Annotated in this window: 105 protein-coding genes, 1 tRNA gene and 1 pseudogene (1 of these 107 only partly in view); 61 read left to right on the top strand and 46 right to left on the bottom strand. The window is 62.8% G+C overall.

The window, feature by feature from the left end:
• Positions 1 to 954, top strand: partial view of an LLM class flavin-dependent oxidoreductase gene (locus C7G61_RS02520; protein WP_108512459.1) — the 3' portion only. The gene continues 147 nt to the left of window position 1, outside the view; the window shows 954 of its 1,101 coding nt (coding positions 148-1,101); its start codon lies beyond the left edge, outside the window; the stop codon is at positions 952 to 954.
• Between the two features lie 265 nt (positions 955 to 1,219).
• On the opposite strand, the gene C7G61_RS02515 is transcribed toward C7G61_RS02520, so the two are convergent.
• Positions 1,220 to 2,344, bottom strand: coding sequence for a DUF2336 domain-containing protein (locus C7G61_RS02515; protein WP_108512458.1), 1,125 nt, complete (start codon positions 2,342 to 2,344; stop codon positions 1,220 to 1,222).
• Between the two features lie 350 nt (positions 2,345 to 2,694).
• Positions 2,695 to 3,987 carry a DUF2235 domain-containing protein gene (locus tag C7G61_RS02510; protein WP_108512457.1) on the bottom strand — a complete coding sequence of 431 codons (1,293 nt, stop codon included), beginning with the start codon at positions 3,985 to 3,987 and terminating at the stop codon, positions 2,695 to 2,697.
• A 234-nt stretch (positions 3,988 to 4,221) separates the two neighbouring features.
• Here C7G61_RS02510 and C7G61_RS02505 point away from each other — a divergent pair, with 234 nt between their 5' ends.
• From C7G61_RS02505 to C7G61_RS02495, 3 genes are read left to right on the top strand one after another with little or no spacing between them, the layout of a single operon-like run.
• Complete coding sequence (locus tag C7G61_RS02505) at positions 4,222 to 5,226, top strand: ABC-three component system protein (RefSeq protein WP_145963545.1); 1,005 nt, start codon at positions 4,222 to 4,224, stop codon at positions 5,224 to 5,226.
• Positions 5,214 to 5,705 (top strand): ABC-three component system middle component 2, encoded by a 492-nt coding sequence (locus tag C7G61_RS02500; RefSeq protein ID WP_108512455.1) that lies wholly within the window; start codon positions 5,214 to 5,216, stop codon positions 5,703 to 5,705. The genes C7G61_RS02505 and C7G61_RS02500 overlap by 13 nt, the downstream gene beginning before the upstream one ends.
• Position 5,706: 1 nt before the next feature.
• The gene (locus tag C7G61_RS02495) at positions 5,707 to 7,593 is read left to right on the top strand and encodes a hypothetical protein (protein WP_108512454.1); all 1,887 of its coding nucleotides are present in this window, start codon (positions 5,707 to 5,709) and stop codon (positions 7,591 to 7,593) included.
• A gap of 87 nt (positions 7,594 to 7,680) precedes the next feature.
• On the opposite strand, the gene C7G61_RS02490 is transcribed toward C7G61_RS02495, so the two are convergent.
• Both C7G61_RS02490 and rpmB read right to left on the bottom strand, forming a co-directional pair.
• Positions 7,681 to 8,451 carry a WYL domain-containing protein gene (locus tag C7G61_RS02490; RefSeq protein ID WP_190241631.1) on the bottom strand — a complete coding sequence of 257 codons (771 nt, stop codon included), beginning with the start codon at positions 8,449 to 8,451 and terminating at the stop codon, positions 7,681 to 7,683.
• 196 nt (positions 8,452 to 8,647) lie between these two features.
• Entirely contained in the window at positions 8,648 to 8,956 is a 309-nt protein-coding gene (rpmB, locus tag C7G61_RS02485) for a 50S ribosomal protein L28 (RefSeq protein WP_108512821.1), read from the bottom strand.
• Positions 8,957 to 9,396: 440 nt separating this feature from the next.
• On the opposite strand from rpmB, the gene C7G61_RS02480 reads away from it, so the two are divergent.
• The 6 genes from C7G61_RS02480 to C7G61_RS02455 all read left to right on the top strand — a co-directional run bounded on the left by C7G61_RS02480 (position 9,397) and on the right by C7G61_RS02455 (position 17,434).
• Positions 9,397 to 10,287: a DUF3108 domain-containing protein gene (locus tag C7G61_RS02480; protein WP_108512452.1), complete on the top strand. Its 891-nt coding sequence runs from the start codon at positions 9,397 to 9,399 to the stop codon at positions 10,285 to 10,287.
• 572 nt (positions 10,288 to 10,859) lie between these two features.
• Positions 10,860 to 14,354: a helicase-related protein gene (locus C7G61_RS02475; RefSeq protein WP_108512451.1), complete on the top strand. Its 3,495-nt coding sequence runs from the start codon at positions 10,860 to 10,862 to the stop codon at positions 14,352 to 14,354.
• A 12-nt stretch (positions 14,355 to 14,366) separates the two neighbouring features.
• Positions 14,367 to 14,636 carry an RNA-binding S4 domain-containing protein gene (locus tag C7G61_RS02470; protein ID WP_108512450.1) on the top strand — a complete coding sequence of 90 codons (270 nt, stop codon included), beginning with the start codon at positions 14,367 to 14,369 and terminating at the stop codon, positions 14,634 to 14,636.
• A 135-nt stretch (positions 14,637 to 14,771) separates the two neighbouring features.
• Positions 14,772 to 15,110, top strand: coding sequence for a ferredoxin FdxA (gene fdxA / locus C7G61_RS02465; protein WP_108512449.1), 339 nt, complete (start codon positions 14,772 to 14,774; stop codon positions 15,108 to 15,110).
• 507 nt (positions 15,111 to 15,617) lie between these two features.
• A complete protein-coding gene (locus C7G61_RS02460) occupies positions 15,618 to 16,316 on the top strand; it encodes a CarD family transcriptional regulator (RefSeq protein ID WP_338026037.1) in 699 nt (232 codons plus the stop codon).
• A 719-nt stretch (positions 16,317 to 17,035) separates the two neighbouring features.
• Complete coding sequence (locus C7G61_RS02455) at positions 17,036 to 17,434, top strand: hypothetical protein (protein ID WP_108512448.1); 399 nt, start codon at positions 17,036 to 17,038, stop codon at positions 17,432 to 17,434.
• Positions 17,435 to 17,596: 162 nt separating this feature from the next.
• On the opposite strand, the gene C7G61_RS02450 is transcribed toward C7G61_RS02455, so the two are convergent.
• Complete coding sequence (locus C7G61_RS02450) at positions 17,597 to 19,036, bottom strand: M48 family metalloprotease (protein ID WP_244608103.1); 1,440 nt, start codon at positions 19,034 to 19,036, stop codon at positions 17,597 to 17,599.
• 147 nt (positions 19,037 to 19,183) lie between these two features.
• The gene (locus tag C7G61_RS02445; RefSeq protein WP_108512446.1) at positions 19,184 to 19,972 is read right to left on the bottom strand and encodes a thermonuclease family protein; all 789 of its coding nucleotides are present in this window, start codon (positions 19,970 to 19,972) and stop codon (positions 19,184 to 19,186) included.
• A gap of 82 nt (positions 19,973 to 20,054) precedes the next feature.
• Here C7G61_RS02445 and C7G61_RS02440 point away from each other — a divergent pair, with 82 nt between their 5' ends.
• The 5 genes from C7G61_RS02440 to C7G61_RS02420 all read left to right on the top strand — a co-directional run bounded on the left by C7G61_RS02440 (position 20,055) and on the right by C7G61_RS02420 (position 27,350).
• Positions 20,055 to 20,468, top strand: a complete 414-nt coding sequence (locus tag C7G61_RS02440) for a VOC family protein (RefSeq protein WP_108512445.1) — start codon at positions 20,055 to 20,057, stop codon at positions 20,466 to 20,468.
• 366 nt (positions 20,469 to 20,834) lie between these two features.
• Positions 20,835 to 24,185 carry an adenylate/guanylate cyclase domain-containing protein gene (locus tag C7G61_RS02435; RefSeq protein WP_190241630.1) on the top strand — a complete coding sequence of 1,117 codons (3,351 nt, stop codon included), beginning with the start codon at positions 20,835 to 20,837 and terminating at the stop codon, positions 24,183 to 24,185.
• Positions 24,186 to 24,407: 222 nt separating this feature from the next.
• Complete coding sequence (locus C7G61_RS02430; RefSeq protein WP_244608101.1) at positions 24,408 to 25,616, top strand: ABC transporter substrate-binding protein; 1,209 nt, start codon at positions 24,408 to 24,410, stop codon at positions 25,614 to 25,616.
• Positions 25,617 to 25,798: 182 nt separating this feature from the next.
• A complete protein-coding gene (locus tag C7G61_RS02425) occupies positions 25,799 to 26,593 on the top strand; it encodes an enoyl-CoA hydratase (protein ID WP_108512444.1) in 795 nt (264 codons plus the stop codon).
• A 1-nt stretch (position 26,594) separates the two neighbouring features.
• Positions 26,595 to 27,350: a VOC family protein gene (locus C7G61_RS02420; RefSeq protein ID WP_190241629.1), complete on the top strand. Its 756-nt coding sequence runs from the start codon at positions 26,595 to 26,597 to the stop codon at positions 27,348 to 27,350.
• A gap of 65 nt (positions 27,351 to 27,415) precedes the next feature.
• On the opposite strand, the gene C7G61_RS02415 is transcribed toward C7G61_RS02420, so the two are convergent.
• From C7G61_RS02415 to C7G61_RS02405, 3 genes are read right to left on the bottom strand one after another with little or no spacing between them, the layout of a single operon-like run.
• Positions 27,416 to 28,216: an enoyl-CoA hydratase/isomerase family protein gene (locus tag C7G61_RS02415; RefSeq protein ID WP_108512443.1), complete on the bottom strand. Its 801-nt coding sequence runs from the start codon at positions 28,214 to 28,216 to the stop codon at positions 27,416 to 27,418.
• 42 nt (positions 28,217 to 28,258) lie between these two features.
• Complete coding sequence (locus tag C7G61_RS02410; RefSeq protein ID WP_108512442.1) at positions 28,259 to 29,419, bottom strand: acyl-CoA dehydrogenase family protein; 1,161 nt, start codon at positions 29,417 to 29,419, stop codon at positions 28,259 to 28,261.
• 43 nt (positions 29,420 to 29,462) lie between these two features.
• Positions 29,463 to 30,530: an acyl-CoA dehydrogenase family protein gene (locus tag C7G61_RS02405; protein ID WP_108512441.1), complete on the bottom strand. Its 1,068-nt coding sequence runs from the start codon at positions 30,528 to 30,530 to the stop codon at positions 29,463 to 29,465.
• Between the two features lie 289 nt (positions 30,531 to 30,819).
• Between C7G61_RS02405 and C7G61_RS02400 the strand changes: the two genes are divergently transcribed.
• Positions 30,820 to 31,602, top strand: coding sequence for an SDR family NAD(P)-dependent oxidoreductase (locus C7G61_RS02400; RefSeq protein WP_108512440.1), 783 nt, complete (start codon positions 30,820 to 30,822; stop codon positions 31,600 to 31,602).
• A 174-nt stretch (positions 31,603 to 31,776) separates the two neighbouring features.
• On the opposite strand, the gene C7G61_RS02395 is transcribed toward C7G61_RS02400, so the two are convergent.
• Positions 31,777 to 32,055: a GlsB/YeaQ/YmgE family stress response membrane protein gene (locus C7G61_RS02395; RefSeq protein ID WP_108512439.1), complete on the bottom strand. Its 279-nt coding sequence runs from the start codon at positions 32,053 to 32,055 to the stop codon at positions 31,777 to 31,779.
• A gap of 67 nt (positions 32,056 to 32,122) precedes the next feature.
• Positions 32,123 to 32,701, bottom strand: coding sequence for a YidB family protein (locus C7G61_RS02390; protein ID WP_108512438.1), 579 nt, complete (start codon positions 32,699 to 32,701; stop codon positions 32,123 to 32,125).
• 140 nt (positions 32,702 to 32,841) lie between these two features.
• Here C7G61_RS02390 and C7G61_RS02385 point away from each other — a divergent pair, with 140 nt between their 5' ends.
• A complete protein-coding gene (locus C7G61_RS02385; RefSeq protein ID WP_108512816.1) occupies positions 32,842 to 33,849 on the top strand; it encodes a 2-dehydropantoate 2-reductase in 1,008 nt (335 codons plus the stop codon).
• Positions 33,850 to 33,922: 73 nt separating this feature from the next.
• Entirely contained in the window at positions 33,923 to 34,132 is a 210-nt protein-coding gene (locus C7G61_RS02380) for a hypothetical protein (protein WP_108512437.1), read from the top strand.
• 182 nt (positions 34,133 to 34,314) lie between these two features.
• Here the strand turns inward: C7G61_RS02380 and C7G61_RS44420 are convergent, their stop codons facing one another.
• Positions 34,315 to 34,959 carry a hypothetical protein gene (locus tag C7G61_RS44420; RefSeq protein WP_190241628.1) on the bottom strand — a complete coding sequence of 215 codons (645 nt, stop codon included), beginning with the start codon at positions 34,957 to 34,959 and terminating at the stop codon, positions 34,315 to 34,317.
• Between the two features lie 267 nt (positions 34,960 to 35,226).
• Positions 35,227 to 36,183, bottom strand: a complete 957-nt coding sequence (locus C7G61_RS02370) for a helix-turn-helix domain-containing protein (RefSeq protein WP_244608100.1) — start codon at positions 36,181 to 36,183, stop codon at positions 35,227 to 35,229.
• A 432-nt stretch (positions 36,184 to 36,615) separates the two neighbouring features.
• Between C7G61_RS02370 and C7G61_RS02365 the strand changes: the two genes are divergently transcribed.
• From C7G61_RS02365 to C7G61_RS43765, 5 genes are all read left to right on the top strand, one after another.
• On the top strand, positions 36,616 to 37,254 hold the full coding sequence (locus tag C7G61_RS02365; protein ID WP_108512436.1) for an RraA family protein: 639 nt from the start codon (positions 36,616 to 36,618) through the stop codon (positions 37,252 to 37,254).
• A 67-nt stretch (positions 37,255 to 37,321) separates the two neighbouring features.
• Entirely contained in the window at positions 37,322 to 37,690 is a 369-nt protein-coding gene (locus tag C7G61_RS02360) for a dimethylsulfonioproprionate lyase family protein (RefSeq protein WP_108512435.1), read from the top strand.
• Positions 37,691 to 37,759: 69 nt separating this feature from the next.
• On the top strand, positions 37,760 to 38,719 hold the full coding sequence (locus C7G61_RS02355; protein ID WP_108512814.1) for a Bug family tripartite tricarboxylate transporter substrate binding protein: 960 nt from the start codon (positions 37,760 to 37,762) through the stop codon (positions 38,717 to 38,719).
• Between the two features lie 206 nt (positions 38,720 to 38,925).
• Positions 38,926 to 39,002 (top strand) — tRNA-Arg (locus C7G61_RS02350).
• A gap of 151 nt (positions 39,003 to 39,153) precedes the next feature.
• A complete protein-coding gene (locus C7G61_RS43765; RefSeq protein WP_145963543.1) occupies positions 39,154 to 39,345 on the top strand; it encodes a hypothetical protein in 192 nt (63 codons plus the stop codon).
• A 49-nt stretch (positions 39,346 to 39,394) separates the two neighbouring features.
• On the opposite strand, the gene C7G61_RS02340 is transcribed toward C7G61_RS43765, so the two are convergent.
• On the bottom strand, positions 39,395 to 39,958 hold the full coding sequence (locus tag C7G61_RS02340) for a putative glycolipid-binding domain-containing protein (RefSeq protein WP_108512433.1): 564 nt from the start codon (positions 39,956 to 39,958) through the stop codon (positions 39,395 to 39,397).
• A 196-nt stretch (positions 39,959 to 40,154) separates the two neighbouring features.
• The gene (locus tag C7G61_RS02335; protein ID WP_244608099.1) at positions 40,155 to 41,051 is read right to left on the bottom strand and encodes a TetR/AcrR family transcriptional regulator; all 897 of its coding nucleotides are present in this window, start codon (positions 41,049 to 41,051) and stop codon (positions 40,155 to 40,157) included.
• On the opposite strand from C7G61_RS02335, the gene C7G61_RS02330 reads away from it, so the two are divergent.
• Entirely contained in the window at positions 41,005 to 42,009 is a 1,005-nt protein-coding gene (locus C7G61_RS02330) for an alpha/beta fold hydrolase (RefSeq protein ID WP_108512812.1), read from the top strand. The genes C7G61_RS02335 and C7G61_RS02330 overlap by 47 nt on opposite strands.
• Positions 42,006 to 43,415 carry an MATE family efflux transporter gene (locus tag C7G61_RS02325; protein WP_244608098.1) on the top strand — a complete coding sequence of 470 codons (1,410 nt, stop codon included), beginning with the start codon at positions 42,006 to 42,008 and terminating at the stop codon, positions 43,413 to 43,415. Before C7G61_RS02330 ends, C7G61_RS02325 begins: the two co-directional genes overlap by 4 nt.
• Positions 43,416 to 43,428: 13 nt before the next feature.
• On the opposite strand, the gene C7G61_RS02320 is transcribed toward C7G61_RS02325, so the two are convergent.
• Positions 43,429 to 44,424 carry an alpha/beta hydrolase gene (locus C7G61_RS02320; protein WP_108512811.1) on the bottom strand — a complete coding sequence of 332 codons (996 nt, stop codon included), beginning with the start codon at positions 44,422 to 44,424 and terminating at the stop codon, positions 43,429 to 43,431.
• Positions 44,425 to 44,855: 431 nt separating this feature from the next.
• Between C7G61_RS02320 and C7G61_RS02315 the strand changes: the two genes are divergently transcribed.
• The 4 genes from C7G61_RS02315 to C7G61_RS02300 all read left to right on the top strand — a co-directional run bounded on the left by C7G61_RS02315 (position 44,856) and on the right by C7G61_RS02300 (position 50,067).
• A complete protein-coding gene (locus tag C7G61_RS02315) occupies positions 44,856 to 47,069 on the top strand; it encodes a TonB-dependent siderophore receptor (RefSeq protein ID WP_108512810.1) in 2,214 nt (737 codons plus the stop codon).
• An 8-nt stretch (positions 47,070 to 47,077) separates the two neighbouring features.
• Positions 47,078 to 48,103, top strand: coding sequence for an extracellular solute-binding protein (locus tag C7G61_RS02310; RefSeq protein WP_108512431.1), 1,026 nt, complete (start codon positions 47,078 to 47,080; stop codon positions 48,101 to 48,103).
• Positions 48,104 to 48,362: 259 nt separating this feature from the next.
• A complete protein-coding gene (locus C7G61_RS02305) occupies positions 48,363 to 49,571 on the top strand; it encodes a PepSY-associated TM helix domain-containing protein (RefSeq protein ID WP_108512430.1) in 1,209 nt (402 codons plus the stop codon).
• 232 nt (positions 49,572 to 49,803) lie between these two features.
• Complete coding sequence (locus tag C7G61_RS02300; RefSeq protein WP_108512429.1) at positions 49,804 to 50,067, top strand: hypothetical protein; 264 nt, start codon at positions 49,804 to 49,806, stop codon at positions 50,065 to 50,067.
• Positions 50,068 to 50,153: 86 nt separating this feature from the next.
• On the opposite strand, the gene C7G61_RS02295 is transcribed toward C7G61_RS02300, so the two are convergent.
• Positions 50,154 to 51,998 carry a di-heme-cytochrome C peroxidase gene (locus C7G61_RS02295; RefSeq protein WP_108512428.1) on the bottom strand — a complete coding sequence of 615 codons (1,845 nt, stop codon included), beginning with the start codon at positions 51,996 to 51,998 and terminating at the stop codon, positions 50,154 to 50,156.
• A gap of 237 nt (positions 51,999 to 52,235) precedes the next feature.
• On the opposite strand from C7G61_RS02295, the gene C7G61_RS02290 reads away from it, so the two are divergent.
• Positions 52,236 to 52,916 (top strand): alpha/beta hydrolase family protein, encoded by a 681-nt coding sequence (locus tag C7G61_RS02290; RefSeq protein ID WP_108512427.1) that lies wholly within the window; start codon positions 52,236 to 52,238, stop codon positions 52,914 to 52,916.
• A gap of 176 nt (positions 52,917 to 53,092) precedes the next feature.
• Complete coding sequence (locus C7G61_RS02285; RefSeq protein WP_108512426.1) at positions 53,093 to 53,827, top strand: aspartate/glutamate racemase family protein; 735 nt, start codon at positions 53,093 to 53,095, stop codon at positions 53,825 to 53,827.
• Here the strand turns inward: C7G61_RS02285 and C7G61_RS02280 are convergent.
• Positions 53,819 to 54,601 (bottom strand): SDR family oxidoreductase, encoded by a 783-nt coding sequence (locus C7G61_RS02280; protein ID WP_108512425.1) that lies wholly within the window; start codon positions 54,599 to 54,601, stop codon positions 53,819 to 53,821. The genes C7G61_RS02285 and C7G61_RS02280 overlap by 9 nt on opposite strands.
• Before the next feature lie 174 nt (positions 54,602 to 54,775).
• Here C7G61_RS02280 and bioB point away from each other — a divergent pair, with 174 nt between their 5' ends.
• Positions 54,776 to 55,756: a biotin synthase BioB gene (gene bioB / locus C7G61_RS02275; RefSeq protein ID WP_108512809.1), complete on the top strand. Its 981-nt coding sequence runs from the start codon at positions 54,776 to 54,778 to the stop codon at positions 55,754 to 55,756.
• 23 nt (positions 55,757 to 55,779) lie between these two features.
• On the opposite strand, the gene C7G61_RS02270 is transcribed toward bioB, so the two are convergent.
• Positions 55,780 to 56,754 (bottom strand): ketopantoate reductase family protein, encoded by a 975-nt coding sequence (locus C7G61_RS02270; protein ID WP_108512424.1) that lies wholly within the window; start codon positions 56,752 to 56,754, stop codon positions 55,780 to 55,782.
• A 302-nt stretch (positions 56,755 to 57,056) separates the two neighbouring features.
• Between C7G61_RS02270 and C7G61_RS45840 the strand changes: the two genes are divergently transcribed.
• From C7G61_RS45840 to C7G61_RS02255, 4 genes are all read left to right on the top strand, one after another.
• Complete coding sequence (locus C7G61_RS45840) at positions 57,057 to 57,215, top strand: hypothetical protein (protein WP_244608097.1); 159 nt, start codon at positions 57,057 to 57,059, stop codon at positions 57,213 to 57,215.
• A complete protein-coding gene (locus tag C7G61_RS02265; RefSeq protein WP_244608096.1) occupies positions 57,212 to 58,318 on the top strand; it encodes a Spy/CpxP family protein refolding chaperone in 1,107 nt (368 codons plus the stop codon). Before C7G61_RS45840 ends, C7G61_RS02265 begins: the two co-directional genes overlap by 4 nt.
• Before the next feature lie 77 nt (positions 58,319 to 58,395).
• Positions 58,396 to 59,196 carry an enoyl-CoA hydratase-related protein gene (locus C7G61_RS02260; RefSeq protein WP_108512422.1) on the top strand — a complete coding sequence of 267 codons (801 nt, stop codon included), beginning with the start codon at positions 58,396 to 58,398 and terminating at the stop codon, positions 59,194 to 59,196.
• 22 nt (positions 59,197 to 59,218) lie between these two features.
• Positions 59,219 to 60,052 (top strand): aspartate dehydrogenase, encoded by an 834-nt coding sequence (locus C7G61_RS02255; protein WP_108512421.1) that lies wholly within the window; start codon positions 59,219 to 59,221, stop codon positions 60,050 to 60,052.
• Between the two features lie 14 nt (positions 60,053 to 60,066).
• Here C7G61_RS02255 and C7G61_RS02250 read toward each other — a convergent pair whose 3' ends face one another.
• Positions 60,067 to 60,951 carry a LysR family transcriptional regulator gene (locus C7G61_RS02250; protein WP_108512420.1) on the bottom strand — a complete coding sequence of 295 codons (885 nt, stop codon included), beginning with the start codon at positions 60,949 to 60,951 and terminating at the stop codon, positions 60,067 to 60,069.
• A 110-nt stretch (positions 60,952 to 61,061) separates the two neighbouring features.
• On the opposite strand from C7G61_RS02250, the gene C7G61_RS02245 reads away from it, so the two are divergent.
• From C7G61_RS02245 to C7G61_RS02230, 4 genes are all read left to right on the top strand, one after another.
• On the top strand, positions 61,062 to 62,426 hold the full coding sequence (locus C7G61_RS02245; protein ID WP_108512419.1) for an FAD-dependent oxidoreductase: 1,365 nt from the start codon (positions 61,062 to 61,064) through the stop codon (positions 62,424 to 62,426).
• Positions 62,427 to 62,447: 21 nt separating this feature from the next.
• Positions 62,448 to 63,452: an ABC transporter substrate-binding protein gene (locus C7G61_RS02240; protein WP_108512418.1), complete on the top strand. Its 1,005-nt coding sequence runs from the start codon at positions 62,448 to 62,450 to the stop codon at positions 63,450 to 63,452.
• Between the two features lie 172 nt (positions 63,453 to 63,624).
• The gene (locus tag C7G61_RS02235) at positions 63,625 to 64,398 is read left to right on the top strand and encodes an ABC transporter ATP-binding protein (RefSeq protein WP_108512417.1); all 774 of its coding nucleotides are present in this window, start codon (positions 63,625 to 63,627) and stop codon (positions 64,396 to 64,398) included.
• A complete protein-coding gene (locus C7G61_RS02230; RefSeq protein ID WP_190241627.1) occupies positions 64,391 to 65,209 on the top strand; it encodes an ABC transporter permease in 819 nt (272 codons plus the stop codon). The genes C7G61_RS02235 and C7G61_RS02230 overlap by 8 nt, the downstream gene beginning before the upstream one ends.
• Positions 65,210 to 65,337: 128 nt before the next feature.
• Here C7G61_RS02230 and gtdA read toward each other — a convergent pair whose 3' ends face one another.
• Entirely contained in the window at positions 65,338 to 66,378 is a 1,041-nt protein-coding gene (gene gtdA, locus C7G61_RS02225) for a gentisate 1,2-dioxygenase (protein WP_108512415.1), read from the bottom strand.
• Positions 66,379 to 66,490: 112 nt separating this feature from the next.
• Here gtdA and maiA point away from each other — a divergent pair, with 112 nt between their 5' ends.
• Genes maiA through C7G61_RS02210 form a run of 3 tightly spaced genes read left to right on the top strand, consistent with a single transcriptional unit; the run spans position 66,491 to position 68,803 of the window.
• Complete coding sequence (gene maiA, locus C7G61_RS02220; RefSeq protein WP_108512414.1) at positions 66,491 to 67,123, top strand: maleylacetoacetate isomerase; 633 nt, start codon at positions 66,491 to 66,493, stop codon at positions 67,121 to 67,123.
• The gene (locus C7G61_RS02215; protein WP_190241626.1) at positions 67,113 to 67,622 is read left to right on the top strand and encodes a MarR family winged helix-turn-helix transcriptional regulator; all 510 of its coding nucleotides are present in this window, start codon (positions 67,113 to 67,115) and stop codon (positions 67,620 to 67,622) included. The genes maiA and C7G61_RS02215 overlap by 11 nt, the downstream gene beginning before the upstream one ends.
• Positions 67,622 to 68,803 (top strand): 3-hydroxybenzoate 6-monooxygenase, encoded by a 1,182-nt coding sequence (locus C7G61_RS02210; protein ID WP_190241625.1) that lies wholly within the window; start codon positions 67,622 to 67,624, stop codon positions 68,801 to 68,803. Before C7G61_RS02215 ends, C7G61_RS02210 begins: the two co-directional genes overlap by 1 nt.
• Before the next feature lie 157 nt (positions 68,804 to 68,960).
• Here the strand turns inward: C7G61_RS02210 and C7G61_RS02205 are convergent, their stop codons facing one another.
• From C7G61_RS02205 to C7G61_RS02195, 3 genes are all read right to left on the bottom strand, one after another.
• A complete protein-coding gene (locus tag C7G61_RS02205; RefSeq protein ID WP_108512411.1) occupies positions 68,961 to 70,574 on the bottom strand; it encodes a benzoate-CoA ligase family protein in 1,614 nt (537 codons plus the stop codon).
• Positions 70,571 to 71,710, bottom strand: a complete 1,140-nt coding sequence (locus tag C7G61_RS02200) for an FAD-dependent monooxygenase (protein WP_108512410.1) — start codon at positions 71,708 to 71,710, stop codon at positions 70,571 to 70,573. Before C7G61_RS02200 ends, C7G61_RS02205 begins: the two co-directional genes overlap by 4 nt.
• 212 nt (positions 71,711 to 71,922) lie before the next feature.
• The gene (locus C7G61_RS02195; protein WP_108512409.1) at positions 71,923 to 72,132 is read right to left on the bottom strand and encodes a hypothetical protein; all 210 of its coding nucleotides are present in this window, start codon (positions 72,130 to 72,132) and stop codon (positions 71,923 to 71,925) included.
• A 254-nt stretch (positions 72,133 to 72,386) separates the two neighbouring features.
• Here C7G61_RS02195 and C7G61_RS02190 point away from each other — a divergent pair, with 254 nt between their 5' ends.
• Entirely contained in the window at positions 72,387 to 72,746 is a 360-nt protein-coding gene (locus C7G61_RS02190) for a hypothetical protein (RefSeq protein ID WP_108512408.1), read from the top strand.
• Between the two features lie 46 nt (positions 72,747 to 72,792).
• Here C7G61_RS02190 and C7G61_RS02185 read toward each other — a convergent pair whose 3' ends face one another.
• On the bottom strand, positions 72,793 to 73,614 hold the full coding sequence (locus tag C7G61_RS02185; protein WP_108512407.1) for a hypothetical protein: 822 nt from the start codon (positions 73,612 to 73,614) through the stop codon (positions 72,793 to 72,795).
• A 197-nt stretch (positions 73,615 to 73,811) separates the two neighbouring features.
• On the opposite strand from C7G61_RS02185, the gene C7G61_RS02180 reads away from it, so the two are divergent.
• On the top strand, positions 73,812 to 75,014 hold the full coding sequence (locus tag C7G61_RS02180) for an efflux RND transporter periplasmic adaptor subunit (RefSeq protein ID WP_108512406.1): 1,203 nt from the start codon (positions 73,812 to 73,814) through the stop codon (positions 75,012 to 75,014).
• A gap of 10 nt (positions 75,015 to 75,024) precedes the next feature.
• Positions 75,025 to 78,186 carry an efflux RND transporter permease subunit gene (locus tag C7G61_RS02175; RefSeq protein WP_108512405.1) on the top strand — a complete coding sequence of 1,054 codons (3,162 nt, stop codon included), beginning with the start codon at positions 75,025 to 75,027 and terminating at the stop codon, positions 78,184 to 78,186.
• A 144-nt stretch (positions 78,187 to 78,330) separates the two neighbouring features.
• On the opposite strand, the gene C7G61_RS02170 is transcribed toward C7G61_RS02175, so the two are convergent.
• The 3 genes from C7G61_RS02170 to C7G61_RS02160 all read right to left on the bottom strand — a co-directional run bounded on the left by C7G61_RS02170 (position 78,331) and on the right by C7G61_RS02160 (position 81,737).
• A complete protein-coding gene (locus C7G61_RS02170) occupies positions 78,331 to 79,332 on the bottom strand; it encodes an NADP-dependent oxidoreductase (RefSeq protein WP_108512404.1) in 1,002 nt (333 codons plus the stop codon).
• A gap of 93 nt (positions 79,333 to 79,425) precedes the next feature.
• Entirely contained in the window at positions 79,426 to 80,742 is a 1,317-nt protein-coding gene (locus C7G61_RS02165; protein WP_108512403.1) for a bifunctional folylpolyglutamate synthase/dihydrofolate synthase, read from the bottom strand.
• On the bottom strand, positions 80,742 to 81,737 hold the full coding sequence (locus tag C7G61_RS02160; RefSeq protein WP_108512402.1) for a hypothetical protein: 996 nt from the start codon (positions 81,735 to 81,737) through the stop codon (positions 80,742 to 80,744). Before C7G61_RS02160 ends, C7G61_RS02165 begins: the two co-directional genes overlap by 1 nt.
• A gap of 289 nt (positions 81,738 to 82,026) precedes the next feature.
• On the opposite strand from C7G61_RS02160, the gene C7G61_RS02155 reads away from it, so the two are divergent.
• The 3 genes from C7G61_RS02155 to C7G61_RS02140 all read left to right on the top strand — a co-directional run bounded on the left by C7G61_RS02155 (position 82,027) and on the right by C7G61_RS02140 (position 85,686).
• The gene (locus C7G61_RS02155; protein WP_108512401.1) at positions 82,027 to 82,800 is read left to right on the top strand and encodes a ferredoxin--NADP reductase; all 774 of its coding nucleotides are present in this window, start codon (positions 82,027 to 82,029) and stop codon (positions 82,798 to 82,800) included.
• A 206-nt stretch (positions 82,801 to 83,006) separates the two neighbouring features.
• Positions 83,007 to 83,879, top strand: coding sequence for a patatin-like phospholipase family protein (locus C7G61_RS02145; RefSeq protein WP_108512400.1), 873 nt, complete (start codon positions 83,007 to 83,009; stop codon positions 83,877 to 83,879).
• 175 nt (positions 83,880 to 84,054) lie between these two features.
• Entirely contained in the window at positions 84,055 to 85,686 is a 1,632-nt protein-coding gene (locus tag C7G61_RS02140) for an FMN-binding glutamate synthase family protein (RefSeq protein ID WP_108512399.1), read from the top strand.
• Between the two features lie 108 nt (positions 85,687 to 85,794).
• Here C7G61_RS02140 and C7G61_RS02135 read toward each other — a convergent pair whose 3' ends face one another.
• The 3 genes from C7G61_RS02135 to C7G61_RS02125 form a co-directional block, all read right to left on the bottom strand.
• Positions 85,795 to 87,843 carry a carbohydrate porin gene (locus C7G61_RS02135; protein WP_108512398.1) on the bottom strand — a complete coding sequence of 683 codons (2,049 nt, stop codon included), beginning with the start codon at positions 87,841 to 87,843 and terminating at the stop codon, positions 85,795 to 85,797.
• 543 nt (positions 87,844 to 88,386) lie between these two features.
• On the bottom strand, positions 88,387 to 88,641 hold the full coding sequence (locus tag C7G61_RS02130) for a hypothetical protein (protein ID WP_108512397.1): 255 nt from the start codon (positions 88,639 to 88,641) through the stop codon (positions 88,387 to 88,389).
• 152 nt (positions 88,642 to 88,793) lie between these two features.
• Complete coding sequence (locus C7G61_RS02125; protein ID WP_108512396.1) at positions 88,794 to 89,603, bottom strand: creatininase family protein; 810 nt, start codon at positions 89,601 to 89,603, stop codon at positions 88,794 to 88,796.
• A gap of 145 nt (positions 89,604 to 89,748) precedes the next feature.
• On the opposite strand from C7G61_RS02125, the gene C7G61_RS02120 reads away from it, so the two are divergent.
• The 5 genes from C7G61_RS02120 to C7G61_RS02100 are packed head-to-tail and all read left to right on the top strand — an operon-like array spanning position 89,749 to position 94,059.
• Entirely contained in the window at positions 89,749 to 90,768 is a 1,020-nt protein-coding gene (locus C7G61_RS02120; RefSeq protein WP_108512395.1) for an ABC transporter substrate-binding protein, read from the top strand.
• A gap of 6 nt (positions 90,769 to 90,774) precedes the next feature.
• Positions 90,775 to 91,587, top strand: a complete 813-nt coding sequence (locus C7G61_RS02115) for an ABC transporter ATP-binding protein (protein WP_108512394.1) — start codon at positions 90,775 to 90,777, stop codon at positions 91,585 to 91,587.
• 23 nt (positions 91,588 to 91,610) lie between these two features.
• On the top strand, positions 91,611 to 92,372 hold the full coding sequence (locus C7G61_RS02110) for an ABC transporter permease (protein WP_244608123.1): 762 nt from the start codon (positions 91,611 to 91,613) through the stop codon (positions 92,370 to 92,372).
• Positions 92,372 to 93,361, top strand: coding sequence for a 2-hydroxyacid dehydrogenase (locus tag C7G61_RS02105; protein ID WP_108512392.1), 990 nt, complete (start codon positions 92,372 to 92,374; stop codon positions 93,359 to 93,361). Before C7G61_RS02110 ends, C7G61_RS02105 begins: the two co-directional genes overlap by 1 nt.
• Positions 93,362 to 93,381: 20 nt before the next feature.
• On the top strand, positions 93,382 to 94,059 hold the full coding sequence (locus C7G61_RS02100) for a protease inhibitor Inh/omp19 family protein (RefSeq protein WP_108512391.1): 678 nt from the start codon (positions 93,382 to 93,384) through the stop codon (positions 94,057 to 94,059).
• Positions 94,060 to 94,078: 19 nt separating this feature from the next.
• On the opposite strand, the gene C7G61_RS02095 is transcribed toward C7G61_RS02100, so the two are convergent.
• Positions 94,079 to 94,585, bottom strand: a complete 507-nt coding sequence (locus C7G61_RS02095) for a GDSL-type esterase/lipase family protein (protein WP_190241624.1) — start codon at positions 94,583 to 94,585, stop codon at positions 94,079 to 94,081.
• 208 nt (positions 94,586 to 94,793) lie between these two features.
• On the opposite strand from C7G61_RS02095, the gene C7G61_RS02090 reads away from it, so the two are divergent.
• Positions 94,794 to 95,192 (top strand): YciI family protein, encoded by a 399-nt coding sequence (locus C7G61_RS02090; protein ID WP_108512390.1) that lies wholly within the window; start codon positions 94,794 to 94,796, stop codon positions 95,190 to 95,192.
• Positions 95,193 to 95,223: 31 nt separating this feature from the next.
• Positions 95,224 to 96,489 (top strand): RNA polymerase sigma factor, encoded by a 1,266-nt coding sequence (locus tag C7G61_RS02085; RefSeq protein WP_108512389.1) that lies wholly within the window; start codon positions 95,224 to 95,226, stop codon positions 96,487 to 96,489.
• A 9-nt stretch (positions 96,490 to 96,498) separates the two neighbouring features.
• On the opposite strand, the gene C7G61_RS02080 is transcribed toward C7G61_RS02085, so the two are convergent.
• Genes C7G61_RS02080 through C7G61_RS02065 form a run of 4 tightly spaced genes read right to left on the bottom strand, consistent with a single transcriptional unit; the run spans position 96,499 to position 100,062 of the window.
• On the bottom strand, positions 96,499 to 97,389 hold the full coding sequence (locus tag C7G61_RS02080; RefSeq protein ID WP_108512388.1) for a metal ABC transporter permease: 891 nt from the start codon (positions 97,387 to 97,389) through the stop codon (positions 96,499 to 96,501).
• The gene (locus C7G61_RS02075; protein ID WP_274542258.1) at positions 97,386 to 98,207 is read right to left on the bottom strand and encodes a metal ABC transporter permease; all 822 of its coding nucleotides are present in this window, start codon (positions 98,205 to 98,207) and stop codon (positions 97,386 to 97,388) included. The genes C7G61_RS02080 and C7G61_RS02075 overlap by 4 nt, the downstream gene beginning before the upstream one ends.
• Positions 98,208 to 98,242: 35 nt before the next feature.
• Positions 98,243 to 99,139, bottom strand: coding sequence for a manganese/iron ABC transporter ATP-binding protein (locus tag C7G61_RS02070; protein ID WP_108512386.1), 897 nt, complete (start codon positions 99,137 to 99,139; stop codon positions 98,243 to 98,245).
• 5 nt (positions 99,140 to 99,144) lie between these two features.
• Positions 99,145 to 100,062 carry a metal ABC transporter substrate-binding protein gene (locus tag C7G61_RS02065; protein WP_108512807.1) on the bottom strand — a complete coding sequence of 306 codons (918 nt, stop codon included), beginning with the start codon at positions 100,060 to 100,062 and terminating at the stop codon, positions 99,145 to 99,147.
• A 223-nt stretch (positions 100,063 to 100,285) separates the two neighbouring features.
• Here C7G61_RS02065 and C7G61_RS02060 point away from each other — a divergent pair, with 223 nt between their 5' ends.
• Complete coding sequence (locus tag C7G61_RS02060; protein WP_108512385.1) at positions 100,286 to 101,659, top strand: carbohydrate porin; 1,374 nt, start codon at positions 100,286 to 100,288, stop codon at positions 101,657 to 101,659.
• Positions 101,660 to 101,797: 138 nt separating this feature from the next.
• On the opposite strand, the gene C7G61_RS02055 is transcribed toward C7G61_RS02060, so the two are convergent.
• Complete coding sequence (locus C7G61_RS02055; RefSeq protein WP_108512806.1) at positions 101,798 to 102,109, bottom strand: putative quinol monooxygenase; 312 nt, start codon at positions 102,107 to 102,109, stop codon at positions 101,798 to 101,800.
• A 186-nt stretch (positions 102,110 to 102,295) separates the two neighbouring features.
• On the opposite strand from C7G61_RS02055, the gene C7G61_RS02050 reads away from it, so the two are divergent.
• Positions 102,296 to 102,673 (top strand): hypothetical protein, encoded by a 378-nt coding sequence (locus C7G61_RS02050; protein WP_108512384.1) that lies wholly within the window; start codon positions 102,296 to 102,298, stop codon positions 102,671 to 102,673.
• Between the two features lie 12 nt (positions 102,674 to 102,685).
• On the opposite strand, the gene C7G61_RS02045 is transcribed toward C7G61_RS02050, so the two are convergent.
• Positions 102,686 to 103,294, bottom strand: a complete 609-nt coding sequence (locus tag C7G61_RS02045) for a TetR/AcrR family transcriptional regulator (RefSeq protein WP_108512383.1) — start codon at positions 103,292 to 103,294, stop codon at positions 102,686 to 102,688.
• Between the two features lie 134 nt (positions 103,295 to 103,428).
• Here C7G61_RS02045 and C7G61_RS02040 point away from each other — a divergent pair, with 134 nt between their 5' ends.
• Entirely contained in the window at positions 103,429 to 103,899 is a 471-nt protein-coding gene (locus C7G61_RS02040; RefSeq protein ID WP_202975747.1) for an ester cyclase, read from the top strand.
• Between the two features lie 29 nt (positions 103,900 to 103,928).
• Positions 103,929 to 104,423 (top strand): DUF3237 domain-containing protein, encoded by a 495-nt coding sequence (locus C7G61_RS02035; RefSeq protein WP_108512382.1) that lies wholly within the window; start codon positions 103,929 to 103,931, stop codon positions 104,421 to 104,423.
• 77 nt (positions 104,424 to 104,500) lie between these two features.
• Here C7G61_RS02035 and C7G61_RS02030 read toward each other — a convergent pair whose 3' ends face one another.
• From C7G61_RS02030 to C7G61_RS45835, 4 genes and pseudogenes are all read right to left on the bottom strand, one after another.
• Entirely contained in the window at positions 104,501 to 105,019 is a 519-nt protein-coding gene (locus C7G61_RS02030) for a GNAT family N-acetyltransferase (RefSeq protein ID WP_108512381.1), read from the bottom strand.
• 13 nt (positions 105,020 to 105,032) lie between these two features.
• Entirely contained in the window at positions 105,033 to 105,716 is a 684-nt protein-coding gene (locus C7G61_RS02025; protein ID WP_108512380.1) for a DUF6064 family protein, read from the bottom strand.
• Positions 105,716 to 106,633: an aldo/keto reductase gene (locus C7G61_RS02020; protein WP_108512804.1), complete on the bottom strand. Its 918-nt coding sequence runs from the start codon at positions 106,631 to 106,633 to the stop codon at positions 105,716 to 105,718. The genes C7G61_RS02025 and C7G61_RS02020 overlap by 1 nt, the downstream gene beginning before the upstream one ends.
• Positions 106,634 to 106,770: 137 nt before the next feature.
• Positions 106,771 to 106,955, bottom strand: a pseudogene (locus tag C7G61_RS45835) (JAB domain-containing protein); the annotation flags it as partial.
• A 268-nt stretch (positions 106,956 to 107,223) separates the two neighbouring features.
• On the opposite strand from C7G61_RS45835, the gene C7G61_RS02010 reads away from it, so the two are divergent.
• Complete coding sequence (locus tag C7G61_RS02010; RefSeq protein WP_108512379.1) at positions 107,224 to 107,913, top strand: DUF1326 domain-containing protein; 690 nt, start codon at positions 107,224 to 107,226, stop codon at positions 107,911 to 107,913.
• Between the two features lie 15 nt (positions 107,914 to 107,928).
• On the opposite strand, the gene C7G61_RS02005 is transcribed toward C7G61_RS02010, so the two are convergent.
• Genes C7G61_RS02005 through C7G61_RS01990 form a run of 4 tightly spaced genes read right to left on the bottom strand, consistent with a single transcriptional unit; the run spans position 107,929 to position 111,327 of the window.
• On the bottom strand, positions 107,929 to 109,392 hold the full coding sequence (locus C7G61_RS02005; RefSeq protein ID WP_108512378.1) for a GntP family permease: 1,464 nt from the start codon (positions 109,390 to 109,392) through the stop codon (positions 107,929 to 107,931).
• 4 nt (positions 109,393 to 109,396) lie between these two features.
• Positions 109,397 to 110,425 (bottom strand): patatin-like phospholipase family protein, encoded by a 1,029-nt coding sequence (locus C7G61_RS02000; RefSeq protein ID WP_108512377.1) that lies wholly within the window; start codon positions 110,423 to 110,425, stop codon positions 109,397 to 109,399.
• Between the two features lie 39 nt (positions 110,426 to 110,464).
• Positions 110,465 to 110,698 carry a LapA family protein gene (locus C7G61_RS01995; RefSeq protein WP_108512376.1) on the bottom strand — a complete coding sequence of 78 codons (234 nt, stop codon included), beginning with the start codon at positions 110,696 to 110,698 and terminating at the stop codon, positions 110,465 to 110,467.
• A 53-nt stretch (positions 110,699 to 110,751) separates the two neighbouring features.
• A complete protein-coding gene (locus C7G61_RS01990) occupies positions 110,752 to 111,327 on the bottom strand; it encodes an HdeD family acid-resistance protein (RefSeq protein WP_108512375.1) in 576 nt (191 codons plus the stop codon).
• Positions 111,328 to 111,340: the final 13 nt, after the last annotated feature.

Genomic DNA, 111,340 nt, shown 5'->3' with positions numbered 1-111,340 from the left:
GAGCCGCATCCCTCGCCCGATCTCATTCTCGCGCAGGCGTTTTTGCAGACCAAGAATATCCGTCTCGGGCCCGGCGGCTTCCTGCTGCCCTATCACCACCCGGCCGAACTCGCCAACCGCGTCGCCATGCTCGATCACCTCTCCGAGGGGCGGCTGAATTTCGGCGTCGCGGCCTCTGGCCTGCCGAGCGACTGGGCGATGTTCAACGTCGACGGCATGTCCGGCCAGAACCGCGACATGACGCGGGAGGCGCTGGAGATCATTTTGAAGATGTGGACCGAGGACGCACCCTGGACCCACACCGGAAAATTCTGGACGGTGAACAAGCCCGACACCATGTTCGACTTCCTCAAGCCCCACATCAAGCCGTTGCAGGCGCCGCATCCGCCGATCGGCGTCGCCGGCCTGTCCAAGGGCTCGGACACGCTCAAGCTCGCCGGCGAGCGCGGCTACATTCCGATGAGCCTCAACCTCAACCCGGCCTATGTCGGCAGCCACTGGGAATCGGTCGAGATCGGCGCCGCCAAAACCGGACGCAAGCCGAAGCGCAGCGACTGGCGGCTGGTGCGCGAGGTCTTCATCGCCGACACCGACGAGGAGGCGTGGCGGCTGTCGGTCGGCGACATGATGGGCCGGATGATGGGCGAATATTTTTTGCCGCTGCTCGGTCATTTCGGCTTCAAGGACTACCTCAAGGCCGCGCCCGACGTCGCCGACTCCGACGTCACGGTCGAATATTGCGCCCGCAACAACTGGATCGTCGGCTCGCCCGCGACCGTCACCGAGAAGATCGAAAAAATCTATCACGAGGTCGGCGGCTTCGGCACGCTGCTGGTGTTCGGCTTCGACTACAAGCACAAGCCCGAGGCGTGGCATAATTCGCTGCGCCTGCTGAAGCAGGAAGTGATGCCGCGGCTGAAGCATCTCGACGCGGACCTGACCAAGGCGGCGTGACATTCTTTTTCCTTCTCCCCTTGTGGGAGAAGGTGGCGCGAAGCGCCGGATGAGGGGTCTCTATCCGCGGAGACAGACCCCTCATCCGCCTCCGCTTCGCTCCGGCACCTTCTCCCACAAGGGGAGAAGGAAAGGCAGCACTCCGCTCTTTCACCGTCATTGCGAGCGCAGCGAAGCAATCCATATCGCGGCATAATGGATAGATGGATTGCTTCGTCGCTATCGCTCCTCGCAATGACGGCGAGGGCGCATCGCCCCCATCAACTCAATTCGGCTTCGGCGGCGCGTCGGCGGCGCGGACCTGCCAGAATTTCAGCAGGCGCCGCGCGCTTTCGACCGTCAGCTTGCCGTATTGCTCTTTGGCCTTGGCGAGTTCATGGCGGCCCATGCTCCCCGAAGCGAAGCGGCTGTCGAGCACGGCGGCGACTGTTTCCCAATTCAATCCGGCGACGCGGCAGGGGATCAGCACGCCCTCGTCGCGCAGGCTCTGCATCACGGGGCGGATCACATCGATGCTCGAGCCGGACAGTTCAGCAAGCGCTGCGACCGTCTCGGCGTATTTCCGCTCTTTCGCAAACGTCAATAGCGCCGGCTCGCTGAGCTTGCCGTGCCTGGCAAGTGCTGCGACGAAGCGGCGGGCGGCTGCGAAATCGCGCGTGCGCGACATTTCGCGGTTGACGCCGGCAGCGGCCAGCGCGATCGCGTTCCGGATTTCCTCGAACAGATGCGGCGGCGCGCGCGACAGCAGCCGCGTGCGCACGGCCTCAGTTGCGTTCTTCAATAGCTCCTTGCGCTGCTCGACCGGCAGGTCGACGCGAATGCCGGTCTCGACCGCCAGATGAGGATCGCTCTCCGCCTGCTTCAGCACGATGGCATAGCCGCTAGCCGACATCCGCGCGCCGGGATTGGTGACGAGCCGCAGGCTGACGGAAGGATAATGCCGCTTCAACAGCACGTCGGTGACGATTTCGGTCAGCCACCAGCGCCCGGAGATCGCGAGCAGATGCTGCTCGCCCTTGGTTTGTGCGAGCTCGACCAGATCGTCGGCCGTCAGCCGCGCCGATTCGGTCAGCACCGGTCGCGCAATCGAAATCTCGTCATTGTTCGCCAGGCGGCGGACAACGGCGGGCGGTGCCTGCTTGATGGAGGCGAACTGCGTGCTCATTTCGGCGAGCGCGATGCGCGCGGAGACATCGGCCAGCGCGCGCAGCTCGACGGTCCGGATCAGCCGTTCGAGTACGTCGCCGAACAGCTCGATCTGTTCGCCGGAATAGCCGTCAGCGGACTCTAGAAACAGGTCGGTGACCTGCTTCAGCGTATCCAGATGTTTTTCCGTCGAGCCGGCCTGGATGGCGGCTTCGACTTCATCGGCGATCGATCGTTCCAACATCGCTCGTCCTGAGCGTTTGAAGCCGGTTCTGGCAGCGGAGCGTCGAGAATAGGGGGTAGAGTTGAACGATTCGTTAACCCTTTCGGTCGCGGGCGGGCTGGAATGTGGCCGCAAGATTGCGGGGGCGGTCGGCCAATGGCCCAGTGGTGCGGCGGCGCTTCCGTAGGATGGGTGGAGCGAAGCGATACCCATCACGCCTCCGCGTAGGGATTGATGGGTTTCGCTGTGCTCTACCCATCCTACGAACCCGCGCTCTATCCACGTCATTGCGAGCGAAGCGAAGCAATCCATCTATTCCCGCGTTGCACCATGGATCGCTTCGCTTCGCTCGCAATGACGGGGAGAGAGCATCAACCCGCCGCTTCCTCCTCCGCTTCCGCGCTCGCATGCGCCGGCGGCGCCGGCATCGGAAATTTCTCATACTGCTTCGGCAAATTCACCGGCCGGTAGCTCGGCATCGCGTCCATGCGCAGCAGCGCGGATTCGTGGATGGTGGCGCCGTCGGGGATGAAGCGCGGTTCGGCGTCCGGGATGTAATAGCCGAAATGTGCTTTCCGCGCCGGCCACTCCTTGTACTTCGCGCTCTTTGGCAAATATTCGAGTATCCACCACGCCCCTCGCAGCGACTCGTGCAGTTCGCCGCGCACATCGGGCGCGACATAGGAGAACGGGCTGCCCTTGCGCTGAACGCCCCAGGCGAGCTGGTTGACGGTGGCCTGGTTAACCCCGAGTCCGCATTTTGTCGCCTCGTCGATCATCCAGAGCAGCGGATATTTGGAAAGCCCGCTTTCCTTTTCCGGATAGCCGCCACCGACGTCGTCATGCACGCCGGCGAACCACACCTGCAAGATATCCTGCGGCTCGGCATGCGCATCGTTGAAGCGGTTGTGCTTGAAGGTCTGCGGGTCGTCCCACTTCTTGAGGCGGAACATGCAGCGCCGCTCGTCCATCGAGATCGCCTGCCGGAACGTCTGCACGCTCGGGTTCGAAATCGTGAACGCCAGCTCCTCCAGGCTCGGCCAATAGAAGCGATCGGCCCGCGGCACGATCACGCTGGCGACCGTATCCCAGACGCCGACGAAGCGGATGGTGGGCCAGCGGGATGAAGTGATGCGCGCGAACTGCGCGGCGTTGTCGAACGCGGTCTGCGGCAGCGGCCCCAGCGCGTCGCCGGTCTCGGTGAGCAGCTTGTGCTCGGCCCGCAGCTTCGGCGCCTCGTCGGAGGAGAACTGCTTGTAGGCGATCAGCCCGGAGCCGGCGAGATTGACCTGCTCCGGCGTGATCAGCCCGATTTTGTGGATCAGCCCCGCCAGCACCCGCACGGTATAGGCGCCGCGGGAAAAGCCGAACAGATAGATCTGGTCGCCGGTCTGATAATTGTGGACCAGGAAGGCATAGGCCGCGAGCACGTTGTCATCGAGCCCATAGCCGGTGGCGAGCCCGAGGATGGCGTTGAAGTTCTGCTTCAACTCGTGCCACGGGTCCGGCCGCTCCAGCGTGCCGACCCCCGGATCGTAAAACACGAGCTGCCGCGGCGACGTCCTCTCCGTCTTGCGCAGGCAGCGATAGAGCTTCAGCACATTGGAGATGTTCTCGGAGATTTCGTTGCCGGTGCCGTCGCAAAGGATGATGATGTTTCTCATGAGCGCACCTTGATGCTACCTACGCGAGTATGGCATAGTTCACAGGAGTTTGGTGAGGCCGTCGACCGCAATATCTCAACATTGGATATCAAACATGGCGATGCCATTTCGCTATGCACAACGAGATAAGGCTCTCTTTTCGAAAAGATTTCCAAGCGATACAAATGTTTGTCTATCTTTGGTGATTCTACCATTGATCGCATATGCCGTTCTTGCGAGAGAGCACCCCGCCTCGTGTCAAACACCGCAATTCGATTGCAGGAGATTGATGATGCCGAACTCGAGCAGTTCATCGAGATTTGGATCGAGCGCCGATCCCAGCGCTATTGCAGCGTCGAGCGAATCGGCGCCGCTAACGATAAGGGGCGGGATGTTATCGGTTTCCTAACCGATCGGAAGCATGAGGGGGAGTGGGATCTATTCCAGTGCAAGCGCAAAACTCGCGGCGGCTCACTTGGGACGCCAGAGGCCATGACAGAGTTGGGAAAGCTATTTTACCATCATTTGGAAGGCGCTTACAGGACACTTCCCGTTTCCTACACTTTCGTGTCGCCGCGTGGGGTCGTGGGTCCTTTGCGTGACTTGATCCTCAATCCGTCGACGATGGGACCCTATCTGATCGTCCATTGGGATAAGTATTGCCTAACAAAGATCACCGGCAAAACTTCAGTGCCACTTACGTTAGAGCTTAGGAGGGCAATCGAAGCTTTCGACTTTGCGCGCGTCGGTTATATGACCGCGCCAATGATTGTTAAGGACCCAGAAGCCGCGCCCGCGTTGTCAAAGGTCTTGGGGCTCTTGCCCGAGGAAGCGCCGCGTGGTCACGCACCTACCGCAATCCAGGACGAGGAACTGCCGTACATTGCGCAGCTTCTAGAGGTGTACAGGGGGGTGTCTGCAGCCTCCCTCGTAAATGCTGACGCAGTACTTGCCGATGCAGTTCATGGTGAACATCTCAGGCGTCAGCGAACCAGATATTTCGAAGCGGCCTCTTTCAGGCGATTCCATAGAGACAACACCGCCCCCGGTGCGCTCGAAACTTTTCAACATGATATCTATCATGGTGTCATCGAAGTTTATAGTGAAACGTATGCCACGGGCCTCTGCCGTCTCGATGCAGTCATGAAACACGCAGGAATATTGCAGACCTCGGTTCTTGGACGGTCGACGCGGGAGCCAGTGAGGCAAGGTATTTGTCATCATCTGGCCAATGAAGGGCGGATGAAATGGACTCCGTAATAACTGAAGATTTTGGTCATCTCTACAATTCGAAGCTTGAGGCAGGCATTCGAGCAGTAGTCGTGCTTGAGGAGTTGCGTCCTGAGGCGGCCGACCTGGCGGAGATGGTGCTGTTGGACTATGTCGTCGTGCACACGGCTGATCTGGGAGGCCCGCCCTCGCTTCACGCCGAACTGCCGGGCCGGAAGGGCGAATTGCTCGTCCGTCGTCGCCTCATTGAGGCTAGCCTTGAGCTGATGCGCCGCTGTCATCTTGTCGAGCAGACGAGCCTCGACGATGGCTTTTGCTACCGCGCATCTGACGATGCCGCGCCCTATGTTGAGCTACTCGAAACGAGCTATTCGAATAGGCTTAAGGATTGCGCTAGATGGATCGGTAAGGAAGTGCGTGAACGCGGAAAGAGCGGCTTCAAGGCCTATGTCCGCGAGCGGATTGGCGACTGGAGCGAGGCCTTTGGTTCGCCGAGTGAAGGTCGTTGATATGACCGATTTGAATCGCTTCGTTCTTCGCAAGCTGGCCTTCACGGGGCCCAAAGTGCAGACGAAGGAGTTGACCTTCAGCGACGGCTTGAATCTCATTTGGGGTGCATCGAACGCTGGCAAGTCTTTCATTGTAAAGGCGCTGGATTTTATGACGGGCGCTCGTTCGCCGTTACCTAACATTCCGGAACGTGCCGGTTACGACCGCTGTTGGCTCGAGCTCGACCTGCCGGAGACAGGTCGGATCACACTTGCGCGAGCGCTGAAAGGCGGAGGTATTGCCCTTCATCTAGGTTCGATCCAACCTGGGACAGATGCCAAACCAGATCGCACGCTTGCGGCAGTCCATGCGACGAGGACTCAACGATCCGAAAGTCTTTCCGGATTTCTCTTAAACGAACTTGGCATTGTCGATAAGAAGGTTGCTCGCGTTCTCGATGGGACTACGAGTCCATTTACATTTCGATTTCTTGCTCCCTACATATTCACCGAGGAAACGGCGATGATGGGCGAAGCTAGCCCCACCAAAATCGATCCTCGCACGCCCGACACTCTAGACAAGAATGTCCTAAAATATATCCTGACCGGCGTCGACGACAGTGCGGTTGTAGCCCGTTTGCCTGTTCGGCAGCAGAAGGCGTTGAATTCCGGCAAGCTCGAGATTGTCGAAGAAATGATTTCTGCAGCGATCGCTGAGCTTGAGTTGCTGTTTCCGGAAGACGATGTCGAGACATTGGATCTCAACGTTCAAGAGGCCGAAATTTCGAAGACTGTCGTTAGTCTTTCACAAGCCCTTGAAGCGAGGCAGTTCGAACTCGACGCCATGCGTCAGGATCGGCGAGCCTACCTTGATCAGCGGGAAGAGCTCTCGGTCCGATCTAGCGAGATCGCCGTTACTATTGATCGCTTCGGGCTCTTGGCTGCAGTCTACGATAGCGACGTAGAGCGTCTCTTGTCCCTAGAGGAAGGTGCCGCTGCACTACTCGCGGGTGCCAAGCGACCATGCCCATTGTGTGGTGCCGATCCAGAGCACCAGCATGAAGTCCATGGGCTTGATCAGATTGTGCGATCGCGGCAAGCGGTTCGTGCCGAGATCGCTAAGATTAAGGCAGAACGCCTAGATCTTACGAAGGCGGTTACCTCGCTGCAGGCGGAGGCTAGAGGATTGGATTTGCGGGATAATCGTCTCAGCGTTGAGGTCGCATGGCTGGAGATGCGGATCTCTGACGCCCGCCCCGGCGAGGTTTCGAGCCGCATTGCCTATGAAAAACTCGACCAAGCCAGACAGCGAATTCGCGAAGGGCTCGCGCTAAAGGCTCGAATCGATAGCCTTGAAAAGCGACGAGCGACATTACAGAAATTTAGGCCGGCCAAAGTCCCGCGCGATCAGATAGCAGTCGGCGTTGGTCATGTAGTAGGCCACGAGTTCGCTCAAGAAGTGCAGGCCATTTTAGCGGCATGGCACTTCCCTGGCCCGGCTATAGTGGCTTTCGATGATAAGACCCACGATATTCTAATCGATGGCAAAGACCGACAAAGCAACGGAAAGGGTGTTCGCGCTCTGATGAACACTGCCTTCAAGCTAGGGGTGCTGGCCTACTGCCGTAGGAAGTCGCTACCTCATCCAGGCATCGTCTCTCTTGATAGTCCCTTGTTAACGTACCGAGACCCGCACAATTCGAAGTACGGCGAGCTCTCAGCTGACGAAGAGGCCATCAAGGAGAGTGGCGTGAAAGATTGGTTCTATCGATATTTGCTCGACCACACGCAAGCCGCGCAGTTTATTGTCATCGAGAACGATCCTGCTCCATTCGAGCTGGGCACGAATGCCAAAGTTACAGTGTTCACCGGACCGCGCGGAGAAGGCGGACGTCAAGGGCTGTTCTAAGCAGAGAGCATGTCATTCGGCAGTGCTACGGCGCTCGTATGCGGATCGATCATTGCGTAAACGAAGCCTCGGCCTCCAAATGGCATCTTAGCAAATCTCAATCTTTTGCATTCGATGGACGGCAAACGTGCGACTTTCTCCTCTAAGATGGCAGTGTCCAAAGAGACAAAGTTTTCCTTCTTTCTCGATTTTTACTCGTCTTCCCAAAAGCGCTTGTAAGTCTGCGATTGAAAGTTTTCTCATCTGACGAGGAGTAACTGTGCGGTGTGTGATTGTTCCATCCGGTTTCTGGTACCGGAAACGAATATTCTTTCGTTGTGCAATCGCTTTGTTCAGTAAGCTAATTTTCTTTTCGATAGTTGTAGGCTCAGTCCCGCCACGCTTTTCGTAGCGGAAGGCGCGGCCGCCATGCGCTGAGCTATGGCAATCCTCACAAAGTAAGGCAATGTTCTCCAGCCTGTTAGTGCCGCCTTGGCTCAAAGCTCTAATGTGATGCAGGTGTAGCCGGCCACCGACGCCGCACTGACTGCAGCTATAGTGATCTCGCTCGTTAACTTCTCGTTGCCGTTCACCCCAATCAGGGGGGTAGGTTGGCCACAGATCGTAAAGCAGGCGAATTTTCGCGGTGGTGGCTTCGTGCTGATCGCGGGTGGAGCGTATCTGCGAAGCTAGGCGTTGTTTCGCCGCAAGTAATTCCGACTGTCGGGACTCAAAGAGGAACATCGATATGTTTTCAAAGAAGCTTAGCGGCTTCTGTAGTTCGGCGAGTAACCTCCATTCTTGCGCTTTAAGGTCTGCGACTTTGCGTTTGAGGTCCTCATGGCAACGGGCATGAAAAACGGATCCGTCGGCCAGCACGCCGTCGGTAGCTATGCCTGTAGAGCAAATACAGCACATGCTCACAGGTCGACCCCTCCCTGAAGTCAGCCGTGCGCAAATGATAGTTTATGGTGAGAGAATATTCAATTTCAGCGCGAATCTGCAAATCAAACAAAAACAGCCGGGTCTTTCGACCCGGCCGCTCCAAACTCTGATCCGCCGATGTAGCTAAAGCTCAGCTCGCCTTCTTCACGAATACCGGCTTGCCGACCTTCTTCTCGATCGCGCGCTTGAGATCCAGCGCGCGGGGGGAGAGCACGTCGGCCTTGGCCTTGATCAGATACGCATCGAGGCCGCCATTGTGGTCGACGCTCTTGAGCGCGTTGGTCGAGACGCGCAGGCGCACGTTGCGGGCGAGTGCGTCCGAGATGAAGGTGACGTTGACCAGGTTCGGCAGGAAGCGCCGCTTGGTCTTGATGTTCGAGTGGCTCACCTTGTGGCCCGTCTGGGGGCCCTTGGCCGTCAGTTCGCAGCGCCGGGACATTGCAAAATCCTCTTCCATCCCCGCCATAGGCAAGCGCATCTCGCGGCTGCGCGGGGGTCCAAAATCGCGTCCATTTCCAGGAACTGCGGTCGTATAGGGGGAGATGGCCATCCGGTCAAGGTTTTTGGGGCGGCGGGAGCCCGTTCCGACCAGCCCAAGCCCCTTGTTTTGACGCGTTTTCTTCACGCGAGGCGGAAGTCCACCGAGGGACCCAAATCCGGGGCAGGCCTTGCTTGAAAACGCCACGTTCAGAATCAGCCGGTTTCCAAGAGGTTCCAGCCACTTAAGGGATCATATAAAGGGCGCAATCCCCGCCGACACCATGGCTTTCGTTAAGTAGGCCTTTGGCCTTCCGCAAAAGAGGCGGGCGGCGATGAGAGGTCTGATAGGCGTGGTTTTTGCCGAAGCTTGCGCGTTGATTGCCGGATATGTCTGCCTACATGAACATCAACTCGCGCCGATCCCGGGACAATCCATTCGTGACCGCCAAACGCGCCGTTTCGCTCCCCGCCAAGCTCGTTTTCGGCCTGTGCGCCGCCGCGTGTCTCGCGCTCGCGCCGCAGGCGGCGTCCGCGCAGGGGCGGCTGGATGCGCAGTATGAGGCGACGCTGGCGGGCATTCCGGTCGGCAAGGGCGCCTGGACTATTGAAATCGGCGACGACACGTTTTCGGCCGCCGCCCAGGGCGGTACCGCCGGGCTGCTGAAGGCGTTTTCGGGCGGCACGGGTTCGGGCGCCAGCCAGGGCCGCGTCGTCAACGGCGCGCTGGTCGCGAATGCCTATACCGCCACCACCACGACGCAGAAGAAGTCCGAAACCATCCGCCTCGTGCTGACCAACGGCAATGTGAAGGATTTTTCGATCGATCCGGCGCCGCCGGTCGATCCGGACCGCATCGTCGTCACCGACGCGCACCGCAGAGGCGTGCTCGATCCCATGACCGGCTCGATGCTGCGCGTGCCGGGGAATGGCGAGGTGCTGAGCCCGGATTCCTGCCGCACCGGTGCGGGGATTTTTGACGGACGGCTGCGCTACGACCTCAAGCTCGACTACAAGCGCATGGAAACGGTGAAGGCCGAGCGGGGCTATCACGGGCCGGCGCTGGTCTGCGCCATCTATTTCACACCTGTTGCGGGCTACATCCCCGATCGCCCCGTGATCAAATATCTCGCCACCGAACGCAAAATCGAGATCGCCTTCGTGCCGATCGCGGGAACCCGCGTCCTGGTTCCCTTCCGCATGACCATCCCGACGCCGCTTGGCCTTGCGATGCTGGAGGCGACGTCGTTCGTGACGACGGCCGCGCCGCCGAGGGTGGCGAAGACGAATTGAAGCTCTTCCTTCTTCCCTTCTCCCCTTGTGGGAGAAGGTGGCGCGAAGCGCCGGATGAGGGGTCTGTCTCCGCGTGAGAGGTCTGTGCTGGTGGAGAGAACCCCTCACCCGTCGCCGAACTTCGTTCGGCGCCACCCTCTCCCACAGGGGGAGAGGGGATACCGGGCCCGACGTGAATCCTGTTGACTCTTACCCCATTCTGATTCGACTCCGCGCCTTAACGATTTCACGCCAAGACCGCCGCTTGTGGAGCCCGTGTAAACTTGATCTAGTGCCGCCCCGGGCGGGTCAGCGCGAGATGTTGCGGTGAACGTATCGGGTTTCGGGAGGAGTCAGCGATTCGGGCGCGTTTCGTTCCAGACTCGTTCCAGAGCTTAAGCCGCGACCGCATCGCCGTCGCAAAGTGAAACAGAATCGGCGGGATGGCGCCGAGGAACCAGAAGGGCTTCCCGTCATTGCGAGGAGCGTAGCGACGAAGCAATCCATTCCTCCGCTTGCCGCGCTATGGATTGCTTCGCTTCACTCGCAATGACGGCTCAAGCGCCGGCACTTAATAGAAACACCTGCACATAATGGCTTTCTCACCTTCCACGTTCGCGACCGATCGCGCGCCAGGCGCCGGCGTCACCGCCGTGCTCGGGCCGACCAACACCGGCAAGACGCATCTCGCCATCGAGCGGATGCTGGGGCATTCCTCCGGCGTGATCGGCCTGCCGCTGCGGCTGCTCGCGCGCGAGGTCTACAACAAGATCGCCGATCGCGCGGGCGTGGACAGCGTCGCGCTCGTCACCGGCGAGGAGAAGATCAAGCCGAAGAATCCGCGCTACTGGGTCTCGACCGTCGAGGCGATGCCGCGCGATCTCGATGTGAGTTTTCTCGCCGTCGATGAAATCCAGATCGCGGCCGATCTCGAACGCGGCCATGTCTTCACCGATCGCATTTTGCATCGCCGCGGCCGCGACGAGACGCTGCTGCTGGGTGCTGCCACCATGCGCCCGATCATCGAACGGCTATTGCCGGGCGCCTCCATCATCACCCGGCCACGGCTGTCGCAGCTCGAATTCGCCGGCGACCGCAAGATCACGCGCCAGCCGCGACGCACCGCGATCGTCGCGTTCTCGGCCGACGAAGTCTACGCCATCGCCGAACTGATCCGCCGGCAGCATGGCGGCGCTGCCGTCGTATTGGGCTCGCTTAGCCCACGCACACGCAATGCGCAGGTCGCGATGTTTCAGAACGGCGACGTCGATTATCTCGTCGCCACCGATGCGGTCGGCATGGGGCTCAACCTCGATGTCGATCATGTGGCCTTTGCGTCAGACCGCAAATACGACGGCTACCAATTCCGAAGGCTCAATCCGTCCGAGTTCGCGCAGATCGCGGGCCGCGCCGGGCGCGCCACGCGCAACGGCACGTTCGGCACTACGGGGCGCTGCGCGCCGTTCGAACCGGAACTGGTGAACGCGCTGCAGAACCACACGTTCGACAGCGTCAAAATGCTGCAGTGGCGCAATTCGAAACTGGATTTTGCCTCGCTCGGCGCGCTGCAGGTGTCGCTGGCGCTGCCGCCGGGGCACGAGACCTTGACCCGCGCGCCGATCGCCGAGGATCAGCGCGTGCTCGATCACGCGGCGCGCGACGGCGAGGTGAGGGACATGGCCCACGGCGCGGCCGCCGTGGAACGGCTGTGGGACGCCTGCCAGATCCCGGATTACCGCCGGCTGGCGCCCGCGGCCCACGCCGAGCTCGTGACCACGCTTTATGCATTCCTGATGAAAAGGGGCCGCATACCTGACGCATGGTTCGCCGCCCAGGTCGACCAGGCCGACCACGTCACCGGCGATATCGACACGCTGTCGGGCCGGATCGCGCAAATCCGCACCTGGACCTTCGTCGCCAACCGCCCGGACTGGCTGTCCGACCCCGACCACTGGCAGGGGATTACGCGGGAGGTCGAAAATAAATTATCCGATGCGCTGCATGAACGGCTTACGGAGCGTTTCGTTGACCGGCGGACCAGTGTATTGATGCGCCGCCTGCGGGAGAACAGTGTTTTGAATACGGAAATTGGCAAGACCGGCGAAGTGATTGTGGAAGGCCACGCGATCGGCCGGCTCGATGGATTTACCTTTGCACCCGATGCGGCGGAAGCCGGCTCGGATGCGAAAGCGTTGCAGGCGGCCGCCCAGCAGGTGCTCGCCAGCGAGATCGATACGCGCGCCACAAAACTTGCCGCGGCGCCCGACGATCAGTTCGTGCTGACGTCAGACGGCACCATCCGCTGGACTGGAGATGCCGTCGCAAAGCTCGTCGCGGCCGACGACGCGCTGCATCCGCGATTGCGCATCATTGCCGATGATCGCCTGTCAGGGGCGCCGCGCGAGGCCGTGCAGGCGCGGCTCGATCTGTGGCTGAAGACGCATATCGAAAAGCTGCTGGGGCCGCTGTTCGGCCTTTCCAAGGCCGAGGACATCACCGGCATCGGGCGCGGCATCGCGTTCCAACTGGTCGAGGCGCTCGGCGTGCTGGAGCGCGCAAAGATCTCCGCCGAGATGAAGGATCTCGACCAGGCCTCGCGCGCCACCTTGCGCAAATACGGCGTGCGCTTCGGCGCCTATCACATCTATTTCCCCGGGCTGCTGAAGCCGGCAGCGCGCGCGCTGGCGTCGCTGCTGTGGGCCGAGAAGCAGGACAATGTCGACATGTCGGCGCTGTCGGGCGCGCAGCATCTGGCGAGTTCGGGGCGCACGTCTTTCCCGGTCGACAAGGCGTTGCACCGCGACGCCTATCGCGTGCTCGGCTATCGCCAGTGCGGCGAGCGCGCGGTGCGCGTCGATATCCTGGAGCGGCTTGCCGATCTCATTCGTCCCGCGCTGGCGTGGCGCGAGAGCTCGCCCGGCGAAAAGCCGACCGGCGCGTTCGATGGCCGCGGCTTTGTGGTGACGCAGGCGATGACCTCGCTGACGGGATCTGCCGGCGAAGATTTCGCCTCGATCCTGCGCGCGCTCGGCTACCGCATGGACAAGCGGCCGCCGCTGCCGCCGAAGCCTGCGCCGGTGGAAGTGGTCGAGACCGTCTCCACTGAGGCACCGCCGGTCGAGGCGAGCGCCGAGACAATCGCAGAGACACCGGCGGAAGAAGTCGCAGCCGATCTGCCGATGTCAGGCGATCCCGCGCCGTCGGCATCGCTGCTGCCCAATGTCACGCCGGTACCCGTCGCGAGCGAAGAGCCTGCCGCGCCGCTCGAGGCCGCACCCGAACCCGCCGAGACCACGCCGGCGGAGGCCGCGATCGCGGACACGCCCCCGGAACAGGAGGCGGAGCCGACGATCAGCGCCGCCGAAGCTGCGGCCGAGCCCGCCACCGCGAGCGAAGCGCCTGCCGAAGCCGCTCTCGCTGAAGCCGCTCCCGCGGAGGCCGTAGCCGCGGAAGCCGTTCCCGCTGAAGCCTTGGAAGCCAAGCCTGAAACGAAATCCGAGACGCCGGCCGAGCCTGCGCTCATCGAAGTCTGGCGGCCCGGTGGCCGTTCCGACGAGCGCCGCCCGCATCACGACCGCAACCGCCAGCGCCATCACGGCCGCCCGGCCGAAGGCGCGCAAGCTGCCGCAGCCAGCGAAGGCGGCGAGGGCGCGCCGCGCGAGCAGCGTCATCGGCGCGGTCGCCGCAATGACTTCCGCAAGCCGCGTGAGGGCGCGCCGGCCGATGCTACCGCTGCGCCCGCGACTGAGAGCGCACCGGCGACTGAAGCGCGCGAGCAGACGCGTCAGGACCGTCCGCCCCGCGAGCGTTTTGAAGGCAAGGGCCGCGACGGCGATCGCCGCGACAAATTCGATCGCAACAAGGGCGACCGCAACAAGGGTGGTGATCGCAACAAGGGCGAGCGCGGCGGCCGCGATTTCGGCGGACGCGACAAGGGCGGTCGTGACAAGCGCGACCAGGGACCATCGCACCGTCAGTGGGCGACCAGCGCGGCGCCGCGCGAGCGCGATCGGCCGGTCGATCCCAATTCGCCATTTGCAAAACTGGCGGCACTGAAGGAACAGCTCGCCGGCAATCGCAAGGAATAGTCGAGCAGATATTTGGAGCGGCAGCGTCTCGATAAGTGGCTGTGGCACGCGCGGGTGGTGAAGGCCCGCACCTCCGCTGCCGCGCTCGTCGAAGCCGGTCACGTCCGCATCAACGGCGTGCGCGAAATGGCGCCGGGACATTCGGTGAAGGTCGGCGATGTGCTGACGATCGCGCTCGATCGCACCGTGCGCGTCCTCAAGGTGATCGGATTCTCCGAGCGGCGGGGCGACGCTGCGGCCGCGCGCGTGCTCTATGATGATTTGCAGAACGGCAAACAATAACTATCTGCATTGGGCTCGCGGGAACGCCTGAAAAACGGCCGTTTGCCGCTGCCGCTTCCCTTGCGGCAGCGCACTGCATGCGCTACGCAAACCCCGGAAAACTGATCCGTTTCGGAGCCTTGTTCGGAGCCCTGGATGACTTACGTCGTCACTGAAGCCTGCATCAAATGCAAATATACCGACTGCGTTGAGGTCTGCCCCGTCGACTGCTTCTACGAGGGCGAGAACATGCTGGTCATCCATCCCGACGAATGCATCGACTGCGGCGTCTGCGAACCCGAATGTCCCGCCGACGCCATCAAGCCGGACACCGAGCCCGGTCTGGAGAAGTGGCTCGAGGTCAACACCGAGTACGCCAAGAGCTGGCCCAACATCACCCAGAAGAAGGAAGCGCCGACGGACGCGAAAGAATTCGAGGGTGTGGAGGGCAAGTTCGAGAAATATTTTTCCAAGGAACCCGGTAGCGGCGACTAGGCTGTGGATAAGTTAAGGGCTCGTTGAGCCTGTTTTCGATCCCAATCTGAACCGAACCAGCGTTGCTGATTTAACCCTGTTATTGGACTTATGGCGGATACGGCCCCGTAAAGGCCCGGAACCCGGCGTAAATCATTGATTTTTGCGGAAAATGTGCTATATTGGGCACATTACAAGCCGATCCTGGCCATGCGTAGCTTGTGGCCCCGGTGGGTTCCCGTAAAACATCGAACAGGGGCGTGGCAGTTCCGCGCGCAGGCTGTGTCACAGAAAACGCGTAAAAAGAGTGCTTCCAAGACCACGAAAAAAGCCGCTCCGGCCAGCCGCAGCGCAACCAAAGGCCGTGCCAAGGCGACTGTAAAGGTCGCAAGGAAGGTTGCGGCCACAAAGTCCTCAAAGAACAAAAGAAGCGCAATGCCAGAAAAGACTGCCAAGACTGTCGCGAAAGCGGCGGGTTCGAAGACCCCTGCGTCCAAAGTTGCTGCCAAAGCTCCTGTGAAGACCCCTGTGAAGGCTGCGCCCCCGAAAGCCGCCGTTGTTGCGCCGAAGGCTCCCGCCAAGCCGGTCGCCGCCGCGCCGCGCGTCGAGGAGCCGAAGAAGGTCGTGACCCAGCGTCAGGGCTTCAAGGCCAATGAATTCGTGGTCTATCCCGCCCACGGCGTCGGCCAGATCCTGGCCATCGAGGAGCAGGAGATCGCGGGCGCCAAGCTCGAGCTGTTCGTGATCAATTTCATGAAGGACAAGATGACGCTCCGCGTGCCGACCGCCAAGGTCGCCAATGTCGGCATGCGCAAGCTGTCCGAGCCGGCGCTGGTCAAGAAGGCGCTGGAGACGCTCAAGGGCCGTGCGCGCGTCAAGCGGACCATGTGGTCGCGCCGGGCGCAGGAATACGAAGCGAAGATCAATTCGGGCGACATCGTCGCGATCGCCGAAGTGGTCCGCGACCTCTACCGTTCGGAATCGCAGCCCGAGCAGTCCTACAGCGAGCGCCAGCTGTATGAAGCCGCCCTCGATCGCCTGTCGCGCGAAATCGCCGTCGTCCAGCATTCGACGGAGACCGAAGCGGTCAAGGAAATCGAAAGCCAGCTCGCCAAGAGCCCGCGCCGCGGCGCCAAGGCTGAAGCGACCGAGGCTGACGGCGAAGCCGACGAGGCCGATGTCGAGGCTGACGGCGACGACGCTGCCGTGGCGGACGAAGCCGCCTGAAAGGGTTCGACGGATTGAGATAAAAGCCCGGTCGAAAGATCGGGCTTTTTGTTTGCGACGTGTGCGAACGCAAGAAGCCGTGGAGAGCACTGCGAGCGCGGAGCTTCAAACGCCAGAAGCTGCTTCAGAAGCAAAGGCGCCTGGATATCTGCCCTTGTGTTGGCGAGCCGGGTCCCGCCGGGACCATCAGGGCAGGCCCACCAATGGCCGCAGCAGGAGCGTGACGCCCGCTACCAGCGTGCAGAAGCTGCTCGCCAGGATGAAAAGAAGAAAGTTTTCCATGCTGCGATCCCTTTGCCGCGATCCCTTCCGTTGGGAAGCCGACGCTTGAGCCCGCAATCCGTTCCGGTCATTTTTGCTGAGTACATTTGCAGTAACGGCGGGTCGACTTCCGGTTCCGCGGTGGAACCCGACGCGATCTCGCTGTTGGAATCTGTGCTGGCCATCGCTCTACCGAGACAGGGCAATTGGAACCGAAGGCTGACGGCGACCTGACAATGCCGATGTGATGCCGGTTTGCTCGCCTGCCCGGATTGTCTTCGACTTCGCGCGTGCGTGCCGCGGCGGACAAGTCGCTTGCGTCAGCAGTGGTCGGGAACTTTAGCCTCAACCTGTCGCGCCGCCGTTCTCTCGGAATGTGGTCAGATTTCCGGCCTCTTGTGACCAAATTTAAAAGTGAGTCTGGCCTTCCACATCCAATTGAACCGCAGGGGTGTTCGATGAAGACTCAAGTTCCGCTGGTCTTTTTCGCCGCTTGCATTGCTGCTCTCGCGCCGATCGGCATGCCGACTGTGCAGGCGAAAGCGCAGATCAAGGAATGCAGCGTCAAGCCGGCATCAAATGCACGAGGGCATTGGTCCTGGCGCCTCATCGACGGACGAAAATGCTGGTACGCCGGCAAGGCCGTGATCCCGAAATCCTCATTGCGGTGGGCCGCTGTGGCGCCCTCGCAAGCCAAGGTCCAGGCCAAGCTCGATGTGACGCCCGTCGTTGTCGCTACGGCGCCCGTCGTTGTCGCCGCAGAGAAACGTAGCGACCCCATGGATGCACAGGCGCGAATGCTCGACGCCGACAATACGTTTGAGGCGCGCTGGCGTGCGCGCGTAAGCAGCGAGTAGGTGAGGCCGTAATATACTTGATGTTCGTCTCCCTTCTCCCACAAGGGGAGATGTGTAGCCCGGATGGAGCGAACCGAAATCCGGGGCCGTCGCAGGGTGGGGCGAGCAATCCCGGATTGCGCTTCGCTCCATCCGGGCTACGTTCCGTCGAGTGCCCCCGCCTCAATCCACCACGATCTTCACGCGATCCCTTGGCTTGACCTGGGCGTGCTGGTCGAGGCCGTTGAGGATGCGGAAGCGCTCGGTCGGGCGGTCGACGCCGGTCATGCGGTGGGAGAGGGATTCGACGGTATCGCCGGGCTGCACGGTGATGACCTTGATGCGCAGGGGGCGCGCGGCCTGGATTTCTTCGAGCGTCAGGCGGCGGAAGGAATTCACCGTCTCGCGCGCATTGCGCTCGCTCTCGGTGTTGCGCTGCTTGGCGGCGAAGATGAAGCGGTAGACATCGCTGCCGTAGCGCAGCGCAAAGACCTTGAACTGCCATTGATCGCCGTTCGCGGAAGCCGAAGCCACCGGGAAGCCGTTGATCATGAGGTCTTCGGTCGAGCCCTTGTCGACGCCTTCCATCCAGCCGGAATTGAGATAATCGGCAAGCGACTGTTCGGCCGGCACGCGCACCACGTCGAAGCGCATCGCCTGCGTGCCACCTTCGCGCACGCCGATCACGGCCTGCGCGGTGTTATCCAGCGTAAACGTATCGGGCGCAGCGAAGGTGAAGCCGAGCTTGGGATGCAGGAAGCGCCGGCCGCGCACGAAACCTTCGCTGGGATCCTCGCCGTAGACGAGGTTGTCGATCGCGGCGAGATAGGTCTCGCGGTCGCGCTCGGCGTTCTGCGGCGAGGAGTATTGCCGGGCGCTGGCCTGCGCGTTCTGCACGCGCTCGGGGGTTGCCGGATGCGAGGACAGGAAATCCTGCGCGCGGGGATCGAGCGAGGTCTTGCCAGCCTTCATCGCCGCATTGCGCTCCATCGCGGCGAGGAAGCGTGCCGCGCCATAGGGATCGAAACGGGCACGGGCCGCAATGCCGACGCCGATGCCGTCGGCTTCGAATTCCTGTGCGCGCGAGAAGCTCGCCATCGTCAGTTTCGTTTTCGCCAGCGCCAGCGCCGTCAGATCGGGGTCGTTGCTCATGTCGGTGACGACACGGGTCACGACCGCAGCCTGCCGCGCCTGGTCTTCCCGGATCGAGGCGTGCTTTGCGATGACATGCGCCATCTCGTGGCTCAGCACCGAGGACAGTTCGGAGGTATCGCTGGCGAGCGCCACCAGCCCGCGCGTCACATAGAGCTGGCCGGTCGGCAGCGCGAAGGCGTTCACGGCCCCGGAATTGAGGATGGTCACCCGGTAGGCCTGCTCGGGACGGTCGGAGGCCGCGACCAGCCGGTCGACCGTCTTGCCGATCAGGGTCGCGAGTTTCGGATCGTCATAGGCGCCGCCATAGGAGGCGAGAATGCGCTCATGTTCGCGCTCGCTCGCCGGCGTCTGCGCGACGACGCGGCTCGGCTTTGGCGCCGCCACCGTCGGCGGCGCGGTCTCGAGTTTTCCGAGATTTCCACAGGAGGCAACCGTGAGCGCGGCGCACAACAGCGCTGGCGCAGCCAAGAGGCGGCAGCCCGAGTTTCCTTCGCGCCGTTTTCCACGATGCGTCAAATCAGCCACTGGACCTACGATCCGACTGGGATCGTCGATCTCATCCCTGTTTTGCGCCTGATCCAAACGAAAACCGGTGCCCAGCCCTCGGATCATGCGTTATTTCCCGCCCAGCACCTCAACCTGCCCCACCCGGAACAGCTCAATCCGTGGTCCTCCCCGCGACGAGACAATGCCGCGGACACGAATCCGTCGATTTTCGAGCGATTTAGGTCCAAGGTTGGCGCTCTCGAACGCCGGTATGATGCGCCTTGAAATAGTCGCAGCAAAGTCCCGTGTCCAGTTCCGCCCGAAATTCAGGTAGGTAATCGCCCCCGCCTGCCGAACGGACAGAACTCTGCCCTCGACTACCGAAAAGTGCCCAATCGCGGACAGAATATCGCCCGAACTTTCCGCGTTTTTTATGGCCGTGGTTTCAGCCCAGATGCCCAATTTGGCATCCCGCGCCGCGTTCTCGGCAGCGGCCAGTGTTGCAGCGCAATTTTTTTCGGATGTGTCACTCGAAACCAACGCCTCGCCGCGGCGCAGCAGCTCGCTTTGCACCGAGTGTTCCGAGCCGGCCACGAACACAAAGGCGCCCTGGCGGCCATAGCGATCCGGCGTGTCGTCGTCGCCATGCAGCGTCACCTCTCGGCCGCCGGCGATGGCGGACAATGCGGCCCTGCCGCTGGCCCCGTCGGTTCCACCACGCTCGATGCCGGCGAGACGGACCTCGCGGCCGTCTTCGAGGCGAAGGCTGCGCGCATCGACCACGGCGGCAACGCGGCCTTCGCCCTGCGGCTCAAGCAGGCAACCGGCGGCGCAGGCCGGTCCGGCGGTCGCCAGCACGAGAAATGACGCGGCCAATGCCGGGAACGCAGCGCTGTTACGCAATGCCGGAGGGGTCATACCGCTGCTCTTCGTCCCGCTTGTTCCTGTATGGTCGCCGGCAACGGCATCACTACCTGAGATTGCCACGCGGGGAGAGACAATGGAAGTCAACGGCATCGCACATATTTTCCTCACCGCCTCGAATTATGAACGCTCCCGCGATTTTTATCGCAAGCTGCTGCCGTTTCTCGGCTTGAAGCCGGTGATCGACACCGAGACGACCTACTACTGCGTCGGCGGCCGGACCGCGGTCGGCATCAGCGCGCCGTCAGCCGAGCATGAAGGCGCGGCATTCGAGCAGAAGCGTGTCGGTTTGCATCATCTCTGCTTCCGTGCCCGTGAACGCGCCGACATCGATGAACTGCACGCGTTTCTGGCGACGCTTGGTACAAAAATCATCCGCGCGCCGCGCGAGGATCAATGGGCGCCGGGGTACTATTCGATTTTGTTCGAGGACCCCGACGGCATTCGACTCGAACTCAATCATGTGCCGGGGAAGGGGTTGTTGGGGTAGCGCGCTGCGTAGGATGGGTAGAGCGAAGCGAAACCCATCACGCCTCCGCGCAATGATTGATGGGTTTCGCTGCGCTCTACCCATCCTGCGAACTGCCGCGTGAATGTATCGGCATACTCCGTCCTGCGCGCTGGTTGTACAATGCTGCTTGCTGCAAATCGCGCGCGCACCAAAATCCAGTTGTCGGCATCATGTCATGCGCTGCTTGGTAGTGAGCACTGTAGCCGAGCACCGCTTCGCAGGAAATAAAGGGCTAGCCGCCACCGAATTGCTGCATCAAGGCGTGCCATCGCCAAGACATTGGGATAGGTTTTCTTCGCCGTGGCCCAACTCGGCCTGCTGTCAACCACACATCCGGTGGATCCCATGCAGCAGATTTCAGACTGGCTCGAGAATCTCGGCTTAGGGCAATACGCGCTGCGTTTTGCCGAGAACGGGATTGATCTTGGCGTCCTTTCCGAACTGACGGACCAGGACTTCGACAGGCTCGGTGTCCTGCTCGGCCATCGACGCAAAATGCTGCGCGCGATCGCCGAACTCAATCAGGCAGAATTGGTCACCGAACAGGTTCATCGGCACGATGCCGAGCGACGCCATCTCACCGTCATGTTCTGTGATCTTGTGGGCTCGACCGCGCTCTCGGCTCGCCTTGATCCCGAGGATATGTGGGAGGTGATCCGCGCCTATCGGGCCGCCTGCGCCAGGGTGATCGCAACCTACGACGGCATTATCGCCAGGTTTGTGGGCGATGGCATACTTGCCTATTTTGGCTATCCCCGCGCGCACGAGGATGACGCGGAGCGCGCAGTGCGAGCGGGGCTCGACATCATCGCCGCAGTAGGGCCGCTTGAGACGCGCGCGGAACGGGTCGAGGTGCGGATAGCGATCGCGACCGGGCTGGTGGTGGTGGGCGACCTCATCAGCGGCGGCGCATCAGAGCAGCAGGCAATGGTCGGCGATGCACCGAATATCGCCGCCCGACTGCAGGGCCTGGCAGAGCCGGGAGCGGTCGTCGTTGCGGCTTCGACGCGTGCATTGCTTGGCGATCTCTTCACGTTTCGCAATCTCGGCCACCGCGAGGTCAAGGGCATCTCCGATCCCATCGCGGTCTGGGCGGTCGAAGGTGGAGCTGCATCGGAGAGCCGCTTCGAGGCGGTGCGTACGGCGCGGTCCATCGGCTTTGTCGGTCGCAAGGCGGAGATCGAATTCGTGCTCTCGCGCCAGCAACTGGCATGGCAGGGCGAAGGCCAGATGGTGCTGATTTCCGGTGAGGCCGGGATCGGCAAGTCGCGCCTGATGGCAGCGCTATCCGAGAACCCTGCGTTGGGATCGCCTCGCCGGCTGCGGTATCAGTGTTCGCCCTACCACGCCAACAGCGCGCTTCATCCCTTTATCGCCCAGCTTGAGCGCGCCGCCGGCATCGAGCTACAGGATAGCCCTGAGCGGAAACTCGACAAGCTCGAGGCAATGCTCGCGCTTGGAACGCAACAGGTGGCCAACACGGCGCCGCTCATTGCCGCGCTGCTTTCGATCCCGACCGGCGAGCGGTATCCGCCGCTAGGCTTGAATCCCGTGCAGCAGCGGCGACAGACCTTCGCCGCGCTTCTCGACCAGTTTGAAGGCCTGGCACGGCAACAGCCGCTGCTGTTTATCTGCGAGGACATGCACTGGGCCGATGCCACGACGCTCGAGTTGTTCGACCTCGCCGTCGATCGGATGAGGCGACTGCCGGTACTCGCGCTCGCGACATTCCGGCCCGAGTTCGAGCCGCCCTGGGTGGGTCTCGCCAATGTCAGCCTGCTGCGGCTCGATCGGCTTGACCGGCAGGACACGCGCGCCCTGGTCGAGCAGGTGACCGTCGGCCGGAAGCTGCCGGGCGAGATGATGACCCAGATCATCGACAAGACGGACGGCGTCCCGCTGTTCGTGGAAGAACTGACCAAGATGGTGCTGGAGTCGGGATTGCTCGTGGAACATGCCGGGCGCTACCGCCTCGATAGTCCGCTGCCGCCGCTCGCCATTCCCGCGACCCTGCAGGACTCGCTGATGGCGCGGCTTGACCGGCTGGCGCCGGTCAAGGAGGTGGCGCAGATCGGCGCCGCCATTGGCCGCGACTTCTCATATACGTTGCTGCGATCCGTGGCGGGGCGCGACGACCAGACGCTGAGCGCTGCGCTGGCGCAACTCGAGGAAGCCGAACTGCTATTGCGCCGCGGGACGCCGCCGGAAGCGACTTATAGCTTCAAGCATGCGCTCGTTCAGGAAACGGCTTACGAGAGCCTGCTCAAGAGCCGGCGGCAATTGCTCCACAAGCACATCGGCGACGTTCTGCGCGACAAGTTTCCAATCATCGCCGAGACCGAGCCGGAAGTCCTGGCGTATCACTTCACTGAAGCGGGGCTGAGCGGTGTAGCCCTCGAATGGTGGCGCAAGGCCGGGCAGCAGGCCTTGAAACGCTCGGCCTATACCGAGGCTATCGCACATCTCGGCAAGGCGGTCGCCATCGCCGATGCGCTGCCCGATGAGCCGGGCCGGACCATGAACCGGCTGCAGCTTCAAATCGCCTATGGTCGCGCGCTGCGGGGTAGCCTTGGCCACAGCGCCCCCGAAACGGTGGCCGCATGGAAGCGGGCCCGACAGTTCACCGCCGACATCGACGACCCGGTCGAACTGGCGCCGATCCATTCGGGCCTGTTCAATGCCTGCCTGACCCACGGCGAGATCGCGCCGATGCGGGAGTTGACGGAGGCCATCATGGGCGTCGCCAGGCAGCGGCCGGAGTCGCCGGTGGCCGCAGTCGTCGCACATTGTACGAGCGGCGTAACCTCCTGGTTCGGGGGCGATTACCTGAACGCGCAACTGCATCTTGAGCGAGCGCTCGCGACCTATGAGGCCGAACGCAACCCGGCGACCTTCAGGGCGTCGGCACTGGACCTGCCTTTTGTCATTATGAGGTTTCTTGCGCTGGTGCTTTGGCCGCTCGGCGAAATTGATCGATCGCGCCGGCTCGCTGCTGATGCGGTGTGTGCCACGGGAGAAAAGCGGGCGCTTTCCCAAGCCAATGCACTCGTTCACAAGGCGGTCTTCGATGGACTATGCGGCGGCATGCTGCAGGAAACGGAGACTATCCTCGCGCTCGGCCTCGCGCGCGAGCATACGATGCCGTTGTATGTCGCTGCCGGCAGCTACCTGAACGGCCTGGCACAGTGGCGCGCCGGCGACCGGACAGGTGGGCTTTCGGAAATGCAACGAGGCTGGACACTGCTTCACGAGAACGATTGCTATCTCTGCGAACCGTTCTGGGGGATGCAGGTTGCGGTGGCGAATGCGGAGGCCGGGCAAACGGAGACCGGGCTGGAAATTTTGCGGGAGTTGATCGCCTCGACAGAACAATCCGGCCAGCATTGGCTCGATGCCGAACTCCATCGCAGCCAGGGGGAGCTGTTGTTGCGTCTTGATCCGCCTGATGTTTCGATGGCCGAAGACACGTTCCGTCGCGCCCTGGAAATCGCCCGCACCCAGCAGACGAAGACTTTCGAGCTGCGCAGTGCCGTTGGACTTGCACACCTCTATTGTGCAGATGGACGAGCCGAGGCAATACAAGAGGTGCTCGCACCAGTTCTTGTTGATTTCGACACGCAGCGAGATCTGCCCGAAATCGAAGAAGCGGAAACCTTGCTCAGGCGTGGACAAGTGGCCGGGCGCGGCAACTGGTGATCGTTGCTGTCGAGCCAGTGCGTAGGGTGGGTAGAGCGAAGCGAAACCCATCGCGGCTCCGCGCAGGGATTGATGGGTTTCGCTGCGCTCTACCCATACTACGGGATCATTCCGTTTAACGGAAAACGTCAGTGCCTTGCCGCTATGGATGCCATGCGGCATGATTGCGGCGAGCAAATTTCAAAGCCGCAGGCAATGTGGCGTGTGAGCAGGGAGGCCTTCGTGAAAAGAGCAACAACAGGCATTGTCGCCGCGGTACTGGCGCTGTCGGCGACGGTGGCATTGGCACAAGGCAAGCCGCCGCTCAAGCTCGGCGGCATCCTCGACATGTCCGGGCTTTACGCCGATATCACCGGCCCCGGCAGCGAGACCGCCGCGAAGATGGCGGTGGAAGACTTTGGCGGCGAGGTGCTGGGACGCAAGGTCGAGATCGTTGCGGCCGATCATCTCAACAAGGCCGACCTTGCCGCCAGCATCGCGCGCGACATGCTCGACAACCAGGGTGTCGAGATGCTGTACGACGTGGCGGCGTCTGCGACTGCCTTGGCCGCCGGCGAGATTGCGAAAGCGCGCAACAAGATCGTGATGTATAGCGGCCCCGCCTCGATCCGGCTGAGCAACGAGGCCTGCGGTCCCTACACCGTGCATTATTCCTACGACACGTTTGCGCAGGCCAACGTCACCGGGCTCGCCACCGTCAAGTCAGGCTTCGAGACCTGGTACTTCCTCACCGCAGACTATGCTTTCGGCCAGGACCTGGAAAAGGACACCACCAATGTGGTGGTGAAGGCCGGCGGCAAGGTGCTCGGCGGCGTCAAGCATCCGCTCAACACGTCGGACTTCTCCTCGTTCCTGCTGCAGGCGCAGAGTTCGAAGGCGAAGGTGGTGGGATTGGCGAATGCCGGCGGCGACACCATCAACGCGATCAAGCAGGCGGCGGAATTCGGGCTGACCAAGAGCGGCGGCCAGAAACTCTCGCCGCTGCTCGCCTTCGTGACCGACATCGACAGCGTGGGCTTGGAGACGGCGCAGGGCCTGTTGCTGGCGGAGGCGTTCTACTGGGATCTCAATGACGACACCCGGGCGTTCTCAAAGCGCTTCGTGGAGCGCGTCAAGCGGCCGCCGACCGCGGCGCAGGCCAGCGTCTACTCGTCCGTCGGCCATTACCTGAAAGCCGTGAAGGCCGCCGGCACCACGGACGCCGCTGCGGTCATGAAGGTGATGAAGGAGACGCCGGTCAACGACATGTTCGCCAGGAACGGCCGGATTCGCGAGGACGGCCGCATGGTGCACGACATGTATCTGTTCGAGGTCAAGAAGCCGTCTGAATCGAAGGCGCGCTGGGACTATTACAAGCTGCTGGCCACGATCCCCGGCAGCGAGGCATTCCAGCCGCTGGAAGCTTCGCGCTGCCCGCTGGTGAAGAAATAGATTAGAGGCGCTGCTGTCTCCTCGTCATTGCGAGCGAAGCGAAGCAATCCATCGCGCGGCATCAAGAAAGATGGATTGCTTCGTCGCTTTGCTCCCTTGCGCAAACGCTTCGCGTTTGTCGCAGGCAATGACGATGTGAGACCGGAATCCAATCTCAACCAACAACAACGAAAGCACGACACATGAGCGCAAACGAAATGGTTCTCCAGAATCTCGACACTGGGCTGCTCACCATCACCATGAACCGCCCCGACCGGCGCAACGCGCTCAATCCGGACATGACGCGCGGGCTGGTGGAGGCGGCGCGGCGCGCGGCGGAGGATCACGAGGTGCGCGCGGTGCTGATCAAGGGCGCGGGCGGCACGTTCTGCGTCGGCGGCGATGTCAAGTCGATGGCGGAGGGCAGGGCGCCGCTCGGCTTCGAGGCCAAGATGGCCAATCTGCGCCGCGGCATGGAAGTATCGCGGATCCTGCACCAGATGCCGAAGCCCGTGGTGGCGCAGCTCGATGGTGCTGCCGCCGGCGCCGGCCTCTCGATCGCGCTGTCCTGCGACCTGCGCGTCGCCAGCGCCTCCTGCAAGATCACGACCGCGTTTGCCAAGGTCGGCCTGTCAGGCGACTACGGCGGCACCTATTTCCTGACCCAGATGCTGGGCAGTGCGAAATCGCGCGAATTGTATCTGACCTCGCCGGTGCTGAGCGCGACGGAGGCCTATAATCTCGGCATGGTGACGAAAGTGGTGCCGGACGCCGACATCGACGCCGAGGCGCATGATCTCGCGATGTCGCTGGCGCAGGGGCCGTCGGTGACGCTGGGCTACATCAAGCGCAACATCAACAACGCCGAGACGATGTCGCTGGAAGCCTGCTTCGACGCCGAAGCGATCCACCACTCGCGTTCCGGCGACACCGCCGATCACAAGGAAGCGGCGAAAGCCTTTGTCGAGAAGCGCAAGCCGGTATTTCAGGGACATTGAGATGACCGAATATCTCAGGCTGCGGCAGATCTGCCTGGTGGCGCCGCATCTGGCGCCGGTGATCCCGGATATTTCCGCGATCATGGGCCTCAACGTTTGTTACCGTGACGGTAACGTCGCCAAATACGGGCTGGAGAATGCGCTACTGCCGGTCGACACCATTTTGCTGGAAGTCGTGGCGCCGACCCAGCCGGGCACCGCGGCGGGGCGTTTTCTCGACAAGACCGGCGGCCGCGGCGGCTACATGGCGATCTTCTGCTGCGACGATCCCGACGCGCGCGGCAGGCACGCCAATGGCATCGGCGTGCGCACCGCCAACGTAATCACGCACGCGCCCTATCACGGCGTGCAACTGCACCCGCGCGACTGCCGCGCGGCGTTCATCGAGTTCAACCACACCGATGGCAGCGACGATGTGCTGGGGCCGTACCCGCCGGCGGGGCCGGATTGGCAGAAGTCGATTCGGAAGGATGTGACGCTGGCGCTGACGGAAGTCGAGATGCAGAGCCCGGATCCGCAAGGGCTGGCGGAGCATTGGGGAAAGATTTTGGGGATCGCTGTCAGCGGTGGCGAGCCCACGTTGAAACTGCCCAATACCAGCTTTCGTTTCGTCAAGGGCGTGAGCGATCTGATGAGTGGGCTGACGTTCAGGGTCGCCGATATCGCCAAGGTGCGCGATGCGGCGAAGGCCAGGGGTTGCAAGGTGTCAGGCGATACGTTCGATCTTTGCGGGGTGACGTTCGGCCTGTTGGCGTGAGCACCGGACTTGAGCGCCACCTTCTCCCACAAGGGAAGAAGGGAAGAGACGCAAGCGGCGCGGTCTTACCGCCCCTTGAAGTTCGCTACCCGCCGTTCCGCCGTTGCCTTGACGCCTTCCTTGAAATCCTCCGTCGCGCGGAGCTTGGTCTGCTCCACCAACTCGTGGTTGGTGGCGGCCATCACGCGGTCGGCGAGGCCGGCGCGCATGGTGGCGCGGGTTGAGATCAGGCCGAGCGGCGAGCATTCGGCGATTTCGGCGGCGAGCTTCATCGCCTCAGCCCGCACCTGGTCCTGTGGCACGCAGATGTTGGCGAGGCCCATCCGCGTGGCTTCCTCGCCGGTGACGCGGCGGCTGGTGTAGAAGATCAATTCCGCATTGTTCTTGCCGACCAGTTCGGGAAGCGTCGCGGTCAGGCCGAAGCCGGGATGGAAGCCGAGTTTTGTGAAATTGGCGGCGAAGCGCGCTTCGGGGCAGGTAACGCGGAAGTCGGCGGATACCGCAAGCCCCAGTCCGCCGCCGATGGCGGCGCCATGGATGGCGGCGACGACCGGCTTCTTGTTGCGGAAGATGCGCACGGCCTGCACATAGAGATGGTTGATCGGCAGGTTCGCCGCCGGGTCCTTTTGCGCGCTGGCTTCCTGCTCCTGCCGCTTCGGATCGGAAAAATCGGCGCCGGCGCAGAACGCCTTGCCTTGCGCGGCCAGCACCGAAGCGCGGATTTCAATGTCCTTGTCGAACTCTTCCAGTGCATCCGCGATCTGGTTGATCAGGGAGACGTCGAAGAAGTTCAAGGGCGGCTTGCGGATTTCGATCAGGCCGACATGGCCGTGCTTCTCGACGCCGATATCAATGTATTTGGTCATAAAGGTTTCCTTCTTGAATTAGCGCAAACCAAGCCCGCGCGCTCAGCGCAGACCAAGCCCGCGCGCGATGATACCGCGCAGCACTTCGGTGGTGCCGCCCTGGATCGTCAGCTTGGGCGCGGTCTTGATGGCGAAGTCGAGCTGCTTTTCCAGTGTCTCGCGGTTGGTGGCGGTCTCCTCGACAAAGGCGGCGAGATCGCGCACGCGGTGCGGCAATTGCTGCTCCCACACCGTGCCGATGTCTTTCACGATGGAAGCCTCGACCACCGGCTCCTTGCCGGCCTGCAGCATGCCCGCCACCGAGACCGACATGCGCCGCATGGTGTGCACCTGCGCCACCAGCCGCCCGATGCCTTCGGCGCTGCGGGTATCCGGGTTGGTGCCGACGGCGCGGACCAGTTCGGTCAGCACGTAATAGGTTTCGAGAAAACGTTCCGGACCCGACCGTTCATAGGCGAGCTCGCTGGTCGCCTGCTTCCAGGCGCCGTCGATTTCTCCGAGCACATGATCGTCGGGAACGAAAAAGTCCGTGAAAACCACCTCGTTGAATTCATACTGCCCGGTGATCTGGCCGATCGGGTTCACCTGGATGCCCGGCTGCTTCATCTTGACCAGAAACTGCGTCAGGCCATGGCGGCGGTTCTCTTTGGTGGGCGGTGACGTCCGGAAGATCGCGATCATGTAATCGGCGATGTGGGCCGAGGAGGTCCAGATCTTGGTGCCGTTGATCAGATAGCCGCCGTCGGTTTTTGTCGCACGGGTTTTTGCCGCAAACAGATCGGAGCCCGAATTCGGCTCGCTCATGCCGATCGCGAAACATACCTCGCCGCGGCAGATGCGCGGCAGGATGTCCATCTTGATGTTCTCGGGCGCGTATTTCAAAAGCACCGGGCCGCTCTGGCGGTCGGCGACGAAGAAGCGCCGCGTCGGCGCGTTCGCCACGCGCATTTCCTCGGTCACGACATAACGCTCGAGGAACGAGCGCTCGTGGCCGCCGTATTTCTTCGGCCAGGTCATGCCGAGCCAGCCGCGGGCGCCGACCTTGCGGGAAAATTCCGGCACGTCGGTGTCTTCGCGGTTCGGCTTGTGCGGATCGAAGGTGCCGGCGGCGATTTCTTCGGCGAGGAAGGCGCGCACTTCCTTGCGCAACTGCTCGCATTCGCTCGGCAGGCGGATCGGATCGAAACGGAGGGCTGCGGTCATTCTGTGTCTCGACTTCTATCTGGTATCTGGCAAATCGGTGGTGTCAGCGCGAGGCCACCAGCGGCCACAATTCATCGGCGCCGCGGTTGCATACGAGCTTGCCGAGCTCGACCGCCCAATAACTTTCGGAACCGAAATCGTCGCGCCAGGCCAGCGCGCGCAGCGAATAGCGATGCAGGATGTGCTCGTTGGTGAAGCCGATCGCGCCATGCACCTGATGGGCAATGGCGCCGCCTTTCTCCGCTGCTTCCGCGCAGCGGATCTTTGCCGCCACCGCTTCGAGAAACACTTCGTCGTTGAAGGACGTCGCGTTGGCAATGGCGTCGGCGGCCGAGGTGGCCGCGGCAAGCGCCGCCGCCGACTCGCCGGCGAGCCGCGCCAGATTGTGCTGCACCGCCTGGAATTTCGAGATCTTCTTCTCGAAGGCTATGCGCTCGTTGGAATAGCGCACGGAAATTTCCAGCATCGATTCCAGCGCGCCTGCGATCTGCAGGGACCGCGCGACGCCGCCCATCAGCATCAGCCGGGTCTGGTCGAAACCTTTTGGCGCCGGCTTGATTGTGACCGGCTGCACCTTGTCCAGCGTTACGGTGCCCGAATTGTCGCCGCCGAGATTGAGGCCGGTCTCGATCCGGCCCTTGGTGGCATCGACCAGTGCGATGGAGACGCCGCCCTTCGCATCGCTTGCGAGCACCGCAAAATGCTTTGCCGCCTTGGCAAACGGCACGCTGCGCGCCTTGCCGGAAAGGCTGCCATCGGCATTGACGGTCATCCGGTCTTTCGGGCTCGCGGGCACCACCGTCATCTCGCCATCGGGCGAGGTAATTTTGGCCTGCGCCAACAGCCAGCCTGCCAGCATGGTCTCGGCAAGCGGTATCGCGATCGCGAAGCGTCCGGCCGCGCTGAGTACGCTGAAACCTTCGGCGAGCGAGGCGCCCGAGCCGCCGCAATCTTCGTCCACCCACGCCAGCGGCAGGCCGGCGTCCGTCAGCGCCTGCCACAGCGGCGCTTTCCACTCGCCCTTGTTGTCGCGATTGATGGTTTGGGCGTCAGCGAGATCGGCGAAGATTTTCTCCGCGGTCTCGGCAACGATGTTCTCACTCTCCGCCACAGCGTTCCCCGATTTGAAATTGGCAGGCCAATCCCGACGGTTATGCCGGGGTCGACTGCGGTCTTTTCTTGCGCTTTATGATGGGCAAAAGCCATAGCCATGACAAGTCCGTGACAAGCGCTGTCCGCAGGGCGGCCTGCGGCGGTGGCATGAAGGTCATCAGGCAAAGAATAAATTCCGCGCAACGGATTTCCCGAGTTTGCACACCGTTCATCGCGGGATATGGTAGCGGTGAAGCCTGTCCACGGGCGGTTCGAAACCCAGCCAAAAGCAACAAGAGGAAATGCGGATGTCGAAGGATGGTTTGTGCGCGATTGTCACCGGTTCTGCCTCGGGCCTCGGGGCCGCCACCGCCGCCATTCTGGCAAAGGGTGGCGCGCGCATCGTCGTCAACTATTCCAACAGCAAGGCGGAAGCTGAAGCGACCGCCGATCTCTGCCGCAGCGCCGGCGCCGAAGTCGTCGTGGTGCAGGGCGACGTCTCGCGCGACGAGGATTGCAGGAAGATTGCGGCAGCGGCTGCGCCGTGGGGCCGTCTCGATGTGCTCGTCAACAATGCCGGCACCACCAAGCATGTGCCGCATCATGATCTCGAGGGGCTTTCGGCCGAGGATTTTCAGCGCATCTACGCCGTGAATACGATCGGGCCGTTCCAGATGATCCGCGCGGCACGTGCCCAGCTCGAAGCCGGCGCGAAGGCCTCAGGCCTGCCGTCCGCTGTGGTCAACGTGTCGTCGGTCGCCGGCATTTCCGGCGGCGGCTCCTCGGTCGCCTATGCCGCCAGCAAGGGCGCGCTCAACACCATGACGCAGTCGCTGGCGCGCGCGCTGGCGCCTCTGATCCGCGTCAACACGGTGTGCCCCGGCTATATCGATACGCCCTGGTTCACCAAGGGCCGCGGCGAAGCCGGCGCCAAGGCGGTGCGCGACGCCGTGGTGGCGAAGGTGCCGCTGAAGGTCGCCTCGACGGCCGAAGACATCGCGCAACTGGTGTGCTTCCTGGCGTCGCCGGCATCGAGCAACATGACCGGCGAGTTCGTGCGCATGGATGCGGGGATGCATCTGGTGTTGTGAGGACGGATTCGTAGCCCGGATGGAGCCAACGGGTCGCGCGAATGCGCGCCCGGCGACGAGCGCAATCGCGCTCGCACAGTGATGAAAGGCTCCGCGAAATCCGGGAACGACAGCGGCAGTGGCCCCGGATTTCGCTTCGCTCCATCCGGGCTACGGCCTGATGCGGCTACGCTGTCACCTGTTACCCGGATCGGAGATCATGCCCCTCGCCACCAGCCGGTTCCAGATGAACAGCACCACCAGCGCGCCGATGGTGGCGGTGATGAAGCCGGCGCCCTGATCGGGGCCGTAATGGCCGATGGCCTGGCCGATCCAGGTCGCCAGAAACGCGCCGGCGATGCCGAGCACCGTGGTCAGGATAAAGCCGGTCGGGTTGTTCTGGCCCGGCGAAAGGATGCGCGCGATGATGCCGGCGACGAAGCCGACGACGATTATCCAGATGATGCCGCCCATGGCTGTTCCTCTCCGATGCGTCGATGATGAAGCAGAGCGGCGCGGACCGCGCGCCGCTTAAACGGCGTCAGATCCGTTCCGACAATTCGTTCTCGTTCGGCAGCCGTCCATCCGGCGTCAAGTGATTGACGACGTCGGGCAAGAACTGGCTGAGGCCCTGCAGCAAATCGTTGCGCGAGAGGCCGCTTTGGGAGGCGAGGGAATCGATCTGGTCAGCGCCGAGCGCGTTGGCGAGGTCGCCGGGTGAGACCTGCTTGTTGGGGCCGTTGCTGACCCACGAGTCGGCCTGATCGCCCAGTCCGTTCTGCTGGAACTGTTTCAGGAGATCGCCGAGGCCGCCGCTCAGGATGGTACCGGCCGCGCCGCCCGCGAGCAGACCGCCCAATCCGCCCTTGAGCATGTCGCTCATACCGCCCGCGCCGCCGCCGGGCATGCCCGCAGTCACATTGCCGGGTGTGGGAGCGGGTGTGGGGCGCGGCGCGGAGCCGGTCTGGTTGCCGCTGAAATGCTTGATGCCTTTCCAGGCCAGCAGCGCCAGGATCGCCATGGTGAGGGGCGACATCCCGCCGCCTTCATCCTTTGCGCTGGGCGTGCTCGGGCCGCGTGGGCCATTCTGCATGCCGTTGAGTACGTCGAGTAAACCCATGGTCGTCTCCTCCGCGTAGCCCCGCGTGAAACATAACGGTGGCGTATGACGGTTACAAGGAGCGGGCGGCCGGCGCCTGCGATAGGCACGGTCCGCGCGCTCTGCTATTTGAAACCCGGTGCAACGCGGTGGGCGGCGAAATGGTTTCAGGCCAAACGATCGGTATTGCAGGGGCGGGCAGCATCGGCTGCTTCGTCGGCGGCATGCTGGCGGCCGGTGGCCGCCGCGTTGCGCTGCTGGGGCGTCCGCGCGTGATCGCTGAAATCGAAGCCCACGGCTTGCGGCCGACGAGTTTTGAAGGTTTTGACCAGACTATCACGCGCGATCGGTTCGCATTGTCGGAAAATCCTTCCGTTTTTGAGGACGCTGGCATCGTGCTGGTCACGGTCAAGAGCGCAGATACCCCTGCCATGGCCGACATCATCGCGAGGCACGCACCATCCGATGCCGTCATCGTCAGCCTGCAGAATGGTGTCGGCAACACTGCCGTCCTGCGCAACCGCCTGCCGGGACGGCGCGTGCTCGGTGGCATGGTGGGATTCAACGTGATTGCGCTCGGCAACGGGCGGTTTCATCGCGCCACTTCCGGCGGCATTGTCATCGAGCAGGATGAGGCGCTGCCTGCCGGGAAGCTGTCGGTGCCGGGCCTGACGATACGGTCGACCGACAACATCGACGGCGTGCAGTGGGGCAAGCTGTTGCTCAATCTCCTCAATGCGCTTAACGCGCTGGGCGATCTGCCGCTGCGCCGGCAACTCAGTTCGCGGCCATGGCGGCGCTTGTTCGCCGATCAGATGGCGGAAGGTTTGGCTGCGATCCGCGCCGAGGGCATCAAGCCGGTCTCGCCGACGCCGCTTCCAGCTGCATGGATGCCGCCGCTGCTGCGGCTGCCAGACCCGATCTTCGAAGCGATGCTGGGACGGACGATGAAAATCGATCCCGAGGCGCGCTCGTCGATGTGGGAAGATCTGAAGCACGGCCGGCGCACCGAGATCGATTATCTGCAAGGCGTCATCACCGGGATCGCCGAACGTCGCGGCCTGGAAGCGCCGCTGTCGCGCCGGATCGTGGAACTGATCCGGCAGGCCGAGCGCGAGGCCAAGGGCTCGCCCGGCCTGACGCCGGAGCAGATTCGCGCTGCGAATTGATTTGGCAGAGCGCGCTCGACTTGCTTGAAATGAGCCGGTTGCGCGATTTCGGGGCGCGCCGGGGGAGAAACGGATGAAACAAACAGTTCTGGCGCTAATGGCGGTGGCCGCCCTGGCGGTCTGGGGGGCGCCTGCTCCTGCTTATGCCGTGCCGCCGACCGCGACGCCGTCACCGGGCTATGACGCGCGGTTGCAGGAACAGCGGGCGGCGCAGCGCAGGCATGTCGAGCCCGCGCTCAAACCTGCTCCAAAGCACCGCGGCAAGAAAGCACCCGCGCATTGATGCCGAAGTCGCCTACCGGAAGTTCTGGGCGATGATGATCACCGATTGAACGGCGACGGTCGTCATGCCCGCGAAGGCAGGCATCCAGTAATCGCCGGCAGATTTGGGAGACACTGCTGTATCCGCGATAGTTCTGTGGATACTGGATTCCCCGCCTGCGCGGGGAATGACGGGCGGGTGCGTCAGCTCTTCTTCTGCTTGGCCGCCGCTTGCTGCTGTTGCTGTGGGTTGAACAGCTTCTTAAGCTCGTTGACTTTCTCTGAAAGCCGCGGCCATTCGCAAGAGAATTGGTTCTTGGCGCATTGGGCAGCCCTGATGCGTGCCGCCTGCTTGACCGGACTTGCCACCGGCACCGGCACCTTTTCGGTTTCAGCCGGTGGAGGAGATATCAATTCGGTGCGCAGCGAAACCTGCTGCCACTCCTGCGCCTGCCCCTGCGGCGGCTCCGGCTGTTGCTGCTTGGCCGCCAGCGCCGCGGCGATGTGGTTGCGCCGCTCGCGCTCGAGGTAGGCGGTATATTGCTCGTCGATTTTCTTCTGCTCTTCCGGCGTCGGGTTGGGGCCTGCGATGTCGAAGGTCCGGTCCTGCATGAAGTCGTAATAGGTATAGCCGCCGCCGGGCTTGCGGCGGCCGGCGAACTTGGCGTTGCATTCGGCGAGCTTCGCCGTCTTTTCTTCCTTGGTCTTCGCCTTCTCGGCTACATCGGCGCAGGATTCGAAATCGACAGGCGCGCTGCGCCACCACTGCGCGTCGCAGCGCACCGGGGCCAGCACGACGAGGCTCCCGATGGTGGCAACAACAAACGAAGATGCACGTGAGGCGATCACGGACGGTACTCTCCAGTCGAATTCTCTAGGGAACTTTGATTGAGCCGATTGTCATCATTTTGGCAGCGCTGTCACCCCGAAATTGCACGACTTTCCCGCTGTCGTTGTGACTCTATCCGGTAGATGTGACCGATGGAACACAGTGCTATGTCATTGAAAATTATCGAAGAAATTCAACGGCAAGGCACGAGGCGCGCACGATGCTGCAGCGATTCCAGGCGCACCATCTGAGGGCGAGCGGATAAGTGCGACACATTGTGGCAAGAATCAGTCGGTTCCTCGCGCGCGGGCCAAGGTGCGCGATGCCGTTTCATGGAACGTAGCGCGATAGAGCCTGGCGAATTCGCCCATGTGATGGAAGCCGTTGGCTCGGGCGCACGACGTCACGGTGATGGCGTCGGACCCTTTCACGAGTTGTGCGCGGGCCGACCAAAGCTGCTTGAGACGCAAATAACGATGCAGGCTCATGCCGCGGACGCTTGCCACCGCCGTGCCCAGGGTTCTGACCGAGACGCCGCATTGTTCGGCGAGGTCGGCGCTGTAGATCGCCGAGGCGGCATGAAACGCGACATAGTCGTCGATCCTTCGAACGAGGCGGCAATAGCTCCTGCTTGCAAGCCGGCCCGCCAATTCCGGCGCTTTGCCGCTGCGGAACATTTCGTCGATGGCGAGCAGCAGGCCCTCCTGCATTGCAAGCGCCGAGTGCGGCTCCTGCAACAGGTCCGGTTTGGCGGAAGCCGCCTGCAATATACCTGTTGTGACGGATCTGACCGTCGCCAGCGCGTCGGGGTCCGGCGTGAACGGGCACAGCTCGTCCGGCGTATCGAACCATTCGCGATCCCGCAGGCCGGCGCCAAGGGTGACGATCGCGTGCAGCGATCCACGGGGTTCGACGAACTGCAAATCCAGATTGCCGCGCATGCCGATAAAGGCCGGACGATTCACGGACATGCCGTTGACGGAGACCTCGTAGGCGTCCTCGAGCTGGAAGATGACGACGCCATGCGGCGCGCGGTAGCTGACATCGACGATGCGGGGAAACGAGGTGAGCACGGCGATCTGGCAGCCAGGCAACTGCACCATCGCGCGCGCGGTATGGAAATTCGCCAGGTTCAGCGGGATGCTGCGCGCATCGGCGACGAATTCGACTGGCCGGAAGGCGTCGATGTCGGAAAATTGCGTGATCGAAAGCGCCGGTGAAGGCGAAAGGTTCTGGAACAGCATTTTGAGGTGACCGGCGCCCGAATCGTCGAATCCGGTCCTTAACGTCGAACGCTCTGGTTAACTTGGTGTTAACAAGTGTGGCCGGTGGGAGGTTGCGATTGCGGCCAGCTGCGTGAGCATGGCCGCGGGTTCGATACCGCAGGCGGGGAAAAAACTACCGAGGAATTCGAAGGACTTAGCCTGCGGCGAGGCGGACGGCCGCGCCCGCCGGTCCTGGTGCGGGGCGAGGTGTTGCAAATCCATTATAGCTGCTCATGCGGAATGCTATTTGTTGTGCGGCAACGGAGGACTTCATGGTGTTGTGCCATGCGGTGACCCGAGGCAATTGGTTCAGCACGCACTTCGCGCAGCGCGGAGCCGGCTGCCGATGTTGCGCCGGCGGTCGGAATGGCAGAAAAAGCCCGGCCTAAACACAAGGGGGAAACAGTCTTTATGAGCATCACCACGGCCATGACGAGCGTGCCGAAGCCCGCGCCTGAGCTGATCGAAGCGTTCAGGGGCGCGCCGACCTCTGTGATCAGCGACAACCTTGCCCGGCTGCCGGGCGCCGTAGGCCTGCGGCCGTTCCATCGCGGCAGCAAGCTGGTGGGCGTCGCGTTCACCGTGCGCACGCGGCCGGGCGACAATCTTGCGATCCACCGGGCGCTCGAACTGGTCGGGCCCGGGGACGTGATCGTGGTCGATGGCGGCGGCGACGAGACGCGGGCGCTGGTCGGCGAGATCATGAAGACCATCGCTGAGCATCGCGGCGCTGCCGGTTACGTGATCGACGGCGCGATCCGCGACGTCTCGGCTTTCGCCGCATCAGACTTTCCCTGCTTTGCGCGCGCTGCGATCCATCGCGGTCCCTACAAGAGCGGTCCGGGCGAAATCAACGTGCCGGTATCCATCGGGGGCTCGGTGATCTCCCCCGGCGACATCGTGGTCGGCGACGAGGACGGCGTGGTGTCGTTTCCCGCCGCGACGGCAGCCACCGTGCTGGAAGCGGTTCGCGCCCAGATCGCGCGCGAGGAGCAAACCATCATCTCGATCCGCGAAGGCCGCTACCAGGGCAGCTACGGCAAATCTTGACGGATAAGTCCTGATCGCTGTGCGAAGGCGCCAAGGAGCACTTCAAGGAGAACTTCAAGGAGAAACGATGAGTCAGAAGGACGAATTTCATAATCTCGACAATCCGCATGATGGTCTGTTGCGCGAACTCGCGTCCGGCGTCACGACGCGAATCTTCTGCGGCGAGCATGCGATGCTGTCGGTGGTGACGCTGGCGCCGCACGCGCAAGGCACCCTGCATCATCACCCCGAGGAACAATGGGGCGTGCTGCTCGATGGCTCGGCCATCCGGGTTCAGGGCGGCGAGGATATTCCGGTCAGGAAGGGCGATTTCTGGCGCACGCCGGGAAATGTGCCGCACACCATGCGGGCTGGACCGGACGGCGCGCGCGTGCTTGACATCTTCAGCCCGCCGCGGCCCGAGTACAAAAAGGCCGGGTCCGGCTTCGGCACTTAAGATTCGGCACTTAAGACAAAGTCTGCGAAAAACAAAAAAAGCGCAGCCACAATCGGGAGGAGACACTTGGTGAAGATTACCAGACGCAATCTGCTTGCGGCTTCGGCCGCGTTCGCGGTGACGCCGGCATTGGCGCAGCCGGCCAAGAACATGACGCTGGTGGTGCCGTTCCCGCCGGGAGGCTCCACCGACGCGCTGGCGCGCTTGCTGCAGTCTCACCTGCAGACGAAGCTCGGCCGGACCGTGCTGGTGGAGAACAAATCCGGCGCAGCCGGCTCGCTCGGCGCCGTGCAGGTCGCCAAGAGCGCGCCTGACGGCGCGACGTTCCTGGTGACCTTCGACTCGCACGCGGTCATTCCCTCGATCCTCGAAAAGCCGGGGCTGGATGTCGAGAAGGATCTGGTGCCGGTGTTTCTCGTGGGCACCGCGCCGTACGTCCTCGCCGCAAACGCCGAGCGGCCGTACAAGACCTTTGCCGACGTGGTCGCTGCGTGCAAGGCAAGTCCCGGCGAGGTGAAATACGCCTCCGTCGGCATCGGCACGCTCGGCCATCTCGCGATGACGGTGCTGGGCAAGAAGGCCGGCGTGGAGATCACGCATGTGCCTTACCGCGGCGGCGGCCCGGCGATGAACGACGTGCTCGGCGGCCATGTCGACATGATCATCGGGTCGGCGGCGCTGGTCACGGCGCAACTGGGCACCAACAGGCTGCGGCCCATCCTGCAAATGGGACGCGAGCGGATGGCTGTGCTCAAGGACACGCAGACCGCGATCGAGGCAGGCTTCCCCGATTTCGAGACGCTGGCCTGGTGGGGCGTTTTCGCCCCAAAGGACACGCCGCCCGATGTCATCGCCAGCATGGCGAAATCGGTAAAGGAGATTCTGAGCGAGCCGGCGGTAGCGACGCAATTGCAGGAGACCCAGCAGATGACGCTGCTGCTCGCCGACGGCAAGGAGTTCTCGACGTTCTTCGCCAAGCAGGTCAGCATCTGGGGCCAGGTCGTGCGGGAGAATAATATCAAGGCGTAGCGGGCCGTTACGCGAAGGCCGGCATGCTGGCAGGAGCCGTCGGTGGACGGCTCCTGTTGGCTTTCGCGATCAAATATCCCGAGCGTCCTCCGATGGAGGAACCCGGCCTTGTTCAATGTGGGCCCGAGAACGGTCCGGAGGGCTGGCGATGACGCGCCCGCTTTGCTATGAAGCGGCCAAGCACCTGCTTACGCAAGCGGGTCCGCGGTCCCGTAGCTCAGCCGGATAGAGCGACGGTTTCCTAAACCGTAGGTCGCATGTTCGAGTCATGCCGGGATCGCCAGTTTCAGAATCCAACGACCCAATAATGACGGGCATTTCTCGTCGTGGGCGCGTGGCTGGCGGCGCATCCAAGATCGATTTTGCCGGCGATAAGATGGTTGGCCCCGATCTCGCCGAGGACCGTGCCAACCGGATCAAGGGATCCGGTCGGCATGCTGACCGCTGCAGTCACGAAGGCGCCGATACTTGAGCTTCTGAAAGCGGACACCGCTCTTTCTCAAGACGCGTGGCTTGAGGAAGAGGCCAAAAAGGGCCGCTCGATCCAGGTTCCTTCTTTTCGCGAAGCGCCTGATCACCCGTCGGTATCTTTCCGAGTGGTTGATCACGGCCTGCCCTGTACGTAGGATTTGCCCGTCACACCAATCCTCGTCACGTTTTCGCGACGCGCGCATGTCAGGCGGTCGGCGGGACCCGCTCGAACAGATGCTCGTAATGCAGCACCAGTCCGGTATCGTCGACCACCAGATCCGCTTCAAAGCCGAACGACAGCCCACGATCCACGTAGCGTACCCGCCCGGGGCCTTGCCGGTCGTAGCGTTGGCGCGACCGTGCCACCGTCAACGCCGGCCCATCGATGAAGGCGGTATCAAGCGGCAGGCTTTCTCCTGCGCCAAGGGGCGTCCTGCGGATTGGGAAGGTGTTGCAGAATGGCGTGATCGACAAGTCAGGCTCCTCGGCGCCTTCGAGGTCCGGCCGCAGCACGCCGTCGACCCGCCAGCCCGTTCCGGCGCGTTCCAGACGCAGCAGACCATGGCCTTGCGAGTTCCAGCGCTCCACGGTGACGGTCAGCGCGTGCCACTCGGGATCGAGCCGCCAGCGGTGGTCGATGCGATAACCGCCGGATTCGAGGCAGATCGTGGTGGCGGTGGCCGTGACCTGGTCAGGCTCGATTGCCAGTTCCAGGCGTTCGAGGCCCTCGATATCGGTCCGGCGCCAAAACAGGACGGATGTGCTCATGGCAAGTCTCCTTCCTTTCCCTAGCCTTTATCCTACGGGGGCAAGGATCATGCGTTACGCTGCCACGGATCGAACACCCACATGTGTTCGAAGACTTTCCATGAAGTGAGTCGGTTTCCTAAACCGTAGGTCGCATGTTCGAGTCATGCTGGGATCGCCACTCTTTCGATGGGCCAGGGTCCAACTACGGCTGGCCCTAACCCGGCTCCGTATAGATTTGCAGGAACGCCATCGTTGTGTCCCGCGCCCGTCGCGCGATCTCAGCTGCGTTCGGGCGGTCGGCGACCTGAAGCAGCAGGCCGGTCATCAGGTCGCCCCAGAGCAGGCCCAAGAATTTTTCGGTCATCGCGTCGGGATCGCCAATGACAAGCCCGGCTGACCTGGCGTTTGCCATGATCGTTCGCAATGCTTCACGCGTGGGCTTGCGAGCGATCGATTCCAGCGCTTGCGCGACCTTTGGTGCGTGCACGGTTTCGGATATCGCCAGCCGGAACACCGCGACGACGACTGGATCAGTCGTTCCCGTCAGAAGCCTCGTTCCAAAAGCGGTCAGCACTTCGGCCAGGATTTTTCTGTCGCGCAGTTCAGGAAGATCGGCCGGTGCCTTCAGCCGTTGGGCGCGCTCGGTGATGCAGGCGACGAGCATCGCTTCCTTGTTGCCGAACAGCGCGTAAAGCTCGCGTTTCGAAACGCGCGCGCGCGTCGCAATCTCCAGCGTGCTGGTCTGCGCATAGCCGCCCTCCATGAACGCCGAAAGGGCCGCGCCGAGGATCCGCTTCCGGGCCTCGGTCCCTTCGGTTTCCGCCTCGCGCGCCTTCATCCTTGGACTCATCGCCTGATTTTTCCGCTTGACTTGGTACCAGCCAGTACCATATTTCGATTTATCCGGTACCGGATCGTACCAAACTAAATCCGGATGTAAAGGATGGGAGATCATGAACAGACGCCAACTATTGGCTGCTGCGCTGGCGCCGCTCGCATGGCGAGCTGCCTCTGACGCGCTCTCATCAAAGGCATTTGCGGCAACTTCGGAGCGCGATGGAAAGATGAGCAAGACAACGCAACGCATCATCGAATGCAACGGAATCCGCATCAACATCGCCGAGCAGGGCGAGGGACCGCTGGTGCTGCTGTTGCACGGCTTTCCTGAATCCTGGTTCTCGTGGCGGCATCAGATCGACGCGCTTGCTGCCGCCGGCTTCCGCGTTGTCGCTCCCGACATGCGCGGCTACGGCAAGAGCGATGCGCCGCAGGCAATCGACCAGTACACGATCCTGCATCTTGTCGGCGACATGGTCGGCATTCTCGATGCGCTCGACGCCGCGACCGCGGTCATCGTCGGGCATGATTGGGGCGCCAGCGTCGCCTGGCAGGCGGCGCTCATGCGGCCCGACCGTTTCAGGGCGGTCGCAGCGCTCAGCGTGCCGTTCCGGCGGCGCGGCAAGGCGCCGCCGACAAGCCTGATGCCCCGTAACGAGCATGCGCAATTCTATCAGCTCTATTTCCAGGAGCCGGGGCCGGCCGAGGCGGAGTTCGGGCGCGATCCACGCGCGACCATTCGCAACATGCTGTTCGGAGCGTCCGGCGATGGCGTGGCCGCGGCGCGTGCGGCCATCGCTGCCGGCGGGCCCGCGCCTAACCTTGGCATGGTGCCGAAGGGGGGCGGCTTTCTGCAAGGCCCCGACGCGCCGAAAACCCTGCCGTCCTGGATAGCCGAAAGCGACATCGATTTTTACGGCGAAGAATTCAAGCGCAGCGGCTTCCGCGGCGCGCTCAACTACTACCGCAACATCGATCGCAACTGGGAAATCACGGGCGCGATGGCCGGCCTGCAGGTATCTGTGCCGGCGCTCTACATCGCGGGTGATCGCGACTTTGTGGTGTCCTTCCCCGGCACGGACCAGTTGCTCGCAAACCTGAAGACCTTCGTTCCCGGCTTGCGCAAGATCCAGATGCTTCCCGGTTGCGGTCACTGGACCCAGCAGGAGCGGCCGAACGAAGTCAGTGCCGCGCTCGTCGAATTCATTCGAGCGCTGCCGAGCCGCTCATGACGACACTGACATCCCACCAATCCTCGTCGCCGGCAAATCAAGCGACCACGATCAAACAGAGCGCGATGCTCGGCGGCCCGATCCTGCCGACGCTCCTGAAGCTCGCGTTGCCGACCGTCGTGGTGCTGGTCGTGCAAACGCTTGTCGGGGTGGCGGAGACCTATTTCGTCAGCTTTCTCGGAACGGAGGCCTTGGCCGGGGTCAGCCTGGTGTTTCCCGTCTTCATGCTGATGCAGATGATGTCGAACGGCGGCATCGGCGGCGGCGTCGCATCGTCGATCGCGCGCGCGATGGGCGCAGGCAAAGTGGCAGAGGCCGAGGCGCTCGCGCTGAACGCCCTGGTTCTTGCCATTGTCTTCGGGGTGATCTTTGCCGGCGCCGAATGGCTGTTTGGCGAGGCTGTTTACGGCTTGCTCGGCGGTCAGGCGGGAGCCCTCGGCGCGGCGCTCGCATATGGCCACGTCATCTTTTCCGGGGCGGTCCTTGTCTGGATCGTCAGCCTGCTGGCGGCGGCCCTTCGCGGCGCGGGCAACACGGTCGCGCCGGCGGCCGTCATTCTGCTGGGCGTGTTCGTGCTGCTTCCGCTTTCGCCGGCGCTGATTTTCGGCTGGGGCCCTTTTCCGCGGCTGGGCGTTATGGGAGCCGCGGTCGCTGTCGTCGTCTATTATCTTGTCGGCGCGATTGTGTTGATCGCCTACATGCGTTCGGCCAGAACCTCGTTGCATTTGCCCTTCGACGCTCGGCTCATCAAGTGGCGGCTGCTCGGCGATATCCTTCGCGTCGGCGGATTGTCAGCCATCGGCACCATCCAGGCCAATTTGACGGTGGTGCTGGTCACCGGCGCGGTGGGGCTGTTCGGCACGGACGCCATCGCAGGATACGGAATCGCTTCGCGACTCGATTACATCCAGATTCCGCTGCTGTTCGCGTTTGGCAGCGCGGCGCTGACCATGGTCGGGGTGAATATCGGGGCCGGCCAGGTCAGGAGGGCGGAACGCATCGCGTGGATTGCCGCGCTCTTCGCGGCCGGTGTCACCGGGATCCTCGGGCTTTTCGTGGCACTGTTTCCCCACGCCTGGCTGACGATGTTCAGCACCAATGCCGAGGTTCTTGCCGCCGGCTCGCTCTATTTTCGTACCGTGGCGCCGTTCTACGGAATATCAGGTCTCGGGATGCTGCTGTATTTCGTGGGTCAGGGCGCAGGCAACGTGATGTGGCCGGTTCTCGGCGGGACCGTTCGGTTGTTCATCGCGGCCGGTATCGGCTGGGTCATTGTCGTCGATCTCAGCGGAGGATTGCGGGAGCTCTTCATGGCAGGCGCCACCAGCTCGATCGTTTCCGCTGCCATTGTCGCAGGCGCGCTTTGGCTTCGCGGCTGGAGCCCGGCCGGGAAGGTTTCGAAATAGTTTTCGGCATGCGTCAGCTTCGCTTGCTGCGGCTCGCGATGTCGCGGCCTACGCCCTTTTCCAGAAGCGCCCTGAAATTCGCCCGCGCGCGTTGCGCTTCGCGCTTTGCAGTTTCCGACGCCTCGCCGAGGCCGAAATAACCGTGGATCAGGCCTGGGCCGTCGTAATAGCTGGTCGGAACGCCGGCGGCGGCAAGCGCGTCGGCGTAGGCCTTGCCCTCGTCGCGGAGCGGATCGAACCAGGCGGTCGCGACGATCGCCGGTGCTACGCCAGCGAGGTCTTTGGCGCGTAGCGGCGATACGCGCCAATCAGTGCCATGGGTCTTGTCGGCGAGATAATGGCCGCAAAACCATTCCATGGTGGCGCGGGTCAGGAAATAACCTTCCGCGTTCTCGCTGCGCGAGGGAAAGCGCGCGTTTTCTTTGGCATCCGCGAAATTGCCGAAGACGTCGGTGACGGGATAGACCAGCAGTTGCGCCGCCAGTCTTATGCCGGCGTCGCGGCAGGCGATCGCCGTGGTGGCCGCCAGATTGCCGCCGGCGCTGTCACCGGCGACGCCGACGCGCTTCTCATCGCCGCCAAATTCGGCGATGCGGGCGATGACGTCCTTTGTCGCCGCAAAGGCATCCTCGAAGGCGCCGGGAAAGCGCACCTCGGGCGGGCGGCGATAATCGACCGAGACGACGACCGCGCCGGTCTCAATCGCAAGCCAGCGCGCCTGCCGGTCATGGGTGTCGAGATCGCCGGCGACCCAGCCGCCGCCGTGGAAGAATACCACCGTTGGTGATTTCTCGCTCGCGTTCCGGTAGGCCCGCGCGTTCAGGAAGCCGGCGGCGCCTTTCACCTTGATGTCCTCCGCGCTCATCACCGACGGCGGCGGGACGGCCGCGCGCGAGGCGGCCAGCGCGCGCAGCGCATCGCGCGCGCTCTGCGGCGTCATCGTCGCGGCATCGCGGAGCGGCAGCAGCGGAATGATCTGGGCGACGACGGGATCGAGCGGCGTAATCATGCGGGGACGCGCCTCGTTGAGGAATAAGGCGGCAGCATAGGTAACGGGCGCGGTTGCCGCAATCGCGGCGTTCTGCCGGGTAGACGAGCCGATTTCCATCAATTGATGACGAGCCCTGCAAGCAGATGCACGGCAATTGTCTGATTTTTCCGCAGTTGCCGCTTGCGGATGCATCGCGATGACAGACCAGCAGTTGCTTCGCGCGAAGCGCGGCAGTCCTTAGAGAGATTCAATTCCCGCAGTGTTCTATTCATTCGCAGAGGCTGCTACACGCGGCTCGCGTGAATCCTGTTTTGTGAATTGGAAGTGAAGTGGCGACCAGTGCTGATTGTCGGCTCGTAGAGGACCATCGAAATCGAATCGACAAGCGCCACGCGCAACTACTTATCGGTGCGGCACTCCTGCTGGTCGATCTATCGTTCTCGACGACGATGGCAAATGCGCAATCGAGCGTTGGACTGCCGGCGGTGACGGTCGAATCGCCGACGCAAAGGCAGAAGCTCGCCCGACCGGCGGGCCCTTCTGCGCAGCGGACCCAGGCTGCAGCGGCGCGCCAGCGAAATCAAAATGCGACACCTGCGCAACCGACGCCGTCGGAGCGCGCAGCCGCTGCCGCAGCAGCGCAGTATGAAGCCAAGCTCGGCTATCGCGCGATGCCGAGCTCGACCACGCTGCGCACCGGCGCTTCCCCGCTCGACACCTCGCAATCCGTCAATATCGTACCCGAGCAGGTCATCAAGGATCAGCTGCCGCGCAATCTCGACGATGCGCTCGTCAATATCAGCGGCGTCACCCAGACCAACACGCTCGCCGGCACCCAGGACGCTGTCATCAGGCGTGGCTTCGGCGACAATCGCGATGGCTCGGTCATGCGCAACGGCATGCCGCTGGTTCAAGGCCGAAGCCTCAATCCCGCCGTCGAAAGCGTCGAAGTGCTGAAAGGACCGGCTTCACTGCTGTACGGCATCATGGACCCCGGCGGCATCGTCAACACGATCAGCAAGCGTCCGGAGCTCTATCAGCACGGTTCGATTTCGGTGCTGGGCTCGACCTACGGCTCAAAAAACGGCGCGGACGCGACCTTCGATATTACAGGTCCGATCGGCAAGGACGGGCTGGCCTATCGCTTCATCGCCTACGGCGTCAATGAGGACTACTGGCGCAATTTCGGGCGCCACCGCGAAACGCTGATTGCGCCGTCGCTGGCGTGGTATGGCGAAAACACCACGGTCCAGCTCAACTATGAGCACCGCGACTTTCTTTCTCCGTTCGATCGCGGCACCGCGCTCGACTCCCGCACCAACAAGCCGCTTGCCATACCATCGACGCGCCGGCTCGACGAGCCCTACAACAATATGTGGGGGACGTCCGACCTGATGCAGGCCTCGGTCGACCACCGGCTCAACGAGGACTGGAAGCTGTATGCGGGCTACAGCTACAACACCGAAAGCTTCAGCGCCAATCAGCTGCGCATCACCGCGGTCAATCCTGTCACCGGCATCATAACCCGCAGCAATGACGGCACCCGGGGCTCGCTCAGCAACGTCAGTTACGGCACGTCGTACCTGCAGGGCGGATTCTGGCTCGGCGGCATGCGCAACGACGTGCTGTTCGGCGGCGACGCCCAATATCGCACGATCTATCGCAAGGACCTGATCCGGCAGACGACCCCCAACGTGTTCAATATCTACAATCCGGTCTATGGCCTGCTGCAGCCAGGTACCACCATCGCGCCCACCGATAGCGACCAGACCGACAAGCTCGGCACCCGCGCGCTGTTCTTCCAGGATACGCTGCACCTGACCAACCAGCTCGCGCTGGTCGGCGGCGTGCGTTACATGGAATACGAACAGCTGGCGGGGCGCGGGCGGCCATTCAAGGCCAACACCAATCTCACCGGCGACAAGGTGCTGCCGCTCGGAGGCGCGATCTACAAAGTCACCGAACAGATCTCGCTTTATGCCAGCTATACGCAGTCGCTGAAGCCAAACTCGACGATTGCGCCTGTCGATGGTGGCGTGATCGACTCCAACGTGAAGCCTGAAGAAGGCGTCTCGTGGGAGACCGGCATCAAGTTCGACGTCAACAAGCGACTGTCCGGCACGATCGCACTCTACGACATCGACAAGAAAAACGTCATGGTGTCCCAATTCAATACCGCGACCGGCAGCAACGATCGACGCACCGCTGCCGCTGTGCGCTCGCGCGGCGTCGAGATCGACGTCACCGGCAAGCTGACCGACAGCTGGAGCATGATCGGCAGCTACGGCTATACCGACGCACGGGTGACCGAGGACCCGGTCCTGACCGGCAAGGCACTGCAGAACGTGGCTCTGAACACGGCCTCTCTTTATCTGGTCTACGACTTCGGTACGGCCTTGCCGGGCCGGCTTCGGGTCGGCGCCGGTGCGCATTATGTCGGCGACCGGCCGGGCGACGCGGCGAACACGTTCGTCCTATCGTCCTATATCGTCGCCGACGCCTTTGCGACCTACGAGACCAAATACGAGACCCTGCCGGTGATCTATCAGCTGAACGTCAAGAACCTGTTCGACAACGTTTACTATCCGTCGGCGGTGAATCGGCTCAACGTCGCAATGGGCGACGCGCGACGGGTGTCGCTGTCGGCGACGGTGAAGTTCTGAGAACGGAGATGCGAAGGCGGGCGACCAGGCTGCCCCTTGTACTTGCGTCGCTGTGGCTCGCCGGCAGCGCCGCAACCGCCCAGGCTGACGAGATCAATCTCTATTCGACGCGTGAAGCGCCCCTGATAGAACCGGTGATCGCGTCGTTCACGGCGGCGACGGGGATCAAGGTCAACCTGACCTACGTCGAGGACAATCTCGTCAAGCGCGTCACCGCGGAGGGCGATGCCTCCCCCGCCGATGTGCTGCTGACCATCGGCCTCGACAAGACCTCGCAATTCGTCACCAGCCGTCTCACGCAGACGATCACGTCGCCGGTGCTGGACAAGGCAATCCCGGCGCAACTGCGGGATCGCGGCGCGCAATGGATCGGATTGTCGGTCCGGCCGCGCATCGTGATGGCGCGCGCCGATGCGGCGCTCGGCGCGATCCATTATGAGGATCTCGCCGAACCGAAATGGCGTGGCAAGTTGTGCATGCGCTCGCCACTACATCAGAACAATGTCGCGCTGATCGCGGCCTATCTTGTTCATCATGGCGAGGGAGCGACAGAGGCCTGGCTCAATGGCTTGAAAGCCAATCTGGTCCACAAACCGGCCGGCAAGGACAACGACGTTATCCGCGAGATCGCGCAAGGCACGTGCGAGATCGGCATCGCCAATACCGTTGCTTTGGCGCAACTGCGAGCCGGACGGGAAGGCGGTGACCGGGGCGGATGGGCCCGAGCGGTCAAGGCGGTGCCGACGATGTTCAAGGGTGGCAACGCTCATGTGAATCTGACCGGCGCGGCCATTGCAAAGCACGCGCCGCATCCGGCCGCAGCGCAAAGATTCCTCGAATTCCTCGTCACACCGGCGGCGCAACGGATCTATGCCGCCGCGGAACTGGAATATCCCGTGCTTGCAACAGCGGACCGCGATCCGATCCTCGTCGAGATCGGATCGTTCCCGATCGATGCTCTGCCGATCGATCAGATTGCCGCACATCAGCAGGCGGCAATCGCCCTGATCAAGAAAGTCGGCTTCGACGAGTGAGCTGCCTTGCGCGGGAGCGCGTGTGGTGCAGAGGCAGCAAGGCAAAAACAATATTTCGAAATATGCCGCGAAATTAACATTATTCCTCGCAGTGAGTGCCGTCAGCGTGATGCGTAAGTGCACCTCCGCCTAACATAGAGCTATTATAATCTGCGCATGCGCCCGTCGGATGGCCGCGCTGTCGGCTGTCCGGTATTGTGCAACAAACTCGCCGCTTTCGGCGGCTGAGCCGTTCTCCCCAAAGATATTCCCTCCGTTCATGAGCAAGCATCCGATCAAGGCCGGCCTGTTGCAGGTCCATTCCGTCATTGGGCTTGCCATCTCGCTGGTACTGGCCGTGATCGGGATCACCGGGGCGACGATGAGCTTCGAGGATGAAATCGGCGCCAGCCTGAATGCCGGGATCATGCGGGTCGAGGCCCGCTCGGCGCCGATGCTGACGCCGGATGCGCTGATTGCGCGGCTGCAGGCCGCCCAAGATTTTGGCCATGATCTTGGCAAGGTTTCGGCCGTGACGATGGCAAGTGATCCGTCCAGAGCGGTGCGCATCCGCTTTGCCCGCAACGAAGGCGGCTCGCGGCCGTCCTCGGTCTTTGTCGATCCGTATGATGGCCACTTGCTCGGCACGCCGCGGGGTGAGTACTTTTTCGCCACCGTCCGCAAACTACATCGCTGGCTGCTGTTGCCGGGCGATGCCAACGGCTTTGGCCGGCAGATTACCGGTGTGGTGGCGGTCGGCCTGATCGTGATGCTGGTCTCCGGAATCGTGCTGCGATGGCCGCGCCGCGCCGGCAGCGTGAAAATGTGGCTGAAGCCAAATCTGGCATTGCGCGGCCGCGGCTTCCACTGGTCGCTGCATTCCGTCGCCGGCACCTGGGTGCTCGTGATCTATCTGGTGATGGCGCTCACCGGCCTGTGGTATTCGTTTGACTGGTACAAGAACGGCGCCACCTGGCTATTGTCGCGCCCCTCGGTCGTCGCAGCACCGATGCAACCGAAGATGCAGCCGAAATCGCCGCGGGGCACTGGCACTGGTACTGGCGCAACCGACGCCGCACCGCTTGCGCTCGATCGTGCATGGTCCGCGTTCCTGCACGAACAGGGCGGCCGTTTCGCAACGGCGCAACTGACGCTGCCGGCTGGCGCGGGGACGGTCGTGCGTATCAGGTCCTGGGCACGCGATGGGTCGCATGATGGCGCGCGGGACGAACTCCGGATCGATGCCGTGACCGGCCGGCTGGTGTCGTCGGAGATTTACGCGGACAAATCAATCGGCGAGCGGGTTCTCGCGAGCGTGCTGGATATTCACCGCGGCAGCATCCTTGGCTGGCCGGGCAAGCTGCTGTTCATGGTAGCCGCAGCGCTAATGCCGCTGTTCGTGGTCACCGGCTTCATGCTGTATCTTTCGCGCCGAAAGCATCGGCGGATGTCGCGGCCAACGGTCGGGAGCCTGGTCCCGGGCGAATGAAACGCGCAGCCATCTGACACACGCCGGAACCCGACGGGCCCGGCCCTGCAATCGCGGCATTTGGCCTAAGCAGACCAGCCGATTTCCTTCAATTGATAACAAGTCCTGCAAGCCGATGCGCGGTGGGCGTTACTGGAATCGCGCTCCGTTTACTTCTTGTTATCCGTAAACGGTCGTGCGCGGGGAACGGGCGGGCGCGCTGCTCATTACTCCTTCCAGAGGGAGTGGTGCCATGAATCAGTTAGCCGGAGTGAATAATCAGTTAGCCGGAGTGGATCGGGCGCTCGACGAAATGCTGGTGCAACTCGGTGGGATTGTGCTGAGGCTGTCCAGCCCGGATGTGACGCGGACGCCCGAAGAGCGGCACGCGCTGGCGTGCTCGGTCAATCAATATTCGGTGTGCGCGGCGCGCTCGGGCGATCCGCGCGTGCACCAGCTCAAGGTCGAACTGGAAGAGACGATCAAGCCGCATCTGCGGCTGGTCGCCAACCAGTGAAGCGCGCTGCCTGATTCATCTGTGACGCAAGCCGCGTCGGGAAGGGCGGCCGGGCCTGGCCCGGCCGTTGCGACGTGCGAATGACCTCAGAGCGTCTTGAGATATTCGATCAGCGCCTTTCGATCGTCCGCCGACAGCGCCGGCCCGATCACGCCCTTGATTTCCTTGTCCTTGTTGTAGTCCTGCCTGAATTCGTGGCCTCTGTTCGAGTTGCCGCGAATGGAGGTGTCGAATTCAAACCCGTTGTCGATCTTGTCGAACTTGTAACCGAGGTTCACGGGATCGTATTCGCGGTTGCCGAGATAGAATTTCTTCGGACGGTCTTCGGGCGGGCCCAGCAGGGCCTCGACGGTCGGAACCGAGCCGTTGTGAAGATAGGGCGGGGTCGCCCAGACACCGTTGAGCGGGCGAACCTTGTAGGCCAGTTCGCCGCGAAGCTCGTTCGGCATATAGCCGTCGATCCGCTTCCGCTCGGCGGGGCCCACCGGCGGCTTTTTCTGGTCGAAGACGTGATTGACGGTTTTCTCGACCACCTCGCCGAGCGCGAATGCGAAGCTGCTGCTTTTGATGCCGAGATTGGCAGGAACGGATACCGTCCGATTGATCATGTCGGCGGCCTGCGCGGGGTCGGTCCCGATATGCGAGATCGGAACGTTCTCGACCTTCAGGATAGGTTCACCGGCCTCGTTCTTCGTCCACCAGTCCTTGTTGTTGAAATCGTAGAACGCTTCGCTCGTCACTGGCGGGCGGTGGCATTCCTGGCAATGGGTCTTGTAGAGTTCGGCACCCTTGTCGGCCAGCTTCTGATCGATCGGCGGCAGAATATCGGCCGGCCATTTCGGAGATCTCAGGCCCGGAAAACCATCCTTGGCGTTCGGCTGCGTGTCGCCCTTGATCATCTGCTCCATCTTGAACAGCGCATCCACGTCCACGCTCGATTTATACAGTCCCTTCGACGGCTCGGTCAGATTGAGCTCCGCCGACACGCCGAGCGACTCGCCGGCGTTGCGCACCATCGGCTGCATGATGGAGCCGTTATACTGCACCCAGTCGAACCACGGCGTGTTCCAGATCCGCGGGTAATGCACCGGCGAGGAGGAGCCGGCGTAGTTTTCCGGCTTCTTCAGGTCGATTGAAAACACCTGGTTGCCGATCCGGTTGAGGGCGTCCAGCCGTCCGTAACCTTCCACGATACTCTGGGCGGCGACGCGCTCTTCCAGGTTCTTGACCTGCTTGTACTGATTGAGAGTCTGCTCGAGCTGGTTCTTCAGCGTTTCGCGGTCGTCGAGCGTGGCGTCCGGTCCCAGGATGCGCTCGGCGAAGCGGTCGAACCGGCCGGGCCAGTAGCGCGTCAGCAAGAGCGAGATGCCCATGCCCTGCTTCATCGCGAGGAGATTGGTGAGCGCCGGTCCGCCGTCGATGACGACGGCGGTGTCCTTGTAGGTGAAGCTGCCGGTGTGGCAGGCCGCGCAGGTCAGGCCGACACCGATCATCTCCTTCTTGGTGCGCGGGTTACGCCATACCGCGCCCGTCGGATCGAGCATCGGGGTGCCTTTCGCGAACCCGATCGGAAGCGCCTCCTTGCCAGGGATGATGGTATCCGCGATGAAGCCATAGCGGTCGAGATAGGCGGTGTCGCTGAAGAGACCGACCTTGGTGAACGGCAGCCACGAAATTGTCGGCTGCTCCAGTGCCATGAACCACTCATAGGGGAAGCCGAAGGTCCGCGTTCCCTGGTCGGCGTGATAGAACCAGCTCAGTTTGTCCTTAGCGATACCTTGGTCGAGCCAGACGGTTTTCTTCGGCGTGGGATGCTCCACGATCTTCACATGCAGATCTTGCCAGAGCTTGGCGATATCGTCCTTGAAGGCGGCATAACCGCCGACGATCGCCAGCACGATCACAATTGTCGCAATCCTCTTGCCACGCATGGCCTGCCCCTTTTCAAAACCGCGTCGATTGCGCGCAATATCGGTCTATTATCAAAAAACGCCGGAAGGCGAATCACCCTCGGCGTGCGGTTGAATATGATGCCATCTTATAGTGGCGCTACAGGTCTGTCCATAAATCCGATTCCTCGGGCCGGGACGCGGTCGGCTGGGTCATCGCTCGCCCGGCTTTTTCCAGTATAGAGTCCCGATCGTGCAGCAGAGTGTCGGATAGATCACATGAAGGCAGCCGAGGCGGAATTGCTCCGAATTGAGATTGGGCCCAATGAGGCGGTCTCCGGGTTGGTGATGCGGCCGCCGCAGGCGCGCGCGTGTTACGTGTTCGCGCACGGCGCCGGTGCAGGCATGACTCATGCGTCGATGGAAACGGTTGCGGGTGGCCTGGCCGGGCGCGGCATTGCGACGCTGCGTTATCAATTTCCCTACATGGAAAAAGGCAGCAAGCGGCCCGATGCGCCCAAGGTCGCACACGCCGCGGTGCGGGCGGCGGTGACGGAAGCCGCGCGACGCTGTCCCGCGCTGCCGCTGATCGCGGGTGGCCGATCATTCGGCGGACGAATGACGTCGCAGGCGCAAGCGCTTTCTTCCCTGCCCGGCGTGCGAGGGTTGGCGTTTCTCGGTTTTCCGCTGCATCCGGCCGGAAAGCCTTCCAGCGATCGGGCCAAGCATCTCGCCGATGTCAAAATCCCGATGCTGTTCCTGCAAGGCACGCGCGATGCGCTGGCGGAATTGAATCTGCTCGAGCCTGTCGTCAAAGGCCTTGGATCGCGCGCGACGCTGCATTTGCTTGATGGCGCCGATCATTCCTTCCATGTGCTGAAGAGTTCGGGGCGGAATGATCGCGAGGTGATGGATGAGGCGCTGGATGCGTTTGCGGCGTGGGTGGATGGGATTATCTGATAGCTCTCAGACGTCGTCCCTGCGAACGCAGGGACCCATAACCACAGCAGTTCATTGTTGAAGTATGCCGTCTCCCCTTGTGCCCTTTCCACAAGGCCGCGGCGTATGGGTCCCTGCGTTCGCAGGAACGACGGGGATAGAGTTGCGCTTCGTCCCATCCCGGTTACGATGCACTCATGGCAAAAATCCTGATCGTCAATCCGAACACGACTACCTCGATGACCGAAACCATCGGCGCCGCCGCGCGCGCCGTCGCCGCGCCCGGTACCGAAATATCCGCCGTGACGTCGACGATGGGGCCCGTCTCGATCGAGGGCTACTATGACGAGGCCTTCGCCGTTCCCGGGCTGATCCAGGCGTTCATGAATGCGCCTGATGCCGATGCCGGCATCGTCGCCTGTTTCGACGACACCGGCCTCGACGCCGCCCGCACCGCCGCGCCTTTTCCGGTGGTCGGCATTTGCGAAGCGGCGCTGGTGACGGCTGGCCAGATTGCCAAGCGGATCGCCGTCGTCACCACGCTGCCGCGCTCGATCGTGCCGCTCGAGGAGCTGGTGCGCCGCTACGGCTTTGCCGAAAGGGCGCAGGTCACCGCCTGTGACGTCGCGGTGCTCGATCTCGACAAGCCCGGCTCGGGTGCGGAAGCGAAGCTGGAAGCCGAGATTGCCCGCGCGCTCGACAAGGGTGCGGAAGCGATCGTGCTGGGCTGCGCGGGCATGGCCGATCTTGCGCAGAAACTGTCGCGGAAATTTGACGTGCCCGTCGTCGATGGCGTGGCGGCCGCGGTGAAGCAGGCTGAGGCGCTGGCTGGACTCAAGCTCACGACGTCCAGGCGTGGCTCTTACGCGTCACCCGGCGCGAAAAAATACGACGGCATATTGGCGTCGTTCGCGCCAAAAGCCTCAGGCTGATTGCGGCGCGCCATAGATCTTGTCGCGCAGCCTGCGCATGCCGGTGAGCCAGCGGTCGCGGCTGGAGGCCTTGCGCTGCATGTATTCGGCGACTTGCGGGTGCGATAAAATGAGGAAGCGTTCTTCCTCCATCGCCTCCATCACCATGCGCGCCACTTCCGGCGGCTGCAGCACGCCGTCGACCCTTGCGGCGCTGGGGCCGGGCGTCGTCATGCCGGTTTGCACCGATTGCGGGCAGAGCACGGACACGCGGATGCCTTGATCGCCATATTGAATGGCGAGATGTTCGGCGAGCGCGACCGCGGCGTTCTTGGTGACCCCGTAAGGCATCGAGTTCAGCGACGCCAGCAGGCCTGCCGCGGACGCGGTGTTGAGGAGATAGCCGGAGCGGCGCGCGAGCATGCCCGGCACCAGCGCACGCGCCGCGAACACATGGCTCATGACGTGGACACGCCAGCTCACGTCCCAATCGGCATCGGAGGCGGTCTCTTGTCCCTTGCGCGAGAGGCCGGCGTTGGAAAAGAACACGTCGACCGGCCCGTACTTGTCTTCGGCCGCGGCGATCAGCGCCTTGATGTCTTCCTCCAGCCCGACGTCGGCCGTGATCGGCAAGCCGTCGATGTCGCCAGCGACCTTTGCCAGTCTGTCGCGCGAGGTCTTGAGGTCGGCGATGACGACGCCGTGCGCACCGGCCTCCGCATAGGCGCGCGCCACCGCCTCGCCGATGCCGCTCGCAGCTCCCGTGACGACACAAACCTTGCCTTTGACATGCATGTTCGGTTCCCACCTGGTTTCTTTTTCTTGGATAGGGTCGAGAGTGATACGACGCGCGCTGCGCGGTCAATGCCGGCGATCAATTTTTTGCAAGCACGCGCGCGCCGCTGGCGTCCGCTTCGCCAGCGTGCGATGACGGCCGCGCGGGGCAATCAGGATCGGGAGAATTGTCGGATGCTCGAAATGCGGGATGAGTTGGCTGTGACGGCGCCGCTTGCGGGCGCTCCGAAGTGGACGAGCGAGGCGGCCTGGTCGCTCTACCGGTTGCCGTTCAACGATCTGCTGTTCGAGGCGCAATCGATTCACCGCCGGCAATTCGATCCCAACCGCGTGCAGCTCAGCAAGCTGCTCAATATCAAGACCGGCGGATGCCCGGAAGATTGCGGCTATTGCAGCCAGTCCTCGCATCATTCGACGGGGCTTGCCGCCTCGAAGCTGATGGACGTCGAAAAGGTCGTCGCCGAGGCACGCAAAGCGCGAGACGGCGGCGCAACGCGCTACTGCATGGGCGCGGCGTGGCGCAATCCGAAGCCGAGAGACATGGATGCCATCGTTGAAATGGTCGGCGCGGTGAAAGCGCTCGGGCTCGAGACCTGCATGACGCTGGGCATGCTGGACCGCGATCAGTCGGACCGCCTCGGCGCGGCAGGGCTCGACTACTACAATCACAATATCGATACGTCGGAGCGCTATTACCCGCAGGTGACCTCGACGCGAACGTTTGCCGATCGTCTCGACACGCTGGAGAATGTCCGGCAATCCGGCATGAAAGTGTGTTGCGGCGGCATTCTCGGCATGGGCGAGGAAGAAACCGACCGCGTCGAAATGCTGGTCACGCTTGCGAACCTCGCCGAGCCGCCGGAAAGCGTTCCGATCAACATGCTGATTCCGATCGCCGGCACGCCGCTCGCCGAGGCGGCGCCGATAGCGCCCATTGAGTTTGTCCGGATCGTTGCGCTGGCGCGCATCATGATGCCGAAATCATATGTCCGCCTGTCGGCGGGCCGCTCGGCCATGACCGACGAGATGCAGGCGCTCTGCTTCTTTGCGGGAGCGAATTCGATCTTCGTCGGCGATACCTTGTTGACGGCCGGCAATCCGGAGGACGAGGCCGACCGAAAACTGTTCAAGCGGCTGGGACTGCAGCCGATCTGACCGGGCCTGGAACAGCAGGGCTTTCAGCCCTGATAGAGCCCCTTGTCGCGCGCCTGGCGGATGGCGAGCGCCGCCATCATGTCGAGCATCGGCGTCGCAAGTCCTGCGGCGCGCGCGAACGCGGCCGGCGCGCGGACCAGCACGTCGATCTCCATGGCGCGGCCGAGTTCGTAATCCTGCAGGATCGAAGGCTTGTGGTCCGGCGCGGGGCCGGAGCGCGTGACGCGCCTGACTTCGGGGAAGCAGCTCTGCGCCACGCTGTTGGCCTCGTCGAGCAGGCGCGGCACGATTTCGGCGAGATCAGGATCGTCGCGGACGGCGCGCGCGGTCTGTCCGGTCAACAGGCACAGCACCGACATCGACATGTTGGTCAGGAGCTTTGACCAGATCGTCTCACGGATCTCGGCGATGTCGGGCGATTCGATCGCGGCGCCGTTGAGCGCCGCACGCAGCCGCGCGACCCGCTCGCTCCGGCGATCGTCGCATTCGCCGATCAGGAGCCGGTTACGCTCGGGCGAAAGGTTCGCAACCACGCCGGGAGCGACGACTTCGTTGGACGAGAATACCACACCGCCGACGATAAGCTGTTTTGGAATGGCGGCACGCAAGCGTCCACCGGGATCGAGGAAGGCCAGATCCGGTACCGGCGGATGCCCTGGCGAGAGCCCAATATCGTACCACCAGGGAACGCCGTTCTGCGCGAACACCACGGCGGTATCTTCGCCGAGCAGGGGTTGGAGGCCGGAGGCAAGGCTCGGCAGCCCGGTCGCCTTCAATGTGCAAATGACGACATCCTGCTGGCCCAACGCGGCCGGATCGCTCGATGCGCGCACCTTCGCCTTGAACTCGCCATTTCCAACACGCAGCGTCAGCCCGTTGGCTTTCACGGCATCCAGATGCGCACCCCGCATCACGCAGGAAACGTCATGGCCTGCCAGTGCGAGCCGCACCGCAAAATGGCTGCCGACGGCGCCCGCACCGAAAACGCAAATCCGCATGGGTGGAAATCCTGCCGGGAGGGGATGATCGTTGCTAGTTTTCACAAGCCGTGATCGGGCGCAACCGGTCTGCCGCACAGGGCGGGTTGCGGAAGGCGCGGCCATGGCGTCGCCGGGAACCCTGCCGTTCAGTCAGCGTTCATCCATGTGCCGCCAAGCTCGCGGCATAGCGGCACTGGGACGTGCGACCATGATGGGACGTACCATGTCAAAGATCGCACTGGGAATTGCCGCCATTGTCTTCGCAACAGCGCTGTCGGTAGCGGACTTTGCGATCGCGAAAGGTGGTCATGGAGGCGGCCATGGCGGTGGTCGCGGCGGCGGTCATCATGGCGGCGGCCATCGTGGTGGTGGTCATGGCCACCATTTCGGCGGCCGGCATCATGGCGGCCATTTTCACGGCAGGGCGGCGCATCACCGCTCATTCTCCGCACATCGTTCGTTCTCCGCGCATCGCATGAATTTTGCGGGCGGCGGTCGCGCGCTGAATGCGCGCGCACTTGCCCGCAGCTACCGCCATACCGCAGCCCTGCATCGTCCCGCCATGCGGGCCAGCGTCACCGCGGGCGCGGCGCTCGCCGGATGGCAATACGGACGGTCCAGAGGCGGCGGCTGGTGGCGGCACGGCAATGGCGGCTACGGCTGGGTCGGACCGCTGTTCTGGCCGTTCGCCTATTTCGATATCTACGACTATGCGCTGTGGGGACCGCGTGTCGGCGCCCCGTTCTGGTACTACGGCTATGACGACATTTATGCCGGTCTGTTCGGACCCTATGACTATCAGGGTCTTGCGGGCTACCTGCCGCCGCGTGGTGCTCCCGGCGCCGGACCGGATCGGCTCGCGCTGTTATGCGGTGAGGACAGCCGCGAAATCGCCGGCCTGCCGATCGACCTGATCGCGCAGGCGATCGAGCCGACCGAGGTGCAACGCGCGGCCCTCGACGATCTCGCCAATGCATCGGTGATTTCGGCGCAAAAGATCAAGGCGGCGTGTCCAGCGACGGTGGCGCTGACGGCGTCCGGCCGGCTTGCCTCGATGCAGCAACGCATCGAGGCGATGATTGCTGGTGTCGCGACCGTGCAGCCGGCGCTGGACAAACTATACGGTCTGCTGAATGACGAGCAGAAAGCGCGGCTGAACGCGGTAGCCGAAGATCAGGAAAGGAAGACTGAGCGGCGCCGCAACAGATCCATTGCGCGGCCCTGCGACGTCACGCAATCCTCGAGCTTGCAATGGCCGGCCGAGGAGATCGAGGCGCGGGTGCATCCGACCGATGCGCAACGCACCGGCCTTACCGCCCTGCAGAAAGCCAGCGCAAAGGCAGCCGACATGCTGGCCACGTCGTGCCGGATTGAGGAAGCGGCCACGCCGCCGGCGCGGCTCACAGCCGTCGGCAAGCGGCTCGGCGTTATGCTGGATTCCGTCAAGCTCGTGCGCACCGCGCTCGATGATTTCTATGCGATGCTGAGCGACGAGCAGAAGGCCCAGTTCGAGGCGATCGGCCCACGGCGGACGTCATTGGCCGACAGGGCAGATATGATGCAGCGGCGCGGCCGCCGATAGGTCGGCGGCGGTGACAATGCCAGCGATCCCGGCCTATTGTCCGGCATAACAAAGATTGCCGAACAAAGGGGCCGCCGATGACTGCCAATCCGGTTTTGTGGGATCTCGACGCGCGCGGCGTCGCAACCGTCACGTTGAACCGTCCCGAGGTGAACAACGCCTATGACGCCGGGCTCATCAACGGCGTGCTCGCGGCGATGGATGAACTAGGCCAGAAGCCCAATCTCCGCGTCGTGGTGCTGAAGGGCAACGGCAAGCATTTCCAGGCCGGCGCCGACCTGAACTGGATCAACGGCGTGCGGCCGAAATCGGCGGAAGAGAACGAAAAAGTGTCGCGCGCGACGTTCGAGGCCGTGCAGCGGCTGAATACGCTGCCGATCCCCACGGTGGCGCTGGTGCAGGGCGGCTGCTTCGGCGGCGGCACCGGCGTGATCTCGGCCTGTGATGTCGTAGTCGCCGCCGACAATGCGCTGTTCTCGATTACCGAAGTGCGCTGGGGGCTGACGGCGGCCATCATCATCCCGCAACTCTGCGACGCCATCGGTGTCCGCCAGGTCCGCCGCTACGCGCTGACCGGCGAGCGTTTTCGCGCGGAGGAAGCCCGCCGGATCGGGTTGGTGCATGAGGTGGTGCCGCTGGCAGAACTGGAGGCTGCGGGCGCAAAAGTCGTGGATCAACTGCTGGCCAATGGTCCGCAAGCAATGGCCGAAACCAAGGCGCTCGCGATGGAAAGCTCGTTCGGCGGAATGGGCGTGGATGACGAGGCCTATGCGCGGCTGGTGAACTTGCATTCGGACAGGCGGCAGACCAAAGAGGCGTCGGAGGGGCTGGCGTCGTTTGCGGAGAAGCGGGCGGCGAATTGGGGACACAACGCATAGGCGTTAGGCTCTGCCACGCTCGATGACGTTTCTTGCAGGAGTATCGGATTTGCCATCAAAAAATATCGCCATTGCCGGGCTCGGGGAGATCGGCAAAACCGTGGCGCGCAAGCTGGCGCAGGGGCTGCCGGGACTTGCTCTCACGGCGATCACGACAAGGGATCGGGCGAAAGCGCAAGCATGGCTCGATCGAGAAGGTATCGCCTGTCCGCTGATCTCGCTCGATGAGCTGCCCGGGCACGCCGACCTCGTTGTCGAATGTGCACCGGCTGATATCCTCGATCAGATCTGCCGGCCGATGCTGCGCGCCGGCAAGCAGGTGATGGTGCTCAGCTCCAGTGCGCTGCTGCCCCGTCCCGATCTGATCGATCTCGCCCGGGCGCATGGCGGTCAGATCATCGTGCCGACCGGCGCCTTGATCGGCTTCGATGCGGTATCGGCTGCCGCCGAAGGTACCATCCATTCGGTTCAGATGATCACGCGCAAGCCGCCCGGCGGTCTCGCCGGCGCGCCCTATCTCGTCGAGAATGGGATCTCCATGGAGGGTCTGAAATCCGCCCTCTGCGTGTTCAAGGGCTCGGCACGCGACGCAGCCGCGGCCTTTCCCGCCAACGTCAATGTGGTGGCGGCGCTGTCGCTCGCCGGCATCGGCCCCGATCGCACGACGATCGAAATCTGGGCCGATCCGGCGGTGACGCGAAACTGTCACCAGATCAGGGTCGAGGCCGACTCGGCTTCGTTCACGATGGGAATCGAGAACATCCCATCGGAAAACCCGAAGACCGGCCGCATCACCGCGCTCTCGGTAATTGCAGCGCTGCGCAAGCTGACCTCGCCGCTGCAGGTTGGAACGTAAGCTGCTCGCGCGTCTTATAGCGCCGGCGCAAGCGCGCGTTTCAATTGCTGAAGCAGCGCCTGCACGGCTGCTGCGTTGACGCGCCGCTCGGGGATCGTCGCCTTGACCCACAAATCCGGGATTGGGAATTCGGGAAGCACCACCTGCAGCGACCCGTCGCGCAGGGCGTCGGCCGCAAGATAATGCGAAATGAAAGCAATGCCGTTTCCGGCGATCGCGCTTTTCACCAGCACGTGGCCCTCGTTCGAACTCAACAGCGGGCGTACCTGAATGGTGATGCGGCCACGCGGGCCGTCGAATATCCATTCGGGCCCGGTCGGAAGAAAGCTCAGGCAGCGGTGTTCGACCAGATCGCGCGGGTGCCGCGGCATGCCGTGCGATTTGAGATAGGCAGGCGCCGCGCACAGCAGGCGCTTGAGTGCGCACAAGGGTTCATCGACGACACCCCCGAACGAGTGCGGGAATGCGCCGATCGCCACGTCAAAACCTTCCGTGACCGGATCGACCGGCCGGTCGATCAGCATGACTTCCAGTTTCAGCCGCGGATTTTCTGTCTGGAAGGCGCTGAACACATCGGCCAGCCGGGCGATGGTCAGCGATGTCGGCGCCTTGATGCGCAGGTGATCGATCAGATCATGGTCCTTTTCGCCCATGCGCGCCAGAAGATCGCCGACATCAGCCACCACGCTGCGGGCGCGATGCACATATTGCTGTCCGGCTTCGGTCAACCGCAATTGACGGGTCGAGCGATGAAACAGCGCGATGCCGACCTGATCTTCGAGCTGGGTGACGCGCTTGGCCACCACCGAGGTCGAGACCTTTAGCTTGCGGGCGGCAGCCGAGAAGCCGGCGGCGTCGGCGGTAGCCAGGAAGGCCTGGAGATTGACGAGCGTATCCATCCACTTTTCTCGATTCGAGAAAGCTGATCGCACAATTTTCCGGATTGTAGTCCCATTCGCGTTAATTCATAGTCCTGCGAAACAAAATCATCAGGGATGGGATCGCTGCCGTGTCGGCCAAAACCATTGAAGAACCCGCACGCCAGATTCCGCTCTACGGCGAATATGAAGTCGCCGTCCTCGGTGGCGGGCCGGCGGGCATCGCGGCCGCCGTTGCCGCCGCGCGCGCCGGCCGCCGCACGCTGCTGATCGAGCGCTACGGCTTTCTCGGCGGGATGGGCACGGCCGCGGGGGTGACGAATTTCTGCGGGCTGCATGCCAATGTTCATGGCGAGATGCATCGGGTGGTGCAGGGCATCGCCTCCGATTTGCTCGCGCGGATCGACCGGCTCGATGGGCTCAACGCGCCACACCTGATCCTCGGCAAAATTTTCGCGCAGGCCTATGACACCGCGGCCTACAAGATTGCCGCGGATGATCTGCTGGCCGCGCACAAGGTCGACATCCTTTTTCACGCGCTGGGCGCCGGCGTGGTGATGCAGGACGAGAAGCGCATCAACGTGCTGATGGTCGAGACCAAAGCGGGCCGTCAGGCGGTGCGCGCCGGCATCTTCATCGACTGCTCGGGCGACGGCGATCTTGCGGCCTGGGCGGGCGCGCCGTTTGAAGTCGGCGACAATGCCGGCAGCATGCTCTATCCCTCGATGATGTTTCGCCTCAACGGCATCGATCCCGAGAAGGCCGGTGATGCCTGGCGGATGATCCCGGCGTTGATGGAAAAGGCCGAGGCCGCGGGCGCGCATCGGTTTCCACGCAAGACCGCGATCGTGCGGCCGCAGCGGTCGGCGATCGAATGGCGGGTGAATTTCACCCAGCTTGCCCGCGAGGACGGCACGGCCGTCAGCGGGATCGAGCCCGACCAGATGACGCGTGGCGAGATCGAGGGCCGGCGGCAGGCGCTGCAGGCGTTCGAATTCCTGCGCACGGTGCCCGGCTTCGAAAAATCCTACATCGTCGACCTGCCGCCGCAGCTCGGCATCCGCGAGACGCGGCGCGTGATCGGCGGCTATATGCTATCGGGCGAGGACGTGCTCGGCTGCGCCTCGTTCGACGACTCCATCGGCGTCAATGGCTGGCCGATGGAGCAGCATGTCGCGGGAGATGTGACCTTCACGTTTCCGCCGATCCCGGAATCCCGCGGCTTCAACGAATTGCCGTATCGCATGCTGGTGCCCGAGGGCATAGACAATCTCCTGGTGGCGGGACGCTGCGCCTCGATGACCCACGAGGGCCAGTCGGCGGCGCGGGTCTCCGGCGCCTGTTTTGCGATGGGGGAGGCGGCCGGCGCGGCGGCTGCGCTGGCGCTGTCGGGCAACACGATTCCACGCGACATTGCGGTTGAAAAGTTGCAACAAAGCCTGAAACAACAGGGCGCATTCATCGGGCGGGACCAGAACGTGCCCGAGGGGTTATAAAAGAGTTACGGAGGAGGCGGGATGACGAAGTTTGCACGGCTCGCGCTGGCGGGTCTGTTGGCCATTGCGGCAAGCGGGATCGCGCGGGCCGATGACGCACAAAAGGCGAAAATCGGTGTGCTCCGGCTGTCGTCGTCGGCGCCGGTGTTCATTGCGCAGGATAAGGGCTATTTCCGCGAGGCCGGCCTCGATATCGAACTGAAATTCTTCGACGCGGCACAGCCGATCGCGGTGGCGACGACGTCGGGCGATGTCGATTTCGGCATCACCGCGTTTACCGCCGGGCTCTACAATCTCGCCGGCAAGGGCACATTGAAAGTGATCGGCGGCATGAGCCGCGAGAAGGCCGGCTATCCGCTGATCGGCTACTTCGCCAGCAACAACGCCTATGCGGCCGGCCTGAAGACACCAAAGGACCTGGCGGGCAAGCGCATCGCGGTGACGCAGGTCGGCTCCAGCTTTCATTATTCGCTGGGGCTACTCGCCGACAAATACGGCTTCAAGCTCGCGGACGTGAAAGTGCTGCCGCTGCAGTCTTTGTCCAATGCCGCGGCCGCGCTCAAGGGCGAAACCGTCGATGCGGCATTGCTGCCGATCTCGACCGCGCGGGCGCTGGTGGATTCCGGCGGAGCAAAGCTTCTCGGCTGGGTCGGCGACGAGACACCGTGGCAACTCGGCGCGGTGTTCGCCTCGCCGAAGACACTGACCAACAAGGCGATGGTGACCAAGCTGCTCGCCGCGCTTGTGCGCGCCGACCGCGAATATCACGACGTGATCCTGGCGTCGGTGAAGGATGGCAAGGCGGACATCAACGACAAGACAAAGCCGTTGCTGGAAATCATCGCAAAATACACCAATTTGCCGGTGGAGCAGGTGGTCGGCAATTGCGCCTATATCGACCCCGACGGCAAGCTCGACGTCAAGAACGTCGACAATCAGATCGCGTGGCTGCAGGAGCAGGGCTTTGTCGACAAGGGGTTTGCGGCGGACGCGATCATCGCGAAGGAATATGTGAAGGCGGATTGATGGGGTTCTTACCTCTCCCGCTTGCGGGGGAGGTCGGATCGCATCGCAAGATGCGATCCGGGTGGAGGAAACTCTATCCATACGAACAGTGTGACTCGCGGCGGCACCCCCACCCCAGCCCTCCCCCGCAAGCGGGAGAGGGAGCGCAGCGGAGCAAGGCTCGAAAGACAAAATGGACCTGATCGCTGATCATATCTGCCACCGCTTCGGCGGCCTCGACGTGCTCGACCACGTGTCGTTCACCGTTGCCTCCGGCGAGGTGGTCGCGATCGTGGGACCCTCCGGTTGCGGCAAGAGCACGCTGCTGTCGATCCTGGGCGGGCTGCTGCGCCCGAGCGAGGGAAAAGCAGAGCTGCGCGGTGCACCGCCGGCGGACAGCCTCAATCCGCTGACCTTCGTGTTCCAGGATTTCGCGCTGCTGCCGTGGTGCACGGTGGAAGCGAACGTCGAATTTCCGCTTGCCCATACCGCACTCGATGCCGCCACGCGCCGCGCCGTCGTCGATGACGCGCTGAAGCGCACGGGCCTGTCCGATTTCCGCGGCGCTTATCCAAAGCAATTGTCCGGCGGCATGCGCCAGCGCGTCGGCATTGCCCGCGCGCTCGCGGTGCGGCCGGCGATTCTCCTGATGGACGAGCCATTGTCGGCGCTGGATTCGCAAACCCGCGAATTGCTGATGGAGGATTTCATCCGCCTGCTCGCCGACGGTGCGATGGGCGCGGTCTATGTCACACATAATCTGGAGGAGGCGGTGCGGCTCGCCGACCGCATCGTGGTGCTGTCGCGCCGGCCCGGCCGCGTCAGGGAGATCGTCGAAATCCCGATGACGCGCGCCGAGCGCGGTGCGATCGATGCGCGCGGCAAGTTGCTGGCGCTGCAGAACGATCTGTGGTCGCTGATCCGCGAGGAGGCGATCGATGCCGAGCGCGAGGTGCAGCATGCTTGAGCGCGCGCCGCAGGACGATCGCGCAACCGAAGCCCGGCCGGTCGCATTTCGCGGCGCCGGTTTTGTGCCGAGGGCGGGGCGCACCTCCGGCTGGATGGCGCTCGCGCTGGTGATTGCGATCTGGCAGCTCGCCGGCAGCGCCGGCTGGGTCAACCCGCTGTTCCTGCCGGCGCCTTCGGCCATTGCAGTTGCGATCTACAAGCTCGCGATGTCAGGGGCGCTCTGGCAGCACGTTTCGGCTTCGGTGATCCGAATAGGCAGCGGCTGGGTTCTCGGCACCGTGGCCGGGGTGATCGTTGGCTTTGCGATCGGGCTCTCGACGCTGGCGCGCGGTGTCGGCATCACCTTCATCTCGGCGCTGTTTCCGATTCCCAAAATCGCGCTGCTGCCGCTGTTGATCCTCTGGCTCGGGATCGGCGAGGAGCCGAAGATCGCGACCATTGCGCTCGGCGTATTCTTCTCCACCGCGATCTCGGTCTATAGCGGCGTCGATGCGGTGCCGCGCAACCTGATCCGGATGGCGCAGAGCTTTAACGTGCCGTTCCATGCCATCGTGTGGCGCGTGATCTGGCCGGGGGCGCTGCCATCGATCCTCGCGGGATTCCGTATCACGGCTTCCGTCGCGTTGTTGCTCGTCGTCAGCGCCGAAATGATCGGCGCCCAGTTCGGCATCGGCGCCTTCGTGCTGCAGGCCGGCAATCTGATGCAGACCGATCAGCTCTTGGCCGGCGTCGTGATCCTGTCGCTGTTCGGGCTGGCGGTGGGGAAGGCGATCAACGTGCTGGAAGCGAGGCTGCTGCACTGGCGGTGAAGCACGCGAGCAACGTCCCTCCGCGTCATTGCGAGGAGCGAAGCGACGAAGCAATCCATACTTCGCTTGCGGCAAGATGGATTGCTTCGCTTCGCTCGCAATGACGGCGGAGAGTTCGTCGTATCACCTCACGCATTCCCGCGATCTTCGCGGAACAGATCGAGCTTCTGCTGCACCGGACGGTCGGAGAACGAGAACAGCACCGCGTCGGTGTCGGCCTCGTGCGTGACCCAGTGCCAGCTCGGCACCACGAACAGGTCGCGCGCGCCCCACTCGAAAATCTGGTCGCCGATCCGTGTGCGGCCCTTGCCCTCGATCGCGGCGAACACGGTGGCGTCGGTCGCGCGATAGCGCGCGGTCTTGAAGCCCTTCGGCAATAGCTGGATGAAGGTGCCGATCGTCGGCATCGCGAAATCGCCGGTCTCGGGATTGGAGAATTTCAGCTTCAGCCCGTGACAGGCGTCCCACTCGTTGCGCGTCTTGGCCAGTTCCAGTGCCTCGCGGGTGTAGCTGTAGGGATAGTTGAAGATCGGCGAGGTCTTGGACTTTCGCTTCTCGTCGACCGGCAGCAGATTGTGGCCGTAGCGCGCAAAGCTGTCGCCGGCGGGTTTTGAGATCTTCTGCTGGTCCTCGTTCGAGCCTTCGGCAAAGGAGGCATCGAAGAATTGCACCATCGGGATATCGAGCCCGTCGAGCCAGAACATCGGCTCGGACGTTTCGTTGGAATGGTCGTGCCAGGTCATCGAGGGCGTGATGACGAAATCGCCGGGCTCCATCGCGGTGCGCTCACCGTCGACAGTGGTATGGGCGCCCTTGCCTTCGAGCACGAAGCGCAGCGCCGACTGGCTGTGCCGATGGGCGGGAGCGACGTCGCCCGGGACCACCATCTGCACGCCGGCAAACAGCGATGTCGTGACCTTCGACTGGCCGCGCAGGCCGGGATTCTCCAGCACCAGCACCCGCCGCTCGGCTTCCTTGGCGGTGATCAGCCTGCCGGCTTCGGTCATGTAATCGCGGATCGAATCGAACTTCCACAGATGCGGCCGGCAGGCGCTTCGCGGTTCCGGCGTGACGAGATCGCCCAGCACGTTCCACAGCGCGGAGAGATTCTCGCCGTCGATCTTCTTGTAGAACGCCTCGCGTTCCGGGGTCTTCTGCACGGCTTCCATGGTCAAGCCTCCCGTCATTTTTGTATCGTCTATGGATTGACAGTATACTTACAATATGGGTAGCGTCAATGACAGGCCGCGAGGCAAACGATAAAATCCGAGGGAGGTTCCGATGAAGCTGCATGGCTATTTCCGCAGCAGCGCGGCATACCGGGTCAGGATCGCGCTCAACCTCAAGGGGTTGTCGACCGAGCACCTGCCGCACCACCTTCGCAAGGGCGAACAGATTGCGCCCGCCTATCTTGCCATCAACCCGCAGGGGCTGGTGCCGACGCTGGAAGACGGCACCGGTGTCGTGCTGACCCAATCGCTCGCCATCATCGAATGGCTGGACGAAACCCATCCCAATCCACCGCTACTGCCAAAGGATCCGCTGCGCCGCGCCAAGGTGCGCGCGTTCGCCATGGCGCTCGCCTGCGATACGCATCCCGTGCAGAATCTCAAGGTTCTGGCGCGTTTGCGCCAGCTCGGCCTGCCCGAGGAGAAGGTGACAGAATGGGCTGCGTGGGCCAACCGCGAGGGACTATCCGCCTGCGAAACGCTGGTGGCGGGCGAGGCTGGCCCGTTCTGTTTCGGCGACAAGCCCACGGTTGCCGACCTTTGCCTGATCCCGCAGCTTGGGAATGCGCGGCGCTTCGGCGTCGACGTCGCCGCCTTTCCACGCCTGCTCGAGGCAGAAGCCGCGGCAAAGCAAATGAAGGCGTTCGCAGATGCCGCGCCGGACAGGCAGCCCGATGCCGAGTAAGCCATCACCCATCACGATGGACGCGGTCTATACGGCGCCCGGCTACCTGTTCCGCCGGATGCAGCAGATCGCGGTCTCGATCTTTGTCGAAGAGTGTAACGCCTTCGACCTGACGCCGGTGCAATATGCGGCGCTGGTGGCGATCCACACCCATCCCGGCATCGACGCCACCCGCCTGTCGGCGGTGATTGCGTTCGACCGTTCCACGCTCGGCAACGTGATCGAGCGGCTGGAAAGCAAGGCCTTGATCGAGCGCAAGCCCTCGCGCGAGGACAAGCGCGTCAAACTGCTCCATCTGACCAAATCTGGCGCGGCGGTGCTGCGTGACATCATGCCGTCGGTGGAACACGCGCAGCTAAGGATGCTGCAGCCGCTGAAGCCCGCGGACCGCAAGACCCTGCTGGCGCTATTGACGCAACTCGTCGATCTCAACAACGAGGCCTCGCGCGTGCCGCTGCGCGCCGAAGACGCGCTCGAGCATCTGGGAAAGTCGAGCTGATGGATACGCGGCCGGTTCTCATTGCAGGCGGCGGCATCGGCGGGCTCGCGGTGGCACTTGGTCTGGCGCAAAAAGGCATCCGCTCGATCCTGCTGGAAAAGGCCTCGCAACTCGGCGAGATCGGCGCCGGCATCCAGCTCGGGCCCAACGCGTTTCACGCCTTCGACTATCTCGGCGTCGGCGAGGCTGCACGAAGCATGGCCGTCTATATCGACCAGCTCCGGCTGATGGATGCGCTGACTGCCGAGGAAATCACCCATGTCGATCTGGGCGAAGCGTTTCGCTCGCGCTTCCGCAATCCCTATGCGGTGGTGCATCGCGGCGATCTGCACGGTGTTTTTCTGCGCGCGTGCCAGAATCACGAGTTGATCGAGTTGCGCGTTAGCAGCGAAGTCGTCGGTTACGATCAGGATGGGTCGTCGGTGACGGCGCGGCTGGCGAATGGAGAGCGCGTCACGGGCCGGCTGTTGATCGGCGCCGACGGGCTGTGGTCGAATGTCCGCAAGCAGGTTGTCGCGGACGGGCCGCCGCGGGTTTCCGGTCACACGACCTACCGCTCGGTGATCCCGACCGAGCAAATGCCGGAAGATTTGCGGTGGAACGCGGCGACGCTGTGGGCCGGGCCGAAATGCCACATCGTGCATTATCCGCTGTCGGGCTGGAAGGTGTTCAACCTCGTCGTCACCTATCACAACGACGCGCCGGAGCCGGTCGCCGGCAAGCCCGTGTCGGACGAAGAGGTCATGCAGGGCTTCGGGCACATCCATCCGCGTGCGCAGGAGATCATCCATCACGGCAAGAACTGGCGGCTGTGGGTGCTGTGCGACCGTGATCCGGTCGAGCGCTGGATCGACGGCCGCGTCGCGCTGCTCGGCGACGCCGCGCATCCGATGCTGCAATATTTCGCGCAAGGCGCCTGTCAGGCGATGGAGGACGCCGTGTGCCTCTCGCACATGCTGGCGCAGCATGACGATTATGCCACGGCGCTGGAAGCCTATCGCGCGCAGCGGTTTCTGCGCACCGCAAAGGTGCAACTGATGTCCCGCGCCATCGGCGAGCACATCTATCACCCCGCCGGCGGACATGCCCGGCTGCGTAACGAGATCATGAGCGCGAAGACGTCGGAGGAGTGGTACGGCGATCTGGCGTGGCTGTATGGCGGCACGGGGCTGGCGGGGTAGGGCAGCGTACTCCGCTGTCGTCCCTGCGCACGCAGGGACCCATAACCACAGGCTTTCGTTGTGTAATACGGTGCTAGCTACCGCACTTCATCGATAGATCACGCGGTATGGGTCCCTGCGTTCGCAGGGACGACACCGAGTTTGTTGAAGCAGCGCACTACATCTTCATCAATGCCTGACGATCGATCTTGCCCGTGCCGGTCTTCGGCAATTCGCCGATGAACGTGATCTCGCGCGGATATTTGTAAGGCAGCAATTTTTCCTTGACGTAGTCCTGCAGCTTCTTCGTGGCTTTGTTCGGATCGAACTCGCCCTTGTTCATCACCACCACCGCCTTCAGCGTCATGCGTCGATCCGGCAGCTCTGCGGCGAAGACAGCGCATTCCCTGATATCGGGATGCTCGGCAAGGCAAAGCTCGACTTCCAGCGGGTAGACCCATTGGCCTGATATCTTGATCAGGTCGTCGGCGCGGCCGCGGAAAAAATGGAAGCCGTCGGCATCGCGCAGGAAGCGGTCGCCGGTGTAGATCCAGCCCCCTTCACGAATGGTCTCCGCCGATTTGTCGGGTCGGTTCCAGTATATTGGCGTGTTGGAATCGCCGCGCACCCACAAAATGCCTTCCTCATTGTCGCCGACCTCGCGGCCGTCCTTGTCCTTCAGGAGGATTTCGTAGCCGGGAACGCGCAGGCCCGCCGCGCCGAGCTTTTTCTTCTCGGGGCGGTTGGAGAGATAGATGTGCAGCACTTCGGTCGAGCCGAGTCCCTCGATGATCTCGAGCCCCGTCAGCGCCTTCCAGCCGTTGAAGACTTCCGCCGACAGCACCTCGGCGGCCGACAGCGCCATTCGAAGCGACGAGAAGTCGATTCCGGCCGCGCCTTCGGCCTTGGTCAGCGAAGTATAGAGCGTCGGCAATCCGTAGAACACCGACGGCCGGTATTTTCCGATCGCCTCGAAGATCGCAGCCGGCTTCGGCTGGCCGGGCAGCAGCAGCGTCGCCGCACCGACCGAGAACGGGAAGGTGATGGCGTTGCCAAAGCCGTAGGCGAAGAAAATCTTAGGCACCGAGAAACAGATGTCATCGGGCGTAAGCTTGAGCACGTTGCGCGCGAACGCCTGCTCGCTGTAGGCCATGTCGTGCTGCAGATGCACGATGCCCTTGGGACGACCGGTCGAGCCGGATGAATACATCCAGAACGCCATGTCGTCGCGTCTGGTGTCGGCTTCCGGCAGATCAGTGGAGAATCCCTGCAGCCATTGCTGCGCAATCAGGGCTTTCGGCACGGCGTGTTCGCCTGCCGCGCCATTGACCACGACCAGGGTTTGCAGCGGCGTGTCCTTGCAGGCCTCCGCGTTGAACCGCGAGGTAAACTCGGCCTCTGCGACCGCCACCGCCGCGCCGGCGTCCGAAAGGTAGAATTGCAGCAAATCCGGCGGCGTCAGCGTATTGATCAATAACGGCACGAAGCCGGAGCGCACCGCGCCGAAAAACGCCGCAGGATAGGCCGGCGTGTCGTCGAGGAACATCAGGATGCGGTCGCCGCGCTTCAGGCCCAGCGACTTGAAGCCGTGCCCCCATTGTGAAGCCTCGGCGCACAGCTGCGCATAGGTGCGCGTGCCGCCGGGGCCGGTCAGTGCCAGCCGGTCGCCGCGGCCGGCCGAGAGATTGTCGAACAGGATGTGGCTGGCGTTATAATTTTCCGGAATCGCAAAGCCGATCTCGCGCGCGCCCGGATTGTCGCGGGGGACCAAATCGAAAATTGCTGACGTCATGTTTGGCTCCCGATCTTCTTTTCCGCCTCGTAGCGCGCCATGAATTCCGGCGACATCGCGCGCAGCCGCGCGTCGGCGATCCGCCCGGAACGGGTGATGTAACTGTAGGCAAAATCCATCAGGTCGAGCTTCATGTGTTCCGGGAAGTGTTCATACCAGTCGGCGCTGGTGCGCGCCGCCGTCACCAGCTTCTGCACGATCGGCTTGCGTTCGGCCTGGTAGCGGGCGAGGCCTGCGGGAATCTCCGTCTCGGCCTCCAGCGCCTTGGTCAGCGCGATCGCGTCCTCGATGGCGAGCCGGGTACCCGAGCCGATCGAGAAATGCGCGGTATGCAGGGCGTCGCCGATCAGCACCATGTTGCCGTGCGACCAGTTCTCGTTCCAGATCCAGGGAAAATTGCGCCACACCGATTTGTTCGAAACCAGCGCATGGCCATCCAGCGTGTCGGCAAAGATCTCCTCGCAGATCGCCTGCGACTGCTCGATGGTCTTGCGCTCGAAGCCGTAGGCCTGCCAAGTCGCCGCGTCGCATTCGACCAGGAACGTGCTCATGGAGGGCGAATAGCGATAGTGGTGGGCGTTGAATGAGCCGAGACCGGTCTTCACAAACGTCTGCGACAGCGTGGCAAAGCGCATGCTGGTGCCGTACCAGGCGAACTTGTTGGTCGCGTGCGAAACCGAGGCGCCGAATTCCTTCTCAAAGCCGCGGCGCACCAGCGAGTTCAGCCCGTCGGCAGCGACGATCAGGTCGTACCCCCCGAGTTCGTCCATTGACTGGATCGTCGTGTTGTATCGCGCCGTGATTCCCGCCGCGCGCACGCGCTGCTGCAGGATGGTCAGCAGCTCCAGCCGGCCGATCGAGGAGAAGCCAATGCCGTCGATCTCGACGCTTTGCCCACGCAGATTGAGCGTGATGTTCTTCCAGCTCTCCATCCGCGGCGTGATGGCGTCGACGGTCTCGGGATCGTCGGCGCGCAGAAATTCCAGCGCCTGTTCGGAGAACACCACGCCAAACCCCCAGGTCGCACCTTCGGGGTTCTGCTCGAACAGGTCGATATGTGCGTCCGGATGACGCCGCTTCCAGAGATACGCGAAGTAGAGGCCGCCGGGGCCTCCGCCGATGACGGCGATACGCACGTCTTCCTCCCAATCGACAGTATACTGATTAATTTGGCCCGGAGACTAATCCGCGCCGGAAATTTGCGCTACCAAAAAATAACAGGGGGAACGGAAACTGGCGTCCGGTCCCGCTCGCGGCGCCAATGCTCCGTTTCGCCTGCCCGGTTCTGTCCGCGAACGGTTGTGCGCTATGCGGTGACCGGCTTGTCCTCGACGGAGACGCCCGCGGTTCAGCCGCAGCGGCGAACCTTCACGCCGTTCACCCACACGGTCCTGCAGACCACGGCAGGCTTGCGGACGACGACTGCGCCGCGGGCTCCGGCGCAGCCGGCGCGATAGACGCCGCGGGCACAGACCACCGCGTTGGCCTCGGTGGCTTCAAACGTCATGGTGGCGGAAAAGGACAGCACGGCGGCTGCCATCAGCAGAAGGGAACGCATGTTGGTCTCCCGGACTGGTACTGGTTGATGTTCAGGTCTTGAAAGTTTCCTTTTGAAAGCCTTCTTCGGAAGGTTCTGCGGATGCCTGTCGCGACGTGCTCGCACGCCGATCTCGCTTCGGTTGCTGGCCGCCACGAACGCCGGCCGTCCTCGGACTATCCGCAAACCAGGCAGGCGGCGTTCTTGCTTCCCGATCGCGGACCCGCTGTAGTGAAGCTCTCATTCATCGTTGCAATGAAAATCAAGGAAAACCCATGGCGGAGGTCAGAGCCAAATGGCTGGCGTTCTATTCCGAACATGTCGAGCCGGTCTCCAAGGAAATATTTTCTCACGTCGAGAAGTTGATCATCGGGACGTTGATCGTATCGGCCGGCGCCCATGTATCGAGCAGTGAGCCGGCGATCGTGCTGTTCGGCTATCTGCGCCATGGTCTCATCGGCCGCGGCGTCATGTTGTTCGGCGTCATTCTCCTGCTGCTGAACTTCGTCGACGGTCTCTACAAGCTCGCAAAGGTCAATTGGCATATTGCGTACCAAACCGTGATGGCGATCCTTTATGTCTCGCTGTCGATACGGCTCATTCAGCTCATCCTCGCCTTCCGCGGCGGCGAGTGACCGGCGGTCCCCCAAATCAATGAAGGACTGCCGCAGGGGTGTGTGATTAACGCGCCGCGAACTGGGACAGCACGTCCTTGCAGGCCGGCGAAAGCTGCGCGGCATTGGTCGCCAGACACCGCACGATCCGGCCGCCGCCAGGCTGCACGCCGCCGCAGATCGTGCGGACGTCGGCGCCGCAGGCTGATCGCAGCACGAACAGTTCTTCGCGCGGCCGCATCGGCCGCAGCACGATCACGGCCGGCGCCGCCGGTGCAGCGGCAGCCGACGCGCCTGCAGGAGCCGCGCCTGCCGCGGGTGCCGCCGCTGCTGCTCCACCGCCGCTGGCGGCGGAAACGGCCTTCTCGCAACCGGCCGAGAGTTTCGTCTTGTTTTTTTCCAGGCATTGCATGGCCGGCGCGCCGCCGGTCGGCACGCCCGCGCAGACCTTCGGATAATCGGAGCGGCATGCGCTGCGGACGGCGGAAATCTGTGCGCTGGTCGGCTGTGCGGCTGCGGGCGCTGCTGTGGCCTTTGGCTCGGCTGGTTTCGCCGGCGCCGTCGTTGCAGCCGCGGGAGCAGCGGCTTTCGGCGCTGCAGTCTCGGCCGGCTTGGCGGGCGCAGCCACCGGCGTTTCCACGGCGCGCACTGCGCCCTGGCAGCTCGATGAGAGGCTCGACATGTTCTTCTGCAGGCATTGCAGCGAGGCCTCGCCGCCCGGCGGCACGCTGGAGCAATGCGCGATGTAATCGGAGCGGCACTGCGATTTGATGGCGTCGCGTTGCGCCTGGCTCGGGGCTTGCGCGAAAGCCGGCGCTGCGGTTGCCAGTATCGCGGCAACCGAAAGCCACGGCGCAAGCTTCGTCGCACGTTTCCACGTGTTGATCATTTGAATAAATCCTTTTGTCGTCGCAGGAAGCCGCCGCTTCAACCGCAGTAAAATTTCGTCGTAAAAATTCTAACGGCCGGCATCATTTTCGCTTTCCGGTTTCACTGCAAGCGGATTGTTGCTATTTTCATGGGGTGGCGCCGAACGCCGATTTCTGAATAGACATTTTTCTGAACAACCCAATTGAGGCACGAAAAATGAAGTCCACGCGTTCGCCTGCACGCCCGAGTCTGCACCGCACCATCGGACAAGGAGCCGCTTCGGTCCTGCGCGCGGCGCTCGCCATTGCCGCGTTCGGCATCTTAAGTGCCTGCGAACAAAATACTTTTGTCCCGCCGCCGCCGCCGAAGGTCGATGTCGCAGTGCCGGTGCAGCGGTCCTTCACGCGTTATCTGGAAGCGACCGGCAATACGGCTGCGATCAAGAATGTCGATCTGGTCGCGCGGGTGCAGGGCTTTCTGCAATCGATCAATTACCAGGACGGCGCCTTTGTGAAAGAAGGCACGTCCCTGTTCACGATCGAGCCTGAAACCTACAAGCTGAAGCTCGAACAGGCGCAGGCCGCGGAAACCGGCGCGCAGGCAACGGTGAGGCAGGCCGAGGCGGACTTCAAGCGCCAGCAGGAATTGGTGCAGCGGCAAGCCGTTTCCCAGGCGACGCTGGATACTTCAACGTCAACGCGCGACAACGCGCAAGCGAGCCTGCTGCAGGCCCAGGTCAATACCAAGATCGCGGCGGTCAATTACGGTTATACCAATGTGACTGCGCCGTTTGACGGTGTCGTCAGCGCGCATCTCGTCGCCGTCGGCGAACTCGTCGGCGTCTCGTCGCCGACGCAGCTCGCCACCATCGTGGCGCTCGACCCGATCTGGGTGAATTTCAACGTTAACGAACAGGACGTGCTGAGGATCCGGGAGGAAGCCCGCCGGCGCGGGATGACACAGGACGATCTCAGGCAGATACCGGTGGAAGTCGGGTTGCAGACCGAAACCGGCTTTCCGCACCAGGGCAAGCTCGACTATGCCGCCACGACGCTCAACCAGTCGACCGGTACGCTTCCGGTGCGCGGCGTGCTGCCCAATTCGGACCGTGCCCTGCTGCCGGGATTCTTCGTCCGGGTCCGCGTACCCGTTGACCAGGTGCAGAATGCGCTGTTCGTGCCGGATGTCGCCCTCGGCAGTGATCAGTCCGGACGCTACCTGCTGGTCGTGAACGGCGAAAATATCGTCGAACAGCGCAAGGTGCGGGTCGGGCCGCTGGAAGGCGAGCTGCGTGTCATCGAAGAAGGCCTGAAGGCCGACGACCGCGTCGTCACCGCCGGGCTGTTGCGCGCGATTCCCGGCCAGAAGGTCGATCCGCAACTGAAAAAGATCGAAGCACAGCCAATAGCGGCCAAGTAGGAGCCGGGCCATGATTTCGAAATTTTTTATCGAGCGGCCCGTTCTTTCCAACGTCATCGCGATCCTGATGATCCTGATCGGCGGCGTCTGCCTGTTCCGGCTGGCCGTCGCGCAGTATCCTGAGGTCGTGCCGCCGACGGTGCAGGTCACCACCCGCTATCCCGGCGCCAGCGCGAAAACCGTGATCGATACGGTGGCGCTGCCGATCGAGCAGCAGGTCAACGGCGTCGAGGACATGCTCTACATGCAGTCCTACAGCGGTGCCGACGGCACCTATACGCTGACGGTCACTTTCAAGATCGGCACCGACCTCAACTTCGCGCAGGTGTTGGTGCAGAACCGGGTGTCGAGCGCGCTGGCGCAGCTGCCGCAGTCGGTGCAGAACCAGGGCGTCACCGTGCAGAAGAGATCGACGGCGATCCTGCTGTTCGTGACGCTGACGTCGCCGAAAGCGACCTATGACAGCCTGTTCCTGAGCAACTACGCCACCATCAATATCCGCGATGAGCTTTCGCGTTTGCCCGGCGTCGGCAACGTCACCGTGTTCGGGGCCGGCCAGTACTCGATGCGGGTCTGGCTCGATCCGAACAAGCTGTATGCGCGCGGGCTGATGCCGCAGGATGTCATTTCGGCAATCCAGCAGCAGAGCCAGCAGGTGACCGCGGGCCAGGTCGGGTCACCGCCAGCGCCCGCAGGGCAGGCGTTCCAGTATACGCTGAACGTCAGTGGACGGCTCGCTGACACCAGCGAGTTCGAGAATGTGATCGTCAAGACCGGCACCAGCGGCGACGTCACGCGCGTGCGCGATGTCGGCTGGGTCGAGCTCGGCGCCCAGACCTACAGCCAGGCGTTCTCGCTCAACAACAAGCCGGCCACCGGCATCGGCGTATTCCAGTCGCCCGGCGCCAACGCGCTCGAGGTCCAGCAGGCCGTCGAGAAGAAGATGCAGGTGCTGGCGAAGGCGTTTCCGCAGGACGTGACCTACGATACGCCGTTCGACACCACCAAATTCGTCTCGGAATCGATCAATGAGGTCTACAAGACGCTGATCGAGGCGGGTTTGCTCGTCCTCGTCGTGATCCTGATCTTCCTGCAGGACTGGCGCGCGATGCTGGTGCCCGCGACCACGGTGCCGGTGACGATCATCGGCGCCTTTGCTGCGATGGCGGCGCTCGGCTTCACCGTCAATATCTCGACCCTGTTTGCAATCGTGCTCGCGATCGGCATCGTGGTGGATGACGCCATCGTCGTGGTCGAAGGCGCAGCCCACAATATCGAGAAGGGCATGTCCGGCCATGACGCCGCGATCAGCGCGATGGACGCGCTGTTCGCGCCGATCATCGGCATCACGCTGGTGCTGATCTCGGTGTTCCTGCCCTCGGCGTTTCTGCCGGGATTGACCGGGCAGATGTATGCGCAGTTCGCGCTGGTGATTGCCGCAACCGCGCTGCTCAGCGCCATCAACGCGGCGACGCTGAAGCCGACGCAGTGCGCGTTGTGGCTGCGCCGGCCGGTGCCGCCGGAGCAGCGCAACTTTTTCTACCGCGGCTTCAACGCAGTCTATAACCGTGTCGAGGCCGCCTATAGCCGGTTGATCGGCCGCCTGGTCGCACACAGCAATGTTTCCGTCATCTGCGCGCTGATCCTGATTGCCATCGGCGGTTACGGCCTGTCGCGGGTGCCGACCGGCTTCATTCCGATCGAGGACCAGGGCTATCTCCTGGTCGCCGTGCAATTGCCTGATGGTGCGGCGCTTGAGCGTACCCAGCGTGTGCTTACCCAGGTCAGCGAGATAGCCGGCAAGGCCCCGGGCGTCGATCAGGTGATCGCCATTTCCGGCATCTCCGCGCTCGACAATTCTTCCAGCCTCGCCAATGCCGGCGTCGCCTATTTGATCCTGAAAGAGTGGAGCGCGCGAGGGCCAGGTGAGGATCTGCGGTCGCTGTTCGTCGGATTGAACGAAAAACTGTCCGTGATCGAGGAGGCGCGGATCCTGGTGGTCCCGCCGCCGCCGATCCAGGGTATCGGTAACGCCGCCGGCTTTGCGATGCAGGTCCAGCTCCGCGACGGCAATTCCGACTTCAGCAAGTTGCAGGCGATCACCGGCGCGATCGTCGCCAATGCGTCGTCACAGAGCGCGCTGCAGCGGGTCAGTTCGCCGTTTCGCTCGATGGTGCCGCAATTCGACATCGAGGTGGACCGAATCAAGACCCAGACGCTGCATGTCACGACCGACCAGATCTTTTCGACGTTGTCCACTTACATGGGTTCGACCTTCGTCAACCAGTTCAACAAGTTCGGTCGTACCTTCCAGGTCTATGCGCAGGCGGACGCGCAATTCCGCCTGACGCCGCGTGATATGCAGAACATGATGGTGCGTAACAGCAATGGCGACATGATTCCGCTCGGCACCGTGGCAAAGATTACGCCGGCGGTCGGTCCGTCGCTGATCAGCCTGTACAATCTGTATCCTTCCGCAACCATCATTGGCCTGCCGGCGACGGGTTACAGCTCAGGTCAGTCGATGAATCTGATGGAGCAGATCGCCGCGAAGACCCTGCCGCCCGGCACGGGCTTCGAGTGGACGGCGATGTCGTATCAGGAGAAGGTCGTCGGCGGCCAGATCTACTGGGCGTTCGGCCTGGGCCTGCTGCTGGTCTACCTCGTGCTGGCCGGACAATATGAAAGCTGGTACGCGCCGATCTCGGTTATTCTCGCCGTGCCGCTGTCCTTGCTCGGCCCCATGATCGTGCTGACCGGCTTGAGGATCGAGAACAACCTCTATACCCAGATCGGCATCATCCTGTTGATCGCGCTGTCGGCCAAGAACGCCATCCTGATCGTCGAGGTGGCGCTGGAGCTGCACGTGCGCGATCGCAAGCCGTTGCTGGAATCCGCCATCGAGGCGGCGCGAGCCCGGTTCCGGCCGATCCTGATGACGTCGTTTGCTTTCATCTTCGGCATGATCCCGCTGGTGCTTGCAACCGGCGCCGGCGCCAACGCCCGGAAGTCGATTGGCATCACGGCGGCCTCGGGCATGCTGGCCTCGACCTGTCTGGCCGTGCTATTTGTGCCGACATTCTTTGTCGTGATCCAGCGGTTCGAGAACTGGCTGAAGGAGCGCAAGCTGAAGAAGACGGGCGCGCAGACGGCGCCTGCTGCGACGCACTAGATCGTAGAGTGGGGCAAAGCGACCTCTCCGCCGTAGCTCAACGAGCGAAGGTGGAAGCGTGCCCACCATCTCCAGCACGGCAAGAAAGGGTTGGCACGGCGCGTTGCGCCTTTGCCCACCCTACGAATCGCTACGGACTTCGCCCTACACCTTCACCATCCGCTTGCCGCGGTTCTCGCCGGCGAGCAGGCCGATCAGCGCCTTCGGCGTGTTCTCGATTCCATCGATCACATCTTCCTGCACCTTCAATTTTCCTGAGGCGACCCAGGACTGCAGGTCGGCCAGCGCCGCAGCGCTCTGGTCCATGTAGTCCATCACGATGAAGCCTTGCATGATAAGGCGCTTCACCACGATCAGGCCGGGCACGCCGCGGGGGCCATGGGCCGACGGCACGCCGTCATATTGCGAGATCGCGCCGCAGCAGGCGATGCGGCCGCGGTTGTTCATCAGCGAAAGGCAGGCTTCGAGAATGTCGCCCCCGACATTGTCGAAATAGACGTCGATGCCCTTGGGGGCGGCGGCCCGTAGCGCCTTGAAGGTGGCGCCGTCCTTGTAATCGACCGCGGCATCGAAGCCGAGCTCGGAGGTGAGCCAGTGGCATTTGTCCTTGCCGCCGGCGATGCCGATGACGTTGCAGCCCTTGATCTTCGCGATCTGTCCGACGATTGATCCGACCGAGCCGGCCGCGGCCGACACCACGACGGTCTCGCCGGCCTTCGGATTGCCGACATGCAGCAGGCCGAAATAGGCGGTGAGGCCAGCGATGCCGTACACGCTGAGCAGATGCGTCATCGGTTCCATGTCAGGCATCTTGGTGAGATGTTTTGCTGGTACGGCGGCGTAATCCTGCCAGCCGGTGTCGCCGAATACGATGTCGCCCGCTGTCAGTCTGGGCGCTTTCGACGAGACGACTTCGGCGATGCTGCCGCCTGCCATCACGGTGTTGGCCTCGACGGCGGCGCGATAGGTCGCGCCGTGCATCCACGCCCGGTTGGCGGCGTCGAGCGAGATATAGCGTGTCCGCACCAGCGCCTCGCCGTCCTTCGGCTCGGGCACTGCGCCCTTGACCATCTTGAAATGCTCGGGCCCGAGCTTGCCGGACGGCTTCTCGACCAGCAGGATCTGGCGATTGATCGTATCGCTCATGATGTTCTCTCCCCTCGATGTCGTTGTATTTTGGGCGCCCCGGATGCATGCACCGCGGAGCAGCCGTTCACCTGCATGGATTGTGCGCCACGTTCAGAAAAACTCCAAATCCTCCGCGCGGCCGCCTTTCGTGATGGTGGCATATTCGATCGCGAGGAATAGCCCACCCGCCACATAAACTCTTCGCCTTTGCGCTTCCGTCATCTTCTGCGAGAGCCGCACGGCCTCCTCAATCGACGCGGCGGTATGAACCGCCGCGTTGGGATTGGCGTGCTGTGCGGCGGCCGCGATCGCCCGTACGTCGGCTCCCTTGTGATGCGCTGCCGTGCAGATGATCGTATCGAAGGACGGTGCCAGCGCGCCGGTGATCTCGTCCGCCCTCTTGTCACGCGACGCGCCGGTGACGAGAATCCAGCCATCGGCGCCGTGGATCGCCAGGAGACTTGCCAGCGATTGACGGATGCCGTCCGGGGTGTGGCCGACATCGATCACGATGAGCGGGTTCTGACTGATGACCTCGAGGCGGCCGGGCCAGTGCACATCGCGCAGGCCGGCGCGTATCGCGGTCTCGATTCGGTCGGGCGCCTTGCGCGGATGCTCGCGTTGCAGCCACACGAGAAAGAGCGTGACGGCGATGGCCGCGTTGTTGAACTGAAACGCGCCGGGCAGGTTCACTTCGAGGCGGCGAAAATCATGATATCCGAACTGGAAATCGAAATGCTGCCTTGAGGTCGCTACGGCCTCGTTATCGATGCCGATTTCATCGCGAACGAACAGCGAGGTGCGGCCGGCTCCGCGATTATACGCGACGAGGTGCGGCCGCAGGTCCCGGCAGTTCTCGCCATAGACGATCGTGCCACCGGCAGCGCAGGCGTCGCTCTTGTCCGATACGATCAGTTCAAGCGAATTGCCGAGCAGCTCGACATGCTCGTAGTCGACCGAAGTGACGCAAGTCTCGTGCGCGCCGACGAGGCGGACCGGATCGTAGCGTCCGCCGATGCCGGCCTCGAACACCGCGAAGTCGCAGCCGCTCTCTTGAAAGTGCAGGCAGGCGAGCGCGAACAGCGCTTCGAACGCGCCGAACTGCTCGCCCATGTTGTTCGAGACAATGGCGATGACGGCTTCGACCCGCCGCTTCAGGCGAGCGAGCGCGTCGTCGTCGATCTCGACGCCATCGACCTGAATCCGTTCGTTGAAACGGAAGAGATGCGGCGAGGTGAAGAGGCCGGTGCGCAGGCCGTAGGCGCGGCCGATGCCCGCACACATCGCCGCCGTGCTGCCCTTGCCGTTCGAGCCGGTCACCACCACCGAGATGCGCTGCAGCCGCAGGCGATCGATTCCGAGCGCTTCCAGCAATCCGGCCATGCGCGCGAGGCAGATGCCGTCGCCGTATTTCGGCAGGTCGAACACTACAGCAATCCCGTGGCGGAGAAGGTGTGATGCCAGACCTTCAGGATCAGGTCGCCGCGATTGGAATCTTCCAAGAGCCGGATCGACGGGTTGGAATTGACCTCGATGATATCGATCGCATCCGGCTTGCCGCCGATATCGACGAACATGTCGACCGCAGCGACGCGAAGCCCCAGCGCGTTGGCCGCGCGCCGCGCCAGGATCACGGCCTGGGCGGATGGCGGGTCCGCCATGACCATCGTGCCCCCCGCGCTTAGATTCATCCGACCGGGAATGTCCCGCCGTTCGCCCTTCACTGGCACGGCATCGAGCGATGGATCTTCCGGCATCGAAGCCGGTGACAGGCCGCGAGCGCGCAAGGCGTCGTTATGGGCGGCGAGCAGTTCACGGAAGCTGTGCACGCCGTCGCCGGATATGAAGGGCGGATATTTTCGCGCGCAATAGAGCGCGTCGTGGTCGAGCAGGAAAACGCGATACTCGCTTCCCTCGACGATCGGCTGGATCAGCACGGCGTCGTAATATTTCGTCACCTCGTCGAGATAGCGAATGAACGCCGCGTCGCCGTGAATGGCTTGCGCGAAATCGCCGCGCGATCCCGTCAGGGGCTTGACGAAAGCCGATCCGCCCAATGCCTCGAAATGGGCAAGCGCATCGCTGCGCTCATGTCCCGCCGGGCGCTGCGCGCGATAGCGCTCGTGCAGGAAGAAATATTCGCCGCCAAGCGCCGGGACGCCGGCTTCGCGTAAGATCCGGCTCGTAAAATGTTTGTCGGACGCCAGCGTCGAGGCGGTCGCGCTGTTCTGCGGATACCAGGAGCATCGGCCGGCGCCGAAATGAAGCAGCCCGTCGCGCGAGGCGACGCTGAAGATCAACCCCGACCCGCCGTCGAGGTCGCGAAAATGGAGCCCAAATTCAGCGCAGGCAAATTCGGCATAGACCGCCTGGTCCGGATAGAAGCCCGGTTTTCCCTTTCGAAACTCAGTTGGGCTCCGCATGCGATCTCTTTTGAAACGTTCTTAATTTGACGTGGTCATTTATTGCCAGATCGGTGCCGAATTCAGCAAGTTAATTGCGCGAGAAAGCGTTAACGAAGCCAATCGAACCTTTTTGCAAATTAGACCGACAGCCATTCCGAGTTCTCGATTGTGCTGTAGGTCATATTGACTATGTATCTGCTGTGCGCAAATGAAGCGCCAAATCGCCAGTAATTTCGTTGATTTCTGGCACCTCGAGGCCCGAAGACCGAAACGTTCTACATCGAGACGTCAGGAAAAACGAAAACCCATGAGCGCATTCTATAGAGAGAAGGTTCTTTCTGTTCGCCACTGGACCGATACGCTTTTCAGCTTCCGGGCCACCCGTGATTCCGGTTTCCGCTTCCAGAACGGCCAGTTTGCGATGATCGGCCTCGAGGTCGAGGGCCGGCCGCTTTTGCGTGCCTACAGCATGGCGAGCGCCAATCACGAGGAAGAGCTCGAATTCTTCTCCATCAAGGTCGCGGACGGGCCGCTGACCTCGAAGCTGCAGAAGATCCGCGCGGGCGACGAGATACTGGTCGGCCGCAAGGCGACTGGCACGCTGATCACCGACAATTTGATTCCGGGCAAGCGTTTGCTGCTGCTGTCGACCGGCACCGGTCTCGCGCCGTTCGCGAGCCTGATCAAGGATCCCGACGTCTATGAGCGCTTCGAGACCATCGTGCTCGTTCACGGCTGCCGCCAGGTTTCCGAACTCGCCTATGGCGAGGAACTCGTCGCCAAGCTGCGCGAGGATGAGCTGTTCGGACCGCTGTTGTCGGAGAAGCTGCTGTATTACCCGACGGTGACCCGCGAGCCGTTCCGCAACCGCGGCCGCATCACCGACCTGATCTCGTCGGAGCAGTTGTTCAACGACATCCACCAGGCGCCGCTCAATATCGAGACCGATCGCGTCATGATGTGCGGCAGCCCGGGGATGCTGGACGAGTTGAAGCAGATGTTCGAGTCCGGCGGCTTCCTCGAAGGCAGCCACAACACGCCCGGTCATTTCGTGATCGAGAAGGCGTTCGTCGAGCGTTGATGAGTTTACCGTCATTCCGGGATGGTCCGAAGGACCAGACCTCAGGTGTGCAATAGCACACCGGGGAATCTCGAGATTCCGGGTTCGATGCTTCGCATCGCCCCGGAATGACGGCGGGCCTGTGTAGCCTACCCCGTTCCCCCACTGCTATAACCACCTCAACGGCGCACGGCTTGTTGCCGACGCGGCGGTGAGGGAGTCTATGCGTGTCGGTACGCGACGAGATCGGTCCGGCAAAGACCGCCTTCGTGTTTGCGGGTGGCGGCAGCTTCGGGGCCATTCAGGTCGGCATGCTGCATTCGCTTGCCGCGCACGGCGTCGCCGCTGATATGGTGGTCGGCTGCAGCGTTGGCGCCCTGAACGGAGCATTCTATGCCGGCGATCCGACGCTTGATGGCGTGCAGCGGCTCGCCGCGATCTGGCGCGGCTTGACGCGGCACGACGTCTTTCCGATGAGCTGGCGGACGGTGCTGAGTTTTCTGTGGCGCCGCGATTTTCTGATTCCTCATGACGGCATCCGCAAGCTGATCGAGGATCACATCCCCTATCGCAATCTGGAAGAGGCGAAGTTGCCGGTGCATATCGTCACCACCGACATCGTCTCCGGCGACAGCGTGGTGTTGTCGGAGGGCTCCACGGCGGAGGCGATCGTTGCGTCCACCGCGATTCCCGGCGCGTTCTCGCCGATCCGCTACAAGGATCATTATCTCGCCGACGGCGCGATCTCCAGCAACACGCCGATACAGGTCGCCGTGATGAAGGGCGCCAGGCGCCTGATCATTCTGCCGACCGGGCACGCCTGCGCGAACCAGGCGCCGCCGGTCGGGGCGGTCGCCAACGCGCTGCACGCGCTCACGCTCCTGATCGCGCGGCAACTGGTCACCGAGCTTGAAATGCTTGCGCCCGATATCGAGTATTTCGTGGTGCCGCCGCTCTGCCCGCTGGTGGGCTCGCCCTACGATTTTTCGCGAACCGCCGATCATATCGACCGCGCCATTCTCTCCACCGACGCCTGGCTGGCCCAGCACGGCCTGCAGCAGGGCAAGATCCCGCACGAGATGCGGTTGCACAGCCACTGAACGGCGGGTGCCGGGCCATTACGCTGCACTGCAAAAGCGACAGGTTTATTAAAGCCGCCAACTATTTTTTTGAGCCGACGTCACTTCCGTGAGCATCGCCCCGTATATCGTGTAGCGCTCGTTCCGGCGGTTGGACTAAGCTAGCCTTGGCGACGCAATCCGGCTGAGGGGTTCCATGGACACGCTGCTGCTTCCGTTCTCGCCACGCTACATCATTCTGACGATCTGCGCCGTCGTCACGGCATTGCTGATCGGGATCGGGATTTTCGACCAAAATCTCAAGGTTTGGGAGCTGCTGCTGCTGCCGATCGTGATTTTCGGCGCCCTCACACTGCTCGGCATTCGCGATCTCCTGCAAAAGAACCACGCGGTTTTGCGCAACTATCCGATCTCAGCCCATATCCGCTTCTTGCTCGAGGAAATTCGGCCGGAGATACGGCAGTACTTCTTCGAGAGCGAGAAGGACGGTATGCCGTTTTCCCGCGACACCCGCGCCTTGGTCTATCAGCGCGCCAAGATGGTGCTCGACAAGCGGCCGTTCGGCACCCAGGAGGACGTCTACCGCGACGGTTATGAATGGATGCACCATTCGATGGCGCCGAAAGCTCGTACCGTCGAGCAATTTCGCGTCACCATCGGTGGTCCGGATTGCACCAAGCCATACTCGGCCTCGGTCTTCAACATCTCCGCGATGAGTTTTGGAGCGCTCAGCCCCCACGCCGTGCGGGCGCTGAATGCGGGTGCGAAGAAGGGCAGCTTTGCGCATGACACCGGCGAGGGCGGCGTCAGTCCTTATCACCGCGAACATGGCGGTGACATCATCTGGGAAATCGGCTCGGGTTATTTCGGCTGCCGTAACCGCGACGGCTCGTTCAACCCGGAGGAATTTGCCCGCGTCGCCAGCGACGATCAGATCAAGATGGTCGAACTGAAGGTCAGCCAGGGCGCCAAGCCCGGACATGGCGGGGTCCTTCCGGCGGCCAAAGTCTCTGAAGAGATCTCCAAAATTCGCGGTGTCGCCATGGGCGAGGATTGCATTTCGCCGGCCACGCACAGCGCGTTCTCGACGCCGCTGGAAATGATGGCCTTCATCGGCGAGATGCGACGATTATCCGGCGGCAAGCCCGCCGGGTTCAAGCTGTGCGTCGGTCATCCCTGGGAATTCCTGGCAATCTGCAAGGCGATGCTGCAGACCGGGATATATCCTGATTTCATCGTCGTCGACGGCAATGAAGGCGGCACCGGCGCTGCGCCGCTGGAATTCATGGACCATCTGGGCATGCCGATGCGGGAGGGCGTCAATTTCGTCCATAATGCACTGATCGGCATCAATGCGCGCGACCGCGTCAAGATCGGCGCCGCTGGCAAGATCGCGACCGCCTTCGACATGGCGCGCGCGATGGCGATCGGCGCCGACTGGTGCAATTCTGCGCGCGGGTTCATGTTCGCTCTCGGCTGCATCCAGTCGCTGAGCTGCCATACCGATCGATGCCCGACGGGCGTGAGCACCCAGGATCCGCTCCGCGCCCGCGCGCTGGTGGTGCCGCTCAAGATCGAGCGGGTCTACAGCTATCATCACGCCACCCTGCACGCCCTGTCCGAGCTTATCGCCGCAGCCGGCCTCGAACATCCGCAGCAACTACGGCCGATCCACTTCACGCAGCGATCCTCCACGAACGACACATTGTCATTCGCGAAACTCTATCCGTCGCTGCGGCCGGGCGAATTGATCGAAGGCACCAACGATCCGCGCTTCCGCGACGCCTGGGCGATGGCGCGCGCGAATTCTTTCCAGCCGGTGGGGTGAGGTGGCGCTAACGCGACCTGCGTAGCCCGAAGCGAAATCCGGGAACCCATCTCGCCTGCGGACAGGCTTACCCGGATTGCGCTGCGCTCCATCCGGGCTACGTCGCCGCTAAAACTCGCCGTGGAAGCGGCCGGAGAACACGTGGACCGGGCCGCGGTCGGCGTTATAGGCGGGGTTGGTGATCAACTGGTAATCGGCGGTGAGGGTGAAGTTCTTGTCGATCGCGTAGGCGTAGTAGGTCTCGAAGATTCGTTCGTTGCTGTAGTTGAGACGGCCGTCGCCGATCAACAGGCCGAGGCCGCCGGCCGCCAGGAAATCGCGGTGCGCGCCGGAAAGTCCGTTGATTGCACCGCCCAAACCGAATGTATCGCTCGGCCGTCCCCAATAGCTGCCCTTGACCGAAAGGCCTGCCGCGACGCTGCGGTCGATGTCGGTAAAGGACAGGATTTGGTTCCGGCCGTCGTTCCAGCTCGCACGGGCGAACAGGCCGACATCCTTCATGAGCTGTTGTTCGGCATTGACGTAAATTCCGTATTTGAAATTTTGGCGCTGGATGTCTGTCATGACGTTGTTGATATCGAGCGCCGGGTCTGCGGCGCTGATCGCCAGCGCGTTGCGGTAGTTGCCGGTATTGCCGCGATTGGCGAAGATGCCGAGCCGCAGTTTGCCGGGCTGGTCGAACACGGCATGACGTTCCTCGAATTCGACAACAGCTCCGCCGGTCTTGAAGGTGAGGACATCGCTGTTGGGAGCAGAGGGCACCTGAAACAGGCCCGCGCGCACGGCCCAATCCTTGCGATTGAGTTCGACCACGGCGCCGCGGGTAAATCCGGGAAGGTCGGCCGGAAAGTCATAGGCCGCCGACGCCCACATTGACCAGTTCATGAAATCGACGCGCGGATCCTTCGCGTAGGAATTGCCGTCAAAGAAATCGCCGACGGCAAATCGCCCGACCGTTACTGTAACCCGGTTGATGTCGCGTTTGCCCGGCAACTGATTGGCCGCATCGGCCACCTCTTCCTGTTCGCCTCCCAGCCCGAAAGTCTGCCGGAAGAAATAGCGCTGTGCGCGGAATCTCGGATATTCGGCGCCGCCTTTTTGCGCTTCGCCGTTTGAAAACCCTGCCAAGCCTAATGTGCCGCCGATTCCAAAACCTTGTGCAAGCTCCGGACCAAAATAGAACTCTCCGCCATCCCACAACCGCCATCCGAGGAAGGCTCCGACCGTCCAGGTCTCTCGCACGCGTCCGGCGCCGGGCAAGCTGTTGGTACCTTGATACGGCGAGCGGAAGCTCGGATAGCCCTGCGATATGAGGGTCGTCTGGGCATGGACGTTCCAGTCCCTGTATACGGGTGGGGTGAGTGGCTTGATGGCGTAATCGCCCGCCGTCGCCGAAGCCGGCCCGTCCCAGATCTTGTAGTTCAATCCGAGCTTGACGGTGTGGATCTTCGGGTCGACTGCGACGTCCGGCAACGGTACGTCCGCAAGCCCGTGGGTTCGGGCGCCCAGATCGATGTAGCCGTATTCGAGTTTTGCACTCCATTTGGCATCGGCGGCATATTCGACGCCAATACCTGCGGTCCAGCCAGGAGGTGCGTGCCCCCGCTCGGATAACACGCTGCCGTCGACATCATTGACGTCGACGCGGGTTCGGGCCCAGGCGACGCCGCCGGTCACATAGGGCAGCAGCGTTCCGAATGCGTATCCGACGCGTCCCCGGACCGTGGCAATGTAGTCGAAGCTGGTGTTGAAAGGGGCCGGCGCAAGCCTTGGACGATCAAGCGTGCTCAGGAACGAAACATCGGCCTCGGCGCCCAACACCAGCTTGTTCGGGAGCTGAAAATTGTAACCCGCCTGATAGCCGCCGATCAGACCCGTGATGCTGTGGGGAAAGAACACGCCTTGCAGCGGCAGCGGATTGGTACCGGGACCGAAGCTGCCGCCGCCGTAGCCGACATGGCCGCCGAGATAGAAGCCGCTCCAGTCGAACGCCGGACGAAGATGCGGTGCCTTGAGCGGCATGTCGGCTGCCATCGCCTGGCTGCCGAGCGCCAGCGCGCCGAACGCGACGCCAGCGAGCGCATGTTCGAGGGATCGGCGGTTGCGGTTCACAGTTTGGACGTTCCTGATGCGACCCGTGCTGTCGCTGCCTGCCATCACTGCAGATTCGAATGCCTGCCGCCACCCAACAAATGAAGCCATCAACCCCGTCGCCCCAATCGCATTCCCACGGTTCCCCAGATCAGCACCGGTCCGGAACTATCCGCATTCCGGCCGATCTCTATTGCGAGTAATTCGCAATAGCAAGAAGAGGGCCGGCAACTATGATTCGATGACACGCCTGCGTGACGTTGCTGCAACATTGGCCCGGTGCGTCATCGCCGCTACCGTTCGGACAGACGGCTGACGGGTGTTCGGAGACATCGCTGACACATCGCGACGGGCCGGGCTCTGACGGCCAGCCTGCATCCCCCAAAAAAAGGTGACCCGCCCGGGGGGACAACCGGGCGGGTCGGGTTCAGCACGGGGGTGGATGAGGCGCCCGTGCTGGACGCAAATCCACGACAGAAGCGTTTTCGAGCGAAGTGGTATTCCGGGTCGCGTGAAGAAAACGCGTCAAACAAGAAGAAGCGTTTTCAGGGTCGAAGTGGTTGCTCGAAGAGAACGCTTCTCAAACAGAAACCAAGTCAGCCGCAGAAATCAGTAACCGCAGGTCCGGACGCGGCCGATGTAATTGCCGAAAGCGTCGAACTGGCGAACCCAGCCGCAGCGGCGATAGCCGTCGTGGTAGTAGCCGGGGCCTGAAGCGGCGATCGCAGTGCCGACGATAGCTGCGCCAACGAGGCCGGCGCCGACACCCCAGTGCAGCGGCTTGGCCTGAGCCTGCGTGGAAGCCATGCCGGTAACTGCAAGGGTAGCGAGAGCGAGAGCGGCGAACTTGGTCTTGATCGACATGGAAGTCTCCATCCTGTGTTGAGCGGCCATTGTGGTCCGCATGCCCAGTTGGACGGAGGCATCTCGAAAGCGGTTCGAGGCGAGGGTCGGAAATATGGTTTCGTCGTTTATTTCTTCGTTATTTCAGATGGTTACGGGATAAATCCCGGGCTTCATGGTTTACGAAGAAACAATTCCGGATCGAATTTGTCGACGTCGTCGAGCAATTCGCAGAACGCGCGCGCGCCATGGTCGAGCAGTTGTTCGCCCTTCTCCGCGGAGGCCTTGGTGGCGTCGCCGACCGCGCCGCTTTCATGCAGGTCCTGCGTCTGCCATGCGAAGGGCACTGGCCGATGCGCCGAGAGCCAACGAAATTTTTTCTCCATCGCGATGCTGGCGGGACGAAAATCGGCGATCGCTTCCTTCCGCACGGTGTGTGGATAGCGCGCCAGCATGATCGAAGTCTCGACCGCGCCGCCATGAATGCCGTGACGGATTTCTTCCGCGGAAAACAGTCCATCCGGCGCACCAAAGCGCGACCAGCTCGTGGTCACGACGAGAAGTCCGTGATGCGCGCGCAGATCCTGCGCCACCAGCGACATCGCCGCGCTGTTGCCGCCATGGCTGGTCACGATCACGAGCTTCCGGATTCCGGATCGCGCGACACTTTCACCGATTGCCATCCATTCCTTCAACGCGACGTCGGTCGGCAGCGTCAGCGTGCCCGGGTAATCGATATGTTCGGTGGAAATGCCGACCGGCTGCAGTGGCAGAAAGGTGACGGGAAGTGCGACAGGCAACAGTTCGCGCACCCGCGTCAGATAGGCCTCGCCGATCAGGACGTCGGTTTCAAGCGGCAAATGCGGGCCGTGCTGTTCGGTCGCCGCCAGCGGCAGCACCGCGATCCAGCGCGCCGCGTCGGCGCTTGCGATGCCGGGCCAGCGGATCTCGGTCCAGTCGTGGGGCGGAACAGTTGAAGCCATCGAGCGAAGCGTTTCTTTGGATGAATTTGCGGGGTAGTTTGTTAGATATTCCGGGGACGTTATCCGCATCCTGGATAGCTCCCGGGGACGTGATCCACGTCCATTGCCTCCCATCATGGGCCAGAACGATCGACGGAGTCCAACCATGAACCCTGCCTTTTTGCCGCGAGCGTTAACCCTAGGCCTTCTGGCGCTGGCTGCGGCAGAGATGCCTGCGCGCGCGGAAACCCTCGACAAGGTGTCATTCGGAACCAACTGGGTGGCGGAGGCCGAGCATGGCGGCTTCTTCCAGGCGGTTGCCGACGGCACCTACAAGAAATACGGCCTCGACGTCACCATCGTGCCGGGAGGCCCCAACACCAACAATCGCATCCTGCTGACCGCCGGTAAAATCGACTTCTTCATGACCGCGAACACGCTGCAATCGTTCGACGCGGTCACCAACAACGTACCGGTGGTCGCGGTCGCTGCCATCTTCCAGAAGGATCCGCAGGTTTTCCTGACCCACCCGGAAACCAAATTCACCAAGCTCGAAGATCTCAAGCCGCTCACGCTATTCGTGTCCAAGGAAGGCGTCGCCAGCTACTTCCAGTGGCTGAAATCCGAGTACGGCTTCAGCGAAAGCAAGGTGAAGCCCTACACCTTCAATTCGCAGCCCTTCATAGTGAACAAGCAGAGCGCGATGCAGGGCTATGTCACCTCCGAGCCCTACGCCGTCGAAAAGGCGGCCGGCTTCAAGCCGGGCGTGATCCTGCTCGCCGATCACGGCTTCAACGCCTATTCGACCCTGATCGAGACTCGCCGCGAAATCGTCGACAAGAAGCCGGACCTGGTGCAGCGTTTCGTCGATGCTTCCGCGATCGGCTGGTACAATTATCTCTACGGCGACAATTCGGCCGGGAATGCGATGATCAAGAAGATGAACCCGGAAATGACCGACGAATTGCTCGGCTATTCCGTCACCAAGATGAAGGAATACGGCATCGTCGATTCCGGCGATACCTTGCGCGACGGCATCGGCGCCATGACCGACGCGCGGGTGGCGAACTTCTTCGACAAGATGGTGCGGGCCGGCGTGGTTCGCCGCGATATCGATTACCGTCAGGCCTACACGTTGCGCTTCGTCAACAAGGGCGTCGGTGTCGATCTGCGACCGAAGAACTGACGCGGGATGGCCGAGCCCGCTTTGTCCGAGACGGATATCGATGCGGCCGGCCTTGCCGTGCGTCTGCGCGCCGTCACCAAGACCTATGATAACGGCGTGACCGCGCTCGGGCCGCTCGATCTCGATGTCGCAAAAGGCGAATTCGTCTCGTTGCTGGGGCCTTCCGGCTGCGGAAAATCGACCGCGCTGCGGCTGATCGCGGGGCTCAGCGCGCCGAGCGCAGGCACGGTGAATGTTTCCCATCGCGCCAGCCGGGCGGATGGGCGGCATCCCATCGGCTTCGTGTTTCAGGAGCCGACGCTGATGCCGTGGGCGAGCGTTCGTGAAAACGTTCGCCTGCCGCTGAAACTTTCGCATGCGCCGGCGACCGAGGCCGACAGCCGCATCAAGGACGCGCTGGCGCAGGTCGGCCTTCTCGAATTTGCCGATGCATACCCCCGTGAATTGTCCGGCGGTATGAAGATGCGGGCCTCGCTGGCGCGTGCGCTCGTCACCGATCCGGATATTCTGCTGCTGGACGAGCCGTTCGCGGCGCTCGACGAGATCACGCGCTTCCGGCTCAACAACGATCTGCTTGATCTGTGGCGCAAGCTGCACAAGACCATCATCTTCGTCACCCATTCGGTATTCGAGTCGGTCTATCTGTCGCAGCGGGTGACGGTGATGACGGCGCGGCCGGGCCGCCTTGCCAGCGAGTTTCGCATCGAAACCGTGGAGCCGCGCGGGGAGGAGTTTCGCACCTCGGCCCAATATGCCGGCTATTGCCGCGAGGTCTCTAGCGCGCTCGCGCCTTCATATTCCGGGCAGCGCAGCGCATGAGCGCCTTCCAGAATATCGGCCGCATGCTGCTGCCCATCGCCGTGCTCGCCGCGGGCCTGGGCTTCTGGGAACTCGTGGTTCGCGTCAACGACATCCAGCCTTATGTGCTGCCGGGCCCTTATCTCGTGTTTTGGACGCTGGTCGGCGACTGGCAGGTGCTGTCGGAATCGCTCGGCGTCACCCTGCTCACCACGCTGGAAGGTTTCATCGCTGCGGCCGTCGGCGGCGTCGCGCTGGCGCTGTTGTTCAATCAATCGAAATGGCTGGAATATTCGCTGTTTCCCTATGCGGTGATTCTGCAGGTCACGCCCGTCATCGCAATTGCGCCGTTATTGCTGATCTATCTGCCGCAGCAAACGGCAGTGATCGTCTGCGCCTGGATCGTCGGTTTCTTTCCGGTCCTGTCCAACACCACGCTTGGGCTGAATTCGGTGGACCGCAATTTGGCCGGGCTGTTTCAGCTCTACGGCGCGTCGCGGCTGCAGACGCTGCGGTACCTGAAACTGCCGGCAGCGTTGCCGTATATCCTCGGCGGCTTGCGGATCGCGGGTGGCCTGTCGCTGATCGGCGCCGTGGTCGCCGAAATCGCGGCGGGCACCGCGGGCGCCGGGTCCGGCCTGGCCTTCCGGATCGCCGAATCCGGTTATCGCCTCAACATTCCCCGAATGTTCGCGGCGTTGCTGTTGCTGTCGGTGGCCGGGATTGTCATCTATGGGCTGCTGGCGCTAGTTTCGCATCTGGTATTACGGCGCTGGCATGAGAGCGCGCTTGGAAAGGAAAATTGATGGCTGCCGCGAATGTTTCGTCCGAAAAGGTCGATCTCCTGATCTATGGGCCCGTCCGGCCGATCCTGGAAAACGGCTTTTCGGATCAGTACGTCCTGCATATGGCGGAGAGCCGCGCCGACCTCGAGCGGTTGACGCCCGAAACGATAGCGAAGATCCGCGGCATGGCGGTGACCTATCACATGGTGCCGGCCGATGCGAAGGCGCTGTCGCAATTTCCGAAGCTCGAAATCATCGCGAGCTTCGGCGTCGGCTACGACCATGTCGATTCCGCGTATGCGCGTGAGCACGATATCGTCGTCACCAACACGCCCGATGTGCTGACCGAAGAGGTCGCCGACGTCGCGATGGGGCTTCTGATCTCGACCGTGCGCGAGTTCGTCAAGGCCGACCGCTACCTGCGCTCCGGGCTGTGGCAGACCCAGAACTATCCGTTGAGCGTTGGCTCGCTGCGTGACCGCAAGGTCGGCATCGTCGGCATGGGCCGCATCGGCCAGGCGATCGGGCGCCGGCTCGAAGCTTCGCTCGTGCCGGTCTGCTATCATTCGCGCAACCCGTCTTCCGCCGTGTCCTACAAGCACTATCCCGACCTGATGGAAATGGCGGAGGCGGTGGACACGCTGATCGTGATCGTGCCCGGCGGCGCCTCGACCGCCAAGATGATCAATGCCGACGTGTTGAAGGCGCTCGGTCCGCGCGGCGTCCTGATCAACGTCGCGCGCGGCTCCGTCGTCGACGAGCCGGCGCTGGTGGCGGCGCTGAAATCCGGCACCATTCTTGCGGCAGGCCTCGACGTGTTCGCCAACGAGCCGAACGTGCCGGACGAGCTGAAGGCCATGCAAAATGTCGTGCTGCTGCCACATATCGGCTCAGCTTCGGTGGTAACGCGCAACGCCATGGATCAGCTTGTCGTCGACAATCTGAAAAACTGGTTTGCCGGCAAGGCGCCGTTGACGCCCGTGCCGGAAACCCCGGTGAAGGGACGCTGATGTCGCGTGGGTGTTCGAGCATGGCGGCAGCGCTGACGGCGCTGCTTGCACTTGGGTCGCAGGTCGCGGCGCAGGATGCCTCGACCCTGAAGAAGGACATGGTCGGGCAGTGGGAGCTGGCCACCACCGAGCGCAGCAAGACCTGCGTCGTCACGCTGAAGGGCGATACGACGCCACAGGGGCTAAAGCTCGAGCTCGAGCCTGGATGCGCCGCGGCGCTGCCCTTCACCAAGGAAATCACGGCATGGAATATCAAAGGGCTTGATATCGTGCGGCTGCAGGACGCGGCCGGCCAGCCAGTGATCGACTTTACCGAAGTCGAGAGCGGCATCTTCGAGGGCTTGCGCACCGGCGAGGGCGTCTACATCCTGCAGAACCTCGCCGCCGCCCGCTCGCTCGCCAAGTCGATGGACCAGATGATCGGCGACTGGTCGATGGTTCGCGGCAACGGCCAGACGATCTGCGGCCTGACGCTGACCAACACCGAAGCGACGGGCGATAATTTCCAGGTGTTCCTGAAGCCGAAATGCGATCCCGCGGTTGCGGCCTTTGCGCCAAACCAGTGGCGGCTGGAGCGCGGGCAGATGATTCTGATGTCGGCGACGGGCCAGACCTGGCAGTTCGAGGCCGACGACAATGCGCAGTGGCGGCGGGTGCCTGATACGGCCGATCCCCTGATCATGATCCGGGGGCAATAGTCCGGCGACGCTGACCGTATTAGCGGCCGATCACTCCCACGACCTGCGACGCCACATGCTCGGCGAGCATGTGGTAGCCTTCCGGCGTCAGATGCTGGCCGTCGGGCTGACGCGGCAATCCCCTGAACGTGCCATTGGCGATCATGATCACCGGGATGCCCCGGGCTTTCAGCCGGCTCTGAATTTCCGATGTTCGATCCGGCGAGCCCTTGCGGCGGTCGTTGCCGCCGGGCTGCAGGATGACGGCGCTGGTCCCGTTCGGTACAACGCGATCAAGGCGGTGCAACATGCCTTCCGTGGTGTCGCCGTTGATGCCGGCGTTGACGACACGGACGTTGGCTCCCTTTGCCCGCAATATCGCCTCGAGTTGCGCGGGATAGGCCTGATTGCGGGCTACCCCTTTGCCATAGGTGTTGCTGGCGCCAAGCGCCACGATCGTCGCGGCGTCGGCCAACGCGGATGCGAAAGTGGATATCAGGATCGCCAAAGCCCCGATTGTGCCAAGCCGAAAAGCCCGCAATTTCATGTTTGCTCCCCTTCGCATCGGTTGAGGAAGCCTACGGGGCCAGCATCCTCTGGCGCAACTATGGCTGGCGCAACTATGGGCCGGCCGATTCGGACAAAAATTAGTTCAGGGGCCTTGTCGATCCGGCGTCCTCCCGTTCGTCGTCTCCCATAGCGAGCCAGTTTTGCAGGCGATCACCGCCGCAACTCGCCTGAACGGGAGTTCCGCAATGCGCTTCATGTCCATCGTCACTTCCCCGCAACCGATGAAGGCCCCGACGCCCGCCCTGATGGAAGCGATGGGCAAGCTTGCCGAACGCGAGATCAAGGCCGGCCGGATGATCGACATGGGCGGGCTGACCCCGTTGCAGGACGGGGCGCAGGTCTCGATCGAAGGCGGCAAGCTGCGGGTCACCGACGGCCCGTTCGTGGAGGCCAAGGAAGTGGTCGGTGGCTACGCTATCTTCGAGTTCCGCGACAAGGCGGAAGCGCTCGCCATGGCCAAGGAGTTCATGCAGCTTCATCTCGACCACATGCCCGGCTGGGAAGGCACCTGTGAGCTGCGCGCCATGGCCGGCCACGGCCTGGAAACGGCCTGCGGAGACGTCGAATCCCCCGCTCACGCCTGATGCGAGCGTTCGTCAGGCGCAGTCGGCGGCGATGACGGCCGCCGACGTCCATCGCACCATTCTGGCGGTTTGGCGCATCGAGCAGCCGCGCCTGATCACCGGCCTGTCGCGGATGCTGCGCGACGTCACGCTGGCCGAAGACTTCACGCAGGAAGCCCTGGTGGCGGCGCTCGAGCATTGGCCCGCCACCGGCGTGCCGGAAAAGCCGGGCGCATGGCTGATGGCAACCGCTAAACGCCGCGCGCTCGACGACCTGCGCCGCCGCAGCATGCTCGCGCGCAAGCACGAGATGCTGATACGCGACCTGGAGCAGGAGCAGCAGGCGATGCCCGATCCGGATGCGGCGCTCGACGACGATATCGGCGACGAGCTGCTGCGGCTGATCTTCACCGCCTGCCATCCAAAACTGTCGCGTGAGGCGCGTGCCGCTCTCGCCCTCAGGATGATCTGCGGCCTGACGACGGGCGAGATCGCGCGCGCCTTCCTGCAACCGGAGCCAACCATTGCCCAGCGCATCGTGCGCGCGAAGCGGACGCTGTCGGAATCCGGGCTCGCCTACGAGACCCCGCGCGGCGAAGAGCTTTCGGAGCGGCTCGCTTCGGTGCTGGAGGTCGTCTATCTCATCTTCAACGAGGGCTACACGGCCGCCCGCGGCGACGAATGGTTGCGGCCGCAGCTTTGCAACGATGCGCTGCGCATGGGCCGCGTGCTCACACTGGTCGCGCCGCAGGAAGCCGAAGCCCACGGCCTGCTCGCGCTGATGGAGCTGAACGCTTCGCGCATTGCGGCGCGCACGGATGCAGCTGGCGACCCAATTCTCCTGATGGACCAGAACCGGATGCTGTGGGACCGGCTTCAGATCCGCCGCGGGATGTTGGCGCTTGCAAAGTCGCATGAACTCGGTGGGCGCGGATTCTACGTGCTGCAGGCCGCGATCGTCGCTTGTCACGCCAGAGCCGGAACGCCTGGCGACACCGACTGGCCGCGCATCGCAAAACTCTATGCCGAACTCGCGATGTTGGTGCGCTCACCGATCATCGAACTCAACCGCGCCGTGGCGGTCGGTATGGCCGAGGGGCCGGCGGCGGCGCTCGCGATCGTGGACGGGTTGGCAAGCGAGCCCGCGCTGAAGAACTACCATCTCTTGCCGAGTGTCCGCGGCGATCTGCTCCACAAGCTCGGCCGCGCTGCGGAAGCCCGCACAGCGTTCGAGCTTGCATCAACGCTTGCAACCAACAAGCGCGAACGCGAATTGCTGAAGCGGCGCGCCGCCGAGGCGGGCGCGGCGTCGACTTAAGGAGCGGCTTCACATCCGGGACTGACCGCTTCCGGAGTCGTTGGGCTCTACGGCTAGAGCGGCCTCACGCCTTTGCAGGCTTGCAGTCCTGCTCGTGACGAAGACGAAGGCGGCAATGAAGACGATGGTCATCAGCAGCACGATGGTCGGGGCGGGCGCGCTGTCGATGAAAAAGGAAAGATAGACCCCGAGGAAAGAAGCAATCACCGCGACGATGACGGCGGTCGCCAGCATGGCGCTGAACTTGCGTGTCAGCAGGAAGGCGATGGCCCCCGGTGCGATCAGCATCGCAATGGCGAGGATAATGCCGACGGCCTTCAATGCGCCGACGATGGTCAGGGAAAGGATCGCCAGCAACCCGTAGTGCAGGAGCCTGACCGGCAGTCCGATCGCTCTCGCTTGCGCCGGGTCGAACGCATGCAGGAGAAGGTCGCGCCATTTGACGACGACGATGCCGGCCGCAACGGTCGCGATAACTCCGGTCTCGACGATGTCGCGGAGATCCACCCCAAGCATGTCGCCGAACAGAATGTGATCGAGATGCACCTCGCTCTGGATCTTGACGTAGAGCACGAGCCCCAGCCCGAACATCCCCGAAAACACGACCCCCATCACCGTGTCCTGCTTGATGCGGCTGTTCTCCTTGAGGAAGCCGGTCGCCAGCGCGCAGATCATGCCGGCTGCGAACGCGCCGATTGCATAGGGAAATCCGACGATGTAGGCGATCACAACGCCGGGAAAAACGGCATGCGAGATCGCATCGCCCATCAGCGACCAACCCTTGAGGACGAGGAAACAGGAGAGAAGTGCGGTCGGGATAGCGACCAGCACCGAGATGATCAGCGCATAGCGCATGAACTCGAGTTGGAAGGGCTGGAGGAGCGTGTCGAGGAGCGTCATGAGTCTGCATCCAGCGCCTGGACCGCGCGGCGGCGGGCCGCCAGCATGCCGTGCTTGGGGGCGAGGAAGAAGACCGCGAGGAAGGTCAGCGTCTGCAGGACGACGATGATTCCGCCGGTCGCGCCGTCCAGGAAATAGCTTGCATAGGCGCCGACGAAGCTCGTCGTGGATCCGATCGCAACACTAATCAGGAGCAGGCGAGGGAAGCGGTCGGTCAGGAGATAGGCGGTCGCGCCTGGTGTCACTACCATGCAGATGACGAGGAAGGCTCCGACCGTCTGCAGCGCCGCCACCGTCGAGGCTGATAACAGCGTGAAGAACATGATCTTGAGAGCGTTCGTGTTGAGCCCGATCGAGCGGGCGTGGGTCTCGTCAAAGAAGGTAACCATCAGATCCTTCCATTTGACGATGAGCACGGCGAACGAAACGAAACCGATGATGGCGAGCTGCAGGGTGTCTTCCGGGGTGATCGCCAGGATGTTGCCGAGCACGATGGTCTGGATGTTCACCGAAGTCGGCGAAAGCGACACCATGAAAAGGCCGAGGCCGAAAAAGGAAGAAAAGATCAGGCCGATGATGGCGTCTTCCTTCAGCTTGGTGCGCTGGTTGAGGAAAAGCATGGCCGCTGCCGCGAGGCCGCCCGAGAAGAAAGCGCCGATGGAAAACGGCAGGCCAAGCATGTAGGCGCCGGCGACGCCGGGCACGATGGCGTGAGAAAGCGCGTCGCCGATCAGCGACCAGCCCTTCAACATCAGATAGGCGGAGAGGAATGCACAGACCCCGCCGACGAGCGCGGAGACCCACATGGCATTGAGCATGTACCCGTAAGTGAAAGGTTCGAGCAGCGAGGACACTAGCTACGATCCTCATCGCCCGATGACGATCTGCGCCTGGTCGCCTGGCCGTCCTGGAAGATCACCGCCCGCTCGTCATCGGTGATCACATCGAGCGCACGCGGCTTGCCGCCTTCGCTTTCGTTCAGCACGAAATGCCGCAGGACGCCGCCAAAGGTCTTTTCCAGGTTCGCCTGGGTGAAAATCTCGACCGTCGGCCCATAGGCGAGCACGGTGCGGTTGAGAAGCACGGTGCGATCGCAGAATTCCGGCACGCTGCCGAGATTGTGCGTCGAGACCAGCATCACCCGTCCTTCATCGCGAAGCGAACGCAGAAGCTTGACGATGGCGTCTTCGGTATTGACGTCGACACCGGTGAAGGGCTCGTCGAGCAGGATCACTCGCCCGTCCTGGGCAAGCGCGCGGGCGAGGAACACTCGTTTCTTCTGGCCGCCGGAGAGTTCGCCGATCTGGCGCTTGCGAAAATCGCTCATGCCGACGCGGGCAAGCGCTGCTGCGACCGCTTCATGATCTGCAGCCCTGGCAAGGCGCATCATGTTCATGTGACCATAGCGGCCCATCATCACCACGTCCTCGACGAGAACGGGGAAGTTCCAGTCGATGTCCTCGCTCTGCGGCACATAGGCGACAACGTTCTTTTTCAACGCGGCATTGACCGGTTGGCCGAGAATCGAGATCTCACCCCCGGCGAGGCCGACGAACCCCATGATCGCCTTGAACAGGGTGGATTTGCCGCTGCCGTTCACCCCGACGAGCGCGGTGATCGTGCCTGCCGGGATTTTGAACGTCGCGTCGCGCAAGGCCGTGTGACCGTTGCGGTAGGTGACGGTCGCGCTTCTAACGGAGAGGCCGGATCCCGTATCCGAGGACGCAGGATTGAGGAACGGATCGTTCATCGCGCTCACTGTGCGAGGCCGTTTGCGATCGTCTCGGACGTCACGCGCAGGAGATCGATATAGGTCGGAACCTTACCGTCGGCGGCGCTGAGCGAGTCCACATAGAGAACACCACCATATTTGGCCCCGGTCTCGCGGGCAACCTGCTTGGCCGGGTCCGGCGAAATAGTGCTTTCGGAAAACACGACCGAGATCTTGTTGGCTCGCACCGCATCGATCACCTTGCGGACCTGCTGCGGCGTGCCCTGCTGATCGGCATTGATCGGCCAGAGATAAAGCTCCTTCAGGCCGAAGTCCCGGGCGAGGTAGCTAAAGGCGCCCTCGCTCGACACCAGCCATCGCCGCTCAGGCGGAATCGCCGAAAGCCTTGTCTGGATCGGAGCAATCGCCGCTGATATCTTCTGCTTGTACGCCTCGGCATTTGCCTTGTAGGTCGCGGCGTTGTTCGGATCGTATTTTGCGAAGGCATCACGGATGTTATCGACGTAGATGAGCGCCGCATTCGGCGACATCCAGGCATGCGGGTTGGGCTTGTCCTTGTAGGGCCCATCCACGATTCCCATCGGCTGGACGCCCTGGGAGACGACGACGCCCGGAACATTCTTGAGGCGCTGGAAGAACCTTTCGAACCAAAGCTCGAGATTGAGCCCGTTCCAGAGCACGAGATTCGCTTCCTGCGCCTTCAGGATGTCACCGGGCGTCGGCTGATAGTTATGAATTTCAGCGTCGGGCTTGGTAATCGACTCGACGGTTGCCGCGTCGCCGGCAACATTTCGGGCCATGTCGGCGATAACCGTGAAGGTCGTGACGGCCTTGAATTTTGTCTGGGCGAACGCGGCTCCGGTTGTCAGCCCAAGTACCGTGCCAAGTACCGTAGCGCCCGCAACTGTCGCCAGGACGATGCGCCTGCCTCGATCGAACATGTCCATTTCTCTCCTGTGCCGTGCGCACGCGCTGCTGCTGTCCGCAACGGCCTGCGACATTCTGTAATTGCAATTCACTCGCAACTAGCTTGACGTCTAGCGAACCTTCAGACATTTTGCAAATGCGACTTATTCGCAAATTACTCAAAAGCTTCTGATCGGAAGGCGCCGCATGGGAGTCGTCCATCCTTTAGATGCAACTGAGTTGCAGTAGCAGTAAAGGATGCGCATTCCAGTGAGTAAGTTAAGGCTGAGTATTTCCGTCCTCGCAGCAATTGCGATGGCCGAACCGGCGATGGCGGAAACGGATATTGTCGATGGCATTCCGCCCGTGTCGATCGCGACCAGCATGCCGGCCGACGGTGATCCGACCGGTAGCCGCAGATGGCTCGCCCGACACGGAATAACCTACGGGTTGGTTTACACCGGCGAAGCACTCGGCAATGTGTCCGGCGGACTGCGTCGGGGCAGCCTGTATCAAGGCAAGCTTGAAGCGTTTGCTGCGGTCGATTTCGGGAAGTTCGCAGGATGGCAGGGCTTGAGCTTCTTCGGCAATGCCTTCCAGATTCATCGAACAGCCGGCATGCGCGGCGAGCACTTCAACAGCCTGATCACGATCAGCAACATCGAGGCCGTCCCTTCGACGCGACTTTCCGAACTGTGGCTCGAGCAAAAGCTGTTCGACGATCGGTTTGGCTTTCGCTTCGGTCAGCTTGCCGCCGATGCTGAGTTCTTCATCAGCGACTACAGCAGGATGTTCTTGAGCAGCGATTGGCCCACGATTACAGGCGCCAACCTGCCCAGCGGCGGACCGGCCTATCCTCTCGCTACGCCGGGCGTACGCTGGAGGTTTGACCCCGACAAGAACTGGTCCGCGCTCGTCGCCGTGTTCAATGGAGATCCTGGAGAACAAGGAACGGTCAACACCACCGGGACAAATTTCAGGGTCAACGACCCTCCGTTGCTGATGGGAGAGGTTCAGTACCGTCACAATCAGGGAAAAGATGACAGCGGGCTGGCCGGAATCTACCGGCTGGGCGGCTGGCATCATTTTGGAGAATTCCACGACCATAGGTACGGCACGGATGGACTCTCGCTTGCCTCCCCCCTGAGCAATGGCATTGCCCGCCGGATCCGCGGCAACAGCGGCATCTACGGCGTCATCGATCAACAGATCTACCGCCCGGTGAACGGCGGCCCCGACAGCGGCGTCGGGATCTTCAGCCGGATTTCGGCCAGCCCCTCGGACAGCAGCCACGTCAACTTCTTTTTCGACGGCGGCATTGTCGTCTCCGGCATGATCCCGGACCGCCCCAATGACAAGTTCGGCGCAAGCTTCATCTATGCGAACATTTCTAATCACGTACGGGCCTTCGATCGCGACATGATTTTTCATTCCGGGAACGGACAGCCGGTCCGCGACTATGAGATGACGATCGAGTTGAGCTACCAGGCCCAGATCAAAGCCGGCTGGACCTTACAGCCCACATTCCAGTACGTGACTCATCCAGGCGGCTACATCTCCGATCCAGATCGGCCGGAAAGGCCGATCAAGAACGGCGCGATATTCGGCGTGCGAACGACCATTGCATATTGAGTCCGGTACGCCGTTTTTCGGCTGTCGTGAGAGACGAAAACTCCCGGCAGCGGCGCTTGCAGGCAACAAGCGCGAACAGCAATTGCTGAAGCGGCGCGCCGCGGAGGCGATCGGCAGCGCGCCGGATCCGGCCTGAATTCAGATGAAGCGGAACTGTGACCGTTCGCGCTTGGCGAGTTTCGGAATCGCCTGCCCGAGGATGATGTTCTTGAAGTGGTCGGTCTGCTGATGCTCGGCGAAGGCCGCTTCACCCGCGAACACTTCATAGAAGAAGAATTCCCTGGGCTTGGCAACGTTCTGGTGAATCTGGAACGCCTTGACGCCCGGCTCGCGCTGCGCCTGCGGCAGAAAATCCTTCAGAAGCTCCGCGACGGTGCCTTCCTCGCCCGAATTGACTTCCCAGAATGCGGTAACGACCAGGTTCTGGTTCGCGTTGTCTGTAGCAGCCATGGTGTTCTCCTGTGAAACCTCCGGCGCCGGTTCGATTCCGAGCCGGCGACGCAGATCACAATGCCCGATTTCGCGACATGAATGCTTCGACATCAGTCGAATAATCATGTCGACCGGCTGGGCCGGAACCTGTTTGAGGACGGGCGCGTTTCCCTAAGCGCAAATCACTTTGCCCGGAGCAGGTGCATGGCGAAAAAGACCGTGCTCGCGATCGGCATCGAGCCTTCCCTGGTAGACTTCAGCGCATTCCCCGGGCTCACGGCCGAATTGGTGACGAGCTACATCAAGGCGCAAATCGAGCAGCTTCGCGCGATGGGCTATGACTCCGATAGCTGCCTGATCGACCTCGGCGACACGGCCGAAGCGGTGGCCGCGGCGGCGCTGGGCGCAAAGCATTATGACTGCGTGGTGATCGGCGCCGGGCTGCGCGAGCCGCGGGAGCGGCTGCTTCTGTTCGAACGGATCATCAACCTGGTTCACCTCGGCGCGCCGCAAACCCGCATTTGCTTCAACACCACGCCGGCCGACACGGCGGAAGCCGTGCGGCGGTGGATCGAGCCGTGATGAGGCGAGCGCTCAAGCCGTACGAAACGAGCCGAGCAGACTGCCGATGATCTTTTGCCCGCGCGCCCGGAGCTTCTTCGGATTCTCCGCCCCCGGCAGCAGCAGCGCCACCTCGCAGATCATCGCATCGACCATCCGGCTCAGGAGCTCGATGTCCTCGAAATCGAGCTCGCCCTGGCGCTTCAGCGCCGCCAGCGTCGCGGTGAGCAAGGCCATCGGGTGGGCTTCCTCGATCTCCCGGTAGCGCGCATTGCCGAGCACCGCCGGGGCTTCCTGGATCACGATTCGCGCGTAGGCCCGTTCGAGGCAGACGTCGAGATAGGCGTCGATGCCCTCGGTCAGGCGATCCCATACCTTGCGCTGCGTCTTCGCTCTCGCTTCGATCCTGGCGGCGGCTTCGATCTGCAAGGCGACGACCACGGCGTCGAACAGCGCCTTCTTGTCTTCGAAGTGGTGATAGAAGGCGCCCCGCGTCACCCGTGCGGCGCGCGAGATCGCCTCGATCCCCGCCGCCTGATAGCCCTCGCTCGCAAAGGCGTCCCGGCCGGCCGCCAGCAACGCCTGCCTCGTGGCCTCGGTGTATTCCTCGCGGCGGGTTCGTTCGCGTCCGGCTTCCTGCATGCCCCGGCATACCACTTGACGCTTGAGAGCCTATCAACATATAACATACACACGGTATGTTAAAAACAATTGGTATGTATTTTCGAGACGGCCGTTCCGCGTCCGGCGGAAGGGACTTTGGGAGGAGGGATCACATGAACAGCGATCGGATGTTCGAACTGGCCCAGGCGCTCGCGGTCGCGAAGAGCCGGCAGGACGTGCCGGCGGCGCTAGCCGTCCTTCATGACGACATGCTGCTGGAAACCCCGGCCTTCGGCACCAGCGCCCGCGGCCTGGCCGAAAACGCCAAAATGCTGACCCGGTTCTTCGCCGCGTTCCCGGATTACAATGTCGTGCTCGAAGGCCACGCCGCCAACGACGATACGCTGGTCTGCTGGGGGCGCGTGCAAATGACCATGACCGGCGATCGGTTCGGCGTGGCGCCGAACGGCCGGCGTGCCGAACTCCCCGTGTTCATCCAGTTCGCCTTCAGGGACGACCGGATCGTCCGTGAACGCTTCTTCTTCGACCTGTCGGAGTTGTGCGCCCAATCCGGGGTCTCGACCGATGCGGTTCGGCGCAAGATTTTTGGGGGTATTGCCGCCCGGCAGCAGGCCGCGGAATGACACCCTCCCAGCAAACCAGGGCTTCAAGCATGTCAGCAGATCCACGCATCAAACCCGTCGCCGCAATCAGCACGGCGCCACTGTTCGACATCGTCGTCGATCTCAATCCAAAACTGAACATCGGAGACGGCCCGCTCGGCCGCCGCATCCTGTTCGGCGCGGCCGGCGGAAGCTTCGAGGGCCCAAGGCTGCGCGGCGAGGTGGTGCCCGGCGGCGGCGACTGGGCGTTGTTTCGTGCCGATGGCGCCATGTCGCTCGACGTCCGCCTGACGCTTCGCACCCATGACGGTGCGCTGGTGCACATGACCTATGGCGGCCGCTGGATCACGCCGGCGGATTTGCGTGCCGACATGGCCAATCCCGCCACGCGTTATCAGGTCGATCCATCGCGCTACTACTTCCGAACCAACCCGCTGTTCGAAACCGGCGCGGAGCAATACGCCTGGATGAACGATATCGTCTGCGTGGGGTCGGGATATCTGGTCGAGGGCGGAATTGCCTACAATGTTTCTCAGATCGTCTGACGATGCATCTCGAGGATTGCGCGACCCTGCCGTCGCTCTCGCGCGGCATGGCAGCCGAGGTGCTTGGCACAGGTCTTCTATAAGATCCTTTCGAAGTAATATCGACGAATGCCGCCTCCCAGCGTCTTGTTGCTCGCCTGCTCGGCGACGGCCTCGTTCAGCAACCGATATCCCGCGTGCCTGTACAGTTCGAGCGCGGCCGGCTGTAATTCAGACGTGCTCAATTCAAGCCTTTGCATGTTAAGCCGACGGCACTCAGCCTCTGCAAATCGCAGCATCGACCGCGCGATCCCGTTACGTCGGGCGGACGGGTCAACATACATGCGACGCAGCTCCATGGCGTCAGGCGCTGCGGGTTCAAGGCCGAACATGCCGACGACCTTCGTTTCCCCGAGCGCGACCCAAAAGCCACCGCCTCGCTCACCATAGTACGCGGCGACACGATCCATTTCCTCGGTCAATGAACGAGCGATGTAAGCTTCAAAGGCATCGCGCATATGCGGTGGCGATAGCAGGCGGTTGACCACAATGAATAGCTCGCGCACCTGAGGCGCGTCTTCCTCCATGAACGGTCGGATCGCTACTTCGGCGCTCACGTTCGGTTCTCCTTCATGCTATCGGCCAGCTGCGCCGGCGGATGATCATCCAGGTCCAGGCTGCAGCGGCAAGCGCCAGGGCGGCATAGGGGGCCCACGCTTGCGGCTCTCCCATCGTGCTGAGGGTTAGGCCGCTCAAGAGGCACCAGAGAGCGGGAATTGGCAGCAGCACTGGCAAAAGCTTGCCGCGGGCGAGCAGCAGAAGGCCGAGCGTCGCGATTACAGTCGGATCCGGCGCGATGCCAAAGATCTCGGACGAGGCCCAGCCACGTCCCTGCAGCGGCGCAAGCAATGGCTGTCCGGCGAGTGCGAAGGCGAGGATGAGATATCCAATCCAACCGGCAGGCCCGCGCCGGTCGAAGGCGAGACCATCGCGCAACGACCCGATCACGAGCAGCAACACGCCCTCAACGGCGAAAGCCGGCGCGACATAGGCGGCGGCCCAGTTGATGGTCGCGTAGCGATTCCACAGGAAGGACCACCCGACGAAGACCCAAAGCGCCGCGAGGATGAATGCGATCCAGCGTGCCCAGGTTCCCGGTCGCCACGCGACGAGCAGGATGATGAGGAGGCCGGCGGCGAGCGTCAGCACGTGCAGGGGCCAGAGCGCCGCATTGTGCGATTCGAACATGCGCCAGTAGACGCGCGGCGAAAACAGCAGGAAATCCTCTGCCCGGTAGGTCCACCACTCCGACATCACAGCGCCTTCACGTGGGCCGAGATGCGCTCCCGCATGGCCTGATCAGGCATCGGGCCGGCGGCGCCCGAGAGGTTTTCACGCACGTGGTCGACGCGGGTGGTCGCCGGAATCGCGACGGTGACGGCCGGATGAGAGAGGATGAATTTCAAGATGAGCTGCGCCCAGCTCGACACCCCCAGCTCGCGCGCCCATTCGGGCAGCGGCTCTCGCTTGAGGCGGTCGGTCAGCGCGCCTTGCCGGAACGGCCGGTTGACGATCACGGCAATGCCGCGCTCCGACGCCAGCGGCAGCAGCCGCGCCTCCGCCTCGCGGTCGACGACGTTGTAGGAGAACTGCACGAAATCGATCGGCTCGTTCCGCATGATCTGTTCGAGGAGATCGTGGCGGCGGCCCTCGGATGTGGTGATTCCAACGTAACGCACCGCGCCTGCCGCCTTCATCTGGAAGAGCGTCTGCAGATGCGCCTTCCAGGCGAGAAGATTGTGAATCTGAATGAGGTCGAACTTCGGCACCCCCCAGAAGCGACGCGATTGCTCGATCTGGGGCGGACCTCCCGCGCCTGAGGACGTCCAGACCTTTTCGGCCGAGAATAGCGCGGAGGGCCGCCCGAGCTTCTGAAGGCCGTAGCCAATCACCGGCTGCGACGAGCCATACATGGGCGAGGAGTCGATCATGCGGCCGCCCGCCTCGAAGAAGGCGGCCATGACACCCGCGCATTCGTCCCTCAGTATCGGATCGCCGCCGACGTTGAAGGTGATCCAGGTCCCCAATCCGACGATCGGTATCTCCTCGCGGGTCGAGGGGATGGCACGGCGGGCGGGCGGGCTCTGCTGGGCATGCAGAGAGATCGGCAAGAGCGCGGCGGTGGCCGTTGCCAAGGAGGCCTGCACGAACGTTCGGCGTGTCGTCCGCATCCGATGCTCCATCATCATCGCGGCCAGGAAACTCTCGCGCAAAGGCGCAGAGTAACGGAACGCCGCTGCTAGCTTTGCAATACAAAATCGCAGATTAACGCGCTGGACTAGATATGCAGTCACGCACCGTACTCAATCTACGATGGACCCTGACGCCGCTGGATGAACTGCAGTCCTCTCAAACCTGCGTGACCGTTCTTGCCAACGATGATGTGGTCATGGACGGAAATGCCGAGCCGGTTGGCAACTCGACGATCGCGTTTGTCATCTGGATATCGGCCCGTGGGGCCGTCGGATCGCGGGAGGGGCGGTTGTGCAGCAAGCGACCATGCCAACCAGCAGGCTAATCGGGCTCCTTTTGGTCTCGTTAGCGGTTCTGAACCCCGGGGGCGCCGGGGGCGTCAATGGGCCACAACCGGAAATCCAAGCATCCGGTTTCAGTCGCAGGTCAACGCCGCTAAACTTCCGGGGGCAAACGGGGTGTGAACACTACAACGCAATCCCCCGGTTCCAGACTGGAGGCTCGGGGGCGACATTCACCTGTTTGCGGAGTCATGGCGTCAACCACAAGCGAAGGGAGGCGCAGTGAGATGGCTGATCAATGGCTATTCAAGAGCGAAACTTACGATAACTGCAATTGCGCTATGAATTGTGGTTGCCAGTTCAACCTGCCGAGTACTCACGGCTATTGTCAGTCGGCCTTCGTCGGTGCCATCGTTGAAGGCCACTTCGACGATACGCCGCTCTCAGGCCTGAACTGGGCGGCGCTGTACAAGTGGCCCGGCGAAATCAAGGACAGAAACGGCCGGCGCCAGATCGTTATCGACGAGCGCGCAGATAAAGCTCAACGGATCGCGCTTGAAACGATCATCTCAGGCGAGGCATGCGAACCACTGAGCAATTTTTTCGCCGTATTCGCGTCGACATGCTCGGAATTCTGCGAGACGTTGTTCCTGCCGATTGATCTTGATGCGGACCTGGAGCTCAGAACCGCAAGGGTAGAGATACAAGGCGTCATGCGGAGCACCGGCAGGCCGAAGATCAACGAGTTTACCGGTCAACCGTTCCACATTGCGCTGGCACGTCCTAGTGGCAGTTTCGAGTTTACCTACGCAGAAATCGGGATAGGTACCACGTCGATCACAGGCGACATGGAAATGGCGTTCGAGGATTCATGGGCACATTTTTGCGTTCACCACTTCAATCAGGATGGCCTGGTCAGGGAAAGATCAAGGCTCACGGCGTGGCTTGGAGGCATGACCCCGCCTTCCCGTGGATGACGTCAGTGCCGATGCTCAGAACGATCCTGCAACCGAGCCGAGCGCGATGACGGCAGTGAGGGCAATGAGCGCGCCGACGATGCCGACCATGACGATGTCGCGATAGCTGTCCCGGTGCGTCGATCCGCAGACGGCGAGCAGCGTGACGACCGCGCCATTATGGGGCAGGCTGTCGAGCGCACCCGAACCGATCACCGCCACGCGATGCAGCAGCGCGGGATCGAGTCCGATCTCCGCTGCGCGCGTCATGTAGGTCGCTCCGAGCGCGTCGAGCGCGATGGTCAGCCCGCCCGACGCCGAGCCGGTCAGGGCTGCGAGCACGTTGGTGGCGACTGCCAGCGATACCAGCGGTCCACCGCCGATGCCGAGCACGGCGTCGCGCACCACCGTGAAGGCAGGCATCGCCGCCACCACGGCGCCAAAGCCGACCAGGCTCGCCACGCTCATCGCCGGCAATACCGAGGCGTTGGCGCCGGCGTCCATGGTCGCGCGCAGCGCCGGCAGCCGCCGATGGCTCACCGCGAGCACGGTCAGAATCGCGCAGGCAAGCGCCGTGATCACCGCCCACACGCCACCGACAGCGGCAAGCGATGTCCCACCCCAGCGAACTTCGGCGAGAAAACGGGTGTCGAGTGCCGGCAGGATGAACAGCGACATCGCGAGATTGACGACCATCACCATGATGAGGGGAAGCGCGGCGAGCATGGCCGGAGGCAGCAGGTCGGTCACCTCACCGTGCACGATCTCCGCCGGATCGAACTCGCGCGCGGTGGTGGCGCGTTCACGTAATTTTTCGTCGGCGGCGAGACGGTCGGACGGCATCGGCGCGCCCTCGCCGAAGCCTTCGCCATTCCTCTTTGCGATCGCCTCCTGGCGATGGAGCCACCACAGGCCGAAGCCGAGCATGATCAGCGATGCCAGGATGCCGAGGCCGGGCGCGGCAAAGGGCGTGGTGCCGAAGAACGGCATCGGAATCGCATTCTGGATCGACGGCGTGCCGGGCAAGGCCGACATGGTGAAGGTCGAGGTGCCGAGCACGATGGCCGCCGGCATCAGACGCCGCGGGATGCCGGCCGCACGAAACAGCTCCTGCGCCATCGGGGCCAGCACGAAGAAGGCGACGAACAGACTGACGCCGCCATAGGTGACGAGCGCCCCGGCGAGCACGACCGCCAGCACGGCCCGCTGCGGGCCGAGCCGCTCGGTCATGAAGCTCGCGATCGCGGCGACCGATCCGCTGTCCTCCATCAGCTTGCCGAACAGCGCGCCAAGCAGAAACAGCGGAAAGAACTGCGCCAGAAAGCCCGCCGCGCTGGCCATGAAGGTCTGGGTCCAGTGGGCGAGCAGCGGCTCGCGGGAGAACAGCGCTGCGATCAAAGCGGCGACCGGCGCAAGCAGCAATACGCTCCAGCCCCGGAACGCGAACGCGATCAAAAGGCCGAGCCCGATCAGGATGCCGAGAAGCCCTGACACCGTCATGGCCTCAGCATTCCGCGAGCAGCACGTCGAGATCGGTCGTGGATTGCTTGCCGATATCCTCGCCGTGTGCGTCAAGGAATGCATCGGCGCTCTTGCGGCCCTCTTCCTTCAGCAGTGAGACGAATGCCCACTCAGCGTTGAGCTTCGACGACGCTCCGAACTCTGTGAGCGCGTCGGTCATGATCCGGTGCGTGCGCATACCGGCCCAGCGCGCGCCCTCGCCGTGTCCGGGGTCCGCCACCTGGCGCAGCAGCGCCATCATGCGCAATTCCTTCATCAGCGGCGAGTTGAAGGAAATCTCGTTGAGCCGGTTGAGGATTTCATTTGCCGTGCGCGGCGGCTCCGGCCGTTCGCGCGGATTGATCTGCACCAGAATGGTGTCGTGCGCGTCGCTTTCGCGCACCAGCGGCGTCAGCGTCGGATTGCCGGCATAGCCGCCATCCCAATAGGGTTCGCCGTCGATCTCGATCGCATGGAACATGGTCGGCAGACAGGCCGAGGCAAGCAGAACGTCGGCGGTGATCTCCTTGTTGCGGAAGATGCGGCCGCGGCCGGTGCGCACACTGGTCGCGGTGACGAATAGCCTGATCGGTGAGCGGGCCAGCCGGTCGAAATCGATGCTCTCGGCGAGGATGGCGCGCAACGGATTGAGGCCAAGCGGATTGAGATCATAGGGCGAAACAACGCGGGCCATCAGGTCCATGGCGATGTAGGCGGGCGAGGTGTCGAGCGTCCAGCGACCCATCATCCGGTCGAGCGGCGAACGCTGCAGCGGGCTTAACGCCGCAGCCTGCGACACGCGCCGCCAATAGGTATCGAGCGCCGCCCGCGCACCTTCGGCACCGCCTTTCGTCCATCCGTCCGCCACCAAGGCTGCATTCATCGCGCCCGCCGAAGTGCCGGAGATCGCCTCGATTCGCAGCCACGGCTCCTCGATCAGACGATCGAGCACGCCCCAGGTGAATGCGCCGTGGGAGCCCCCGCCCTGCAAGGCGAGGTCCACCAGCACCGGTTCGCGCGCGGTTTCTTCCATCTTCATCCTCCTCGGCCGGAGATGAAACGGTGCCTTAGGTCACGACGAGCCCACAATGCTTCGTCTCGAACCTTCGTAGGATCGACGCAGCAGCGCGTACAGGCTGCCGCCCGTCACCGCGCCAAGGAGGTAGGCGACGGCGACCAGCAGCGCGAGCGGCACGCGGGCATTGATGCCGAGGAAGGACATGGTGACAATCTCGAAGTTCTGCACTGCGAAGATGATCGTCGCGGCGGCGAACAGGATGATGACGGCGAGGTAGATCCAGCGCATGGGCGCCTCCTAATCGTCGATCGACCGCGTCGCGCGCAGTCGCCACAACCACCTCAACGAGCGCGGCGCAGGCCGAAGCCTATTCCGATCCAGCCTGCGCCGGCCATGATGAGATCGATGCCGAGGAACAGGCCGAGGATGTAGAGGCTTGAGACCGGCCAGCGCACCAGGATCAACAAGCCGAGCAGCAGCGTGATCACGCCTGACAGCGCCACCCAGATCCAGGGTGTTTCCCGCTTCATGCTGAAGGCCAGGAAGATCCGCATGATGCCCGAGGCCACCAGCGCTGCGCCGAGAATGAGGGTGAGCAGCACGGCCGCGAGCAGCGGATTCTGGAACGTGACGAAGCCCGCGAGAATGTAGAGCACGCCGAGCAGGGCCCAGAGCAGGAATTTGCCCCAGTTCTTGATCTGGAAGGCGCTGAACACTTCGGCGACGCCGGCGATGATCATCATCACGCCGACGATGAGGACGCTCGCGACGGTAGCCATCGCAACGCTGCCAAGCGCGATAAATCCTGCGATGAGATAGACGACGCCGAGTGCGATGATCCAGCCCGACTTGGCACGCAGTGGCGCCGTATCCGAACCGGCCTGGGGATCTCCGATCGTACCTGAAGTATTGGTCATGACGGTCCTCCGA

It is taken from the genome of Bradyrhizobium algeriense, assembly GCF_003062295.1.
Lineage (GTDB): Bacteria > Pseudomonadota > Alphaproteobacteria > Rhizobiales > Xanthobacteraceae > Bradyrhizobium > Bradyrhizobium algeriense.
The sequence above is the reverse complement of the archived record's forward strand: the minus strand, read 5'-3'. Positions and strand labels throughout refer to the sequence as shown.

What these genes read in the sequence shown, in the direction of transcription:
- C7G61_RS02415 (WP_108512443.1), bottom strand. Translation starts at nt 28,216, where the DNA reads ATGACCAAATACATTGATATCGGCGTCGAGAAGCACGGCCATGTCGGC.
- C7G61_RS02035 (WP_108512382.1), top strand. Translation starts at nt 103,929, where the DNA reads ATGTCAGCAGATCCACGCATCAAACCCGTCGCCGCAATCAGCACGGCG.
- C7G61_RS02475 (WP_108512451.1), top strand. Translation starts at nt 10,860, where the DNA reads ATGGCTTTCTCACCTTCCACGTTCGCGACCGATCGCGCGCCAGGCGCC.
- C7G61_RS02335 (WP_244608099.1), bottom strand. Translation starts at nt 41,051, where the DNA reads ATGCGGATTCCGTTGCATTCGATGATGCGTTGCGTTGTCTTGCTCATC.
- C7G61_RS02040 (WP_202975747.1), top strand. Translation starts at nt 103,429, where the DNA reads ATGAACAGCGATCGGATGTTCGAACTGGCCCAGGCGCTCGCGGTCGCG.
- C7G61_RS02385 (WP_108512816.1), top strand. Translation starts at nt 32,842, where the DNA reads ATGGTTTCAGGCCAAACGATCGGTATTGCAGGGGCGGGCAGCATCGGC.
- C7G61_RS02340 (WP_108512433.1), bottom strand. Translation starts at nt 39,958, where the DNA reads ATGAGCACATCCGTCCTGTTTTGGCGCCGGACCGATATCGAGGGCCTC.
- C7G61_RS02265 (WP_244608096.1), top strand. Translation starts at nt 57,212, where the DNA reads ATGAATTTTGCGGGCGGCGGTCGCGCGCTGAATGCGCGCGCACTTGCC.
- C7G61_RS02195 (WP_108512409.1), bottom strand. Translation starts at nt 72,132, where the DNA reads ATGCGTTCCCTTCTGCTGATGGCAGCCGCCGTGCTGTCCTTTTCCGCC.
- maiA (WP_108512414.1), top strand. Translation starts at nt 66,491, where the DNA reads ATGAAGCTGCATGGCTATTTCCGCAGCAGCGCGGCATACCGGGTCAGG.
- C7G61_RS02325 (WP_244608098.1), top strand. Translation starts at nt 42,006, where the DNA reads ATGACGACACTGACATCCCACCAATCCTCGTCGCCGGCAAATCAAGCG.
- C7G61_RS02500 (WP_108512455.1), top strand. Translation starts at nt 5,214, where the DNA reads ATGGACTCCGTAATAACTGAAGATTTTGGTCATCTCTACAATTCGAAG.
- C7G61_RS02230 (WP_190241627.1), top strand. Translation starts at nt 64,391, where the DNA reads ATGCTTGAGCGCGCGCCGCAGGACGATCGCGCAACCGAAGCCCGGCCG.
- C7G61_RS02010 (WP_108512379.1), top strand. Translation starts at nt 107,224, where the DNA reads ATGGCTGATCAATGGCTATTCAAGAGCGAAACTTACGATAACTGCAAT.
- C7G61_RS02050 (WP_108512384.1), top strand. Translation starts at nt 102,296, where the DNA reads ATGGCGAAAAAGACCGTGCTCGCGATCGGCATCGAGCCTTCCCTGGTA.
- C7G61_RS02095 (WP_190241624.1), bottom strand. Translation starts at nt 94,585, where the DNA reads ATGAAATTGCGGGCTTTTCGGCTTGGCACAATCGGGGCTTTGGCGATC.
- C7G61_RS02235 (WP_108512417.1), top strand. Translation starts at nt 63,625, where the DNA reads ATGGACCTGATCGCTGATCATATCTGCCACCGCTTCGGCGGCCTCGAC.
- C7G61_RS02005 (WP_108512378.1), bottom strand. Translation starts at nt 109,392, where the DNA reads ATGACGGTGTCAGGGCTTCTCGGCATCCTGATCGGGCTCGGCCTTTTG.
- C7G61_RS02115 (WP_108512394.1), top strand. Translation starts at nt 90,775, where the DNA reads ATGGCCGAGCCCGCTTTGTCCGAGACGGATATCGATGCGGCCGGCCTT.
- C7G61_RS02000 (WP_108512377.1), bottom strand. Translation starts at nt 110,425, where the DNA reads ATGGAAGAAACCGCGCGCGAACCGGTGCTGGTGGACCTCGCCTTGCAG.
- C7G61_RS02435 (WP_190241630.1), top strand. Translation starts at nt 20,835, where the DNA reads ATGCAGCAGATTTCAGACTGGCTCGAGAATCTCGGCTTAGGGCAATAC.
- C7G61_RS02045 (WP_108512383.1), bottom strand. Translation starts at nt 103,294, where the DNA reads ATGCAGGAAGCCGGACGCGAACGAACCCGCCGCGAGGAATACACCGAG.
- C7G61_RS02110 (WP_244608123.1), top strand. Translation starts at nt 91,611, where the DNA reads ATGCTGCTGCCCATCGCCGTGCTCGCCGCGGGCCTGGGCTTCTGGGAA.
- C7G61_RS02295 (WP_108512428.1), bottom strand. Translation starts at nt 51,998, where the DNA reads ATGCGTGGCAAGAGGATTGCGACAATTGTGATCGTGCTGGCGATCGTC.
- C7G61_RS02380 (WP_108512437.1), top strand. Translation starts at nt 33,923, where the DNA reads ATGAAACAAACAGTTCTGGCGCTAATGGCGGTGGCCGCCCTGGCGGTC.
- C7G61_RS02480 (WP_108512452.1), top strand. Translation starts at nt 9,397, where the DNA reads ATGAACATCAACTCGCGCCGATCCCGGGACAATCCATTCGTGACCGCC.
- C7G61_RS02410 (WP_108512442.1), bottom strand. Translation starts at nt 29,419, where the DNA reads ATGACCGCAGCCCTCCGTTTCGATCCGATCCGCCTGCCGAGCGAATGC.
- C7G61_RS02330 (WP_108512812.1), top strand. Translation starts at nt 41,005, where the DNA reads ATGAGCAAGACAACGCAACGCATCATCGAATGCAACGGAATCCGCATC.
- C7G61_RS02365 (WP_108512436.1), top strand. Translation starts at nt 36,616, where the DNA reads ATGAGCATCACCACGGCCATGACGAGCGTGCCGAAGCCCGCGCCTGAG.
- C7G61_RS02020 (WP_108512804.1), bottom strand. Translation starts at nt 106,633, where the DNA reads ATGCGGACGACACGCCGAACGTTCGTGCAGGCCTCCTTGGCAACGGCC.
- C7G61_RS02290 (WP_108512427.1), top strand. Translation starts at nt 52,236, where the DNA reads ATGAAGGCAGCCGAGGCGGAATTGCTCCGAATTGAGATTGGGCCCAAT.
- C7G61_RS02060 (WP_108512385.1), top strand. Translation starts at nt 100,286, where the DNA reads ATGCGCATTCCAGTGAGTAAGTTAAGGCTGAGTATTTCCGTCCTCGCA.
- C7G61_RS02175 (WP_108512405.1), top strand. Translation starts at nt 75,025, where the DNA reads ATGATTTCGAAATTTTTTATCGAGCGGCCCGTTCTTTCCAACGTCATC.
- C7G61_RS02455 (WP_108512448.1), top strand. Translation starts at nt 17,036, where the DNA reads ATGAAGACTCAAGTTCCGCTGGTCTTTTTCGCCGCTTGCATTGCTGCT.
- bioB (WP_108512809.1), top strand. Translation starts at nt 54,776, where the DNA reads ATGCTCGAAATGCGGGATGAGTTGGCTGTGACGGCGCCGCTTGCGGGC.
- C7G61_RS02255 (WP_108512421.1), top strand. Translation starts at nt 59,219, where the DNA reads ATGACGTTTCTTGCAGGAGTATCGGATTTGCCATCAAAAAATATCGCC.
- C7G61_RS02270 (WP_108512424.1), bottom strand. Translation starts at nt 56,754, where the DNA reads ATGCGGATTTGCGTTTTCGGTGCGGGCGCCGTCGGCAGCCATTTTGCG.
- C7G61_RS02185 (WP_108512407.1), bottom strand. Translation starts at nt 73,614, where the DNA reads ATGATCAACACGTGGAAACGTGCGACGAAGCTTGCGCCGTGGCTTTCG.
- C7G61_RS02285 (WP_108512426.1), top strand. Translation starts at nt 53,093, where the DNA reads ATGGCAAAAATCCTGATCGTCAATCCGAACACGACTACCTCGATGACC.
- C7G61_RS02315 (WP_108512810.1), top strand. Translation starts at nt 44,856, where the DNA reads ATGGCAAATGCGCAATCGAGCGTTGGACTGCCGGCGGTGACGGTCGAA.
- C7G61_RS02070 (WP_108512386.1), bottom strand. Translation starts at nt 99,139, where the DNA reads ATGAACGATCCGTTCCTCAATCCTGCGTCCTCGGATACGGGATCCGGC.
- C7G61_RS02130 (WP_108512397.1), bottom strand. Translation starts at nt 88,641, where the DNA reads ATGTCGATCAAGACCAAGTTCGCCGCTCTCGCTCTCGCTACCCTTGCA.
- C7G61_RS01995 (WP_108512376.1), bottom strand. Translation starts at nt 110,698, where the DNA reads ATGCGCTGGATCTACCTCGCCGTCATCATCCTGTTCGCCGCCGCGACG.
- C7G61_RS02390 (WP_108512438.1), bottom strand. Translation starts at nt 32,701, where the DNA reads ATGGGTTTACTCGACGTACTCAACGGCATGCAGAATGGCCCACGCGGC.
- C7G61_RS02090 (WP_108512390.1), top strand. Translation starts at nt 94,794, where the DNA reads ATGCGCTTCATGTCCATCGTCACTTCCCCGCAACCGATGAAGGCCCCG.
- C7G61_RS02310 (WP_108512431.1), top strand. Translation starts at nt 47,078, where the DNA reads ATGCGAAGGCGGGCGACCAGGCTGCCCCTTGTACTTGCGTCGCTGTGG.
- C7G61_RS02215 (WP_190241626.1), top strand. Translation starts at nt 67,113, where the DNA reads ATGCCGAGTAAGCCATCACCCATCACGATGGACGCGGTCTATACGGCG.
- C7G61_RS02105 (WP_108512392.1), top strand. Translation starts at nt 92,372, where the DNA reads ATGGCTGCCGCGAATGTTTCGTCCGAAAAGGTCGATCTCCTGATCTAT.
- C7G61_RS02360 (WP_108512435.1), top strand. Translation starts at nt 37,322, where the DNA reads ATGAGTCAGAAGGACGAATTTCATAATCTCGACAATCCGCATGATGGT.
- C7G61_RS02425 (WP_108512444.1), top strand. Translation starts at nt 25,799, where the DNA reads ATGAGCGCAAACGAAATGGTTCTCCAGAATCTCGACACTGGGCTGCTC.
- C7G61_RS02510 (WP_108512457.1), bottom strand. Translation starts at nt 3,987, where the DNA reads ATGAGAAACATCATCATCCTTTGCGACGGCACCGGCAACGAAATCTCC.
- C7G61_RS02080 (WP_108512388.1), bottom strand. Translation starts at nt 97,389, where the DNA reads ATGACGCTCCTCGACACGCTCCTCCAGCCCTTCCAACTCGAGTTCATG.
- C7G61_RS02280 (WP_108512425.1), bottom strand. Translation starts at nt 54,601, where the DNA reads ATGCATGTCAAAGGCAAGGTTTGTGTCGTCACGGGAGCTGCGAGCGGC.
- C7G61_RS02495 (WP_108512454.1), top strand. Translation starts at nt 5,707, where the DNA reads ATGACCGATTTGAATCGCTTCGTTCTTCGCAAGCTGGCCTTCACGGGG.
- C7G61_RS02515 (WP_108512458.1), bottom strand. Translation starts at nt 2,344, where the DNA reads ATGTTGGAACGATCGATCGCCGATGAAGTCGAAGCCGCCATCCAGGCC.
- C7G61_RS02100 (WP_108512391.1), top strand. Translation starts at nt 93,382, where the DNA reads ATGGCGGCAGCGCTGACGGCGCTGCTTGCACTTGGGTCGCAGGTCGCG.
- C7G61_RS02445 (WP_108512446.1), bottom strand. Translation starts at nt 19,972, where the DNA reads ATGACCCCTCCGGCATTGCGTAACAGCGCTGCGTTCCCGGCATTGGCC.
- C7G61_RS01990 (WP_108512375.1), bottom strand. Translation starts at nt 111,327, where the DNA reads ATGACCAATACTTCAGGTACGATCGGAGATCCCCAGGCCGGTTCGGAT.
- C7G61_RS02125 (WP_108512396.1), bottom strand. Translation starts at nt 89,603, where the DNA reads ATGGCTTCAACTGTTCCGCCCCACGACTGGACCGAGATCCGCTGGCCC.
- C7G61_RS02260 (WP_108512422.1), top strand. Translation starts at nt 58,396, where the DNA reads ATGACTGCCAATCCGGTTTTGTGGGATCTCGACGCGCGCGGCGTCGCA.
- C7G61_RS02420 (WP_190241629.1), top strand. Translation starts at nt 26,595, where the DNA reads ATGACCGAATATCTCAGGCTGCGGCAGATCTGCCTGGTGGCGCCGCAT.
- C7G61_RS02135 (WP_108512398.1), bottom strand. Translation starts at nt 87,843, where the DNA reads ATGGCAGGCAGCGACAGCACGGGTCGCATCAGGAACGTCCAAACTGTG.
- C7G61_RS02395 (WP_108512439.1), bottom strand. Translation starts at nt 32,055, where the DNA reads ATGGGCGGCATCATCTGGATAATCGTCGTCGGCTTCGTCGCCGGCATC.
- C7G61_RS02320 (WP_108512811.1), bottom strand. Translation starts at nt 44,424, where the DNA reads ATGATTACGCCGCTCGATCCCGTCGTCGCCCAGATCATTCCGCTGCTG.
- C7G61_RS43765 (WP_145963543.1), top strand. Translation starts at nt 39,154, where the DNA reads ATGCTGACCGCTGCAGTCACGAAGGCGCCGATACTTGAGCTTCTGAAA.
- C7G61_RS02160 (WP_108512402.1), bottom strand. Translation starts at nt 81,737, where the DNA reads ATGCGGAGCCCAACTGAGTTTCGAAAGGGAAAACCGGGCTTCTATCCG.
- C7G61_RS02025 (WP_108512380.1), bottom strand. Translation starts at nt 105,716, where the DNA reads ATGTCGGAGTGGTGGACCTACCGGGCAGAGGATTTCCTGCTGTTTTCG.
- C7G61_RS02250 (WP_108512420.1), bottom strand. Translation starts at nt 60,951, where the DNA reads ATGGATACGCTCGTCAATCTCCAGGCCTTCCTGGCTACCGCCGACGCC.
- C7G61_RS02085 (WP_108512389.1), top strand. Translation starts at nt 95,224, where the DNA reads ATGACGGCCGCCGACGTCCATCGCACCATTCTGGCGGTTTGGCGCATC.
- C7G61_RS02120 (WP_108512395.1), top strand. Translation starts at nt 89,749, where the DNA reads ATGAACCCTGCCTTTTTGCCGCGAGCGTTAACCCTAGGCCTTCTGGCG.
- C7G61_RS02300 (WP_108512429.1), top strand. Translation starts at nt 49,804, where the DNA reads ATGAATCAGTTAGCCGGAGTGAATAATCAGTTAGCCGGAGTGGATCGG.
- C7G61_RS02370 (WP_244608100.1), bottom strand. Translation starts at nt 36,183, where the DNA reads ATGCTGTTCCAGAACCTTTCGCCTTCACCGGCGCTTTCGATCACGCAA.
- C7G61_RS02155 (WP_108512401.1), top strand. Translation starts at nt 82,027, where the DNA reads ATGAGCGCATTCTATAGAGAGAAGGTTCTTTCTGTTCGCCACTGGACC.
- C7G61_RS02210 (WP_190241625.1), top strand. Translation starts at nt 67,622, where the DNA reads ATGGATACGCGGCCGGTTCTCATTGCAGGCGGCGGCATCGGCGGGCTC.
- C7G61_RS02170 (WP_108512404.1), bottom strand. Translation starts at nt 79,332, where the DNA reads ATGAGCGATACGATCAATCGCCAGATCCTGCTGGTCGAGAAGCCGTCC.
- C7G61_RS02205 (WP_108512411.1), bottom strand. Translation starts at nt 70,574, where the DNA reads ATGACGTCAGCAATTTTCGATTTGGTCCCCCGCGACAATCCGGGCGCG.
- C7G61_RS02055 (WP_108512806.1), bottom strand. Translation starts at nt 102,109, where the DNA reads ATGGCTGCTACAGACAACGCGAACCAGAACCTGGTCGTTACCGCATTC.
- gtdA (WP_108512415.1), bottom strand. Translation starts at nt 66,378, where the DNA reads ATGGAAGCCGTGCAGAAGACCCCGGAACGCGAGGCGTTCTACAAGAAG.
- C7G61_RS02075 (WP_274542258.1), bottom strand. Translation starts at nt 98,207, where the DNA reads ATGCTCAATGCCATGTGGGTCTCCGCGCTCGTCGGCGGGGTCTGTGCA.
- C7G61_RS02140 (WP_108512399.1), top strand. Translation starts at nt 84,055, where the DNA reads ATGGACACGCTGCTGCTTCCGTTCTCGCCACGCTACATCATTCTGACG.
- C7G61_RS02400 (WP_108512440.1), top strand. Translation starts at nt 30,820, where the DNA reads ATGTCGAAGGATGGTTTGTGCGCGATTGTCACCGGTTCTGCCTCGGGC.
- C7G61_RS02305 (WP_108512430.1), top strand. Translation starts at nt 48,363, where the DNA reads ATGAGCAAGCATCCGATCAAGGCCGGCCTGTTGCAGGTCCATTCCGTC.
- C7G61_RS02240 (WP_108512418.1), top strand. Translation starts at nt 62,448, where the DNA reads ATGACGAAGTTTGCACGGCTCGCGCTGGCGGGTCTGTTGGCCATTGCG.
- C7G61_RS02065 (WP_108512807.1), bottom strand. Translation starts at nt 100,062, where the DNA reads ATGTTCGATCGAGGCAGGCGCATCGTCCTGGCGACAGTTGCGGGCGCT.
- C7G61_RS45840 (WP_244608097.1), top strand. Translation starts at nt 57,057, where the DNA reads ATGGCGGTGGTCGCGGCGGCGGTCATCATGGCGGCGGCCATCGTGGTG.
- C7G61_RS02440 (WP_108512445.1), top strand. Translation starts at nt 20,055, where the DNA reads ATGGAAGTCAACGGCATCGCACATATTTTCCTCACCGCCTCGAATTAT.
- C7G61_RS02190 (WP_108512408.1), top strand. Translation starts at nt 72,387, where the DNA reads ATGGCGGAGGTCAGAGCCAAATGGCTGGCGTTCTATTCCGAACATGTC.
- fdxA (WP_108512449.1), top strand. Translation starts at nt 14,772, where the DNA reads ATGACTTACGTCGTCACTGAAGCCTGCATCAAATGCAAATATACCGAC.
- C7G61_RS02180 (WP_108512406.1), top strand. Translation starts at nt 73,812, where the DNA reads ATGAAGTCCACGCGTTCGCCTGCACGCCCGAGTCTGCACCGCACCATC.
- rpmB (WP_108512821.1), bottom strand. Translation starts at nt 8,956, where the DNA reads ATGTCCCGGCGCTGCGAACTGACGGCCAAGGGCCCCCAGACGGGCCAC.